Below are 115,343 nucleotides of genomic sequence, written 5' to 3' on the forward strand. Positions count from 1 at the left end.
GAGGGCCTTGAAGTAAGCTAATAGGTCCATATTTATATAAACCTTTAAATGCATCTTTCTGTTGCTCATTTAGCTTAAAGAGCACATTGCCATCATGATCTAATTCGGTATATAAATCGAGTTGTGCATCAGTTGGCTCTTTATGCTCTGAAGGCTTTACATTGGCTCCGGGTGAGAAGTAATCTGCGATATTACTTATAATACTTCGATTGTTGACAAGGTTTTCTGTTGCTGATTTTCTCTTATTTAATGACGATGCCGACAATGCCCCTTCAAGAACTAAGGTATCACCAAGCTCAATTCGAGCTTTACCCCAGATATTTATCGCCATCGAATTTGGACCAATATCTGCAATAATTCCAATCCTTCGAAGTTCACCATGTCTATCAGAGTATACAAATACACGCTCAGTATTAAGGTTGAAATCTAAAGTAGCACCTTCACTAGTGTACTGGAAAATGTACTTATCACCTTGTATTCGGGGGTCTGTAGATATTTCAACTCTGGGATTACTTTCATGCTCGGTATCAATTAGAGCTTTCCATACAACTCTCACATCTGTTACTTTTGAACTCTTAATATTAGATAAAGCAAGCAAGTCGCCACTAGAACTATTCTCTTCGGAGTTTATGTCGTTATTCAAAAGTTCTTTGTATGTAGGGCTTTCAAGAATTATATCAAAAAAATCTTCAGAAGATTCACTTTGATATTTACAAAAATGAATCTCTCCATTTAATTCTAGAGTTGATCTCTTTTTGTTTTTGATGAAATCATTATGTCTGATTTCATCAAGATTGGCGGATACAATGAATTTCTTTTCCGGATGCACTAATATGCTCAATCTATGTTTTACACCCGTAATTCGAATTGAAACTAGATTGTTATCCTTACCTTTATTTACTTCGATATCTAAATAATATTTACCATCATCAGACAAGAATGTTCCTTGTTTGATTTGAAGATTTTTATGATAAACATTATAGGTGGCTACAAGTTTTAGAGGAGGAGGCGTCATTATGTCCTCTAGCTCATCATGTAGCTTTATGATTTCTTGGTGAGAAATTTCAGGAAGTTTAATTAATTCATTTAAATATTGTAGTAAATGTGTGAACTGCGTCAAATTAGCCAATTCATTAATTATTTTTACCACAGCGTAGCGATCTATACTCGCCTTAGAGAGATTTTCATGGTTAGAAGGTGCGTAAGTAGGAGTATATTTATTTTCATCGAACTCTATAATATCGATAAAGAACAAACCGTTCTCATTAACGATAATATTCTCAGGATGAATGTCACCATGATATATATTTGCGGAGTGTATCTCTATTAGTGAAGATAATAATTCCTTAATTCTCAATATAGAAATATCAATGCTACTAGATATTGTAAACTGCTGCCAGGTAATGCCTTTTATCCACTCGAATTGGATAAAAGCACATGTCATTTGTGGATTAAGGCCATAATCTATAATTTTTGGTAAGCACTTTAGGTCAGCATTTTTCCTGATGTCAAGTCTGTTGAAAAAAGACAATAATTGATTATTTACTCCACCATCATTCGAGACATCATTGATACCAAACCAAGCTTTCAAACCAAATGATTCATCAGCTGCTTTTAAAAAAATGAAAGTTCCTTCAGCCTTAACATGATTAGTATTACCAAAATTGACATATATATTTTTTGATGAGTGATAAGTTGAAAGTAAACCTAATTTATCTTCACTACTAGACTCACCAACATTCAATAGCTTATTTAGTTCAGTTAAGGCTTCTCGTAAGTCCTTAAAGCGGGCCGCAGCTTCTAGCTCTAACCCCCTTTCAAACCATTTCTCAAGTTGTATGCTAATTGGGTTATCTTTAATTGGTTGCCAGAGGTAAATTCCATCTTCCTTTATTGGTGGTTTACCAAATGCAATATAGTGGCAAGCGGCGGTAGCCAAATATACATCACGAGTAAAATGTGTACCATCTGTATCTTCAAACAATTCTTCAGGTGTGGATACTTGGTTGTGCTGAAGTATTTTACGGATATTTGATACTGTTTTATTTTGTGGGTCTGGATATGTTGCAGTTAGAAAATTTGATAGTACTACCTTACTTGGCAATGACACCCAGATGCTATGATTGCCAATGTCACGGTGTGCGACTTCAATATCATGAAGGTTTGCGAGGTGATTGACTAGAGCTTGAATTAGATTTAGTCTATTTTCATCAGTAAGCTTTTTATTGTTTTTTCTAATGAATGTATCAAGTCTTTCTTTTTTATTTGGCCATTCATATAACTCCACGAAGTCAGATGATAATTCACTTGGTAAATATTCTAGTCTCAAGAATGTATCCTTGAGGTCTTCATCTTGGCTACTTATGTAACCCAGTACATCACTTTCCCTATGTGCAATGAGCGATCGTTGCTCAGGTGTTTTAGCATGCTCAATGATACATGGAGACGTGAAGTCCCACCTACGCATAATAGCTTTATAATTGGGATTATCAGACCGTTGACTTTGATATTCAGCGTATAGTCCATCTCTGTGCTGAAATAAATGTTTTCCTTGTAGTATGTAATTGTTTACTGAGTAATTCTTTGCTTTGAAATCTGCGCTATTATTAGAGAAAATTTTATCCCATTGCTTTAAGTTTTTATTAGGGGCATCTTCCTTACGTTTAATTGTCCATGTTTTGTCTTTGAAGTATTGTTTGTAAACCTTATCATCGCCAATTTTCGAGAATTATTCTAACGTAAATACGTACTCCTGTTCATCTGATGGGAGATCATCCTTTGTAGCAGACCCGCAGAGCACTACACAATAATCTACCCACGGGACAAAACGGTTATTTAACCTTTCTTTCAATTTAGTTGCTAAAATTTGAGCCGATCTCCTTGCCTGCCGTACACCATTACTACGGTGTTCTTCTCGGCCATCTGGGAACTGCACAACCCATTTACCATCGTTAGAGAATATTTTCCCAGACCATTTTTTTAATTCTACGTTTATGATTCTATCATGCGTAATTAAAATTAGATCGCCTTCAAACTCATTGCTCTGTCTACCGCGCATTTCTAAAGAAGAATAACCCTTCCAAGTATTTGGCAAAGTAGCTTCAAGCTTTTCATTAGCTTCTCTTTCGTAGCCATTAATTCCTAAAGGGTCTAAGCATTTTATTTCCATTATTAGTCCTGTAATAACAGTGTTCTAACTAACTGTGACCGCATTGGCTACTGTTAGCCTTCAATTATGGTTCATAATCACAGCATTATAATCTATTCTTTTTGTGATTAAAACGTAACAACCTTCTGATCTGTTACCCTTGAGTTAGCACCGATTGATCTTTGTGACCTGCTCCCCGTTGCAATGCTGATTTTGCTGCGGGGCTTTTACCGTTCCCCAAGCCCGAAAGCAGCCTTTTTTCTGGCTAGCCTGCCTTAAATCGAGCGTGCATGCATAGGGTGCATGATTTTGCATGAATCCCCAGCCTTTCAAAACAGCCGAAACCCCGCGCCACAAGGGCTTACAGGGTCTCTACGTCTTGCATGAAATGTGCATGATAAAGTCAGAGCGCGTAGGCGAGGGAGTATTGCGCGCGGTACGTATAAACCCATTTGAAATTAATATATAGTCGGGTTAATTTAAGTTGCTAGTAGGCAGTCACAAGACAGATATCAGAATATTCTAAAAGAAGTGATTAGGATTGATTCCGAAGTCTAACATGCACGTTAATTATAAGTGTTCACGAGCCTCATGCTGTAAATAAGCTGAGGCTTGTGAAGATGTATTTATACTTTAAGAATATAATCGTTTTTATTGTAGTACCTGCCAACACCATATGCATCGTTATTAAGGCTATCATCGACTTTTGATGTTGTCATTATCAGTTGGTAGTTACTGAACCCCTTAAGGGAGGATACTATTAGTTTTTGTAAGTTATGGCTTCTTGCTTCATTTATATCGCCGCACTCAAAATCCATAATTGAGAATCGTGGATAACGACATGTACTGTCTTTCAATGAAAATATTAAAAAGGAAAGGTGCAAAGATGCTTTTTTCACAACGTTTGAGCTGTCTGAGTAGTTCACCCTTTCATCTAAAAGCCATCTGTCTTTTGAAAAATCTATCTCAGAGTTTAGTATTGTTGCTATTTGGAAATTTTCCTCATTTTGCGTATCTTTTTCTAACATTGATGTGGCTATATCAGATAGTGATTTATAAACATAATCCCTACGGATTTTATTCTTTTCCTCAAGGGCTGCAATATTTCCCTGCAGGTTGGTGATTGATTGGGATACCTCTTCCCTTTGTTTTTTTAATTCATCAACTTTTGATATTGATTTTATCTTATCTTCAAGGTTCCCTATTTTAATTAGTCTTTCTGTTCTCCCTTCAATTATATTTGACAAGGCCATTTCTCGACTATTTGAAACTAAACTTATTTCAAACAGTCTGTTTTGACAGAGTTCCAAACGCTGTTCTTTTAATTTTAAATAAGTATCTAGTTTTTCTATTTTTTCTGATATTTCTTCAATGATATTGTCGTTTTGTCTTTTCTGGTATTGAAGCTCATTGAGGTTTTCAATATATTTCCCTTCTAAGGAGTCGATTGTTTTCTTTGATTTGCAAAGAATGCAGCCACCATCATTTTCTTCAGCCACTTCAATCTGTGAAAAACAGCATGGGCAATATTCAAAGGATACCTGCCCTAATGCCTTGTATGCTTCCTGAGATTCAGTTAGTGATTTTATTCTAAATTGGATGCTTTTTCCAAAAAATAAACAATCTTGAATTTCATTCTTTAATAAATCTGATTTTTTATTGGCATCATTAATATTAAAGGTTAGTTCTTGTATCTCGGTGAACAAGTTTCTTCTTTCTTCACTTAAAGTATTTTTGTCGTCACCGTAAACATCACCATTTGAGTCAAGAAGTATTTTTCTATCATCATCTATATCGTTTAACTCACTTCTTATCTCGCTTATTTCATCTTTTATTTTATCAACTGTAAGATCGGCGTCATCACCTAATATTGAAAAATATGTTCTTAGTTCTGAGCCGGTACTCTCATAAATTCGCTCTAACCTAAGCAAGTTTTGTCTATATGAGTGAGTCTCTAAGTCGTCTAAGCCGAAAAGAAATTCGGCAATAGCAATTCTAGTATTCTCGTTATCAGACCGATTTGATTCTTTTCTGAATATTCTATTAGAATCTGATGATTGGCTTAGATAAATCAATCTTAAAATTTGGTGCATAGTTAAATTAGAATAGTCGTCTGATTTAAACTGTCCCCAGTTAAGCAGCTCGAATATTATTTCAGAAAAGCTTTGTCTATCTTTTCCTCTTCTCGGGCCGTAATCTATCCATCCTAACGTATCCTGCATAGCTTTATCATAGGTGCCTTCATAAACTCTTATGTGAGGAACTGCACCTGATGGGTCTATCGCTCTTGATAAACAAATTATGTGTTCATTAATTAAAACTTCAGCATTAACAGTGGAGCATAAATCTGCTGGTTTTTTCCAATCATCTTTTTTTAGCTCACCACCTAACACATAAAATATCAAATCTAGAATAGTTGATTTCCCGACTGAATGTTCTCCTCTAATTATATTGATACCTTCATGGAAAAGTTGATCGTAGATACGCTTTGTATCTTTAACAATTACTAATCTGTTCAGTTTTATCCGAGAAACATTATGAATCATATCTGTATTCCATTAAATTTGATTTGAATTTTAATCCTGTTTTTCCTTTGATTTTTATCTTAGGCAGCTCTTTTGTTATTAAACTATATTCTACAGTTTTTCTAAATGTGTCTAACTCTATCTTTTTGGATAGTTCCAAAGGGAGCTTGTTAGCATCTAGTTTTAGATAGTTATCATTTTTCACGATAACTATTTTTTTTGAAAGTAAATATGCAAGAGTGTTTTTTCTTATATCCCTAAGCTCAAAGAATATTCTGCGTGGGTTGTCTATAATCTCATAGGATTCATCTATATTATTAACTTCCTTATATAGTTTTGAATTTGCTCTAGGCCATCCGGTTATTTTTTTTAGTTGGCTAGGGAAAAGGTAATAAAAATCCATAAAACTGAGAAGATCTTCTGAAATGAGGCTTTCATTTTTATATAGAATGCTAATTAGTCTATAAAGACAATGGTTAGCATCTTTAAATGGATGATAAATAATCATTAACTTACCCACCTCAAGTGACATTTACCGGTTAGAAAGAAAATCATTCCTCTAATTAAGTCAACAGAAACACATATAGATGCTTCGGAAACTTCTTCGTAAAGAGGAATGACAATTTTTTCATATATCAACCTGTCAATTATAGCATCATCAACTGTGTTTTTAAACAGTGGTTTTATGTATGATGTAAAAGATGAGTTAATTTTACTCAAGCAATGAAAGTAAATAATTTCATCACTAATAGAAAATTGTCCTCGCGATACCCTTCTGGCAAATTTATTCTCTAAAAAACCGCCTTCTTCCAAGAGGTCTAATCTATTCCCTTCCTCTAATTTTGATTTAAGACCAATAATATTTCTACCTGGGCGGGGTTTAAGAAAATCCTCTAGCTCTTCAAGCATATATCTATATTCAGGATCGGCATCACAAAGTTGCTTTGAGCGAGTCAGAAGTTGAAGTAGGGCATTTCTTCGCTCCTTAACTTCACTAAATTTATAACTATTACCGATGATGATGTCTTCACCGGATTTATTATTAGAGATTTCATTTTCAGTTATTTTTTGTGAGCTATCATTTGAGTTATTATTTAGCATCTTTATCACTCTTGCCAATAACTAATTCACCATCAGTTTCATTGTTTTTTATTTTATTTTTTCGTATATTACCAGAGCTAGATATCTTTATGTTTTTCTTTGCCTTGTTCCCTTCAATAATATTATCTTCAAATACGTTATTTTGGATTTCCTTTTTATTTGTTAACCATAGGGCAATAACTGAGAAGTTAGCTATTATTAAAACTAAGAAAATTGATGTTTTTGGATTGTGAGAAATTAATTCTATGTTGCTATATATTGGATGGAGTAACCATACCAAAAGGAAAATAACTAAAGTTAATGGCGCATTATATTTTAATGCTTTTTTTAAAAAATTACCGTATTCCATTATATGTAACCCATTACAATAATAGTTAAGTAAAGCTAATGATATCAAGAGTAAAAGGCATATACCAGCAAATAGATCACAAAATCAACCTCTTATATTGACTTTGTTTTCTGAGGGATTGTATAAAATATCCAATTTATTCATTAAGTTATGAGTTACTTTGGCTTTTAACGGTTTGTTTGTATAAACTTCGTTCCCCCACCAAGCCATTAGGTTTTGGCGTTGTTCAAGATATGTCGAACGGTTATATGCTCTCCTAACTTCATTTTTTTCACAGTGTGCAAGCGCAGCTTCAATCACGTCAGCATTAAACTCAGTCTCATTCATGGCCGTACTAGCGATAGATCGTAATCCATGAGCAACAAGCTTACCGCCATAACCTATCCGTTTTAATGCTGCATTTGCTGTCTGGCTGTTCATCGGCTTGCGTGGGTCATTGCGGCTAGGAAAAACGTGTTCACGGTTACTACTGATAGGATGCATGATTTCGAGTATATTTAGTGCCTGATCTGAGAGTGGAACAATATGCTCACGCTTAGCCTTCATTCGTTCTGCCGGGATGCGCCACTCACGGTTTTCTATATCGATCTCAGCCCATGCGGTTGCCGAGGCTTCTGCAGGACGTATAAGCGTAAGTAGCTGCCACTCAAGTAAGCAACGGGTTGGGATTGATAAATTGCTCATCGAGATTGTGCGCATCAGCTTAGGCAGTTCTTCGGGCCGTATGGTCGGCATATGCTGCTTCTTAGGGCGCTAGAACGCATTGCCGATGCCAGAAGCCGGATTAGCATCAATCAAACCGGTGTTGACGGCGTAAATCATGATTTCGTTGATGCGTTGCACCAAACGCCGGACGGTCTCTAATGCACCACGGGCTTTGATAGGTTCCAGCACTTGAGTCAGCAAACGTGCTTTAATGTCCTGAACCGGAACATTCTCGATAGATGGCAGTATGTCCTTTTCAAGAGAACGCCAGATATCTTCCGCATGCTTAGCGATAACACTGGCCTGCTTCGACGCAAACCATTGTTTTGCCACATTCAGGAAAATGCTTTCTTGGGCTACCTGCTTTTGTTTCGCCTCTTCTGCTTCTTTGGCCTGTGGGTTAATGCCTCTTGCCAGTATCGCGAGCTTTTCGGCACGTATTTGCCGGGCGTCGGCAAGTGACAGGCAGGGTCGGCACCGAGGCTAACCATAATCCGTGAACTGGTGCCGGGGCGAAGGTGGCGGAAGCGCCACAATTTCTTGCCGGTGGTTTTGACTAACAGGAACAGACCGTCACCATCGTGTAGGGTGAGGTCTTTCTCGATTGCTTTGGCTTTTTGTACTTCGGTATGTGTGAGGGGGCGTGTAGTCCGCGCCATGTAAGGATTCTTCCATAATTGGTATACGTTTATGGCATACCTTTTAACGTATACCTGAACGTATGCCAATAAACCCCCGGATTTAGCCGGATATTCTTGGACTACTACAGACACAAAAAAGCCCGCAAAGTGAATTGCGGGCTTTTTCGTTATTGCCACCGGATCTATCTGGGGTCACCGGTGACCTATTTGGTGGAGCTGGGGGGATTTGAACCCCCGTCCGAAATTACTACACCGTCGGCACTACATGCTTAGTCCAATCTTTACATTCGCCGGTCAGCTGCGGATGGACACGCCACTAACAAACTAGCCTGATTGGATTTAACGCTTCAGCCCCAGGCAGGACATCCACGCGATCTCTTTTGGGTTTGACCTCTCTTGATCCCCGTCCTAAGAGCGGAGGCTAGGGAGAGAGGGCTCTTAGCAGGGTATTAAGCTGCTAGGGCGTAGTTTTCGTCGTTTGCGACTATTTTTTTGCGGCTTTTTACGAGGCCAACCGCCCCTCGGCATGCTCCTAGGGCTTCGCAAATCCCGTCGAATCCAGAATCAGCCCCAAGTAACTTTGTGCAGTATACCAGAAGTTTAACCCGTTAAGCCAGAGGCTTATCGGTTGGCGTGCTTCATGATACGGGCTTTCGCCGTCTGCCACTCACGATCTTTGATGTCATCGCGCTTATCGTGTTCTTTCTTGCCTTTGGCTACGCCGATTTTGACCTTGACCCAGGCATTTTTCCAATACATGGACAGGGCTACAACGGTATAGCCTTCACGGTTAACGCGGCCGAACAGCGAATCCAGCTCGCGCTTGTTCAACAGCAGTTTGCGGGTACGTGTCGGGTCGCAGACCACATGCGATGAAGCCACGCTGAGCGGCGTGATGGTGGCGCCAAAAAGATAGGCTTCACCGTCACGGAAGGTCACGTAGCTGTCGCTGAGGTTGGCTTTGCCGGCACGCAACGATTTGACTTCCCACCCTTGCAGGGACAGGCCCGCCTCGATTTCTTCTTCAATGAAGTATTCGAAACGTGCTCGCTTGTTTTGCGCAATGGTGGCTGAACCAGGTTTGTGAGCTTTTTTCTTTGTCATAGTGCGTTCATTATACTGGATGCGTCAGCGAAAGAAATCCTTTACCGCTCAGCACCTGCGCAATTTTTCGCATTTTTGGCTCCTGTCTTGCATAGCAGATTTTTTGTTTGCCGATAGATAAATGGTATGATTTGTATGTTTTGTGTCTCACAGGAAATGATATGCCCCAGATCAGTCGGTCTGCGTTAGTGCCGTTCAGCGCCGAGCAGATGTATCAGTTGGTTAACGATGTTCATTCTTATCCCGATTTTCTGCCAGGTTGTACCGGTAGCCGGGTGATTAACGCGTCCAACAATGAAATGACCGCCGCGGTGGACGTTGCCAAAGCCGGTATCAGCAAAACTTTTACCACGCGCAATACGCTGCTGGATAACCAGAGCATCAATATGCAACTGGTTGATGGCCCGTTCCGCAAGTTGATGGGGGGCTGGCACTTTACGCCGCTCAGTCCGGAAGCCTGTAAGGTTGAGCTGCACCTGGACTTCGAATTTACCAACAAACTGATCGAGTTGGCGTTCGGCAAGGTATTTAAAGAGTTGGCCGGCAATATGGTGCAGGCATTCACCCAGCGGGCGAAAGAGGTTTACAGTGTCTGAGATACGAGTTGAGGTGGTTTATGCCTTGCCGGAGCGTCAGTATCTGCGCAATGTGAAACTGGCAGAGGGCAGCAATGTTGAGCAGGCGATTGTGGCCTCCGGATTGCTGGAACTGCGCAGTGACATTGATTTGCAAAGTAATAAGGTGGGCATTTATAGCCGACCGGCCAAGTTGGGCGATGTGCTCAATGATGGCGACCGGGTGGAAATCTATCGCCCATTGATTGCCGATCCCAAAGAACTGCGCCGTCAACGGGCAGAGAAGGCAAAAAAATAAGGCGCTGAGTGCGCCTTATTTTTTATCAGAATTTTATCTTCCGAGTTGCAGCCTGTGACTGTCATGAAGAACTTGATTCGTCCCTCACGGGCCGGACGACAGTTCCTGTACTGATTATTTGGTCAGCGCAGGCTTGTTCTGAATATCCGTCAATACGCCCGCGCTGTTAAAGGTCAGCGTCAGAGTTTGCTGGGTGATATTTTCATGACCCGGCTGCTGGCGGAACACATAGAACCACGTCTGAGTACCGAACGGATCCTGCAGCATTGGGGTTCCCAATGTATAAGCGACCTGTTGCTGGGTCATACCTTTTTGGATTTTAGCTACGTCGGTTGACGTCAGGTAGTTCCCTTGGTTGATGTCAGGCCGGTAAACCACCTTCTCAAAAGTAGAACAGCCTGCAGTCAGCATCACAAGAACCACAGCGGCGGCAGTCAGCGTTTTACAGCGCATAGTAATCACATTCCTTTAGGGCATAGGATGCCGATGATAATAGACCTTGCAGCAGTTGGAAACCTTTGCAGGGCCCCAATATGACCTCAGGAAAGTAAAAAAGTTGAGCTTTTCTATGCAGCAAGCAGTTCTTTTGCGTTCGCCAGGGTGTTTCGGGTGACTTCGCTGCCGCCAAGAAGGCGCGCCAATTCTTGCAAACGAGCACGTTTATCCAACGGTGACATCTGCGTTTCGGTTTCCGTGCCGTCAGTCTGCTTGCTGACAAACAGGTGCTGATGCCCACAACCGGCCACCTGTGGAAGGTGGGTGACGCACATGACTTGGGTAGATTCTCCAAGTTGACGCAACAGGCGCCCAACAATGGCGGCCGTCGGACCGCTGATGCCGACGTCCACTTCGTCGAAAATCAACGCCGGGGTTTCCATCTTGCGAGCGGTAATCACCTGGATAGCCAGCGCAATGCGGGACAGTTCGCCACCGGAGGCCACTTTCGCCAGCGCTTGCAGCGGTTGGCCTGGGTTGGTGGACACACAGAATTCGGTACGGCTGGCCCCTTCAGCACTCAAATGCTGCGGCTCGAAGCGAACGTCGATATTGAATTTGCCGTGCGGCATGGAGAGGGCCTGCATGCTGTCGGTAATCAACGTGGTCAGCTCTGCGGCATAGTGCTGGCGCTTCTGGTGCAATTGTTCCGCTAACAGCAGCGCTTGCTGATGATGCAGAGTGACCGCCTCGTTAAGGTGTTCATGGTCGTTCTCTTGCTGCGACAGCAACTGCTGCTCATCCAGCATCTGTTGGTGCAGCTGTGGCAGTTCCTCTGGCGCAACGTGATGTTTCCGCGCCAGGTTAATTTGGCGCGACAGACGCTGTTCAAGTTCTTGCAGGCGGTTGGGGTCCAGATCCATGCGATCGGCATAGTGACGCAGTTCGTCGCTGGCCTCACTGATTTGGATCGACGCCTCTTCCAGCATGTCCAGCAGCCCGCTGAGTTTCTCATCCATGCCGACCAGCTCAACCAGCAGATGTTTGGCGGTGTAAAGCTGGCTCAGCATGTTGTTTTCTTCATCGTCAGCCAGCAATTGCAGGGTCTGCTGGCTGATGGTCAGCAATTGGCCGCTGTTGGCCAGGCGTTTGAACTCCGAATCTATCTGTTCGAACTCACCGGCCACGGGCGCAAACTCGTTCAGTTCTTTCAATTGGTATTGCAGCAACTGTTGGCGTGCGTCGCGTTCGATGGACTGTTGCTGATGATGGGCCAGTTCGCGACAGCTTTGGTGCCAACGCTGATAAGCCTGTTGCATCTGCGCCAACAGGGCAGGTTCGTCGGCATAGGCGTCGAGCAGTTGCTTCTGGTGATCGGGCTTGAGCAGCAACTGGTGGGCATGCTGACCGTGGATTTGAATCAGCAACTGACCGAGTTCGCGCAGTTGCGAAAGCGGCACGGAAGTGCCGTTGATAAAGCCGCGTGAGCGGCCGTCTGCATTGATGACCCGGCGCAGCAGGCACTCATTGCTGTCGTCCAGGTGGTTCTGTTCGAGCCATTGGCGTGCAGAAGGGGTATCTGCCAGTGAAAAACGGGCGCAGATATCGGCACGGGCGGCTCCCAGCCGGACGACGTTACCGTCGGCGCGGTTGCCGAGGCACAGCCCCAGCGCGTCGATGGCGATAGATTTACCGGCGCCGGTTTCACCGGTAATCGCCGTCATACCCGGTTGAAAATCAATTTCCAACTCACGAACGATAGCAAAATTGCTGATGGTCAATTGCGCCAGCATGGGAACCTTCCTGTGTATAAACACATAACTGTAGTTTCATACAGTATAAACTGGTTTTATATACAGTAAAGGGGCTGGCGATATTTTTAGAACAATTTTTTAGACCAGCCCAGCTTGGTGCTTAACGTGTTGAAATAGCTGTAGTCCTTTGGATGAATAAGATTCAAATGGAAATCACTGCGGCGTATCAATACTTCCTCGCCTTCCTGGATAGGCAGCGCGATCTGGCTGTCGCAGCTGATTTCCAGATCGCTGCCGATCTGCGAAAACTTCAGGCGAATGGTGCTGTTGCCGTTGATCACCAACGGGCGGGCCGAGAGGGTATGCGGGAACATCGGCACCAGCGCGATGGCTTCCAGCGATGGCGTCAGGATCGGGCCGCCGGCAGAAAGCGAATAGGCAGTCGAACCGGTCGGGGTAGCGATAATCAGACCGTCAGAGCGTTGCGAGAAGGCAAAGCGATCGTCGATATACACTTCGAACTCGATCATGTGCGCCACTTTACCGGGGTGCAGTACCACTTCGTTGATGGCAGTGCTGATGCGGCACTGCTGGTTCTCTTTGTGCACGATGGTTTCCAGCAGGAAGCGCTGTTCATCGATGTATTCGCCCTCCAGCACGTCGGCCAGTTGCTGCAGTGCGTTGTCGGGGTCAAGATCGGTCAGGAAGCCGAGATTGCCGCGGTTAACGCCGATCACCTTGATGTCGTAGCGGGCCAGAACGCGGGCTGCGCCGAGCATATTGCCGTCGCCGCCGACCACTACCGCCAGGTCGGCCTTTTGGCCAATATCCGCCAGGCTGCCGGTAACCGCATCTTTTAACCCCAAATCCTGAGCGATTTGGCGTTCAATCATCACTGAATAGCCTCGGGCGACTAACCAGTGAAACAACATCTCATGCGTTGCCAGCGCCGAAGGGTGACGCGGGTGGCCAACAATGCCAATACAGGCGAATTTTTTATTCATTGTTGTGATTTTCCTCACCGGGACCAGTTTATGCCCCACATTGTGACCGGTTGACTTGAAACCCCGGTTTTGATCCCCATAATAAGCCAAGTTGCGAGATTAATGCTAAAACGCGGAGATATTCATGAGTAGTAAAGAACAGAAGACGCCAAACGAGCAAGTCTCGGAAGAAATGGAACAGCAGGAAGTCTTGCCGGAAGCGGCTGAGGGCGTCGATCTGCGGGATGAGCGCATTGCTGAGCTGGAAGCTCAACTGGCCGAAGCCCAGCAGCATGAACGCGACAGCCTGCTGCGTGCCAAAGCGGAAATGGAAAACGTCCGCCGCCGCACTGAGCTGGATATCGAAAAAGCACACAAATTTGCGCTGGAGAAGTTTTCCGGTGATCTGCTGCCGGTGCTGGATAACCTGGAGCGCGCGCTGGAAATGGCGGATAAAAACAATCCGGAACTGACGGCGATGATTGAAGGCATCGAGCTGACGCTGAAGTCCCTGCAGGACGTTGTGCGTAAGTACGGGATTGAAATCGTTGGTGATATTAACGTGCCGTTCAACCCGGATGTGCACCAGGCAATGAGCCTGATGGAATCTGCCGATCACCAGCCGAACCACGTCATGATGGTAATGCAGAAAGGCTATACGCTGAATGGTCGCCTGCTGCGCCCGGCGATGGTGGCGGTTTCCAAAGCCAAGGCTTAAGCCGAATTCAATAAGGAAAAGGCACCTGCGGGTGCCTTTTTTGCGTCTGGGTTATGCCTGCGGCAGTCGCGGTAGCCAGTCGATAGGCGCCAGCCCCTGCTGTTCCAACAGTTGGTTGGTTTGCGAGAAGTGGCGACAGCCCAAGAACCCTCGGTGGGCGGAAAGCGGCGATGGATGTGGCGCTTTCAACACGTGGTGGCGGTTGCGATCGATAAAGTTGCCTTTTTTCTGCGCATGCGATCCCCAGAGCAGGAACACGATGCCTTCGCGGTTTTCATTCAGCGCGGCGATCACTCTGTCGGTAAAGGTTTCCCAGCCCAGTTTGGCGTGGGAGTGCGCCTGGCCGCCTTCAACGGTCAATACCGTGTTTAACAACAGCACACCCTGTTCCGCCCAGCTTTGCAGGTAGCCATGGCTGGGGCGCTCAAAGCCCGGGATATCCGTCGCCAGCTCTTTGTACATGTTTACCAGCGAAGGGGGAGCGGGTACGCCAGGGAGCACCGAAAAGGACAGCCCGTGGGCCTGATTCGGGCCGTGATAGGGATCCTGACCGAGGATTACCACCTTCACGTCCGCTAGCTCGGTATAACGAAAGGCGTTGAACACGTCTTTTTGCGGTGGGTAAATGGTCTTACCGGCCTGGCGTTCAGCGGCAACAAAGGCAAGCGTTTCATGAAAATAGGGCTGCTCTTTCTCCTTGCCGATAACATCATGCCAGGTGAGGGAGGTGGACATAAACGCTCTCCTTTGTTTTCGTTAACAATTCACTGGGCATAGCTTACCGTTTAGTGCCACGCAGCGAAACCTGCTTTTCTTTTTCCGCCGCGCTCCTGCATATAAATATTTTTTAAAATTTACAAAAATAATTGCGATGTGCTCTACAGGGAAAATTGACATAAAACATAAACTTGCCCATTCTCGCTCTGTGGGTACCCCGTGAAAATTGACTTTAATCAAAGAATTGCCCCGGCCAGACTGGTATACAGAACAACAAGACAACAATGGTTTTACCAAATGGCCGAAACCAACATTGGGTTTTCTTTCGAAGTAGAATTTTTCGCCCTTGTACGGAGGCAACAAAATGATTACTGGTATTCAAATCACTAAAGCGAACGACCAGGCGCTGGTGAACTCTTTCTGGCTGCTGGACGACGAAACATCAGAAGCCCGCTGCGTTTGCGCTAAAGCCAACTATGCGGAAGATCAGGTGGTACCGGTCAGCGAACTGGGCCAGATCGAGTACCGTGAAGTGCCATTGGAAATGCAATCGACCGTTCGCGTAGAAGGTGGTCAGCACCTGAATGTGAACGTGTTGCGTCGCGAAACTCTGGAAGACGCGGTAAAGCATCCGGAAAAATACCCGCAGCTGACCATCCGCGTGTCCGGCTATGCAGTGCGTTTCAACTCGCTGACGCCAGAACAGCAGCGTGACGTGATTACACGTACTTTTACAGAAAGTCTGTAATTTTACGCACGCTTAATAAGGGAGCTTCGGCTCCCTTTTTTCTTGCCGCAACGGCCAGAAAGTGAATCCGGATCACATTCCTCGCAAAGATAATTCTTCTCATTACAGAACTGCTCCGACCTGCCGATAGCTACATCAGCACCCAATGAGGTGCGGCATTGATAAGTCTATCGACAAGGAGTCGGCATGAGTATGTCTTTGAGTTTTACCTCTGCGGTCAGCCCTGCGGCGATTCAGCCCCCGGCAACGCGTACGCTGCCAGAGCGTTTGGATCCTTCCCAGCCTACTGAACCCTCGGCATCAAAGGCCCCCGCGGCCACGCTTTCCCAGAATAGCCTGAATGCCCAGAACCTGCTGAACACGCTGGTCAGCGATTTGTCGGCAGCAGCGCCGGCGGCGGCGGCGAATCAGGGCGTGACACGCGGTCAGCAGCCACAGAAGGGGGACTATACGCTGGCGTTACTGGCTAAAGACGTTTACAGCACCGGCAGTCAGGGCGTCGAAGGATTCAATCGGTTGAGTGCCGATGCTTTGCTGGGGGTTGGCATTGATCCTGCCAGTCTGCAAGATGCAGCGTCGGGTTTTCAGGCCGGGATTTACAGTGATAATCAGCAGTATGTGTTGGCCTTCGCCGGCACCAATGATATGCGCGACTGGTTGAGCAACGTGCGCCAGGCGACCGGTTATGACGATGTGCAGTACAATCAGGCGGTATCCCTTGCGAAAAGCGCCAAGGCAGCCTTTGGTGATGCGCTGGTGATCGCCGGTCATTCGCTTGGCGGCGGTCTGGCGGCTACGGCAGCGCTGGCAACGGGCACGGTGGCGGTGACTTTTAACGCTGCCGGGGTTTCCGATTATACGCTGAATCGTATGGGGATCGATCCGGCAGCGGCGAAGCAGGATGCACAAGCCGGCGGTATCCGCCGTTACAGCGAGCAATACGACATGCTGACCGGCACGCAGGAATCCACTTCGCTGATCCCGGATGCCATTGGGCATAAAATCACGCTGGCCAATAACGACACCCTGAGCGGCATTGACGACTGGCGCCCGAGCAAACACCTGGATCGCAGCCTGACTGCTCATGGGATTGATAAGGTGATCGGCTCGATGGCGGAGCAAAAGCCATGGGAGACGAAGGCCAATGCCTGAACGGCGGCGCCTATGGCAGACGTTAATGGTCGCCACGCTGGCGGTAATCGCGATCGTCGGTTTGCTGATGATGGCTAAGGAACAACAGATGAATCAGGAAATTTCTCCGTTTAACGGGCGCAGCAATCTGGCACTGGCTCAGGCCGTGGCGCGTGGTGACACCAACGGGATTGCCGAACAGGCAACTGAGGCGCGCCTGCATGAACAGGGGGACCGTCAGGTCACTTTGCTGCAATGGGCCATACTGTCGCAGCAAACGCAAAGCCTAAGCTCGCTGCTGGCGTTGGGGGCCGATGCGACCACTCCGGGCCTGGATGGCAATAGCGCGTTGCATACAGCCGCAGCGGTGCAGGACCCGCAGTATCTGCGATTGCTGTTGGCACACGGAGTGCCGCTGAATCCGCGCAATGCGGTGACCGGTGCTACGCCGCTGGCAGCGGCAGTCTTGGCGGGGCGGGAGGAGCAAGTACGGCTGCTGTTGGTGTCCGGTGCCGATGTCACCCTTAGCGATCGGCTAGGGGATACGCCTTTGCACCTGGCGGCGAAAATCAATGCGCCGCAGTTGGCGCTGATGCTGTTGCAGGCGGGGGCGGACGCCAAAGCGCGCAATCAGCAAGGCGTGGCCTTCCAGTTCTATTTATCGCAGACGCCGACGGCATTGCAGAATGAAGAAATGCGCGATCGCTATCGTCAACTGAACGCCTGGCTGAAAGCCCATCAACAGGCGGCGCAATACGGACAGCAGTAACGGCGCATAAAAAAACCGCCTGCGGAAAAGGAGGCGGTTTTTATTCACTGCGGCGGTATTACTTCGCGCCGCTGCCCTCGGGCTTGGCCTTTGGCTGGCGGCGTTTGCCTACGTTTTTCGCATCGCGATGACGTACTTTCACCTTGGCTTTTTCTTTGTTCTTTTCTTTGTCTGACGCGCGTTTGGCCAGTACCTTCTTCGAAGGCTTGCCGTTGCTCTTTTCGCTTGGCACTTTGGTTGATGGACGCAGTTCATCGATCACGCGCGCTTTCAGCGGCTCGTTCAGATAACGGCCCACTTTGCCCAGCAGCAGGTGGTCGTGTGCTTCAACCAACGAAATTGCGGTGCCCTTACGCCCGGCACGACCGGTACGGCCGATACGGTGCAGATAGGTATCTGCGGTGCGCGGCATGTCGAAGTTGAACACGTGGGTGATATCCAGGATATCCAGACCTCGCGCAGCAACGTCGGTTGCGACCAGCACGTTCACACGGCCGTCCATCATACGTTTTACCGCTTCGTTGCGCTTGGCCTGCACCATTTCGCCTTCGAGGTAACAGGTGTTGATGCCTGCCTCGCGCAGCCAGCTGGCCAGCTCATGCACACGCTCACGTTTGCGCACGAAGATAACGGATTTCTGCACGTCCGGTTGCTGCAGCAAGTGCACCAACAGGGCGGTTTTATGCTGTACGTCGTCGGCGCGATAGTACCATTGCAGGATCTTTTTACGTTCGCGGCGTGACGGATCGGCTTCGACCTCTACCGGTTCTTTCAGAATGCGTTCGGCGAATTCGCGGATGGCATCGCCTTCCAGCGTCGCGGAGAACAGCAGGGTCTGGTTACGCCAGCGGGTCTCGGCGGAAATGGTTTCGATGTCCTGCGCGAAGCCCATGTCGAGCATGCGGTCGGCTTCATCGAGGATCAGCGTCTCTACTGCGCGGCAGTCGAAGTTTTCTTCTTTAATATACTGCAGCAAGCGGCCGGTGGTCGCGACCACCACGTCCTGGTTTTCACTGAAGACTTCCGCGTGGTTCATATAGGCGACGCCGCCGGTGATGGTGGCGATATCCAGCGAAGTATGAGCAGCCAGTTCACGAGCCTGATCGGCTACCTGCATCGCCAGCTCGCGCGTCGGAGTCAGGATCAGTACGCGCGGTGGGCCGGACTTCTTACGTGGGAAGTCGAGCAGATGTTGCAATACCGGCAGCAAAAATGCTGCGGTCTTGCCGGTGCCGGTTGGCGCCGAACCCAATACGTCGCGCCCATCCATCGCAGGCGGGATCGCCTCGGCTTGAATGGCGGTTGGGCGTTCGTAGCCTTTATCGCGCAGGGCGTTTATCAGGCGTTCATCGAGTTCGAGTTCGGAAAAATTGGTTACTGTCATGGTCTACCTCTACTTGGGGCGCCGATTATAGACGGGTTGGCCGCGTTCTTCACCTATTTAAGCGGAAAGCATCTCTTTTCCCAAAAATCAGATTGCCTTATGCTACGCCAGTTTTGTCTTCAGGTGGTTATTGTGAGTACTCAATCGAAAGCAAATTTCACCCCGCGTCGCGGTGGTTTTACCTTTAAGCAGTTTTTTGTTGCTCACGATCGCTGTGCAATGAAGGTGGGCACCGATGGCGTGCTGCTCGGCGCATGGGCGCCCTTGGCGCAGGCGCAACGCGTGCTGGATATCGGCAGCGGTAGCGGACTGATCGCGCTGATGTTGGCACAGCGTTCAGCCGAGTCCGTGCTGATTGACGCCGTGGAGCTGGACGAGGCTGCCGCCGCGCAGGCGCGTGACAACGTGCAGGAATCGCCTTGGCCTGAGCGTATCCAGGTGCATGCGCAGGACATTCATTATTATGCCCAGCACCATGCCGGCCAATACGACCTGATCGTCAGCAACCCGCCATATTTTGAGCCGGCTGTCGCCTGCCGGGACCAGGCTCGTCACAACGCGCGTTATACTGAAACGCTTACCCACGATGCTTTGCTGGAAAGCGCGGAACGGTTGATTGCCCCACAGGGGACTTTTTGCGTAGTGCTGCCGCATGATATTGGTGAGGCCTTTGAAAGTAATGCACAACGCCGTGGATGGCATACTGCGCAACGGCTGAACGTCAGCGATCGCGCCGATACGCCGTTACATCGCGTGCTGCTGGCCCTGACTCGTCAACCGACGGGAGAAAAAGCGGCGCAAAGCCTGGCGATCAAGCTGGCTGATGGCAGTTACACCGAAGCGTTCCGCCGTTTGATTACCGATTTCTACTTGTTCTATTGAAATGAAAAGGGCGCCACAGTAGGCGCCCTTGCGGTGTCGCTGCTAGGGTTGCAGTATGGTCGGCAGCGCTTCCGGCAGCATATCGGGATAGTCCAGCGTAAAGTGCAACCCACGGCTTTCCTTACGCGCCATGGCGCTGCGTACGATCAATTCCGCCACCTGCACCAGATTTCGCAGCTCCAGCAAATTGTTGGAGATACGGAAGTTGGCGTAGTACTCATCAATTTCCGCCTGCAGCGTATTGATGCGGCGCAGGGCACGCTCCAACCGTTTGGTGGTGCGCACAATACCCACGTAGTCCCACATAAATAGCCGCAACTCATGCCAGTTGTGCTGAATGACCACTCGTTCATCCGCGTCATCCACCCGGCTCTCATCCCACTGCGGCAGCTGTTTCGCCAACTTGATAAACGGCAGACGCATCTTGATGTCTTCTGCTGCTGACCAGCCGTAAACCAAGCACTCCAACAGCGAGTTGGACGCCATGCGGTTGGCGCCATGCAGGCCGGTATAGCTGACTTCGCCAATGGCATACAGCCCATCCAGATCGGTACGACCATGCTGATCGACCATTACGCCGCCGCAGGTGTAGTGCGCGGCGGGTACGATAGGGATAGGTTGCGTAGTCAGATCGAAACCCAGCGTCAGCAGTTTTTCATGGATCATCGGGAAATGCTGAGTAATGAACTCAGCCGGTTTATGGCTGATATCCAGATACATGCAGTCCGCACCCAGGCGCTTCATTTCGTGGTCGATGGCGCGGGCAACGACATCGCGTGGTGCCAGTTCGCCTCGTGGGTCAAAATCGGGCATAAAGCGGCTGCCGTCCGGGCGCTTCAGATAAGCCCCTTCACCGCGCAAGGCTTCGGTCAGCAGGAAGTTACGTGCCTGCGGGTGGAACAGGCAGGTCGGGTGAAACTGGTTAAATTCGAGGTTGGCGACCCGGCACCCTGCGCGCCAGGCCATGGCGATGCCGTCTCCGGAAGAGATATCCGGGTTGGTGGTGTATTGATACACCTTGGCTGCACCGCCGGTTGCCAGCACCACCGTTTTGGCACGATAGGTTTCTACCTGCTCCAGCTCGCGGTTCCAGACGTAGGCGCCGACGACTCTGCGGGTGCCCGGCAGGCCGATTTTGTTGGAGGTGATCAGATCGACCGCATTGCGGCGTTCCATCACGCAAATATTGGGGTGGGCGCTTGCTTTCCCTACCAGTGTGGTCTCTACTTCTTTACCTGTAGCATCAGCGGCATGCAGGATACGGCGGTGGCTGTGCCCCCCCTCCCGCGTCAGGTGGTAATGCTCTTCGCCCTGAGCGTTGACTTCGGTGTCGAACAAGACCCCTTGGTCAATCAACCACTGCACGCAGTGGCGGGCATTGCCAGCGATAAACTCAACGGCGTCTCTGTCACACAGGCCGGCTCCGGCAATTAAAGTGTCATCAACGTGTGAGGCAATACTGTCCGTTTCATCGAAAACCGCGGCGATCCCGCCTTGGGCATAGAATGTGGCGCCTTCGTTGAGCGGCCCCTTGCTGAGTACGGTAACCTTGCAATGCTGCGCCAGGCGCAACGCCAGTGACAAGCCCGCAGCACCGCTGCCGACGATCAGTACATCGCTAACATGTTCAGATGATGGTTGCATAACGTATGATGTGTGCAGAAGAAGAGTGAAATTCATGTTAGCCTAATTGTCCGGGCAAAAGCCACGGATGGGTGACATCAACATAAAAAACAATGGCAATACGGAACTTCGCGTTCTGTATGAACTCCAAGCGAGTGCTTGCTCAGGAAAACAATGTATGGCTGGCAGTACAATTTTACGCGTGGAGACGGATTTGGGGAGAGTTTACCTCGGATGAGCGAGCAGTTAACGGATCAAGTTCTGGTTGAGCGGGTCCAAAAGGGCGATCAGAAATCGTTTAACTTACTGGTAATTCGTTACCAGCATAAAGTTGCGAGTCTGGTTTCCCGGTATGTACCGCAGGGCGATGTGCCGGATGTGGTGCAGGAGTCGTTTATTAAAGCCTATCGCGCACTGGAATCATTCCGTGGGGATAGCGCTTTCTATACCTGGTTGTATCGAATCGCCGTGAACACGGCAAAGAATTATTTGGTTGCTCAGGGCCGTCGTCCGCCATCCAGCGATGTGGATGCCAACGACGCAGAAAATTACGAAAGTGCGGGTGCACTGAAAGAAATTTCGAACCCTGAGAACTTAATGTTGTCAGAAGAGCTGAGACAGATAGTTTTCCGTACCATTGAGTCTCTCCCTGAGGATCTTCGCATGGCGATTACCCTGCGGGAGCTGGATGGTCTAAGCTACGAAGAGATAGCTGCCATCATGGATTGCCCGGTCGGAACCGTACGTTCGCGTATTTTCCGCGCCAGGGAGGCTATCGATAATAAAGTTCAACCGCTGATTCAACGTTAGCAATGGCGGACACAGGAAGGGTACTTAGGCATGCAGAAAGAAAAGCTTTCCGCTCTGATGGATGGAGAATCGCTCGACAGCGAGCTACTGAGTTCATTGTCTAAAGACAGGGCGCTTCAACAAAGCTGGCAGAGCTATCACCTGATACGTGACACACTACGGGGTGATATCGGGCAAGTCATGCATTTCGATATCGCAGATCGTGTTGCTGCTGCACTTGAGAAAGAACCCGCACGTCTGGTTCCTTCTGCCGTGCCTGAGTCTCAGCCGCAACCGCATACCTGGCAAAAAATGCCGTTCTGGGACAAAGTTCGTCCTTGGGCCAGCCAGATCACACAGATTGGCATGGCGGCCTGCGTGTCGCTCGCGGTGATTGTCGGCGTACAGCAGTACAATCAGCCGGCTGCGCAATCGGGTGCTGCAGAATCACCTGCATTCACCACATTGCCAATCATGGGGCAGGCGTCACCGGTTAGCCTTGGTGTACCGGCAGACAGTTTCTCTACCGGCAGCGGACAACAGCAGCAGGTGCAGGAACAGCGCAAACGCATTAACGCTATGCTGCAAGATTATGAGTTGCAACGTCGTTTGCATTCTGATCAGCTGCAGCTTGAGCAAAGCACACCACAACAGGCTGCCGTTCAGGTTCCCGGAACTCAGTCTTTAGGAATGCAACAGCAGTAATGAAGCAAATTTGGTTCTCCGTCTGTCTATTGACGGGCAGCCTGCTCTACTCAAGCATCGCCCCGGCGCAGCCCACTGCGTCCGGGGCGTTGTTGCAACAGATGAGCAGTGCCAGCCGTTCGCTCAATTATGAACTCGCCTATATCAGCATCAGCAAGCAGGGGATTGAATCGCTGCGTTATCGTCATGCGGTGATCGATCAATTGCCTCTCGGTCAACTGCTGCATATGGATGGTCCACGTCGTGAAGTGTTACAGCGCGGCGGCGGGATCAGCTATTTCGAACCCGGTTTGGAACCCTTTACGCTGTCCGGCGATCATATCGTCGATGCGTTGCCGGCGATTGTTTATGCCGATTTCAGCCGCCTGGCGAAATATTACGATTTCATCTCCGTTGGCAGCACCCGTATTTCCGATCGTCCCTGCGAAGTGATTCGCGTGGTTGCGCGTGATGGTTCACGTTATAGCTATATTGTCTGGATGGACGAAGATACCAAACTGCCACTGCGGGTGGATCTGATCGATCGCGACGGTGAAACGCTGGAGCAATATCGGGTGATTTCGTTCGTGGTCGGGCCGCAAGTACAGGGCGTGATGGAAGGTCTGATCAAAGCTAACCTGCCACCATTGCTGTCGCTGCCTGCGGTAGATAAAATCAAGCTGAGCTGGAGCACGGGCTGGTTACCGGCTGGGGTGGACGAGGTGGCGCGTAATCGCCGTAAACTGCCGAATGTGACAGAGCCGGTAGAGTCACGGCTTTACAGCGATGGTTTATTCAGCTTCTCGGTCAATATCAGCCCTGCGGGCAGCGGTGCGGGCCAGCAGTATTATCGTCAGGGTCGACGCACGATTCAAACCGAAGTGCGTAACGGCAATGAAATTACCATTGTTGGCGAATTGCCGCCGGCAACGGCCAAACGTATTGCAGACAGTATTTCCTTCAAGGTATCACCACAATGATGAAAGAGTGGGCCACGGTCGTCTCGTGGCAACAGGGTGTGGCGCTGTTGCGTTGTGAACCTAAAGCCGGATGCGGCAGCTGCACTGCTCGCTCTGGATGCGGTGCGCGCGCGTTAAACGAATTGGTGCCGGAAACCGAACACCAACTGCAGGTACGCATTGAGCAGCCGCTCGAGCCGGGTCAACGCGTCGAAGTAGGCATTGCAGAAGGCAGCTTGCTGCGTTCAGCGATGCTGGTTTATCTGACGCCGCTGGTGGGAATGATGCTGGGTGGCAGCCTGTTGCAATACTGGCTGGGTACTGACGCTTCTGCCGCGCTCGGTGCATTGCTTGGCGGTGGCCTGGCTTTTATTCTGGCGCGTGGTCTGGCTCATCGTCTCGGCGAGCAAGCCAATTACCAACCTGTCGTTTTGCAAATTGGTTTACCGCCTGGGGCCATGCGCCTGCAGACGGAAAACGAACCTCTGCTTTAAAACTGCTGCCGCATCACCGCCGGTTATGGTAGGCGGGGATGCGGCTGTAGATCATATGCTCTAACAGTGCGACAAACAGGTCTGCGCTGAGCAGCGAAAAATACCCTATCGTAAACAACGCATTCCCCTGGTTATCCAGCAGTCGAATGGTGCCACGTCGTGGATTATTCTCGAGTTCACGGATCTGTTCAATCGGGATTGATCCTTGTGCCGTGATAAGCGCCGTCGCGCTCAACTGCAGCGTTTGAACCTGTTTTCCTTGTCGGTTTCCGGGCAATAAATGATTCAGCCAGCGAGCTCCGCAGCTGAGATAGTGAAACGACAGCACTTCCCCCTGATACAACGCATTCAGCGCCAGCGGCCCACGTTGCTGGATCTGCTGATTAATAATGGTATCAGCCAGCCGCCAGGAGTGAGACAGGTTGCTGAACACCGGGTACCAGGGGTGTTCAGCCGAGGCACGAAATGCCATTACGTCGAATAGCCCGCCAAACAGTCGCCCGCCGCGAAAACGATAAATATCCCCAATTTTTTCAAAGGGGATAAAGCGTTCTTTGTGACTATGTTGGTTAATCACCCTAACGCCATGTTCGTACAGACGGTAAGTCACCGCTGGCCGCAGATAGTGGCGTAGCGCCAGAAGAATACAGCCGAGTACAATAGTGGCTGCGCCGGTTTGCAGTAGGGTCAGTATTGCATTTTCATCCATATTGCTCAGCAGCGGCAGCAACAGCAGCGCCGCACCAATGGTTAACAGCAGCGCCGCTGCCGTCAGAATGCCCCAATTGACCTTAGAAAAATCGTGCCGGCTCAGCATTTGCCCTTTATCGATCATTTTGCACCTTCCAATCAATACGTAGAGATATGCTGGTGAACCCCGGTGGGCATGCCGATGTAGTGCCCTGAATTATGTTTTGTCACGGTGTTCACCTTCATTTCTATAGAAGCTACCGGGAGGCGTATATGGGGTTTTTCCTAAAGCCGGAGGGGTAGACGGCAATTCTAAGATATTGATCCAGATATTATTTAATCAATAACTCGGAGAGGGTTTATTGCGTTATTGGCGGTTATGTATTACTACCGGATCCCGCCGATGGCGGAGAAAGAAATGCAGAGGGCAACGGCTGTTGCAACGCGGTGTTGTGAGCACGCTGAGTTTTGTTAACATCAGCTTTCATAACCCGGGGCGCTCTGTAACATTAAAGTGCACATAATAGAATGCCTTCACTGCACCGATCGCTAGGTTTTCAGTGTTGTGACATGTAGAATGCAGCGATTCAGGCGCAAGACGGCCGAACCCATTCACTGTCGCTTTAGGTCCATGCGGGTTTCTATAGGCGAGTAATTCAGAAATACCAAGGCAGAAAAACTTTTATAATGAAGCATATACGAAATTTCTCCATTATTGCCCACATTGACCACGGTAAGTCGACGCTGTCCGACCGCATCATTCAAATTTGCGGTGGCTTGACCGAACGTGAAATGGCCGCGCAGGTGCTCGATTCTATGGATCTGGAGCGCGAGCGCGGTATTACCATCAAAGCGCAGAGCGTCACGCTGGATTATAAGGCGCAGGACGGTCAAACCTATCAGCTCAACTTTATCGACACCCCAGGGCACGTTGACTTCTCTTACGAAGTTTCGCGCTCACTGGCCGCCTGTGAGGGCGCGCTGCTGGTGGTCGATGCCGGGCAGGGCGTAGAAGCTCAGACTCTGGCTAACTGTTACACCGCGCTGGATATGGATCTGGAAGTGGTGCCGGTACTGAACAAAATTGACTTGCCGGCTGCCGATCCTGACCGCGCCGCGCAGGAAATTGAAGATATCGTAGGCATCGACGCGACCGACGCGGTGCGTTGTTCCGCCAAAACCGGTGTTGGCGTGCCGGAAGTGCTCGAACGCTTGGTGCGCGATATCCCGGGGCCGCAAGGCGATCCGGATGCGCCACTGCAGGCCCTGATCATCGACTCCTGGTTCGATAACTACCTCGGCGTAGTTTCCCTGGTGCGCGTTAAAAACGGCACCATGCGCAAGGGCGACAAGATTAAAGTCATGAGCACCGGCCAAACCTACAACGCCGATCGTCTGGGTATCTTCACGCCGAAGCGTGTCGATCGCGACGTGTTGAACTGTGGCGAAGTAGGCTGGTTGGTCTGCGCAATCAAAGACATCCTCGGTGCGCCGGTGGGTGATACCCTGACGTTGGCGCGCCAGCCGGCGGACAAAGCCTTGCCGGGCTTCAAAAAAGTGAAGCCGCAGGTTTATGCAGGCCTGTTCCCGATCAGCTCCGACGACTATGAGTCCTTCCGCGATGCGTTGGGCAAGCTGAGCCTGAACGACGCCTCCCTGTTCTATGAGCCAGAGAGCTCCACCGCGCTGGGCTTCGGCTTCCGTTGTGGCTTCCTCGGCCTGCTGCACATGGAGATCATCCAGGAACGTCTGGAACGTGAATACGATCTGGAGCTGATCACCACCGCACCGACGGTAGTGTATGAAGTGGAAACTACCAGCAAAGAGACGATTTACGTTGATAGCCCGTCCAAGCTGCCGCCACTGAACAATATCGAAGAGTTGCGTGAGCCGATCGCCGAATGTCACATGCTGATGCCGCAGGAATTCCTGGGTAACGTCATCACGCTGTGTATCGAAAAACGCGGCGTGCAAACCAACATGGTTTATCACGGCAATCAGGTTGCGCTGACTTACGAAATCCCGATGGCCGAAGTGGTACTCGACTTCTTCGACCGTCTGAAGTCTACGTCACGCGGTTATGCGTCGCTGGATTACAACTTCAAGCGCTTCCAGACCTCTGACATGGTGCGTGTCGACGTGCTGATCAACAACGAGCGTGTGGATGCGCTGGCGCTGATTACTCACCGCGACAATGCGCAATACCGCGGCCGCGAGCTGGTGGAGAAGATGAAAGAGCTGATCCCTCGTCAGCAGTTCGACATCGCCATTCAGGCGGCGATCGGCACCCATATCATCGCGCGCTCCACGGTGAAACAGCTGCGTAAAAACGTTCTGGCAAAATGCTACGGCGGCGACGTTAGCCGTAAGAAGAAGCTGTTGCAGAAACAGAAAGACGGTAAGAAACGTATGAAGCAGGTCGGTAACGTAGAGTTGCCGCAAGAAGCGTTCCTGGCCATTCTGCACGTTGGCAAAGACAGTAAGTAAGAGCGATTAGTTCGCGTAATTAGGGAGTTTGCATGGCGAATATGTTTGCCCTGATCCTGGCGCTGGCAACGTTGGCAACCGGGATCATTTGGGCCTTTGAGCGCTTTAGATGGGCGCCTGCCCGCCGCGCCAAGATTGCGGCGGTCAATGCACAAACTGCGGGCGCCGTGGACGATAAAACGCTGGCGAAAGTGGCAAAGCAGCCGGGTTGGATTGAAACTGGCGCGTCGGTGTTCCCGGTGTTGTTGCTGGTCTTTGTGGTGCGTTCGTTTATTTACGAACCTTTCCAGATTCCGTCCGGTTCGATGATGCCGACGTTGTTGATTGGCGATTTTATTCTGGTGGAGAAATATGCCTACGGCATTAAAGATCCTATTACCCAGACCACGCTAATTGAAACCGGTCATCCGAAACGCGGTGATATTGCGGTATTTAAATATCCGTTGGATCCGAAATTGGATTATATCAAGCGCGTAGTCGGCTTGCCTGGCGACCGTGTAAGTTACGATCCGGTCAATAAGCGCGTAACCGTTCAGCCATCCTGTAATAGCGGTCAGTCATGCGATACCGCGTTAGCGGTGACTTACAACGATGCGCAGCCAAGCGACTTTGTTCAATTGTTCAGCCGCAGCGGTATGGGCGAAGCCAGCAACGGCTTTTACCAGATCCCGTTGAGCGACAACGTGCCGCAGGGCGGTATCCGTCTGCGTGAACGCCAGGAGACGCTGGGCTCGGTTTCTCACCATATTCTGACCGTGCCAGGCACGCAGGATCAGGTGGGCGCTTACTACCAGCAGCCGGGTAAACAGTTGGCGGAATGGGTTGTCCCGGCGGGTCATTACTTCATGATGGGTGATAACCGCGACAACAGCGCCGACAGCCGTTACTGGGGCTTCGTACCGGAGAAAAATCTGGTGGGTAAAGCCACGGCTATCTGGATGAGTTTTGAAAAGCAGGAAGGCGAATGGCCTACCGGCGTAAGATTTAGCCGCATCGGTGGAATTCATTAATCAGGCGTCTATAAACGCAGCATTATATTTCCACTCGTTGTAGAATACCGGCTCGAGCGATAAAAAGTTGGCTCCCTGTTGGGAGCCACTGCAAACGAAACAGCTTTGGATTGGCTTTCGGCGAAGCAGGCCTGTTCCGTATGCTGCAAGTTTTTGACGCATTCTTGATCTATTGGTAACTCATGAACCCCATCGTAATAAATAGGCTACAGCGGAAGCTGGGCTACACTTTTCAACAGCAGGAGCTCTTACTGCAAGCGTTAACTCACCGTAGCGCCAGCAGTAAACACAATGAACGTCTTGAGTTTCTGGGTGACTCTATTCTTAGTTTTGTCATCGCCAATGCGCTCTACCATCGTTTTCCTCGCGTAGACGAGGGCGATATGAGCCGCATGCGTGCCACGCTGGTGCGCGGCAATACGCTGGCGGAGATGGGCCGCGAGTTCGATCTGGGCGAATGTCTTCGCCTCGGGCCGGGTGAGTTGAAAAGTGGTGGATTCCGCCGCGAATCAATCCTGGCGGATACGGTGGAAGCTTTAATTGGCGGCGTGTTCCTGGATAGCGATATTCAAACTGTTGAACGACTGATTTTGGACTGGTATCGCAGCCGGTTGGACGAAATCAGCCCCGGTGATAAGCAGAAAGACCCCAAAACCCGTTTACAGGAGTTTTTGCAAGGTCGTCATCTGCCATTACCTTCTTATCTGGTGGTGCAGGTTCGCGGTGAGGCGCACGATCAGGAGTTTACTATCCACTGTCAGGTGAGTGGTTTGAGCGAACCCGTGATGGGTACCGGCTCAAGCCGTCGTAAAGCCGAGCAGGCGGCAGCGGAACAAGCGCTGAAAAATCTGGAGCTTGAATGAGCGAAGTAAAACAATACTGTGGTTTTATTGCGATAGTCGGTCGTCCCAACGTGGGCAAATCCACGTTGCTGAACCAACTGCTGGGGCAAAAAGTCTCCATCACCTCGCGTAAACCGCAGACGACCCGTCACCGCATTATGGGTATCGACACCGATGGCGCCTATCAGGCCATTTACGTCGACACCCCGGGTCTGCACATCGAAGAAAAGCGCGCCATCAACCGTTTGATGAACCGCGCCGCCAGCAGCTCAATCGGCGACGTCGAGCTGGTGATCTTCGTAGTTGAAGGCACTAACTGGACCGCCGACGATGAAATGGTGGTCAACAAACTGCGCAGCCTGAAATGCCCGGTTGTGCTGGCGATCAACAAGGTCGACAACGTCACCGACAAGTCCAAGCTGTTGCCGCACATTGCGTTCCTCAGCCAACAGATGAACTTCCTCGATGTGGTGCCAATCTCTGCGGAGAAAGGCATGAATGTCGATACCATCGCCGCTATCGCGCGCAAGGTATTGCCGGAAGCGGAACACCACTTCCCGGACGATTACATCACCGACCGTTCCCAGCGCTTTATGGCGTCGGAAATCATCCGTGAAAAGCTGATGCGTTTCCTGGGTGAAGAGTTGCCTTACTCGGTGACGGTTGAGATCGAACAGTTTGTGCCGAACGAGCGCGGTGGTTACAACGTGCACGGTCTGATCCTGGTTGAGCGCGAAGGCCAGAAGAAAATGGTCATCGGCAACAAAGGTGCGAAGATCAAAACCATCGGTATTGAAGCCCGTCAGGACATGGAACAGATGTTTGAAACCAAAGTGCATTTGGAACTGTGGGTGAAAGTGAAATCGGGCTGGGCGGACGACGAACGTGCGTTGCGTAGCCTGGGCTATACCGACGATCTGAAATAACCTCTCCAATGGACGGCTGGGAGCGCGCTTTCGTCCTGCATGGACGACCGTACAGTGAAACTAGCCTGATGCTGGATATGTTCACGGAAGGTCATGGACGGGTGCGCTTGCTGGCAAAAGGCGCGCGCAGCCGTCGTTCTAATCTGAAGGGTTGTCTGCAGCCCTTTACCCCTCTGTTAGTACGCTGGGGCGGTCGTGGCGAAGTCAAAACGCTGCGTAACGCCGAAGCGGTGTCCCTAGGTTTACCTCTCAGCGGCATGATGCTGTACAGCGGCCTCTACGTGAATGAGCTGCTGTCACGGGTGCTTGAGCAGGAAGCCAATTACTCGGTATTGTTCTTCGACTATCTGCAATGTTTGCAGGCGCTGGCGGCAGAAGACGTTTCGCCGGAGCAGGCACTGCGCCAGTTCGAATTGGCCTTGCTGAATCACCTGGGTTACGGTCTGGACTTCCTGCACTGCGCCGGCAGCGGTCTGCCGGTCGATGACGGCATGACCTACCGCTACCGTGAGGAAAAAGGCTTTATCGCCAGCCTGGTGGTGGATCACTACAGCTTTACCGGCCGCGAATTACGCGCACTGGCGGAGCGTCAGTTCCCTGATGTGCAAACCTTGCGTGCCGCCAAGCGTTTTACCCGCATGGCGCTAAAACCCTACCTGGGCGGTAAGCCGCTCAAGAGCCGCGAGCTGTTCCGTCAGTTTGTCCGTAAACAGCCGGATACGCCGGTCGACGACGCCTGACCTTTTCTCCTTTTGCGCTACTGCACCCGCGTGTAAACTACGGCCACTGAAAATCGTTTTTTAGAGGGTTGTCATGGCTGATTTGCTGCTGGGCGTCAATATCGATCACATCGCCACGTTACGTAACGCGCGCGGAACCCAATATCCGGATCCTGTTCAGGCGGCATTTATTGCCGAGCAAGCAGGGGCTGACGGGATCACGGTGCACCTGCGCGAAGACCGTCGTCATATCACCGATCGCGATGTTCGCATTTTGCGCCAGACCATCCAGACGCGAATGAATCTGGAAATGGCCGTGACCGATGAAATGGTGGATATCGCCGTTGAGCTGAAACCGCACTTTTGCTGTCTGGTACCGGAAAAACGCGAAGAAGTGACTACCGAAGGTGGGCTGGACGTTGCCGGGCAGCAGGAAAAAATGGCCATCGCCGTTGAACGCTTGGCGCAGGCCGGTATTCTGGTTTCGCTGTTTATCGATCCCGATCATCGCCAAATTGATGCAGCGGTCGCGGTGGGCGCCCCTTACATTGAAATTCATACCGGCGCTTATGCGGAAGCTGAAGGCGAACTGGCGGTCAAAGCCGAGCTGCATCGTATCGCCGTTGCCGCCACCTACGCCGCAGAGAAAGGCCTGAAGGTCAACGCTGGCCACGGCCTGACTTACCATAACGTTCAGCCGATCGCGGCCCTGCCGGAAATGCATGAGCTGAATATCGGTCATGCGATTATCGGCCAGGCGGTCATGTGCGGCCTGCCGGCGGCGGTGACGGATATGAAACTGCTGATGCGTGAAGCGCGTCGCTAATGGCCGTACTGGGGCTGGGCACCGATATCGTTGAAATGGCGCGTATCGAAGCGGTTGTCGAGCGCAGCGGCGATCGCCTGGCGCGTCGCGTACTGAGCGATGCCGAATGGGAAGTGTATCAGCAGCATCAGCAGCCGGTGCGCTTTCTTGCCAAGCGTTTTGCAGTGAAAGAAGCTGCCGCCAAGGCCTTCGGCACCGGGATACGAAACGGATTGGCGTTTAATCAGTTTGAAGTGTTCAACGACGGTCTCGGCAAGCCGAATATCCGCTTGCATGCTCGCGCCGCCGAGCTGGCGCAGCAAATGGGGGTGACCTCCATTCACGTTTCGCTGGCAGATGAACGCCGTTATGCTTGCGCGACGGTGATTATCGAAGGGTAAGCCGGCGATCGGCCATGAAAAAAAGGGCGCCTGTTGGCGCCCTTGTCGATCTGAATTTCTGTGTCACAGCCGATCGGCATGATGCAGCACCACAAATTTGTCCCACAGCTGTTCGTTGGTTTCGCGGTGCTCTGGATTGACGATAATGGTGTTGTCGATCGGGCACACCTGCTGGCAGGTTGGGATATCGTAATGACCGACGCATTCGGTACAGCGATCGGTATCGATCTGGTAGATATCATCGCCCATCGAAATGGCCTGATTTGGGCATTCCGGTTCGCACATGTCGCAGTTGATGCATTTTTTGGTAATCAGCAGTGCCATTTCAGTTATCTTTTAATCGGTGCACACGAACAGGCGCGCAATCTATCATAAAACCCATTTTATTGGGCGTTTTTCCACCGGCGCCCGCCAATGCGTTGCTGCAGAGCGCTCACCCCTTGAGATGGCCGTCATAATAACTCTGGCGGGTCATTGGCCAACTGATCGAAATCAACCATTTCCTGACCATTGAAAGTAGGCCGCTTACCAGGCCCTGCTACTCGCGTATTCAGTTCTGGATGAGTCACGACTATGCCTGCCTGCCGGGCAAAAAGACGGATAAACTCAAAGGCACTGTGTGGCTCGTCAACAAAGATACGTTGGCGATCGGTATCAGAAAGCACCAAGAGCGGGACTTCGAAATTCTGTCGTGTATCGCCGCTATGTCGCAGATACACTTTGCCATCAATAGTTCGCTGAGAGAGACCGTGATCAGAAAAATAGATTAATTTAAACGGTGAATGGGTATCTTGCAGCATTTGGTAAGTATGTTCGATGAACCTATCCGTCTTGCGGTAGGTGGAAAGGTAGCAGGCGAGCTCAGTATTGCTGCTGGTGAAAACCGGCGGCTCACCACCGAGTCGTTCGCAAAAGTCAGAATGCGAACCCATAATATGCAGAACATATAGGTTGCCCGGTGAGTTGTTAGCCAACGCGTTTTGTAACAATGGCAGCAGTTCATCATCATCGGTGTTACGCGATTGATAATCTCCTTTTTTCAGGAACTGATACTCATCACTGAACATGGCTATTTTGGATACCGGTGCATCAAATTGACCAAGCAGTCCCTGATTGGAAAACCAATAAGTATGTAATCCTGCTGCTTTTGCCAACGTGACAATATTATCTGAGATATAGCTGATTTTTCCGTCGCTCAGTGCCAGAGTTCTCGGCAGGGATTCGAAGGTGTTCGGCGCGGTAGAAATATAATTACTGTAAAAGGTGCCGTTTACGCGATCCAAAAATGGGGTTGTTGACGTCGGGTACCCAAATAAGGACATATAATCCCTGCGCATGCTCTCACCCACTATAATGACATAGTTAGTCTGATTACTATTTACGCTATCAATAGTCCAGCGGGGCTTGGCCAGCATGCCTGCATTGATTTCTATCATTTGCCGATTATAGCTTTGGTATGAGGACATCAATGAGGAAAAAAAATCTATCAACTTAATATTTCCGGCGTTTCCACTGAGTATTCTGGCAAACAGTACCACAATTAAAATCAGAAAAAACGGCATAGCCTTACGCGCCGAGAGCGGTTGACGCCAGCAATAGCGGGCGAGAAGAAACAGCATCATCAGTGTAGCGAAGGGTAACAGATAACAGCCTGTCGGTATGGCATGCAGGAATTCGACGGCCTCGACCCTGTTGGTTTGAAACAGCGCCGAGACCACTGCAACGGAAGGTGGGCCATATACCATGCCGACAGGGGCATAGATAGCACAAAGTATAATGTAGGGAATGACCAGGATATACCGAGTGAGAGGAGAAGTAGACAATAATAATAGCGTAAGGGAAATAAAAATAATATCAATCCCTTTACCGCCGCCGTAGCCCATCGATTTTATTAATATCAACGAAGTGACAACGAAAAGTAATAAATCTCGGAGTGCGTAAAGTGTTACGGATGTGTGGAGTTTATTTAGAATGGCTGTGTGTGTTTTCATTAAGCTCAATTGTCAATATATTGCTGTCCATGCCAGTTCAAACCCTGCTCGGAATTTGAACAATAAGAGCCACGTACTCTATTATTAGATAGGTTTTTTATACCTGGATATTTGTGGCCCGGACATTATACGGCTCAGACGAGTTTTTTCATTAATTGTTCGCTGTGTTTGATGCGTTCGGGGGCGCGATCGAGATCGTGCTGAATTAAAGCCATAAACAGCAGGTCGGTGAGGGCGTATTGAGCGGTACTGGAAGAAATGGCAGCGCTGCGGGTATTGGGCTCTTCGGCAATGGTATACAAACAGTGATCGGCACGTTGCTGCAGGCCGTTGGGTGAAAAACTGGTGAGCGCCAGCACTTTTGCGCCGGCAATGCGGGCTTCTTCCGCCGCCAGATTGATTTCCCGCCGTTCACCGCTGAACGAAATTGCCAGCAATAAATCCCGCTTATCCAGCGCCTGAACCGCCGCCAGCTGAACGTGCATATCCTGCTCGGCTACGGCAATAACGCCGATTTTCAACAGCTTGTATGAGAAGTCCTTGGCGACCAATCCGGAAGCGCCGATCCCCAATAAAATAACCCTCCGCGCCTGACGCAGCATTTCCAACGCTTGATGCAGGCGCTCTTCACTGTTGATATCCAGCGTGGCGCGCAGTGCAGCCTGCTTTTCCACCAACAGTTTTTCGCCGACGGCTTTCAACGAGTCGCTACTGAGGATCTGGTTATGCACCGTGACCACAGGTTCTTTCTGCGGCTGGGCTAGCGTTTCACTCAGCGCCAACTTTAGCGCCGGAAAGCCTTTGTAGCCCATCTTCTGAGCAAACTTCACCACGCTCGACTGGCTGATGCCGGCCAGTTGAGCCAGCTTCTGCGAACTGAGATGGCGTGCCTGCTCCGCGTTATGCAGCAGAAAGTCCGCCAGCTTGCGGTCATTTTGAGCCAGAGTTGGATACATCTGGCGAATACGAAGAAGGGTACTCATTCATTTTTCCCTTGAGGCCAGCGGCCATTCTGCCACGTGGGAGGCGAAAACGCGCGGTGAAAATTTTTTGTGAGCGAGACTTTAAAATAGCAAAAAGCGCTCGCTTTGTTGAATAAAATATTCAAATAATGATTTAAGTTTGTGAATTAAAAATTCAAAGGTGAAGAGATGAATTTAGGCGCATTAGTATCCGAAAGCCGCAACCCGGCCACGCTTCGACTCGACGAGATGACAACGTTGGAAATGGTGAAGTGCTTCAATCAGGAAGACCGCAAGGTGCCGGAGGCGATAGAAAAGGTGTTGCCTGCCATTGCACAGGCAGTGGACCTGGCGGCGGCGGCATTGAAGGCGGGCGGTCGGCTGATTTATCTCGGTGCCGGGACCAGCGGCCGCCTTGGCGTGTTGGATGCCTCTGAATGCCCACCAACCTTCGGCGTGCCGCACGGCATGGTCATCGGGTTGATTGCCGGCGGTCCGGGTGCGTTGCTCAAAGCGGTAGAAGGCGCGGAGGATGATGCGGCGTTGGGTGAAGCCGATCTTATCGCACTGGATTTGACCGCGACCGACATGGTGGTGGGGCTGGCGGCTTCCGGGCGCACCCCTTATGTGATTGGTGCGCTGCGCTATGCGCGACAACTGGGCTGCCCGACGGCGGCAATCTCCTGCAATCCGGACTCACCGATCGCCCATGAAGCGCAGGTGGCGATTTCGCCAGTAGTGGGACCAGAGGCCCTGACGGGGTCCACTCGGCTGAAGTCGGGCACCGCGCAGAAGCTGGTGTTGAACATGTTGTCGACCGGGGCGATGGTCAAACTGGGGAAGGTCTACCAAAACCTGATGGTGGATGTAAAAGCCACCAACGTCAAACTGGTGGATCGTGCCTGCCGCATCGTGGTGGAGGCCACCGGTGCTGAACGCAGTCAGGCCGAAGCGGCGCTGACACAGACTGGTTTTGAGGTTAAACCGGCAATCCTGATGATTCTGGCCGGCGTCGACGCTGAAGAGGCGCAGTTGCGCTTAAAGCAGCACGACGGCTATTTACGCGCGGCGTTGACGCGCTAACGACACCTGGGGCGGGCGATGGACAAAACAACGGCACTGGCAACACAGATTCTGGCAGGCATTGGTGGGGAAGGGAATATCCTCAGGCTGGAGAACTGCATGACACGGGTACGCGTCGAGGTTAGCGACGAGCAACGCCTTGATCTGGCGGCGCTCAAGCAGTTGCCAGGCGTCAAAGGCTATATCAAACAGGGCGAACAGCATCAGTTCATTGTCGGGCCCGGCGCCGCCGCCAAAGTGGTGGACGCGATGCGCTCATTGCTCACGGGGGCCCCTGCGGTTGCGGCTGCTGGGGACAACATCGCCCGCAACAAGGCGCAGGCCAAGCAGAAATATGCCGCGCCGATGAGCGGTGCGCTGAAAAAGCTGGCCGATGTCTTTATCCCTTTGATCCCGGCTTTCATCGCCTCTGGCCTGATTACCGGCATCATCAACTTGTTAAAGCGGCCGGACATTGCCGGCGAACTGGCGGTGAATTACCCCAACGTGCTCGGGCTGCTGGCCATTTTCGGCAGCGCGGTGTTTGCCATTATGAATATTTTGGTGGGGGTTAACGCCGCACGGGTGTTTGGCGGTTCGCAGGCCATGGGCGGTGTGATGGCCGGGATTCTCTCAAGCCCGGCATTGGCGCAGATCACTTTGTTCGGCGAAGCGCTGCAGCCGGGGCGTGGCGGGGTGATTGCCGTGCTGTTGGTGGTGGCGTTGATGTGCTGGGTCGAAAAACGCCTGCGCAACTGGCTGCCGGAGTCGATTGAGCTGATCCTAAACCCGCTGATCACCACCTTGGTGACCGCATCCCTGGCTATTGTGATCCTGCAGCCGTTGGGCGGTTATATTTCAGACGTGATTGCCCACGGCGCCAATCTGGCAATCGACAAAGGTGGCTTACTGGTGGGCGCGGTGCTGTCCGGGCTGTTTCTGCCGCTGGTGCTGTCCGGTTTGCATCAGGGCCTGGTGCCGATCCACGTCGAACTGGTTCAGGCGCATGGTTCCAACCCGTTATTGCCTATTTTGGCGATGGCCGGGGTTGGGCAGGTCGGGGCCGCGTTGGCGGTATTGATGAAAACCCGCAATGCGCGCCTCAAAAAGGTCATCAAAGGGGCGTTGCCGGTCGGCATTCTCGGTATTGGCGAACCCTTGATTTTTGGTGTCACTCTGCCGCTGGGCAAACCTTTTATTGCCGCCTGTCTCGGCGGTGCGGTGGGCGGGGCGCTGATCAGCTATTGGAAAGTGGCAACGGTGATTACCTTTGGCATCTCGGGTTTACCTTTGGCGTTAACCATCGTCTCGGGTAAGGTGATGTTGTATCTGACCGGCCTGGTGATTACCATTGCCGCTGGATTTATTTTCACCTGGATAATGGGATTCAACGATCCTGAGGAGTAGCCCTTGAGCGAGAAACAGAGCCAGCAGGCCGGGGAAGGCCGCCGCGTGGTGTTCTTTGATCTGGACGGCACGCTGCATCAGGAAGACATGTTTGGCAGTTTCTTGCGTTTTTTGCTGCGCCATCTGCCGTTGAATCTGCTGCTGGTGGTGCCGCTGCTGCCGGTTGTCGGGTTGGCGCTGCTGGTGATGGGCCGTGCAGCCCGTTGGCCAATGAGCGTACTGCTGTGGTCGATCACCTTTGGGCGTTCGGAGGCCAGGTTAAAGGCGCTGGAGCAGCGTTTTGTGACTTATTTCCGCAATAAGGTGACCGCTTTCCCGGTGGTGCAAATGCGTTTGCGGCAGTACCTCGAGGCGCATGATGCGCAGGTATGGTTGATTACCGGTTCACCGGAACGGCTGGTGGAGCAGGTGTATCAGGATTCGGCCTTTCTGCCGCAGATTCACTTGGTGGGCAGCCGCATCCTGCGGCGTTACGGTGGTTGGGTGCTGGCTTTACGTTGCCTGGGAGTCCAGAAGGTGACGCAGTTGGAACAACGTCTAGGCACGCCGCTTAAGCTGTATAGCGGCTATAGCGACAGCAAGCAGGATAACCCGCTGTTGTATTTCTGCGAGCACCGCTGGCGAGTCAGTAAACTGGGTGAGCTGCAGCAGTTGGAATAACCAAAGGGCGGATTTTCCGCCCTTTGCCGTTTTTGATGACTTACATTGCCGCGCGGAAAATGGCGACAATCTGCGCGTGAGTGGCCTGTATTGGGTTAGTGAAGCCGCAAGCGTCTTTCAGCGCGTTGGTGGCCAGCGTATCCAGATCCTGTTCTTTCACCTGCAAATCACGCAGCCCGGCCGGGATGCCAACGTCTTGCGCCAGTAACCGAATGGCGGCAATACAGGCCGCGGCACCCTGCTGGTCATTAAGGTAGCTTACATCCAGCCCCATGGCGGCGGCGATATCTTTCAGGCGAGACGCACAAACGCTGGCGTTAAATTCCTGCACGTGTGGCAGCAACACCGCATTACACACCCCATGCGGCAGATCGTAGAAACCGCCGAGCTGGTGCGCCATCGCATGCACATAACCGAGAGAGGCGTTGTTGAAGGCCATCCCAGCAAGGAATTGGGCATAGGCCATATTTTCGCGCGCTTGCATATTGCTGCCGTCGGCGACTGCGTCGCGCAGCGATTCGGCGATCATGGTGACGGCTTTCAACGCGCAGGCATCGGTAATCGGGTTGGCGGCGCTGGAAACGTAGGCTTCAATCGCGTGGGTTAAGGCATCCATCCCGGTGGCGGCGGTCAGGCCTTTCGGCATCCCGGCCATCAGATGCGGATCGTTTACCGACAGGATCGGCGTAACGTGTTTGTCGACAATCGCCATTTTTATGTGGCGTGCTTCATCGGTGATGATGCAAAAACGGGTCATTTCAGAGGCGGTGCCGGCGGTGGTATTGATGGCGATCATCGGCAACTGCGGTTTTGCAGAGCGGTCTACGCCTTCATAGTCCTTGATGTCGCCGCCGTTGGTGGCCAGCAGCGCGATGCCTTTGGCGCAATCGTGCGGTGAGCCGCCCCCCAGGGAGATCACGCAGTCGCATTGATGCTCTTGCAGCAGGGCCAGGCCCTGTTTCACGTTCAGCGTGGTGGGGTTAGGGTGAGTGCCGTCATAAACGCAGCTTTCGATCTGTTGTGCGGTCAGCAACTGTTGAACCTGAGCCACTACGCCAATGTTATTCAACACTTTGTCGGTCACGATCAACGCTCGGCGCAACCCCTGTTGTTTCATGGTCTTTGCCGCTTCGTCCAGACAGCCGGAGCCAATCATATTGACGGAAGGGATAAAGAAAGTTGAGGCAGCCATAAATCACTCCTGGATAAAAGCTTTATTGCTTGCCTCAAACACTACTCCGCTAATTATTAAGTCATCATGATCTATCGCAACATCAAGGTGGTTAGGTCAGGTGATTGATTTAGTTTTAGTTTAACCATTTACACTTTGTGGGTTTAACCCGATTAGAGTCAAACCCAGCAGTAACTCTTACCGTTAAAACCGCATGGGTTCAATCATCGGTTTGGTCGTGCGGCTTACGGCCCAATTGCCAGACTTTTTCCGCGTAATGCCCTAGCGCCCATAGGCTCAGGCCGAGCACCACAAAGAAAATTGCCTTGGGCATGGCGTTCCAGAAAAATTCGAAGAAGCGGGTATAAAGGTTAATACCGAGGAAGGTCAACCCAAACCCACGCAGCATGGCATCGTCGCGTTTCAGCCCCAGCCAGATGCACCCGACGGCGGCGATGCCGAACAACAGACCCCAGTGGAGCAGTTCAATCTGGCGTGCGTTATACCAGCTGTCGAGATCGCCGTAATTACCAAAGATCGACAACAGCCACAGCGCGATGAACAGATACAGCAAGCCCATCGCCAGCGAAACTCGCTCCAGTCCACGGCGAGCGAGCAGTGGTTGCAACAGCAGCGCCGCGGCGATCAGCACCACGCCAAAGGCGATAAAGCGAATCGGGAAACTCATGCCCAGCCAATAAGCGCCCCAGCCGGACAGATAGCCGGTCTCGGCACCAAAAGCGTTGCCGAGCGACAGCAGTGCAAACCACCACACCAGCCCTGAGCGGCCGCACCAGCCAATTACGCCATACAGCAGCGCAGCGAACATCAGCAGCAATGAAACTCGGCCACTGCCGTTATCCAGCCAGACCCCCATTTGCCACAGGGCGCAGGCGGTGAACAGCACGGCAACGAACAAGGCGGCTTCATTACCATAGCGTTTCTCCGGATGTTGACTGCGACGGTTCAGCGCCCAGACATAGCAAAGAGCGGCTAACATGGCGGCAATTATCATACGTACCGGCGCATCGAAACGGAACAATTCACCCAAGCGGTAAAGTAACATGCTGTCGGCGAACAGGCTGCTTATGGCAATCACCAGCGAAGCCAGCGCGGCGAGAAATGCATAACGTGCCAGCCGTCGCCAGTCGAAGGGTTGTACTTCAACGTGTTGCAGCAGCTGTTGCTGCTGTTGCGCCGTTAGCGCACCTTCATCTACCCAGCCGTCCAGTGCTTTGCGCACGATGGTGGCGTTCTTCTTGCTGAATTTCATGTTTTCTATCCTTGAAAAACACTGTTAATAGACAAGTATATACCGGTTGAATTTCAAGCGATAGAAAGTCGCACTGCCGCCGTTTTCTGGGGGACAAATATATTCACCCCGGTTAACACAGGCGCAGCAAGCATCGCCCCTACTGTGTATAATGCCCGCCGCAAAGTGCACGAGGAATGATGCAATGACTGAATATAACGATGAATACTGGATGCGTCAGGCATTGCGGCTGGCCCTGCGTGCGCAGGAAGAGGGAGAGGTGCCGGTCGGGGCGCTGTTGGTACTGGACAATCAGGTGATTGGCGAAGGCTGGAACCGGCCGATTGGCCGCCACGATCCGACCGCGCATGCAGAAATCATGGCGCTGCGGCAGGGCGGGGCCGTGTTGCAGAATTACCGCCTGTTGAATGCGACCTTGTACGTGACCCTGGAGCCGTGCGTGATGTGTGCGGGGGCGATGGTGCATAGCCGCATTCGTCGATTGGTTTACGGTGCTGCCGATGTGAAAACCGGGGCAGCGGGATCGCTGGTGGATATTTTACGCCATCCCGGTATGAATCATCAGGTGGAGATCCTCTCCGGCGTGCTGGCCGAGGAATGCGCAGCTACCTTGAGCAACTTTTTCCGCATGCGCCGTGAACAGCAAAAGGCGTTGAAGCAAGCGCAACGCGCGCAGGCAGATAAGGACCCTGAATAATCAGAAGTTAAGTGCCAACTCCGGCGCCACGGCCGGATAGCCTTTCCCCAGCTCCGCCTGTTCGGCCGCTTCCTGCGCCGCCTTTCTTTCCCTTTCTTGCAGATACCCCACCAGGCTGACCTGATAGCGGCGGATGTTTTCCACGTAGTTATAGGCTTCGCGTCCGCGCGCATAGCCGTAGGTCAACTGCGGGTAGTAGCGCTTCTGGCTGAGCATCGGCAGGCGCTGTTTGACGTCGACCCAACTGTCCGGGTTGCCTTTTTGCATTTTGGTCAGCTTGCGGGCGTCGAGCATATGGCCCCAGCCCATGTTGTAGGCCGCCAGCGCAAACCAGATACGCTCATCTTCCGGCACGCTGTCGGGCACCTTGGCCATCAGCCGCTGTAAATAGAGTGCGCCGCCCTGAATGCTCTCCTCGGGATCGAGGCGATCGTTAACCCCCAGACCGTCGGCGGTGGCCCGCGTCAGCATCATCAGACCACGAACGCCGGTGGGTGAAGTGGCCTGCGGATTCCAGTGCGATTCCTGATAGGCAATGGCGGCCAGCAGCTTCCAGTCGATCTCGCTGGCGTATTTTTCAAACAGCGAACGGAAGGTGGGCAGAACCGAATCTATCGCCGACAGGAAGGTTTTGGTATCAACGTAATCGAAACTGCCCACGTGGCCGAGGTATTTCTCTTCCAGCCGCGCCAGCGTGCCGTCATCCACCATCTGGCTGTAAAAATCCAGCATGGCCGCGTACAGGCTGTCGTCGGTGCCGCGCTTCAGGTACCAGGTGACAGGTTCTTCATCGGTGACGTCGAAAGCCACCGCCAACTGCGGATGGATGCGCTGCAGCAGGGCGATGGTCACGGAGTCGCCGAGGGTGTAATCCAGTTTGCCGTCGGCGACCTGCTCGAGCAGCTCTTTGGAGGTGAGATCGCTGGAAGCTTCCCAACTGAGGTCCGGGAACTTACTTTGTTTGAGCTGTTTCAGCGTGCTGACGTGTGCCGAGCCGGAGGCGACCGCCAGCTTGCCTTTAATATCGGCAAAGCTTTTGGGGCGTGCGGTACCCAGGCGATAAACCAACTGCTGGGAAACGGAATAGTAAGCAGGGCCGGTTCGGGCGCGACTGAGACGATCCTGATTGTAGATCAGGCCGGCGGCCAGCAGGTCGGCATCGTCATCGTCCAGATCGTCGAACAGGTCGTTGATGTTCTTATGCGGGATCACCACCAATTTCACCCCCAGATAGTTGGCGAAACGTTTCGCCAGCTCGTAGTCGAGGCCACTTGGCCCCTGCTTGGTGGTGAAATAGGTTAACGGCGAGTTTAGCGTACTGATACGCAACTCTCCGCGGGATTTGATCTCTTCGAGTTGCCCGCCCTGGCCGCCGCGCCAGGTAATATTGGGCCACAGGGCGAGCGCCAGAAGCAGGGTGACAACACCGATTAGAATGTAGTTTATTTTAAGGCGTTTCAAATAGTTATCCAGTGGTGGCACAGGTGCACTGCCGATTGTCATCACGCTTTTTCTTATGGTTAAATCACCAGTGCCGGGGCATTTTGCGCAACAAAACGCCAGCGTGCAACTTTATTGATACGTTATGACAATTCGATGGCGCGAACAGCTTTTATCAATAATAGCTACGCAAACGGTTTCGTCTGTCGCGCAGATTCTCTATAATGGCGCGCGTTTTCCCCCTGTTGCGCCCAATGAAGTGCTGAAGTCAGTTGCTTCGAAGACGAGAGAACTTTGATTATGGAAATACTGCGTGGTTCGCCCGCTTTGTCGGCTTTTCGTGTTACCAAACTGTTGTCCCGCTGTCAGGACGCCCAACTTCCGGTCAGTGATATCTACGCCGAGTACGTCCACTTTGCCGATGTTAGCGCACCGCTCAATGCCGAAGAACACGGCAAGCTCACGCGCCTGCTCAAGTACGGTCCCTCTCTCGCCGAACATGCCCCTGAAGGTCGCCTTCTGTTGGTGACACCGCGTCCGGGCACCATTTCTCCCTGGTCTTCCAAAGCCACCGATATCGCCCATAACTGCGGTTTGAAGCAGGTGGTGCGGTTGGAGCGCGGTCTGGCGTTTTACGTCAAGGCACCGACGCTGACTGAAGCGCAGTGGCAACAGCTTGCCGCATTGCTGCATGACCGGATGATGGAAACCGTCTTCAGCAGCTTGCAACAGGCAGAACAGCTGTTTGCTCAGCATCAGCCGGCGCCTTATCAGGCGATCGATATGCTGGGGGAAGGGCGCAGCGCGCTGGAACAGGCCAACCTCAAGCTCGGTCTGGCGCTGGCCGAAGACGAAATCGACTATCTGCTGAATGCCTTTACCGGGCTGGGGCGCAACCCGACGGATATCGAACTCTATATGTTCGCGCAGGCCAACTCGGAGCACTGCCGTCATAAAATTTTCAACGCCGATTGGATCATCGACGGCGAACAGCAGCCGAAGTCGCTGTTCAAAATGATCAAAAACACCTTCGAACAGACGCCGGATTATGTGCTGTCGGCTTATAAAGACAACGCCGCCGTGATGGAAGGTTCGCAGGTTGGCCGTTTCTTCGCTGCGCCGCAAAGCGGTCAGTATGACTATCATCAGGAAGAGGCCCATATCCTGATGAAGGTGGAAACCCATAACCACCCGACGGCGATCTCCCCGTGGCCGGGTGCCGCTACCGGTTCCGGTGGCGAGATCCGCGACGAAGGCGCTACAGGTCGCGGTGCCAAACCCAAAGCAGGTCTGGTGGGTTTCTCGGTTTCCAACCTGCGCATTCCCGGCTTCGAGCAGCCCTGGGAGCAGGATTTTGGCAAGCCGGATCGCATCGTAACCGCACTGGATATCATGACCGACGGCCCACTGGGCGGCGCGGCGTTCAATAATGAATTCGGCCGTCCGGCGCTGGTGGGATACTTCCGTACCTACGAAGAACAGGTTAACAGCCATAACGGCGTCGAGCTGCGCGGTTATCACAAACCGATCATGCTGGCGGGCGGTATCGGCAACATCCGCGCCGATCACGTGCAAAAAGGTGAAATCACTGTCGGCGCCAAACTGGTGGTGCTGGGTGGCCCGGCGATGAACATCGGTCTGGGCGGCGGCGCAGCCTCTTCTATGGCCTCCGGCCAGTCCGACGCCGATCTGGATTTTGCCTCGGTACAGCGCGACAACCCGGAAATGGAGCGCCGCTGCCAGGAAGTGATCGACCGCTGCTGGCAGTTGGGCGAACAGAACCCGATTCTGTTTATCCACGATGTGGGAGCGGGCGGTTTGTCTAACGCCATGCCGGAGCTGGTCAGCGACGGTGGCCGCGGCGGCCGTTTCGAACTGCGCGATATCCTTAACGACGAACCGGGCATGAGCCCGCTGGAAGTCTGGTGCAATGAATCGCAGGAACGCTATGTGATGGCGATTGCCCCGGCGCAGATGGCGCAGTTCGACGAGATTTGCCGCCGTGAGCGTGCCCCTTATGCGGTGATCGGTGAAGCCACCGAAGAACAGCATTTGACGCTGAACGACAGCCATTTCGACAACCAGCCGATCGACATGCCGTTGGACGTGCTGCTGGGCAAAACGCCGAAGATGACGCGCGACGTGACTCGTTTGCAGGCTAAAGGCCAGCCGGTACAGCGCGAAAACATTACTCTGGCCGATGCGGTAAAACGCGTTCTGCACCTGCCGGCAGTTGCCGAGAAAACCTTCCTGATCACCATCGGCGACCGTACCGTGACCGGCATGGTGGCACGCGATCAGATGGTCGGTCCATGGCAGATCCCGGTAGCCGACTGCGCGGTTACCACCGCCAGCCTGGACAGTTACTACGGTGAAGCGATGTCGATCGGCGAACGTGCGCCGGTTGCCCTGCTGGACTTTGCCGCTTCCGGCCGTCTGGCGGTGGGGGAAGCGCTGACCAACCTGGCGGCGACCGAGATTGGTTCGCTCAAGCGCGTCAAACTTTCCGCTAACTGGATGGCGGCAGCCGGTCACCCGGGTGAAGATGCCGGCCTGTATGAAGCGGTAAAAGCGGTGGGCGAAGAGCTTTGCCCTGCGCTGGGCATCACCATTCCGGTGGGTAAAGACTCAATGTCGATGAAAACCCGCTGGCAGGAAGGCAACGAGCAGCGCGAAATGACGTCGCCGTTGTCCCTGGTGATCACTGGTTTTGCCCGCGTGGAAGATGTTCGCCACACCGTGACGCCACAACTGCGTACCGACAAGGGCGACACGGCATTGCTGCTCATCGACCTGGGTAACGGCCATAACGCGCTGGGCGCCACTGCGCTGGCACAGGTTTACCGTCAACTGGGCGACAAACCGGCCGATGTGCGTAACGTCGAGCAACTGGCAGGCTTCTTCAACGCGATGCAACAATTGGTCGCCGACCGCGCACTGCTGGCCTACCACGACCGCTCCGACGGCGGCCTGTTGGTGACGCTGGCGGAAATGGCGTTTGCCGGCCACTGCGGTGTACAGGTAGATATTCAAGGGTTGGGCGACGACGCGCTGGCAGCGCTGTTCAACGAAGAGTTGGGCGCGGTGATCCAGGTGACGGCCGATCGGCTTGAAGCGGTCCAGCAGGCGTTTGCTCAGCATGGCCTGACGGACAATGTGCACCACATCGGCAGCGTACAGGCCGGCGATCGCTTTGTGATTACCCAGGGCGACAAACCGGTGTACAGCGAAAGCCGTGCCACGTTACGCACCTGGTGGGCGGAAACGACCTGGCAGATGCAGCGCCTGCGCGATAACCCTGAATGTGCCGATCAGGAGCACCAGGCCAAGCAGAATGAACGCGATCCTGGCCTGAACGTCAAACTGAGCTTCGCACCTGAAGAAGATATTGCGGCACCTTATATCGCCAAGGGGGCTCGTCCTAAAGTGGCGGTACTGCGCGAGCAGGGCGTTAACTCCCACGTTGAGATGGCGGCGGCATTCCATCGCGCCGGTTTTGATGCGGTGGACGTTCACATGAGCGATCTGCTGGAAGGGCGCCGTGACCTGCAGGACTTCCATACCTTGGTGGCCTGCGGCGGTTTCTCTTACGGTGACGTGTTGGGCGCAGGCGAAGGTTGGGCGAAGTCGATTCTGTTCAACGAGCGCGTGCGCGACGAGTTCGAATCTTTCTTCCACCGTCCGCAGACCCTGGCACTGGGCGTGTGCAACGGCTGTCAGATGATGTCGAACCTGCGCGATCTGATCCCCGGAGCCGAACATTGGCCGCGTTTCGTACGTAACCTGTCAGACCGTTTCGAGGCCCGTTTCAGCCTGGTGGAAGTGGCGGCCAGCCCGTCGCTGTTCATGCAGGGGATGGCGGGTTCGCGTATGCCGATTGCGGTATCGCATGGTGAAGGTCACGTCGAAGTGCGCGATACGGCACATCTGGCGGCGCTGGAGCATCATGGTCTGGTGGCGTTGCGCTTTGTCGATAATGCCGGTCAGGTAACGGAAAGCTACCCGGCCAACCCGAACGGTTCGCCGAACGGTATCACCGCCGTCACCAGCGCCAATGGGCGTGCGACGGTAATGATGCCGCATCCGGAGCGTGTGTTCCGCACCGTCAGCAACTCATGGCATCCGGAAGAGTGGGGTGAAGACAGCCCGTGGATGCGCATGTTCCGCAACGCCCGTAGGCAGCTGGGCTAAGCGATAACGCTGTGCTAGCCGAAAGGGACGCAAGAGATTGCGTCCCTTTTCTATTAAGGCTATGGCGAGGACGATGGCGGTTGTCTGCATTTTGCGACAGAGGGTATTTTCATTGTCTCTAAAAAGAGACACGTAACTTATTGATTTTTAATGACCTGAAATTAATTGGCTTAAGTTGTCGGTTTTTGGCGACAGGGCGGTGTTTTTTTCTTCGCCCGCATGCCTGAGAATGAGAGTGCTTTGGCATTGATTTTATTTATTTTACTTTAAATTCATTGTGTTAATAAATATATTGAAAAGTTGGCACGTTAAGTGCATTATTCTGCTCAGTTGCTCATTCAACTTTTTATGACGGCCCCGTAAATAGACGGAACAGTTGCCTCATAAGCCCCCCGAATGATGCCAAAGAAATGGTGCCTATCGTCCAACTAAACCGATAATAGCCGCGTAAGCGCTTTATCAAGCATCGGGCGACACGTGGAGTGAGGCACCGCCTGTATCCAACTGTGATGAGTGTTCATCAATTCCGGATACTTACGGATGCTATTCGTCCTATTCGATGCCAGCCATTGTGCTACATCACCCTGGGGACGAGAATTAAGGGCATCCACACTTTCTTGCGATGGGGCAGTCTTGCCCCAACGTCAAATACCAAAGCATGCTCACCACTCTTTACCGACAAGTTCTGACCCGTACTCCCTATCTATGGCCTGATTCTCCTTATTTCCTGACGCTCCGCTGAACGCCGGGCTTTCCTCTCATCGGCGACTCGGTTAGCATCGAAGCAGACTAGAGACAATGAGATGATTTCGTTGAAAAGATGGCGTTTATTTCCCCGTTCGCTACGTCAACTGGTGTTGATGGCGTTCTTGCTGGTGCTGTTGCCGCTGCTGGTGTTGGCCTATCAGGCTTACCAGAGCCTGGATCACCTCAGCGCCCAGGCGGCGGACATTAACCGCACTACGTTGGTGGATGCACGACGCAGCGAGGCGATGACCAGCGTGGCGTTGGAAATGGAGCGTAGCTATCGCCAATATTGCGTGCTGGTGGATCCCACACTGGCGCGCCTCTATCAGAATCAGCGCAAACAGTATTCGCAAATGCTGGATGCCCATGCCCCAATCCTGCCGGATGAACGCTACTATCAAACCTTGCGCGATCTGTTGACTCAACTGGCAGCGATTAAATGCCAAAGCAGCGGTCCGGATCCGCAGGCTTCCACGCTGTTAGAATCGTTTTCACGCTCCAATGCCGAGATGGTACAGGCCACGCGCGCCGTGGTGTTTTCCCGTGGCCAGCAGTTACAGCAGGCGATTGCAGAGCGCGGTCAGTTCTTCGGCTGGCAGGCGCTGATGCTGTTTTTGGTCAGCGTGATGCTGGTGGTATTGTTCACCCGCATGATTATCGGCCCGGTCAAGGCGGTAGAGCGAATGATCAACCGTTTGGGGGAAGGGCGAGCCTTGGGCAGTACGGCTTCCTTTAAAGGGCCGCGTGAATTACGTTCGCTGGCACAGCGCATTATTTGGTTGAGCGAGCGCCTGGCCTGGCTGGAGTCGCAGCGCCATGAGTTCTTGCGCCATATCTCGCATGAACTGAAAACGCCGCTGGCCAGCATGCGTGAAGGCACCGAACTGCTGGCAGATGAAGTGGCAGGGCCGCTGACCTCCGATCAAAAAGAGGTGGTGACTATCCTCGATCAAAGCAGCCGACACCTGCAGCAACTGATTGAACAACTGCTGGATTACAACCGCAAGCTGGCCGATGGCCCGGCGGAACATGAAAATGTCGAGTTGACCGAAATGGTCGAGATGGTCGTGGCTGCGCACAGTTTGCCGGCCCGGGCAAAAATGATCCGCACCGAGATCCAACTGGATGCGGAAATATGCTGGGCAGAGCCTACTCTATTAATGCGCGTGCTGGATAATCTCTACTCCAATGCGGTGCACTACGGCAAGGAATCCGGTAACATTTGGATCCGCAGCCGTCAGGTTGGACAACGGGTGCAGATTGATGTCGCCAACAGCGGCACGCCAATCCCCGAGGCCGAGCAAACCATGATTTTCGAGCCTTTTTTCCAGGGTAGCCACCAGCGAAAAGGGGCGGTAAAAGGAAGCGGTCTGGGGCTGAGCATCGCGCAGGATTGTATCCGCCGGATGCGCGGTGAACTGCAGCTGGTTGAAGTCGCCGGCACAGACGTCTGTTTCCGTATTGAATTGCCATTAACCGCCGAGAATGAATAATAATGTACACATGGTCTAAACGCCTTCGTCTTACGCAGACCGAACGTTCACCGCGTGCCGCACTGGGTACGCCACTCGGCAAGCGTCGATTTTCTTTTTTAGGCAGCGTGCTTTTTATGCCGTTTCTGTTGGCAGGCTGTGTCGATCGCGCAGTCAGCGGTGGTCTGAATCAACCGCAGCAGGAAGCGATCCCGGACACCAAAGTGGTGGATTACCGCATTGCGGCCTGTGACAGTCTGTGGGCGCTGGATGATAAAGATGCGTTGAATAATTCACTGTACTGGCTGCGCGCTATGGACTGTGCCGATCGTATCGGTTCAACCCAGGCACGTGCGCTGGCGAAAACTCTACCCGGCAACAGCTGGGACGGAATTTTCAAACAGAGCATTCTGCTGGGCAGCGCCGAACCGACTTCGGGCGAGCGCCGTCAGATTATCGATCGCCTGAACAGCTATCGCCTGGAGTTCCCAAGCTCGCTGCGCCCGCTGCTGCAGTTGTGGCGTCAACAGCAGGTACTGCAGGTCACCCTGTTTGATGAAAAAGCACGTTATCAGCACCTGCAGGAAAGCTCCGACAGCCAGATAGATCTGCTACGCCAGAATCAAATACGCCTACAAGCGCAGCTGCAGGATACGTCACGCAAGCTGGAAAACCTGACCGATATCGAACGTCAGCTCTCTTCGCGCAAGCAGCTGCAAAGTGAAATCCCGGATAACAGCGGGACACAGCCAAAAACCGACGCAGCGGGCAAGAAAGTGGCGCCGGCCAAGGCCGAAGAATCGGACGCCGAGCCGGAAAAGGGCACCGCCCTGCCGGTCGAGCCGGAAGATACCTACGCGCCGCCCGTTAATAAGGAGTCTCACGCGCAATGACAGCACGCAAACCGGCCAATTTGTTATTGGTTGACGACGATCCCAGCCTGCTCAAGCTGTTGGGCATGCGCCTGACCAGCGAAGGGTTTCATGTCACCACCGCCGAAAGCGGCCAGGAAGCGCTGCGCCTGTTAGGGCGCGAGAAGATTGATCTGGTGATCAGCGATCTGCGGATGGATGAAATGGACGGCATGGCGCTGTTTGCCGAGATCCAAAAGCACCAACCGGGCATGCCGGTGATCATCCTGACCGCCCACGGTTCGATCCCGGACGCGGTGGCGGCCACTCAGCAGGGGGTGTTCAGCTTCCTGACCAAACCGGTGGACCGCGATGCGCTCTACAAAGCCATCGACGAAGCGCTGTCCCAATCATTACCGGCCGGTGACGACAGCTGGCGTGAGGATATCGTCACCCGCAGCCCTATTATGCTGCGCCTGCTGGAGCAGGCAAAAATGGTGGCGCAGTCAGACGTCAGCGTCTTGATCAACGGCCATAGTGGCACCGGTAAAGAAGTGTTGGCACAGGCGATCCACGGCGCCAGCCCGCGCGGCAAGAAGGCGTTTATCGCCATTAACTGCGGTGCGTTGCCGGAGCAACTACTGGAGTCCGAGCTGTTCGGTCATGCCAAAGGGGCGTTTACCGGCGCGGTCAGCAGCCGTGAAGGTTTGTTCCAGGCGGCGGCAGGTGGGACGCTGTTCCTCGACGAGATTGGCGATATGCCGCTTTCGCTGCAGGTGAAGTTGTTGCGCGTGCTGCAGGAACGCAAGGTGCGTCCGCTGGGCAGTAACCGCGATCTGGACATCGATGTACGCATTATTTCCGCTACCCACCGCGATCTGCAAAAGGCGATGGCGAAAAATGAATTCCGCGAGGATTTGTATTATCGCCTCAACGTGGTGAACCTGAAGATCCCGGCGCTGAACGAGCGGGCCGAGGATATTCCGCTGCTGGCCAATCATCTGCTGCGCGAATCTGCCAAGCGACACAAGCCGTTTGTCCGCAGCTTCTCTTCGGACGCCATGAAACGCCTGATGACCGCCACCTGGCCGGGCAACGTGCGCCAATTGGTGAATGTGATCGAGCAGTGCGTGGCCCTGACTTCCGCACCTGTTATCAGCGAAGCGCTGGTAGAGCAGGCGCTGGAAGGGGAAAACACCGCCTTGCCGACCTTTGTCGAGGCGCGTAATCAGTTTGAATTGCATTATTTACGCAAACTGTTGCAGATCACCAAGGGTAACGTCACCCAGGCCGCGCGCATGGCGGGTCGTAACCGTACCGAGTTTTATAAATTGCTGTCGCGCCATGAACTGGACGCCAACGACTTTAAAGAATGATGTTTTCCGCCGCGGCCTGCGCACGCAGGTTCTCAACAAACGCGGCGGAATGATTTACACTCCGTTCTCAATTGCTGGCATGACCAAACGCAAAGCACCATGGAACGTATTAAGCGGGACCCTAAACAATGAGCAGATCACTTTCCATCGCACTGGCCCAGTTGAATCTGTTGGTCGGTGACATCGAAGGCAACACCGAACGAATGTTGCAAACCGTGCAACAGCAGCAGAAGGCGGGAGCCGATCTGGTCATGTTCACCGAACTGGCGCTGTCCGGCTATCCGCCGGAAGACCTGCTGTATCGCAACGATTTTTACCAACGTTGTGACGAGCAACTTCTGCGTTTGCAGCAGGCCTCCACCGACGTGGCGATCCTGGTCGGCCACCCGTGGCGCGAAGGCGACAAACTCTATAATGCGCTGTCGCTGTTTTCTGAAGGGCAATTGCTGGCGCGTTACTTCAAGCAGCAGTTGCCGAACTACGGCGTATTCGATGAGAAGCGCTACTTCCAGGCCGGTAACGACACCTGCGTGGTTGAGCTGAAAGGCTACCGTTTGGGCCTGCTGATTTGCGAAGATCTGTGGTTCCCGGAGCCGGTGGATGCCGCCAAGGCCGCCGGAGCCGAAATGATTCTGTCGATCAACGCCTCACCTTACAACCGCGAAAAACCGTACATCCGTAAAACCCTGATGGCCGGTCATTGCCAGCGCACCCATTTGCCGCTGGTCTATCTGAACCAGATTGGCGGACAGGATGAACTGATTTTTGACGGTTGTTCGAAAGTCTTCGACGCGGCTGGCAACATGACCCATCGCCTGGCGGCGTTTGCCGAGCAGGTAACCCTGCTGGAATTCAACGAGCTGGACGTGGTGCCGATGACCGCTCCGGCCGCCGAGCTGCCGCAGTTGGCACAGGTCTATGAAGCCCTGGTGCTGGCGGTGCGCGATTACGTGACCAAAAACGGCTTCAAGGGTGCCGTGCTGGGGCTTTCCGGCGGTATCGATTCGGCGTTGACGCTGGCGATTGCCGTCGACGCGCTGGGCAAAGACAAGGTGCAGGCGCTGATGATGCCGTTCCGTTATACCGCGGACATCAGCATTGCCGACGCCAAGGAAGAAGCGGAAATCCTGGGCATTGAATTCGATATCGTTTCGATTGAACCGATGTTCGACGCCTTTATGGGCCAGCTGACGCCAATGTTCGCTGGGACCGAGCGTGATACCACGGAAGAGAACCTGCAGGCGCGCTGTCGCGGCGTGGTGTTGATGGCGCTGTCCAACAAGCGTCGCAGCATCGTGTTGACTACCGGCAACAAAAGCGAGATGGCCGTAGGTTACGCCACGCTGTATGGTGATATGGCCGGTGGCTTCGACGTGTTGAAGGACGTGCCTAAAACGCTGGTGTTCAAGCTGTCCGAATACCGCAATACCGTCTCTTACGTGATCCCGCAGCGCGTTATCGATCGTCCACCGTCCGCCGAGCTGGCGCCGGATCAGCTCGATCAGGACAGCCTGCCGCCGTACGACATTCTGGATGCGATTCTGGAAGGTTACGTCGAGCGCGATAAATCGGTTGCCGATCTGGTGGCCGAAGGCTTCGACGAGGCGATCGTTCGCAAGGTGATACGCCTGGTGGATATTAACGAATACAAGCGGCGTCAGGCCGCCGTCGGGCCGCGCATCACCGCCCGCAATTTCGGCAAAGACCGCCGCTACCCAATCACATCCGGCTTTGGCCGCAAAAATTGGTAAAGGAAAGAAGATGAAAAAGATCGACGCTATTATCAAGCCGTTCAAACTGGATGATGTCCGTGAAGCGCTGGCTGAAGTTGGCATTACCGGGATGACCGTGACCGAAGTGAAAGGCTTCGGCCGTCAGAAAGGGCACACTGAGCTGTACCGTGGCGCTGAGTACATGGTCGATTTTCTGCCGAAGGTGAAAATTGAGATCGTCGTGGCCGACGATATCGTCGATACCTGCGTGGAAACCATCATGCAGACCGCGCAGACCGGTAAAATCGGCGACGGTAAAATCTTTGTCTTCGACGTGGCGCGCGTAGTGCGTATCAGGACCGGCGAACAAGACGAAGAAGCTATTTAATGTGATCGTCTACCGAGCACCGCCAGCTTGAGTTTGGGCTGTGCTCGGCCTCCTCGTGTACTGCGTGTACACTCCGGGGCACTGCGCGCAGGCCGCACCCAATCTGGCTGGCGCTCGCTACGCCCCAAATCTCCTTCAACCTCTCCGCTGTTCTGATTGTTTTCATTATTAGCATTCTAAAAAAGCGAAGGCTATCGCGTTTTTGATACTTTTCCCGATCGCTTTACGCGCGGCGTCTACACTCAACTCAAATATTTTGATTAAGGCGATCCCCAATGAATGTCAAGTTGCGGCTAGGCGGCAAGGGCGTGCATCCCCAGGAGCTTACTCAAGTAAGTGACTGGGGTAAGCGCACGCAGACAACAACGCAGCGGCTTGAAAGGCGATGGGGATGATGACGCTGCGCCAAATCCGCCATTTTATCGCGGTGGCCGAAACCGGCTCGATCTCTGCCGCCGCCCAGGCGGTGTTTGTTTCCCAGTCTTCGCTGACGCTGGCTATCCAGCAGTTGGAAACCGACATCGGCGTACGTCTGTTTGAGCGTCACGCCAAGGGCATGAACCTGACGCATCAGGGTCACCAGTTTCTGCGCCAGTCATATCTGATCCTTGCCACGGTGGATAACGCCAAGCGCAGCCTGCAACTGGGAACCGAAAGCCTGACCGGCAAGCTGACCATCGGCGTGACCAGCCTGGTAGCGGGCTACTTTTTGGTCGAGCTGCTTAAGCGCTTTAAATCGGCATACCCCAACGTCACCATTCAGGTGATTGAAGACGAGCGGCCCTATATTGAGCACTTGCTGGTCAGTGGGGAAATCGATATCGGCGTGCTGATCCTGTCGAACATCGAAGACCGCGATGCGCTGCAAAGCGAAGTCCTGATGCATTCACCTTATCGCCTGTGGTTACCGCCGCTGCATCCACTGCTGGATCATGAAAGCATCAGCCTGGCGGATGTGGCGAAGCTGCCTCTGATCCAGCTTAATGCCGACGAAATGGACGTGCATGCGCGGCGTATCTGGGCGCGCGCAGGCTTAAAACCGGAAATAGCCATGAAAACCGCTTCAACCGAGGCGGTACGCAGCCTGGTGGCGGCGGGAATGGGCGTTTCTATCTTGCCGGACATGGCCTACCGTGCCTGGTCTCTGGAAGGCAATATGATTGAGGCGCGCAAGCTGGCGGATCTGCTGGAACCGTTGGATATCGGTTTGGCATGGCGGCGCGGCAGTGCGCGGCCGGAGCTGGTTACGCCATTTCTCACTATTGCGCGTGAAAACGGCAATATGCACGCGGCTGGGCTGAAGCATTCGATTTAATCGAACGCGTCGTTCAGTATTTAGAATTTGTTGGCTGCCTGATGCTCGCTTAGTCTGATTAAAACTAACTTATTTCACATTTAGTTAACGTTTTTGTCACTCAGAGGCGATACGCAATGGCAGATGTGCACCTCCTTTCAGGTTTATCCTGTCAGCAATTTATTAACGGTCAATCGGTCGAAGGCGAAGGCCAGCAAGAGTGCATCGTTAATCCGGCGAATGGCGAGACGCTGGTCTCGATCACCGAAGCCTCATCTGTCCAGGTCGGCAACGCAGTGAAAGCGGCGCAACAGGCGTTCGCTTCCTGGTCGCGGACTACCCCCGCCTACCGCGCGGCTATTCTGTTGCGTATTGCCGATGCCATCGAGCGTCAGGCCGGGCGCCTGGCCGGTCTGGAGGCGCTTAACTGCGGCAAACCGCTGCATCAGGCGCTTAATGACGACCTGCCGGCGGCCATCGACGTCTTTCGCTTCTTTGCCGGCGCGGTGCGCACCCAGCAGGGGCAGTTGGCCGGGGAATATATCGAAGGGCACACTTCAATGATCCGCCGTGACCCGATCGGCGTGGTGGCCTCTATTGCGCCCTGGAATTACCCGTTGATGATGGCGGCGTGGAAAATTGCGCCAGCGCTGGCCGCGGGCAACACCGTGGTATTCAAACCTTCCGAACACACCCCTCTGACCATTTTGGCGCTGGTGCCCGCGTTACAGGAGATCCTGCCGCCGGGGGTGCTGAATATCGTCTACGGCGGCGGGGAAGGGGTCGGCAGCCATTTGGTCGGCCACCCGCAGGTACGGCTGGTTTCGGTCACCGGCGATATCGTTACCGGGCAGAAAATTCTGCAGGCGGCGGCGAAAAGCGTCAAACGCACGCACCTGGAGTTGGGGGGCAAGGCACCGGTGATTGTCTGCGATGACGCCGATTTGGACGAGGTGGTCAACAGCATTCGCACCTATGGCTACTACAACGCCGGGCAAGACTGCACCGCGGCCTGCCGTATCTACGCGCAGGCGGGGATCTATCCGAAGCTGGTGGATGCGTTGGGCGAGGCGGTTGCCAGCCTGCGCTTTGCCCGCAAACGCGATGAGGATAACGAAATTGGTCCGCTGATCAGCAGTCGCCAGCGCGATCGCGTCGCCAGCTTTGTCGAACGTGCGCTCAGCCAGCCACACATTGAATTGATCACCGGCGCCGCCGCGCATTCCGGCCCGGGTTTCTATTACCAGCCCACGCTGCTTGCCGGCTGTCTGCAAAGCGATGAAATCGTCCAGCGGGAGGTGTTTGGCCCGGTGGTGAGCATCACCCGCTTTGAACATCTGGAGCAGGCGGTCAACTGGGCAAACGATTCCGAATACGGCCTGGCCTCATCGGTCTGGACGCAGAATATCGATCGGGCGCTGCATATCGCCGCCCATCTGCAATACGGCAGTACCTGGATCAACACCCATTTCACCCTGGCGAGTGAAATGCCGCACGGGGGCCTGAAACGCTCCGGCTACGGCAAAGATCTTTCCAGCGATTCACTGCAGGACTACAGCGTTGTCAGGCATGTGATGGCGAAATTTAAAGCCAGCTTCTAAAGGCAGCATACCCGTCGCTTTTCAAGCTGCAGCGATGTTACCTGCACTCATCCCCAGTTGCTTACTCAAGTAAGCGCCTGGGGATGAGTGAGCTGGTCGCCTGGCTGTGCTGTACAGGGATGTACAAATGCCGCGAGCGCATGGACGCGCTAAAGCGGCCAACTTGAAATTCATAGGGTAAATAAAATGAGACTAGGGCGGCAGCCGTTCCCTGCCGCACACAGATAGGCCACACAGGGGTAATTACGATGGGAAAAACTACCGCAGTCACCACCACAGTTTCCGCGCTCTGTTTCACCGTACTTTGCGGTTTGGCCCAGGCGGCCGATCTGCCGCAGGCGCTCGGCAAGGGCGAAGGGCGACTGGATATCATTGCCTGGCCCGGTTACATCGAACGCGGTCAGTCCGATAAAAACTACGACTGGGTCAGCCAGTTTGAAAAGCAAACCAGCTGCGCGGTGAATGTGAAAACCGCCGCCACTTCCGACGAAATGGTCAGCCTGATGGCCAAAGGAGGCTACGACCTGGTCACCGCTTCCGGCGACGCTTCGCTGCGGCTGATTTTCGGCAAGCGGGTGCAGCCGATCAATACCGCGTTGATCCCTAACTGGAAAAACATCGACCCGCGCCTGTTAAACGGTGCCTGGTACACCCTGGACGGCAAAACCTACGGCACGCCCTATCAGTGGGGCCCGAACCTGCTGATGTATAACACCAAAACCTTCCCGACACCGCCGGACAGCTGGGCAGTAGTGTTCCAGCAGCAGAACCTGCCGGATGGCAAAACCAACCAGGGCCGGGTTCAGGCCTACGATGGGCCAATCTATATCGCCGATGCGGCGTTGTTCCTGAAGGCCACGCAACCGCAGCTTGGCATCAGCGATCCGTATCAGCTTAACGAAGAGCAGTATCAGGCGGCGTTGAAGCTGTTGCGTACCCAGCATGCACTGATCCACCGCTACTGGCATGACACCTCGGTACAAATGAGCGATTTCAAAAACGAAGGTGTGGTCGCCTCCAGCGCCTGGCCGTATCAGGCCAATGCCCTGAAAGGGGAAAGCCAGCCGATCGGTACGGTATTCCCGAAAGAGGGGGTGACCGGTTGGGCCGACACTACCATGCTGCACGCCGATGCCAAACACCCGAACTGCGCCTATCTGTGGATGAACTGGTCGCTGGAACCGAAAGTGCAGGGCGACGTTGCCGCCTGGTTCGGTTCTGTTCCGGCGTCACCGGCGGGTTGCAAGGCCAGCACGCTGCTGGGTGATAAAGGTTGCGAGACCAACGGTTTCAACCAGTTCGACAAGATTGCCTTCTGGAAAACGCCACAGGCGCAGGGCGGAAAATTCGTGCCCTACAGCCGCTGGACTCAGGATTACATCGCCATCATGGGCGGTCGGTAACCCGTGCGGGCGTAGTTCGCTACGCCCGATTAACGTCAATCAGGAGCGCAGATCATGACCATTGCCGTGCAATTTATCGATGTTTCGCGAAGCTTCGGCGAGGTTCGCGCCGTGGACCGGGTTTCAATCGAGATACAAGACGGGGAATTCTTCTCCATGCTCGGGCCTTCCGGCTCGGGGAAAACCACCTGCCTGCGGTTGATCGCCGGTTTCGAACAGCTCACTGCCGGCTCGATTCGTATTCACGGGCAGGAGGCCGCCAATTTGCCGCCGTATCAGCGCGACGTGAATACCGTCTTCCAGGATTACGCGCTGTTCCCACATATGTCGGTGCTGGAAAACGTCGCTTACGGGCTGATGGTTAAAGGCGTCGCCAAGCGAGAACGCCTGGCCCGTGCGCAGGAAGCGCTGGACAGCGTGGCGTTGGGGTTTGTAGCCGAGCGCAAACCGGCGCACCTTTCCGGCGGCCAGCGGCAGCGTGTCGCACTGGCTCGCGCACTGGTCAATCGGCCGCGGGTGCTGCTGTTGGATGAACCGCTCGGCGCGCTGGATCTCAAGCTGCGCGAGCAGATGCAGGGGGAGTTGAAAAAGTTGCAGCGCCAGCTCGGCATCACCTTTATTTTCGTCACCCACGATCAGAGCGAAGCGTTGTCGATGTCCGACCGGGTGGCGGTGTTCAACAATGGCCGTATTGAACAGGTGGACGCGCCGCGCGAACTCTACATGCGACCGAAGACGCCGTTTGTCGCCGAGTTTGTCGGCACCTCTAACGTGGTGCGCAGCGATTTGGCGCAGCGGCTGTTGGGCCAGGCCGCCACCTTCTCGATCCGTCCCGAGCATATTCGGCTCGCGGATCAGGCCGGCGCAGCGCAGGGGGAAATTCAGGTGCAGGGTACGCTGCAGGAGATCCATTACCAGGGGGCGGCGACGCGCTACGAAATTGCGTTGAACAGCGGTGAAAAACTGCTGGTCAGCCAGGCGAATCCTCAGTGGCTCGCCGACGGGCAGCCGCATCTGATCGGCCAACCGGTCACCGCCTGCTGGTCACGTGAGGCGATGGTGCCATTGCTGGAGGCGAGGTGAAATGGAGATGAGCATCGATTATCCCGCGCCGCGCCGCGGAACCTTGCGCACCCTGTCGACCTACCTTTATCGCCGGCCGACGCTGTACCTGCTGCTGTTACTGGTGCCGCCGCTGCTGTGGTTTGGCGCGGTCTACCTCGGCTCACTGCTGACGCTGCTGTGGCAGGGGTTTTACACCTTCGACGACTTCACCATGACGGTGACGCCGGATCTGACCTTCGATAACCTGCGGGCGCTGTTCAACCCGGCCAATTACGACATCATTCTGCGCACGCTGACGATGGCGGTACTGGTGTCCCTGGCCAGCGCGGTGCTGGCGTTTCCCATTGCCTATTACATGGCGCGCTACACCAGCGGCCGCACCAAGGCGTTTTTCTACATCGCGGTGATGATGCCGATGTGGGCCAGCTATATCGTCAAGGCCTACGCCTGGACGCTGCTGTTGGCGAAGGATGGCGTAGCGCAATGGTTCCTGCAGCATCTCGGGCTGGAGCCGTTGCTGGCGGCGATCCTGACCGTACCGGGTGTCGGCGGTAACACGCTATCCACCTCCGGGTTAGGCCGTTTTCTGGTGTTTGTTTATATCTGGCTGCCGTTCATGATCCTGCCGATCCAGGCGGCACTGGAACGCCTGCCTCCTTCGCTGTTGCATGCCTCGGCGGATCTGGGCGCACGCCCTGCGCAGACCTTTCGTTACGTGATCCTGCCGTTGGCGGTGCCGGGGATCGCCGCCGGGTCAATCTTTACCTTTTCGCTGACCCTGGGGGACTTTATCGTGCCGCAACTGGTGGGGCCGCCGGGCTACTTTATCGGCAGCATGGTGTACGCCCAGCAAGGGGCGATCGGCAATATGCCGATGGCTGCGGCCTTTACTCTGGTGCCGATCGTGCTGATCGCGATTTATCTTTCCATTGTGAAACGTCTGGGGGCTTTCGATGCACTCTGAACGCGCGCCGTTAGGGCTAAAACTGGCCGCCTGGGGCGGACTGATTTTCCTGCATTTCCCGTTGGCGATTATCGCCATCTACGCCTTCAACACCGAGGATGCGGCCTTCAGCTTCCCGCCGAAGGGGTTTACGCTGCATTGGTTCAGCGTTGCCGCCGGGCGCCAGGACATTATCGATGCGATGCTGCTGTCCGCGCAGATTGCCGCGCTGGCCACCGTCGTGGCGCTGGTGCTGGGCACGCTGGCGGCAGCGGCCCTGTACCGGCGTGACTTCTTCGGCAAAGACAGCATTTCGTTGCTGCTGCTGTTGCCGATCGCGCTGCCGGGCATTGTCACCGGTCTGGCACTGCTGGCGGCGTTTAAGGCGCTGAATATCGAACCGGGGGTGCTGACGATCGTCATTGGCCATGCCACCTTCTGCGTGGTGATCGTGTTCAACAACGTGATTGCCCGTTTCCGCCGAACCTCCTACAGCCTGATCGAGGCCTCTATGGATCTCGGTGCCGACGGCTGGCAAACCTTCCGCTACGTGATTTTGCCCAACCTAGGTTCGGCGCTACTGGCCGGGGGCATGCTGGCGTTCGCGTTGTCGTTTGATGAAATCATTGTCACCACTTTCACCGCCGGCCATGAGCGCACGCTGCCGCTGTGGTTGCTGAACCAGCTCGGTCGCCCACGTGACGTGCCGATCACCAACGTGGTGGCGCTGTCGGTGATGCTGCTGACCATGATCCCGATTTTGGGGGCCTATTACCTGACCAAAGGTGGCGAAAGCGTCGCCGGCAGCGGCAAATAGCTTTCCCCTTCGTCTTTCAAGCTGCAGCGTTGTTGGCTGCGAGCGTAAACCCCAGTCACTTATTTTGTATAAGCTCCGGGGGATTTACGCTCTTGCCGCCTAGCTGCAACTTGAAATCCATTGGGGAAAGGGATCATGTCGCTAAAAATAAATAACTGAGGGGTTCGTCTATATGCAAAGCCAATTGTTGATTAACGGCCAACTGGTTGCCGGCCAGGGGGCGTTGTTGCCGGTGTATAACCCGGCGACCGGAGAGGTGGTGGTGCAGGTGGCTGAAGCCAGTGCGGAGCAGGTCGATCAGGCTGTGTTGGCAGCCGACGCCGCGTTTGTCGAATGGGGCCAGACCACACCGAAGGAGCGTGCCGAGCACCTGTTGAAGCTGGCGGACCTGATCGACCACCATGCGGAAACCTTTGCCCGTCTGGAGTCGCTTAACTGCGGCAAACCTTACCACTGCGTATTGAACGATGAGTTGCCGGCGGTGGCGGATGTCTTCCGCTTCTTCGCCGGTGCCAGCCGTTGCCTGAGTGGGCTGGCGGCCGGTGAATACCTGGCCGGGCACACGTCGATGATCCGCCGCGATGCGTTGGGGGTGGTCGCTTCAATCGCTCCCTGGAACTACCCGCTGATGATGGCAGCGTGGAAGCTGGCTCCGGCATTGGCGGCAGGTAACTGCGTGGTGCTTAAGCCTTCGGAACAAACCCCGTTGACCACCTTCAAGCTGGCAGAGCTGGCCGCCGATGTGTTTCCTGCGGGCGTATTCAACGTGCTGTTTGGCCGCGGCGCCAGCGTCGGTGACCGACTGACCGGCCATGACAAGGTGCGCATGGTGTCGCTGACCGGCTCAATCGCTACCGGCGAACACATCATTGCCCATACCGCGCCCGGCATTAAACGTACCCATATGGAACTGGGCGGCAAGGCACCGGTACTGGTGTTCGACGACGCCGATCTGCAACAGGTGGTGGACGGCATTCGCAGCTTTGGTTTCTACAACGCTGGCCAGGATTGCACCGCCGCCTGCCGGATTTATGCCCAGAAAGGCATTTATCCGCAGTTGGTAAAGGCCTTGGGTGAGGCTATTGGCAGCCTGAAGATAGGCCCGCCGGAAGATCCAGCCAGCGAGCTGGGCCCGTTGATCACCGCTCAGCATCTGGAGCGGGTGGTGGGTTTTGTTGAGCGAGCCAAGGCGCTGCCGCACGTGCAGGTGGTAACCGGCGGTGCGCGAGTCAACGGCCCCGGCTACTATTTCCAGCCAACGCTGCTGGCCGGTGCGCGTCAGGAAGATGAGATTGTGCAGCGTGAAGTGTTCGGGCCGGTGGTAACCGTCACGGAGTTCGAGGATGAGGCGCAGGTATTGGCCTGGGCCAACGAGTCACAGTATGGCCTGGCGTCGTCGTTGTGGACCCGGGATGTTGGTCGGGCACACCGTCTAAGCGCTCGTCTGCAGTATGGCTGCACCTGGGTGAATACCCATTTCATGCTGGTGAGCGAGATGCCGCACGGTGGCCAGAAGCTGTCCGGCTACGGCAAGGATATGTCGATGTATGGCCTGGAAGACTACACTGCGATACGCCATGTGATGTTCAAACATTGATTTTACTGTATTTATCCGCAAAATAACGCGGCCTTCAGACCGGCCCCGCCGGTCTGATGATAATAAAAACTGAAAGGAAGCCAATTATGGGTATCACCAGACGCGATTTTCTTAATGGAGTGGCGATCACCATCGCTGCCGGGCTGACGCCGATGCAGATCCTGCGGGCATCGCCGCAAACCGCCAATCAAACCCTCTACTATCCGCCGACGCTGACCGGACTGCGGGGCAACCACCCCGGTTCCTTTGAACATGCGCACCAATTGGGGCGTGACGGCCGAGCCTTCGATTTTGCCGCCGTACCGGCGACGGAAGAGTTTGATCTGGTGGTGGTCGGTGCCGGGATCAGCGGGCTGGCCGCGGCCTGTTTCTGGCAGCAAATGAAGGGGACGCAGCAGCGTATTTTGCTGATCGACAACCATGATGATTTTGGTGGCCATGCCAAACGCAATGAGTTCAGCAGTGAGAACGGGACCATCCTCGGCTATGGCGGCAGCGAGTCGCTGCAGTCGCCGCGTTCCAACTTTAGCCCGGTAGCGATGGGGCTGCTGAAAAAACTGGGTGTCAGCATCGACAACCTGGAAAAGGCTTTCGACACCACTTTTTACCCCAATCTGAACCTGAGCCGCGGTGTCTATTTCGACCGTAAGAACTTTGGCGTCGACAAAGTGGTGAGCGGCGATCCCGGTCGTATGGTGGCGGACGATATTCCGCATGACCGACTCAACGGCCGTTCCTATGAAGCTTTTATCGGCGATTTCCCGCTGCCGGAAAGCGACCGTCAGGCGCTGATTGCACTGCATACGGTGGACAAGGACTACCTGCCGGAAATGAGCCAGGAGCAGAAAAGCGAATGGCTCGACAAGCACAGCTATACCGAATTCCTGCGTGAAAAGGTGGGGCTGAGCGAAATGGCTATCCGCTATTTCCAGCAAACTACCAGTGATTTCCAGGCGGTGGGCATTGACGCGACTTCATGCAGCGACGCCCGTATTTGTGACCTGCCGGGCCTGAACGGTATGAACCTGCCGCCGCTGGACGAAGAGTCGCAGGCGGATCTCGACGATCCTTATGTGTTCCACTTCCCGGACGGCAACGCTACCCTGACGCGTCTGATGGTACGCCATCTGATCCCGGCGGTTTCACCGGGCGGCAAAGACATGAATGACATCGTTCTCGCCAAGTTCGATTACAGCCAGCTAGACCGTGCCGATTCGCCGGTAAAACTGCGATTGAACAGCACCGGATTGCACGCGGCCAACGTCGGTGACAAGGTCGAAGTGACCTATATGACCGGTGAGAAAATGACCAAGGTGCGCGCCGGGCAGGTGGTGATGGCGGGGTACAACATGATGATCCCGTACCTGGTACCGGAAATGTCGACCGAACAGCAAGAGGCGCTGAAGCAGAACGTGAAGTCACCGCTGGTGTACAGCAAAGTGGTGATCCGCAACTGGCAGCCGTTTATCAAACTGGGCGTACATGAAGTTTACTCCCCAACCGCCCCTTATTGCCGCGTGAAGCTGGATTATCCAGTGAGTATGGGCGGCTATCAGCACCCGCGCGATCCCAACCAGCCCATTGGCCTGCATATGGTATACGTGCCGACGTTGGCGGGCAGCGGACTCAGCCCGCGCGAACAGTCACGTAAAGGCCGTGCCCTGCTGTTGGGCACACCGTTTGAAGTGCATGAGCAGATGATCCGCGAACAATTGCAGGGCATGCTGGGGTCGGCCGGGTTCGATCACCAGCGTGATATTGAAGCCATTACCGTCAACCGCTGGTCGCACGGTTACTCCTATTTCCTCAACGGCTTGTTTGACGACGAGGACGAAGCGAAGAAAATCATTGAGACGGCGCGCCAGCCGATCGGCAAAATCGTGATTGCCAACTCGGATTCAGACTGGAGCCCGTACGCCAACTCGGCGATCGACCAGGCATGGCGTGCGGTCAATGAGCTGGCCTATGGCAAGGTTGCCGCGAAGGAGGGAGCATGAGAATGCGTTCACTGTATTTGCTGACCTTACTGGCGGCGGGCGGTTCGGCCCAGGCGATGTCGGCCGGGGAATACGTGGCCAAGGCCGGTGACTGTACCGCCTGCCATACCTCGTCAGGCGGCGCATTGTTTGCCGGCGGCATGAAGTTCCCGACGCCGCTGGGTAATATCTACGCCACCAATATCACGCCGGACAAACAGCAGGGCATCGGCGCTTATTCTTTTGATGAGTTTGACCGCGCCATGCGTCAGGGGATCGCTAAAGACGGCCACCGGCTTTATCCGGCGATGCCGTATACCTCTTACGCCAAAATGAATGCGGAAGATATGCGCGCGCTGTATGACTACCTGATGAACGAAGTGCCGGCGCAGAATACCGCCAACCGCGCCAGTGACATCAGTTGGCCGTTGTCGATGCGCTGGCCGCTGGCGGTATGGAATCAGCTGTTCCATGACGATACGCCTTACCAGCCTGACCACGACCAGAGCGCAGAGTGGAATCGCGGCGCCTATTTGGTTCAGGGGGCGGGGCACTGCGGCAGTTGCCATACGCCGCGTGGCTGGGCGATGCAGGAAAAAGGTCTGGACAGCAAAGAGCCGGCCTTCCTGAGCGGCGCTGAGCTGGACGATTGGTACGCTTCCGGGTTACGCGGAATGAAGCAGGACGAAGTGGTTGCCCTGTTGAAAACCGGGCGCAGCCAACATGCCGCGGTTTCCGGGCCGATGAGCGAAGTGGTGAGCCACAGTACGCAGTATCTTACCGACGGCGATCTGAACGCTATTGCCACCTATTTGCACAGCCTGGCGGCGGAGCAACCCGCGGCGCAGAAAGTGACGCCGCTGGCCGCCGACCATCAGCAGGCGGGGCAGCGCAGCTATGCGATGTACTGTTCAACCTGTCATGGCAATAAGGGCGAGGGCAGCGACAACACCATTCCTGCGCTGGCGGGCAACACGACGGTGACGGCGGAAAATCCGATCACTGCGCTACGCGTGGTGCTGGAAGGCGCACACACGCCAATCACCCAGCACGCCACCGCGATCGCCATGCCGGGCTACGCTTGGACGTTGAACGACCAGCAGGCAGCCGATCTGATGAGCTATCTAAGAGGCAGTTGGGGGAATCAGGCGGCACCGGTGACGGCGCAGCAGGTGCAGGAGACACGCAAGTTGGCGGAGAAATAATCATACCCGTCATACTTGAAGCTGCCTCTTTGTTGGCTGCCTGCGCTTACCCCAGTCACGTACTTATTGTACATTTCTGGGGATGCGCTTAGTTGCCGCCGAGATGCAACGCCAATTATTTAGCGTATAGGGCGCGGTTGTGGATGAACTGCGCCCTTTTCAATTACATCACTTTATGTGGGCCGAAGCATTCGTAGTGGATACGATCGGCGCTGACGCCCATCTCCAGCAACTGTTTGCCCACGTGTTGCATAAACGGCACCGGTCCGCAGAAGTAGTAATGCATCTGCGGGGTGCTGAGCGTTTCGCGCAGGGCGCTGAGATCCATCAGGCCACGGCTCTGGTAGTCTCGGCCTTCCACATCATTAGCATTCGGTTGGTTGTACCACACGTGGCGGCTCAGGTTTGGCATGCGCCCGGCGATGTCCGCCACTTCATCTGCAAAGGCGTGAACGCTGCCATTTTCCGCCGCGTGCAGCCAGTGCACGTCCGCCTGATGCTGGTTATCGTGCAGGGTATTGAGCATGCCGAGCATAGGCGTTTGGCCAACGCCGGCGGAGATCAACGCCACCGGAGTATCCGGCTTGGCTTCGAGGAAGAAATCCCCGTGCGGCGGAGCAAGGTAAATTACGTCGCCTTCTTTGGCCTGCTGATGCAGGAAATTCGAAACCTTACCCTGATCTTCACGCTTTACCGCAATGCGATAGTATTCGCCGTTCGGTGAGGTGGTCAGCGAGTATTGGCGAATCTCCTGATTCTCCATGCTGTCGTGCTTGATATAGACCGCCAGGTATTGCCCCGGTTTGAAGTCGATCACCCGGCCACCGTCAACCGGCGCCAGCACGAAGCTGCAAATCACCTCGCTCTGCGGTTGTTTTTTGACGATGCGGAAAGCGCGCAGATCGCGCCAGCCACCGTCGGCGCTTTCGCTGGCCTGATAAATCTGGCCTTCACGCTGGATAAATACGTCCGCCAGTACGCCATAGGCTTTGCCCCAGGCGTCCAGCACTTCCTGACCCGGGCTGAACATTTCGTCCAGGGTCGCCAGTAAATGGCCACCGACAATCTGATATTGATCCGGCTGAATATTCAGGCTGGTGTGCTTCTGGGCAATACGTTCTACCGCCGGTAGCAGCGCCGCCAGATTTTCGATATTCGCGGCATAGGCGCAGATCGCATCGAACAGCGCCTGACGCTGATCGCCATTACGCTGATTGTTCATATTGAACACGTCTTTGAGCTCGGGATTGTGCTCGAACATACGATCGTAGAAATGTGCGGTCAGCTTCGGCCCGGTAGCGGCCAGCAGGGGAATAGTAGATTTTACGGTGGCGATGGTTTGGCTATCCAGCATGGCAGCGCTCCTTGGTCGATCATTATTGGAATAATGTAATGATGTATTTTAAATACATCTTTAAGTTTAAGCGCATCCTAACGGTTTCTGTGGTGGCTGTAAATACCCCTGTTTTTGTTGCGGGGTCGGCGAGCGGCGATCCCGCTCACAGAACATGAAAAAACCGCATTCCCAGCATGAGTAAAAGTCCGTTGCCGAATGGGGAGATTTATCGGATCAAAGCCTTGCCGCGCCTAATGCCAATCGTTTGCGTAAAAACCTCTGTCAAGGCCTATCCTCGGTGGGGGGAAACAGTTTACACTGTGCCCCAGAACCCAAACGGGTAGTTATTTGGTGATTTTTTAGTTAGCCGATTTAAGTCAGGAGAAGCCGGATGTTAAAGCGTGAAATGAACATTGCTGATTACGATGCCGAACTGTGGCGTGCAATGGAGCAAGAAGTGGTGCGTCAGGAAGAGCACATTGAGCTGATTGCGTCTGAGAACTACACCAGCCCGCGCGTAATGCAGGCTCAGGGTTCCCAGCTGACCAACAAATACGCTGAAGGTTATCCGGGCAAGCGTTATTACGGCGGCTGCGAATACGTGGATATCGTTGAGCAACTGGCTATCGACCGTGCCAAAGAGCTGTTCGGTGCCGATTACGCCAACGTACAGCCGCACTCCGGCTCCCAGGCTAACTTTGCCGTTTACACCGCGCTGCTGCAGCCGGGCGATACCATTTTGGGGATGAACTTGGCGCACGGTGGCCACCTGACCCACGGTTCTCCGGTTAACCTGTCCGGCAAACTGTATAACGTGGTGCCTTACGGTATCGACGATAAAGGTCAAATCGATTACGAAGATCTGGCCAAGCAGGCGCAAACTCACAAGCCAAAAATGATCATCGGCGGCTTCTCTGCCTTCTCCGGTATCGTTGACTGGGCAAAAATGCGTGAAATCGCCGACAGCATCGGCGCTTACCTGTTCGTTGATATGGCGCACGTTGCGGGCCTGATCGCCGCCGGCGTTTATCCGAACCCGGTTCCACACGCTCACATCGTGACCACCACCACCCACAAAACCCTGGCGGGTCCGCGCGGCGGCCTGATCCTGGCGAAAGGCGGTGATGAAGATCTGTACAAGAAGCTGAACTCCGCCGTGTTCCCGGGTGGCCAGGGCGGCCCGCTGATGCACGTGATTGCCGGTAAAGCGGTAGCGCTGAAAGAAGCGATGGAGCCTGAGTTCAAGATCTACCAGCAGCAAGTGGCCGATAACGCCAAAGCGATGGTGGAAGTGTTCCTGGAGCGCGGCTACAAAGTGGTTTCCGGTGGCACCCATAACCACCTGTTCCTGTTGGATCTGGTTGACAAGAACCTGACCGGTAAAGAAGCCGACGCCGCCCTGGGCCGTGCCAACATCACCGTGAACAAAAACAGCGTACCAAACGATCCTAAGAGCCCGTTCGTCACCTCAGGTGTGCGTATCGGTACTCCGGCTGTAACGCGTCGCGGCTTCAAAGAAGCGGAAGTGCGTGAGCTGGCCGGTTGGATCTGCGACGTGTTGGACAACATCAATGATGAGGCCACCATCGAACGCACCAAGAAGAAAGTGTTGGATATTTGCGCCCGCCTGCCGGTTTACGCTTAATTCCGCTTTCTGTTTAAAAACCCGCTTCGGCGGGTTTTTTTATGCCCGTGGTAGGCAAACTGTGAACTGCCTAGCAGTCTATGGCCTCGCACCTGAATGTACATTGCTAGCCAGTGTGAGCTCTGTCAAAGTATTGCCTTCACACCGGAGGGATCATGGTACTGCAATCAACGCGTTGGCTCGCTCTCAGTTATTTCACCTACTTCTTTTCTTACGGCATTTTCTTACCCTTTTGGGGCGTTTGGTTAAAAGGCGAGGGGATACCCCCTGAAACCATCGGTATTCTGCTCGGTGCCGGGTTGGTTGCGCGTTTCCTCGGAAGTTTGCTGATTGCTCCCCGGGTTAAGGATCCCTCTCATTTGGTGACGGCTTTGCGGCTGCTGGCATTGCTGACGCTGGCTTTTGCCATCGGGTTCTGTTTCGGTAACGGCTGGGGCTGGCTGATGCTGGTGATTGCCGGTTTCAACCTGTTCTTTTCGCCGCTGGTGCCGCTGACCGACGCACTGGCTGCGACCTGGCAAAAACAGATCACCATGGATTACGGCCGGGTCAGACTGTGGGGCTCGCTGGCGTTTGTCATCGGTTCGGCGCTGACCGGACAGATGGTTTCCGTCTGGGGGCATAACGCGATCCTTTACAGCCTGATCATCAGTATTTTGGCGATGCTGTTGGGCATGATGCTGAAACCGAGCGTGATGCCACAGGGAGAAGCGCGCAGCCACAGCGAAGCCGACCGTTCATTGTGGGAGATGTTAAAAGAGGGGCCGGTCTGGCGCTTCCTGCTGTGCGTCACCTTGTTGCAGGGCGCACATGCAGGCTATTACAGCTTCGGTTCGATCTATTGGCAGGAAGCGGGGTATTCGGCTTCGACCATTGGCTACCTGTGGTCGTTGGGTGTGGTAGCGGAAGTGATCATTTTCGCTAGCAGTAATTTCCTGTTCCGTCGCTGGAATGCCCGTAACCTGCTGCTGCTTTCCGCCTGCTGTGGCGTACTGCGCTGGGGCCTGATGGCGTCCAGTACCGAACTGGGGTGGTTGCTGGTGATCCAAATTCTGCATTGCGGCACTTTCACCGTTTGCCATCTGGCGGCCATGCGTTTTATCGCCGCGCGCAAGGGGCCGGAAGTGATCCGGTTGCAGGCAGTCTACTCGGCGCTGGCGATGGGCGGCGGCATTGCGATTATGACGGTGATTGCCGGTTTCCTGTTCGAACATTTGCAGGGCGGGGTGTTCTGGGTGATGGCAGCGGTGGCTCTGCCGGCGATGTTTATTCGCCCGCCGGCGGTGGCAGTCAGCGGCAGCCGTTAAGAGGTTTCCAGCAGCGCACGGATGGCTTTGCGCTGCTGGCGTTCCAGCGGTAATTCGGTGTAAATCAGCGGTGGCTCCGACTCGGTGTGTTCTGCGGCATAAGGGGTAATCACCAGCGTGATGCCCTGCGGCGCGCCAGAGCGCAGATAATCGCGTAGCGGCAAATATTTGATGTTCAACGGCAGCAGCGTTAATTCACGGATTTGATACTCCACTTGCTCTTCCAACTGCGGGTTGTCCAGCGTCAGCAACAGCACCTGCTTTTCCTGCAGCGCATTGCCCTGCATCAGCCAGGCGCCAAAACTGATGGCGACCAAGCCCGCTTCCTCACTGGAAAAATGAATGTCGTACTCCTGCTCCAGCGGCGCCAGTGCCTCCTGAGCGGTACGCATCAGGCGTGGATACTTACGTTCGACCTCTTCCAGCAGCTGGTTATCGATGCCAATCTCAAAGCGACAGCGCTCCACCGCCGGCGCCAGATGAGCAAATAACTGGCTAATCAAATCCTCTTCACTGCTGAAGGTCATGCCGGAGATCTGTTGGAAGCGATCGACCATGTTTTTTATCGCCGCCATCAGCCGCAGATCTTCCGCTGAGTCGTTGCTGTGGTAACTGTGGTTTTTCAACATGGTGAACGTCAATACCAAAAAGTCACTTTCGTTGGCCACGGGCGGCAGGGTAAAGAGCTGATTTAACGAATGATGCAGCAAAGCGGCCGCCTGGTATTCCGGTTTCTGATGCAGCCAGTCGTGCTGAGCGGGGGTGAAAACAGGGTGTCGTTGGCGCTGGTTTTCCCAGACACAAAAGCGCAGGTAGTGCTGCAGAAACTGACGATCGCGTCGATCAAAACTGCGGTTGAGCAACGCTTCGCATTCGCCGATGCATTGTTCCAACTCTGGCGTCAGCTCTGCACCTCGTCCCAGCGCCTGCTGTAACCACTGGGAAAAGTGATGTTCGACAAACTCCGGGCTGCAGCGCAGGGCTCGTCGCAGCCAGTGGATCAGGCAGAGGCGTTGGTTGAGCGCGCTGCCTCTGATCCGGTAGCCTTCGTCGGGATTGCCGTCAATTTCCAGGTGATGGAAACGCTGGATTTCACTGGCAACCTCGGCTATATCTTGCCGGGTGATGAGGGGGGCGACGCCATTAATTTGGCTGATAGTCTCCAGTTGTACTGCGGGCACCGGCGCGTACAGCATCAATAACAGATGGCAGCGTCGCTGTTGACCGGAGAGCTCAGGCACGGGGGAAGTGTCCAGGCTCATATCACCTTCTGGCGGGTAACGATTAAATTATGAATAAGCATAGCAAAAGGCGATGCGCGGCGCGGCGACGGCACCCGGTTTTACTTCGGCTTACAACTTTCGTCACAATTATTGGCTGTAATGGCGACGGTTTAAGGTTGGTTGATGTTACTTTATAACAATAATGAGTATCGTTTGATGATGAAGTTACGATTTATTCTGGCCGGTTTTTTGACGCTTTTCAGCGCCGGTGCTGTCGCTCACCCACACAGCTTTATTGATATGAACACCACTTTCGTGGCTAAGGATCAACAGCTGGTTGGCTTGAAAATGGTTTGGGTTATGGATGAAATTACCTCGGCGGATCTGCTGTACGATGCGGAAAACGCCAAAGACGACTCGGAAGTGTGGAAGAAGTTGGCGGCGCAGGTGATGGCCAACGTGCTTGGCCAACACTATTTCACCGACATGTATCGCGACGGCAAACGAGTGAAGTACCTGAACCTGCCGACTGAATATCACCTGTCGCGTCAGGGGCATCAGGCGGTGCTGGAGTTTGTGTTGCCGCTGGCCGAGCCGCAGCCGCTGGCGGGCAAGCCGTTTGAAATCGCTACCTACGATCCCACCTACTTTGTCGATATGACCTATAAAGATAAAACGGCGCTGCATTTGCCGCCGGAAATGGCCGCCCAATGCAAGTTCAAGCTGATGACGCCAAAACCGAACTCCTCCTTGCAGGCTTATGCGTTATCCCTTGATAAGAACGATTCCCCTGGCGAAGATATGGAGCTGGGGCAACAGTTTGCGCAGAAGGTCAGCCTGCAATGTCAGTAAATCTCAGCCAGCCCGTCACGCGTAAACGGCACTGGGTCTTAAGCCTGTGGCCGCTGTTGCTGTTTGCGCTGCTGCTGGCACTGGGTGCCCGGTTGGCGTGGCACTATTGGCCGCAGTTGCTGTTGCAAAGCGTGGTGTGGCAAAAAGGTTTGCATCTGCAGATGGCCGGTCTGTTGCAGCAGGTCAAAGCGGCACCGCAGCAAGCCGGATTGGCTTTGATGCTGTTCAGCCTGAGCTATGGGGTGTTGCATGCGCTCGGCCCCGGTCACGGCAAGGTAGTGATTGCCACCTATCTGGCTACCCATCCGGCGCGGCTGAAAAGCAGTCTGAAACTGACCTTTGCTGCCTCGTTGGTGCAGGGGCTGGTGGCTATCGTCCTGGTAACGCTGATGCTGGTGGTGCTGCAACTGTCATCACGGCAGTTGCATCAGAGCAGTTTCTGGTTGGAGAAGGGCAGTTTTGTTCTGGTGATGTTGCTTGGGGTGCTGCTCACTTGGCGCGCGTTGAAGCGTTTGTATCACGCGCTGAAAACCCTGCGTCCGCAACCGGCGTTGCGAATCAACAGCCTGCAACCTCTGCCGGCGGATCACGTTCACAGCGAGCATTGTGGCTGTGGTCACCGCCATTTGCCGAGTGATACAGAGCTGCAGGCCGGCAGCGATTGGCGTACACAGACTGCCATCGTACTGGCGATGGGTATGCGGCCCTGCTCGGGGGCGATACTGGTGTTGCTGTTTTCCAAAGTGATTGGCGTTTTCGCCTGGGGAGTGGTTTCCGCATTGGCGATGGCGTTCGGCACTTCACTGACTATCTCGTTGTTGGCCTTGCTGGTGCATTACAGCCGCCGATTGGCGGTGCGACTCAGCCGCTCACGTGCGCCTGCCGCCTGGAGTGCGGTGGCCTGGGGTTCGCTGGCGCTGGCCGGCGGTTTGATTTTGCTGTTTGCCGGGTTGTTGTTATACGCCAGTGCCCAGCCGGAATTCGGCGGCGGCATTCGGCCTTTCTCCCGCTAGCAGGCATAAAAAAAGCGCTGCAGTGATTGCAGCGCTTCATTATTCAAAACAGGTTCAGGCGTGATGAGCGCAGGCAGTTTGGGTACGGCCAGCGCGGAGAACCCGGAGCGTACACGCAGTACGTGAGGAGTTCGAGCACTGCCCAAGCCTAAAATGGCCAGCGTAATAGCCTGAATTAACGCTTCAGCGCTTCGCTCAGTTCATCACGCATGGTAGAAAGCATGGCTTTCACAACGCGTGGGTTACCGGCTACCACGTTGCCGGAGCTGAAGTGGTTGTGGCCGCCAACGAAGTCGGTCACCAGGCCGCCAGATTCGCGCACCAGCAGTTCACCCGCGGCGAAATCCCATGGCTTCAGGCCAATTTCGAAGAAACCGTCCACGCGACCGGCAGCCACGTAGGCCAGATCCAGTGCGGCAGAACCGGTACGACGGAAGTCGGCACATTGGGTAAACAGCTTGCCAACCACGTTGATGTATGGCGTTGCGTGCTGCTTAACTTTGAACGGGAAGCCGGTTGCCAGGATGGTGCCATCCAGGTCTTTGGCGTTGGTGCCGCGCAGACGGTAACCGTTGAGCTGTGCGCCCTGACCGCGGGTAGCGGTGAACAGTTCGTTACGCATTGGATCGTAAACCACAGCGACTTCGGTACGGCCTTTAATGCGTACAGCGATAGAGACTGAGAAGTGTGGGAAACGTTTGATGAAGTTTGATGTGCCATCCAGTGGATCGATCACCCATTGTACGTCTTTATCTTCGCCGACCAATTCGCCGCGTTCTTCGGTAACAATAGTATGTTGCGGATAGGACTTGCGAATGACTTCGATGATCAGATGCTCTGCATCGCGATCGACGTTAGTGACAAAGTCATTGGTCCCTTTTTGACTCGCTTCTACAGCGTCTGGGGTTTCGTAGTTTTTGGCAATCAGGTTACCGGCCTTGCGCGCAGCGCGCACGGCGATCGTCAGCATCGGATGCATGGGTATCTTCCAACTAGGATGTTAAAGAACAGGAAACGGCGCGAAGTATAGCAGGTGTTCGGTAAAATGCCTACGGCTGTGTTAAGATGCTGTGATTTTCCGCTACGCTCAGAGTTTGTATGCTGCATAACATCCGCATTGTTCTGGTAGAAACCTCTCATACCGGCAACATGGGCTCGACCGCCAGAGCCATGAAAACCATGGGGCTAACCAACCTTTATCTGGTTAACCCGCTGATAAAACCCGATTCTCAGGCGATCGCCCTGGCCGCTGGCGCCAGCGACGTGATCGGCAACGCCACTATTGTTGACACTTTGGACGACGCTATTGCCGGCTGTAGTCTGGTGGTGGGTACCAGCGCGCGTTCACGCACTTTGCCGTGGCCGATGCTGGAACCCCGTGAATGCGGCGTACGCGCGGTGCACGAAGGTGAGCATGCGCCAGTGGCGTTGGTCTTCGGCCGTGAACGTGTCGGCCTGACCAATGACGAACTGCAAAAGTGTCATTATCACGTCGCCATTCCTGCCAACCCGGATTACAGCTCGCTGAATCTGGCGATGGCGGTGCAGATCCTGGCCTATGAAGTGCGCGTGGCTTACCTCGATCGTCAACAGGCGGGCGTGCCGCCGTTGGAAGAGACGCCGTATCCGCTGGTCGATGACCTCGAACGTTTCTATCAGCATCTGGAACAAACGCTGCAAAATAGCGGCTTCATTCGTCCGTCCCATCCGGGGCAGGTGATGAGTCGTTTACGCCGTTTATTCACCCGCGCACGGCCGGAAGCTCAAGAGCTGAATATTCTGCGCGGCATGCTGACGTCGATAGAGAAACAGGACAAACAGCAAGGTCATTAATTTTGGGGCTGCGTAACGGTTAACGGTAATAGCATTAGTTATCCAAGGGTTATAACATGTATTTTATATGCATTTTGCATGGCTAAGTACAAAATGTGCTAATACTTGAGTAAATTACTAGGTTAAATAGTTGACTGATTTACTCGGGAATGTCAGACTTTCGGCCATGTTTGACCAACAGGTAACCACTTAGCTATGAGACTGACATCTAAAGGCCGTTATGCCGTAACCGCTATGCTTGACGTGGCATTGCACTCCCAGGAAGGGCCAGTCCCTCTGGCGGATATTTCTGAGCGCCAAGGTATCTCGCTCTCTTATCTGGAACAATTATTCTCCCGTCTGCGTAAAAATGGCCTGGTGGCCAGCGTACGCGGACCGGGCGGTGGTTATCTGCTGGGCAAAGACGCGGGTGAGATTGCCGTTGGTGCAGTTATCACTGCCGTCGATGAATCGGTAGATGCAACCCGTTGCCAGGGTAAAGAAGGCTGTCAGGGTGGCGATCGCTGCCTGACCCATACCCTGTGGCGCGATCTGAGTGAGCGCATCAGCGGGTTCCTGAACAACATTACGCTGGCTGAACTGGTGAACAACCAGGAAGTGCTGGTGGTGGCGGACCGTCAAAACAACGATACCCGTCGCACGGCCAACGGTCGTCCGCAAGAAACTATCAACGTTAATCTGCGCGCATAAGCAGCTGGCGATACTTTTTTTAGTTTTTGGAAGTGATGTACGGAGCACAAGAGCAATGAAATTACCGATTTATCTGGATTACTCAGCAACGACGCCGGTTGATCCGCGCGTCGCTGAGAAAATGATGCAGTTTTTGACTCTGGACGGGACTTTCGGTAACCCGGCTTCCCGTTCCCACCGTTTCGGGTGGCAGGCGGAAGAAGCGGTAGATATCGCCCGTAACCAAATTGCTGAACTGGTTGGCGCTGACCCGCGCGAAATCGTGTTCACTTCCGGAGCAACCGAATCCGACAACCTGGCGATTAAAGGCGCTGCCAATTTCTATCAAAAGAAAGGCAAGCACATCATCACCAGCAAAACCGAACACAAAGCCGTGCTGGACACCTGTCGCCAGCTCGAGCGTGAAGGCTTTGAAGTGACCTACCTGGCACCGCAAAGCAACGGTATCATCAGCCTGCAAGCCCTCGAAGCCGCGATGCGCGACGACACCATTCTGGTTTCGATCATGCACGTGAACAACGAAATCGGCGTGGTGCAGGATATCGAAGCGATCGGCGAAATGTGCCGCGCACGCGGTATCATCTACCACGTTGATGCGACCCAGAGCGTGGGCAAACTGCCTATCGACCTGAGCAAGCTGAAAGTCGATCTGATGTCCTTCTCCGGCCACAAGATTTATGGCCCGAAAGGTATCGGTGCGCTGTACGTGCGTCGTAAACCGCGTATCCGTATCGAAGCCCAGATCCACGGCGGCGGTCATGAGCGCGGTATGCGTTCAGGTACGTTGCCAGTGCATCAGATCGCCGGTATGGGTGAAGCCTACCGTATCGCCAAAGAAGAAATGCCGACCGAAATGGCGCGTCTGCGTACGCTGCGTGACCGCCTGTGGAACGGCGTGAAAGATATGGAAGAAGTGTATCTGAACGGCGACCTGGAACACGGCGTTCCTAACATTCTGAATGTCAGCTTCAACTATGTTGAAGGTGAATCGCTGATCATGGCGCTGAAAGACCTTGCCGTCTCTTCAGGCTCCGCCTGTACCTCCGCTAGCCTTGAGCCATCTTACGTGCTGCGCGCGTTGGGTATGACCGACGAGTTGGCGCATAGCTCGATCCGTTTCTCCCTGGGGCGTTTCACCACGGAAGAAGAGATCGATTACACCATTCAACTGGTGCGTAAATCCATTGGCCGTCTGCGCGACCTGTCTCCACTGTGGGATATGTTCAAGCAGGGCGTGGATATCAACAGCATCGAATGGGCACATCATTAATTCTCAGGATTCAGGAGCAAGGTCATGGCTTACAGCGAAAAAGTAATCGATCACTATGAAAACCCACGTAACGTGGGTTCTTTCGACAACGAAGATCCTAGCGTCGGTAGCGGTATGGTTGGCGCACCGGCTTGTGGCGACGTCATGAAGCTGCAGATCAAAGTCAATAATGAAGGCATCATTGAAGACGCGCGTTTTAAAACGTACGGCTGCGGTTCCGCCATCGCTTCCAGCTCGCTGGTGACCGAATGGATGAAAGGCAAATCTCTTGATCAAGCCGAAGCGATTAAAAACACCCAAATCGCCGAAGAACTGGAATTACCGCCGGTAAAAATTCACTGCTCTATCCTGGCGGAAGACGCCATTAAAGCAGCGATTGCCGACTACAAGAGCAAACATAACGCCAAGTAATTCTTGTGTAGGGGCGCTGTATGCCGCGCCCGCATTGATTGGGGCGAATATATTCGCCCCCTACACCGGTTAGCCCCCCAACATCGGTTTTGCTACAGGTTGGGAATATTGAGTATGAGGTTGTGATGTCAATTACCATGAGCGACAGCGCTGCGCAGCGTGTTCAGGCATTTATGAATAACCGCGGCAAGGGTCTTGGCCTGCGTCTGGGGGTGAGAACCTCTGGCTGCTCCGGGATGGCGTACGTGCTGGAATTTGTTGACGAAATGAACGATGACGACATCGTTTTTGAAAACAAAGGCGTTAAGGTGATCATTGACGGCAAGAGCCTGGTCTACCTTGACGGCACCGAGCTTGATTTCGTTAAGGAAGGCCTGAACGAAGGCTTCAAGTTCAACAACCCCAATGTCTCAAGCGAGTGCGGCTGCGGCGAAAGTTTCAACGTCTGACAGTCCGTCAAGCTCCCCCGCCGGCGCGGGGGAACTTCATCCGATAAAGCCCAGAGCACGCTATGGATTACTTTACTTTATTCGGGCTGCCAGTTCGCTATCTCGTGGACGGCAGCCTGCTTGCATCTCGCTATCAGGATCTGCAACGCCAATTCCATCCCGATCGCAATGCTCTCCAACCGGAACGCGAACGCCTGATGGCGTTGCAACAGGCGGCGACTATCAATGAAGCCTACCAAACGCTGAAGCACCCATTAAAACGCGCAGAGTATATGTTATCTTTGCACGGTTTTGATTTGGGTAACGAGCAGCATACCCTGCGGGATACCGCTTTCCTGATGGAACAGCTGGAATTGCGTGAAGAGCTCGACGCCATTGAGCGCAAAGCGGAGGCGGAAAGCCTGCTGGCCGACTTTGGCGCGCGGGTGAACGAAACGGTCAAACAGCGCACTGCGCTGATGGTGCAGCAGCTTGATAACCAGCAGTGGCCCGAGGCCGCCGATACCGTGCGTAAGCTACGCTTTTTGGACAAACTCCAGCAACAGGTTGAACAACTCGAAGAAAAACTGCTGGGTTTTGAGTAATTCTTTTCATTTATACCCAAAATAATTGGAGTTGCTTGTAGGCGGCAACTGAGTGAATCCCCAGGAGCTTACTCAAGTAAGAGACTGGGGTGAGTGAAGGCAGCCAACACCCAAGCAGCTTCAAGTATGAAGGATATGGGAAGCTTCAATATGGCCTTATTACAAATTAGTGAGCCCGGCCTTAGCGCCGCGCCGCACCAGCGCCGTCTGGCTGCCGGTATTGATTTAGGCACCACCAACTCTCTGGTCGCCACGGTGCGCAGCGGGCAGGCGGAAACGCTGGCCGATGCTCAGGGGCGCGATTTACTGCCCTCGGTGGTGCACTATCAGGCTGATACCTTGCGTGTCGGTTGGGATGCGCGCCAGCAGGCCGCACAGGATCCCGCCAACACCATCAGCTCAATCAAACGCATGATGGGCCGCTCTCTGGCCGACGTACAGCAGCGTTACCCGAACCTGCCGTACCAGTTCCAGGCCAGTGAAAACGGCTTGCCGATGATCCTGACCGCCGCCGGACCGGTTAACCCGGTAGGCGTTTCCGCCGATATCCTCAAAGCGCTTGCCGCGCGTGCGCAAACCGCGCTGGAAGGGGATTTGGACGGCGTGGTGATCACCGTTCCCGCATATTTTGACGATGCACAGCGCCAGGGCACCAAGGACGCTGCGCGTCTGGCCGGGCTGCACGTGCTGCGCCTGCTGAACGAACCTACGGCGGCAGCGATTGCCTATGGCCTGGATTCCGGGCAGGAAGGCATTATCGCGGTTTACGATTTGGGCGGCGGCACCTTTGATATTTCCATTCTGCGGCTGAGCCGCGGCGTGTTCGAAGTGTTGGCCACCGGCGGCGATTCCGCGTTGGGCGGCGACGACTTTGACCACCTGCTGGCCGATTGGCTGCGGGAACAGGCCGGCGTGGCCGACCGTAGCGATCATGGCGTTCAGCGTCAACTGCTGGACGCGGCCATTGCCGCCAAGATAGCACTGAGTGATGCCGACAGTGTGAGCGTGGAAGTTGCCGGTTGGCAGGGCGAAGTGACGCGAGCACAGTTCGACGCCTTGATCGCCACACTGGTTAAACGCACCCTGATGGCTTGTCGCCGTGCGCTGAAAGACGCCGGCGTCAATGCTGAAGACGTGTTGGAAGTGGTGATGGTTGGCGGTTCCACTCGCGTACCTTTGGTGCGTGAGCAGGTAGGCGCGTTCTTTGGCCGCACGCCGCTGACTTCGATTGATCCCGATAAAGTGGTCGCCATCGGTGCCGCCATTCAGGCCGATATTCTGGTGGGCAACAAACCGGACAGCGACATGCTGCTGTTGGATGTGATCCCGCTGTCGCTGGGTCTGGAAACCATGGGTGGTCTGGTCGAAAAAGTGATCCCGCGCAACACCACCATTCCGGTGGCGCGTGCCCAGGAATTCACCACTTTCAAAGACGGCCAAAGCGCGATGATGATCCACGTGCTGCAGGGTGAGCGTGAGCTGGTGCAGGATTGCCGTTCGCTGGCGCGCTTCTCGCTACGTGGCTTACCGCCGCTGCCTGCCGGTGGCGCGCATATTCGCGTCACCTTCCAGGTGGATGCCGACGGCCTGTTGAGCGTTACCGCGATGGAGAAATCCACCGGCGTTGAGGCTTCGATTCAGGTTAAACCGTCGTATGGCCTTTCCGATGCCGAAATCGCCGGTATGATCAAAGACTCGATGGCCAATGCGCAGAGCGATGTCGGCGCACGCAAACTGGCAGAACAGCGGGTTGAGGCGTCTCGGGTGCTGGAAAGCCTGCAGGGCGCACTGGCAAGCGATGCTGCTTTACTGAGCGAGGCCGAAAGTACGGCGATCGCCGCGGCGGTGGAAGCTTTGCAACAGGCGACGCAGGGCTCCGATCCTGCCGCTATCGAAGCCGCAATAAAAACATTAGATGCACAAACGCAAGACTTTGCCGCGCGCCGCATGGATGCTTCCATTCGCCGTGCGCTGGCTGGCCATTCTGTGGATGAGGTTTAATCATGCCTAAAATTGTTTTCCTGCCCCATCAAGATTTATGCCCGGAGGGGGCGGTACTGGAAGCTGAGCAAGGGGAGTCAATCCTCAACGTTGCACTGCGCAACGGTATCGAAATTGAGCACGCCTGCGAGAAATCCTGCGCCTGCACCACCTGTCACTGCATCGTACGCGAAGGCTTTGACTCTCTTGAAGAGAGCAGCGAGCTGGAAGACGACATGCTGGACAAGGCCTGGGGTCTGGAGCCGGAAAGCCGCCTGAGCTGCCAGGCGCTGGTGGCCGACGAAGATTTGGTGGTCGAAATGCCGCGTTATACCGTTAACCATGCGCGTGAGCATTAATTGCTAGCCGCGGCGCAGAGCTGGAGATAATAATGGGACTGAAGTGGACCGATAGCCGTGAAATCGGCGAAGCCCTGTACGACCAATACCCGGATACCGATCCGAAAACCGTACGTTTTACCGACATGCATCAGTGGATTTGCGATCTGGAAGATTTTGACGACGATCCACAGGCTTCCAATGAGAAAATACTGGAAGCGATCCTGCTGGTCTGGTTAGATGAAGCGGAGTAAATAGCGTAACGGGCTGCCATAGGCGGCCCGTTTATTTTGTATCCGACACGATTAATAAAAGAATAATCCGGAGTAAGAAGGCTATGACAACTGAATTCATGCAGGTAACGCTGTCGAACCAACCTGCCGACGCTCGCTGGGGCGAGAAAGCGCTGCTGAGCACTGATGGTCGAGGAATGACCATTCACCTGACCGGCAACGACAAGCTGGGGGGCATCCAGCGTGCCGCCCGCAAGATTGACGGCCAAGGTGTCAAGAACGTCAAACTGGCCGGCGATGGCTGGGATCTGGAGAACAGCTGGGCGTTCTGGCAAGGTTTCCGCGGACCGAAAGGCAAGCGCAGCGTCGAATGGGCAGAGCTGCCGGAAGCGGAACGCAAAGAGCTGGAACAGCGTCTGAAGATTGTTGACTGGGTACGCGACACCATCAATATGCCGGCGGAAGAGCTGGGGCCGGAACAACTGGCTACGCGCGCGGTTGATCTGATGTGTGACGTTGGCTGCGATGCCGTCAGCTATCGTATTACCAAGGGTGAAGATCTGCGCGAGCAAAACTACGCCGGTATTCACACCGTGGGCCGGGGTTCCGATCGTTCACCGGTGCTGCTGGCACTGGACTTCAACCCGACCGGCAACCCGGAAGCGCCGGTATTTGCTTGCCTGGTGGGCAAAGGCATCACCTTTGACACCGGTGGCTACAGCCTGAAGCAAAGTGCCTTTATGGATTCCATGAAAGCGGATATGGGCGGGGCGGCCACCATTACCGGCGCACTGGCGCTGGCGGCGGCACGTGGTCTGAAACAGCGCGTGAAACTCTATCTGTGCTGCGCCGATAACATGGTTAGCGGTAACGCCTTCAAACTGGGCGACATCATCCGTTATCGTAACGGCAAAACCGTTGAGGTTATGAACACCGATGCGGAAGGGCGCCTGGTACTGGCTGACGGACTGATCGATGCTTCTGCACAAAACCCTGAGTTGATCATCGACTGCGCCACCCTGACCGGTGCGGCGAAAACGGCGGTGGGTAACGATTACCATGCGTTGTTCAGCTTCGATGATGCTTTGGCACAGGAACTGCTGACCAGCGCGGCTGCCGAGCAAGAGCCTTTCTGGCGCCTGCCGTTGGCTGAGTTCCACCGCAGTCAACTGCCGTCCAACTTTGCTGAACTGAACAATATTGCCGGTCCGGCCTACACTGCTGGTGCCAGCACCGCGGCTGCATTCCTGTCGCATTTTGTGCAGAATTATCAGAAAGGCTGGTTGCACATTGACTGCTCCGCCACTTACCGTAAGGGCGCGGTGGATCAATGGTCTGCCGGTGCGACCGGTCTGGGTGTGCGTGCCCTGGCCAACCTGTTGCTGAGCAAAGCCAAATAATGGCATGCCCGCCTTGGCGGGCGGCTTGAACGTCGTTTTATTGTCGGGGCCCAGCATGCTGGGCCCCGTTATTTGATTGCTGGAGTTTGTCATGAGTTCTCACCATCACGATACCGCCACAGGCGAAAACGAACTTGAACGCCTGCTGAAGCTGGCGGTGACCGAGCCGGCCCATCGCCCGGCGTTTTTCCGTGAGTTGCTCGACGCGACGGTGTTGATCCTCGGTGACAGCGAACAGGTACAGCATGGCGGTGACATCACGCTGAACGCCGATACGCCGGTGAATATTCAGCACTGGGAAAAACAGGACGGCGGCAGCATCATTCCGTTTTTTAGCTCGGTAGAAGCGCTGCAAAAGGCCGTTGAAGACGAACAGCCGTTTATCGCCATGCCGGCGCGGGTATTGTTCGAAATCACTCAGGGCGCGGATCTGTTCCTCAACCCTAAGGCCGAGTACGGCAAAGAGTTTTATCCTGAAGAAGTGGCAATGCTGCTGGCCACCGGTGGCGTAGCCAAACCGGCGGAACGTTATATCGACAAGGATACCCAGATCCTGTTGGGTCAGCCGGAGGAGTACCCGTCGGCGATGGTCGATGCCTTGACCACGCTTTTCAGTCAACGCAAGCCGGTACGCCGTGCGTTTTTGGCACTGATGCACGATCAGGCGGTCGACGAAAAACCAAATCTGTTGGTCGGACTGGAAGTGGACGGTGAGCCGGCGGAAATTGAAGCGCTGATCAACGAAGCCGGAAGCGTTGCCAGCGAAACTGCGCCCAACGACGAGCCGGTAGATTTTTGTCTGGTCTCTGAAAAGGAGCGTGGGGTCAGCCATTACCTGATCACCCATACCCAACCCTTCTACCAGCGCCGCTGGGGCAGTTGGCTGCGTAATATCATTCCTTCGACCGATAAAACCCAGTAATCCTGCTTTTCGCTACCGGCGCACATTCTGCCGGTAGCGCTTGCTTTTTCCTGCTGATCAAAGCGACGGTTTTAATCGCGCAAGCCCTGCAATGGCGCTTTCAAGATATTGACGCGGGCAGCCGAGATTGAGGCGGATAAACCCTTTTCCCTGTTCGCCAAAGCTGACGCCCATGGAGGCAGCAATTTTTGACTGGTGGATCAGCGCCTGTTGAAGCGCATTGTCATCCAGGCCCAAAGCGCGACAATCCAGCCAAGCAAGATAGGTGCCTTCGGCCCGGGTCATTTTGCACCAGGGGGCGGCATAGGCTAAGGCCTGTTCAAACCAGCGCCGGTTGTTTGCCAGATATTGCTGCAGAGCATCAAGCCAGTTTTCCCCTTGCTGATAGGCGGCCGTGGCGGCGGTCATCGACAGCGCATTGAAGACATCCAACCCATGGGCATTGAGGCGTTCGACAAACGCATTTCGGGTTTGATCGTTGGGGATCAGGAAGTTTGAGATGCGCAGTGACGACAGGCCAAAGCTCTTGCTGGCGGAAGTCGCAGAAATCACATGGTCTTGCCAGCTCTCGTCCAGATGCAGCACGGAGGTGAAGGTCTCGCCAGGCAGCAGCAGATCGGCCCAGATTTCATCGGAGATAACCGTTACGCCATAGCGGCTGCACAGCGTCATCAACTGCGTCAGTTCGTCGCGGGTCCAGCACCGGCCCGTTGGGTTATGCGGATTGCACAGCAGCAGCAACGGGGGCTTGCGCTGTTCAAAACACGCCTCCAGATGATCGAAGTCGAATTGATAGCCTTGCGGGCCGAGGGCTAAAGGATTTTCAAGCACCTCTCTGCCGTTCAGGGTAACGATCTTGGCAAAAGATCCGTAGTACGGCCCCTGGATCACGATCGGATCTCCGGGCTGGCTTAGCAGTTGGATCAGGATCGCCAGACCGGGAACCACGCCTTCGATGGAGGTGAACCACTCCCGCTGCAAAGGCAACTGGTGCCGTTTTGAGAACCAATCCATCACCGCCTGGTAATACTGGTCATCGCGTTCGCTGTAACCGAATATGCCGTGTTCAACGCGGTGATGCAGCGCCTGTCGGACTTCCAGCGGACACTGAAAGTCAAAATCGGACACCCACATCGGCAAAAGATCGGTTTCATCGAGCTGCAGATAGCGGTCGATAAAGTCCCATTTCACCGAGCCGGTGTGGTGGCGGTTGATGATCTGGTTAAAATCGGTTTGTTTCACGTCAGGCTTCCTTACGCTGTAACTCTTGCTGTGGCTGTATCTTGGCAATGCCGAAACCGGTAAATCCGTAAATCAGGGCGAATACTACGGCGGCGTAGCATTGGATGGCCCAGGGCAGCAAATCCAGCGTGCTGACCCCCAGGGTGGTCGCCATATAAATGCCTGCGGCGGTCCACGGAATTAACGGTTCGATGACGGTGCCTGCATCTTCTACGGTCCGCGACAGGTTTTTATTGTCCAGGCCCATGCGGCGATAAGCGCCTTTGAAGAGTTCAGCGGGGATCAGCAGCGCCAATTTGCCGTCGCTGGTGGCGCCGGTGACCAGAATGGTGGTTGCAACCGTTGCGGCGATCAGTTGGCCGGTAGTGTGAACCACTTTCAGCAGCCGATTGATGATGACGGTCAATGCCCCGGTCAGGGTTAATGCGCCCGCAAAGGAAAAGGCGCAGAAGACCAGCAGGATGGTACTCATCATCGAAAACATACCGCCCCGGTTGAGCAGGCGAGGCACATCTTCGACGATATCGTTGATGCCGTGCCCTTGAGTGGCAAACATTGAAAGGTTAAAACCATCCATCAGCGCATTTAAGCCTTGTTGCAGACTGAACCCCTGCAGAAGTACGCCGATGGCGATAGCCAGCGCACAGGCTGCCAGCATGACCGGGATCACCGGACGTTTGGTCACCGCGCCCCACAGCACCAGAACCGGGGGCAGGATTAGCAACAGGTTGAAGTGATAAAGGCTCTCTAGCGCCGTCACGATCTCGGTGACTTTTTCCGGTGTAGCCACGCTGCCGACGGCGCTGGTGTGTCCGGCAATCAGATACACCACCGCCGCTAAAATGAAGCTCGGAAGCGTTGTATACATCAGGTGCTGGATATGGCTGTAAAGGTCGGTGTCCGCAACGATGGCCGCGAAATTGGTTGAGTCAGACAATGGGGATATTTTGTCGCCAAAATAGGCCCCGGAAACGACAGCTCCCGCGGCGGCGGCCAATGGCACATCCAGCCCGGCGGCTACGCCCATCAGCGCGACCCCGACGGTGCCTGCTGCCCCCCAGGATGTACCGGTACACACGGAAATCACGCTGGTAATGAAGAACGCGGCGATCAGGATATATTGAGGGCTGATCAGTTTGAGCCCCCAATAAACCATATAAGGAATGGTACCGCTGAACATCCAGGTGCCGATCAGCCCGCCCACACAAATCAATATCATAATCACCGGCATGGCTTTGGCCAGTTTGGCGACGATGGAATCAATGATGTCGTCCCAGCGGTAGCCCTGCCAGTAGGCCAGCGCAGCGGCAATGCCGGCGGAAGCCAGCAGCAGCGGTTCGATCCGCAGTCCCAACTGGCCATAGCCTATGATAAGCAGCAACAGCATGGCCACAATGGGGAGCATCGCTAACCCCAGGTTGAGCTTCTTTTTGTCATTCATTTACAACTCCGGTTAAGGATGGGGATGTGACGCAAGCCTAATGAATTTGCAGTGAATGAGGTGTGAGCACGGGCCATTGGCGATGTAATCGGTTACATGAAGACGCGTTATGTGAGAGATCTCTCACTTGGCGGCCTTGTTTTCTTCAAATGGGGGATTTTTTTCCATAAAGGCCACCGAGTCCCGCAGGATCAGCTCAGCGGAAAACCGATTGTTCTGCGGCGTAACAGCGGTGCCTGAATTGAGTTGCAGCGCCAAATTGGCCGCGCGTCGGGCCATTTTCTCAATCGGATAATGCACGGTAGTCAACGGCGGGTGGAGGTATTTTGCCAGGGCTACGTCATCGAAGCCGACAATCGAGATATCTTCGGGCAGGTTCATCCGCCGCTGGCGAAAGGTGCGCATAATGCCGGCGGCCATTACGTCGTTGAATGTCAGCGCGGCGGTAAAAGCCTGCTTACTGGCGAGGATTTTCTCTGCCGCTGCTTCGCCCCCTTGCTCATTGAAGGGGACGCTGATGATCCAGTCACCCGGCACCGCAATCCCGGCTTCGGCCATCGCGGTTCGATATCCCTCGAGACGCTGCCTGCGGTCATCGATCGGCAGATCTGTGGTGATGCAGGCAATGTTGCGGTGTCCGCGCTCGATGAGCATTCGGGTGGCAGCCTGAGAAGCGCTGACGTTGTCCAGCCAGATGCAGCGATTGGCGATGGCGGGCAAATAGCGGTTGATCACCACCATCGCCGGAGTGTGGGCGGCATAACGTAGAATATCGGCATCGCTCATGCGGGTGACGTGGGCAACAATCGATTCGCAGCCTTGATTGATCAGGAAATCCAGGCCGTTTTTCTCCAGTTCGGCCTGATGGCCACCGCTGCAGACCATCAATTTTACACCGTCTTTGCGCGTGATATCTTCCACGCCTCGGGCTAGTCGCGAGAAAAACGGATCGTCGAGGTTACCGGTCAGCAACCCCAGCATATTGCCGCTGCGTTTCGCCAGCGCCAGCGCGGCGGCATTTCGATGATAGTTAAACTCGCGCATGGCTTTTTCAACGCGTTCACGGGTGACGGGTTCAACATAAGCGGTGCTGTTGATCACCCTGCTGACGGTGGCGGTGGAAACGCCAGCGCGTCGGGCAACGTCTTTCATGGTGGCCATATCATTTCCTGCTGGTTTCGCGGCTGCCGAAGTGGGCGGAGCCAAGCCTGGATGATTTTTATTATCTTTTTGTTTTAAAAGAATATAGTCATAAACTCAACCCAGAGTGCCACGCACTGTGATCGGCATGGCAGTTCGTTGTGAAGCAGGGAAGGGTCGGTAACGGCAGCGCGTTTTGAGACTCGGTCCGTATGAGTTCGTACAACCTGTGCTCTGGGCCGCAAAGTGAAGAATCAGGATAATAATTTTTTAATGAAATGTTGATTTTCCCGTAGGCAAGCGTTAACGGCACACATATAATCTGCGCCACTTGAGAAGGCCGGCACCTGTTTTCAGACCGGCCTGTTTTGGAAGTTATACAGAGGCCATCATGACCGTAGAACGTACCTTTTCCATCATTAAACCAAACGCTGTAGCTAACAACGACATCGGCGCAATCTATGCTCGCTTTGAGCGTGCCGGTTTCAAAATCATCGCATCCAAAATGCTGCGTCTGACTCGCGAACAAGCCGAAGGCTTCTACGCTGAGCACAAAGGCCGCCCATTCTTCGATGGTCTGGTTGAATTCATGACCTCTGGCCCGATCGTGGTTCAGGTCCTGGAAGCGGAAAATGCAGTACAGCGCAACCGTGACATCATGGGCGCAACCAACCCAGACAACGCTCTGGCCGGCACCCTGCGTGCTGACTACGCGGACAGCTTCACTGCCAACGCCGTGCACGGTTCTGACGCAGTAGAATCTGCTCAGCGCGAAATCGCTTACTTCTTCAACGAAAGCGAAATCTGCCCGCGTTAATTGCTGTCATTTCGACGCTGAAGTATGGCATTCACTGGCTGAAACAATAAAAATGCCCTGAATGCCTTTCAGACGTGGAAAGCTACTACTAAAATTTGTACAATGCCGCGCCCCTGATGAGTCATCTTGTCAGGGGCGCGCTTTTAGCGCCGTCGCCCGATTTCTATGGGCTGAGCGACGCACTTACTTTCCACTCTTTCGCGCCATAAAGTGTAACAACGAGGCCAGAGATCAATTATGTTAGAACCCATCACGTCCGAGCACATCGTGTCTGAAAATAATTCGCTGACTACTCAATCCGTTAACGCGGAAAAACCGGCTGTGGCCAAAATTAATCTGCTGGATCTGAACCGTCAGCAAATGCGTGAGTTTTTCGCCAAAATGGGCGAGAAACCCTTTCGTGCCGATCAGGTGATGAAGTGGATGTACCACTATTGCTGCGATGATTTTGAGCAGATGACCGATATCAACAAGGTCCTGCGCAATAAATTGCAAAGCGTCGCCGAAATCCGTGCGCCAGAAGTGGCGGAAGAACAACGCTCAGCCGACGGCACCATTAAATGGGCTATCAAGGTGGGCGATCAGCAGGTCGAAACCGTGTATATCCCGGACGGCGACCGTGCGACCCTGTGTGTTTCTTCCCAGGTGGGTTGCGCGCTGGAATGCAAATTCTGTTCGACCGCTCAGCAGGGCTTTAACCGCAACCTGCGCGTGTCGGAAATCATCGGCCAGGTGTGGCGTGCGGCGAAAATCATCGGTGCACTGAAAGTCACCGGCGAGCGCCCGATCACCAACGTGGTGATGATGGGCATGGGTGAGCCCTTGCTTAACCTGACCAACGTGGTGCCGGCGATGGAAATCATGCTGGATGATTTCGGTTTTGGCTTGTCAAAACGCCGCGTGACCCTGTCGACCTCGGGCGTAGTGCCTGCGCTGGACAAGCTGGGTGATATGATCGACGTCGCGCTGGCGATCTCGCTGCATGCGCCGAACGACAAGATCCGCGATGACATCGTGCCGATCAACCGCAAATACAACATTGAGACCTTCCTGGCTGCGGTACGCCGCTATCTGGAAAAATCCAACGCCAATCAGGGCAGGGTGACGGTCGAGTACGTGATGCTGGATCATATCAACGACAGCACCGACGACGCACACCAGTTGGCGGAAGTCCTCAAGGACACGCCATGCAAGATCAACCTGATCCCATGGAACCCGTTCCCGGGCGCACCTTACGGCCGCAGCTCCAACAGCCGCGTGGATCGTTTTTCCAAAGTGTTGATGGAATACGGCTTTACGACTATTGTTCGTAAAACCCGTGGTGACGATATCGATGCCGCCTGCGGGCAACTGGCGGGTGAAGTGATCGACCGCACCAAGCGTACCCTGAAAAAGAAAATGGCCGGGGAACCTATCACCGTGCGTGCGGTCTGAATCCTATAGCATGATTTTTGTTATCTTACAGTCTGTTATGTGAAAAGACGTCAAGGTAACATCAGACAAGGAAATGAATGCAGGCATGAAGCTGATTCTGTGGGGTACGTTGCTGGCGGCCGGGTTACTGGCCGGTTGTTCCGGTTCAGCGCCGGAAGAAAAAGACGCGCTGCCTGAAGCCAGTCAGACGCGATTGCAACTGGGTCTGGAATATCTGAAGCAGGGCGATTTAAACGCCGCGCGCCAGAATCTGGAGAAAGCGGCAGACGCCGCCCCACAGGATTACCGTACCCAATTGGGTATGGCGCTCTACGAGCAGCGGATGGGCGAGAACAGCGCGGCTGAACAGCGTTATCAGCAGGCGCTCAAACTTGCGCCGAACAATGGCACAGTGCTGAATAATTACGGTGCGTTTCTTTGCAGTTTAGGGCAGTATGTACCGGCACAACAGCAGTTTAGCGCAGCAGCCGTGGCACCGGATTACGGTCAGGTTGCCGACAGCCTGGAAAACGCAGGTTACTGTTTTCTCAAAGCCGGACAAAACGACGAGGCACGTATTTTGTTAACACGTGCTTTGAAGATCGATCCGGACAAGGGCACTCCACTGTTGGTGGAGGCAGAAAAGCAATTTGGAGAAGGGAAGCGCGCACAGTCGCAACTTTTATTGGATAGTTATCAACATGTTCTGCCGGCCAGCGCCGACAGCTTATGGTTACAGATTCGTTTCGCCGCGTTAGCCGGGCGCCAAGATAGCGTGCAACGTTATGGCAAGCAGTTATCGCGAAGTTTTCCACAATCCAAACAGTACCAGCAGTTCTTAGCTAATGAATACTGAAGCCTCCCAAGATAAAACCGTATCAATGACGACAGGCGAACGTCTGCGTCAGGCCCGTGAACAACTCGGGTTGAGTCAACAGGCTGTTGCAGAACGCCTGTGCCTCAAAATGTCTACCGTGCGCGATATTGAAGAAGACAATCTGTCCGCAGATCTGGCTTCAACCTTCGTACGTGGTTATATCCGTTCCTATGCCAAGCTGGTGCGTTTGCCAGAGGATGAGCTGCTGCCGATGCTGGCCAAGCAGGCACCGTTGAAGGTCGCGAAAGTGGCTCCGATGCAAAGCTTCTCTCTGGGCAAGCGCCGTAAAAAACGCGACGGCTGGCTGATGAGCTTCACCTGGTTGATCGTTTTCGTGGTGGTCGGCTTGACCGGTGCCTGGTGGTGGCAAAATCACAAGGCCCAACAGGAAGAGATCGCCACGATGGCCGATCAATCTTCTGCCCAGCTTTCACAAAACAATGAAGGCCAATCTGTACCGTTGACCGACAGCAATGCCGACAACAGCGCACCTTTGGCTGACAATGGCTCCACACCGGTTGACACCGGTGCGGGCGCAGCAGCACAGCAATCACAGACTCCGGCCGTGACCGGCAGTGCAACCGCGCAGCAGCCTGCGGTGGTTTCACCAAGCCAAACCACGTTGCCTGAGACAACGCCTGCGGCGCCAACCGCACCGTTGCCGACGGCAGATGCGGGCGTAGCTGCACCGGCGGTTGATCCTAACGCGCTGGTGATGAACTTCACCGCCGACTGCTGGTTACAGGTGACTGACGCCAGCGGCAAAACGTTGTACAGCGGTAGCCAGAAGAGCGGCGGTAAGCTGAGCCTGGCGGGCACCGCGCCTTATAAACTGACCATTGGCGCACCGGCCGCAGTACAGATTCAATATCAAGGTAAGCCGGTTGATTTAAGCCGGTTTGTTAAGTCAAACCGTGTTGCTCGTCTGACCGTTGCCGCGCAGTAATTGCGCGGCCATTGTCGTTAAGTCAGAGCAACAATGGAGAGTAAGTAATGCATAACCAATCGCCCATCATCCGTCGAAAATCAACGCGAATTTACGTCGGCAATGTGCCTATTGGTGATGGTGCGCCGATTGCTGTGCAGTCGATGACTAACACCCGTACTACCGATGTCGAAGCCACGGTCAATCAGATTAAAGCGCTGGAGCGCGTGGGCGTCGATATCGTCCGCGTTTCAGTCCCCACCATGGATGCCGCCGAGGCATTCAAGCTGATCAAGCAACAGGTCAACGTGCCGCTGGTCGCCGATATCCACTTCGATTACCGCATTGCGCTGCAGGTGGCTGAATACGGCGTAGACTGCCTGCGTATCAACCCGGGCAATATCGGTAACGAGTCGCGTATCCGTTCAGTTGTGGACTGCGCACGCGATAAAAACATCCCAATCCGTATCGGGGTGAACGGCGGCTCGCTGGAGAAAGACATCCAGGAAAAGTACGGTGAACCTACGCCGGAAGCCCTGCTTGAATCCGCCATGCGCCACGTTGATATCCTCGATCGCCTCAACTTCGACCAGTTCAAGGTCAGCGTCAAGGCTTCCGATGTGTTCCTGGCGGTGCAATCCTACCGGCTGCTGGCGGCGCGTATCGATCAGCCGCTGCATCTCGGCATTACCGAAGCCGGTGGCGCACGCAGTGGTTCGGTCAAGTCGGCGATTGGCCTGGGTCTGCTGCTGTCGGAAGGCATTGGCGATACCCTGCGTATCTCGCTGGCGGCCGATCCGGTGGAAGAGGTCAAGGTCGGTTTCGACATTCTGAAGTCGCTGCGTATCCGCGCTCGCGGCATTAACTTCATCGCGTGCCCGACCTGTTCACGTCAGGAGTTTGACGTTATCGGTACGGTGAACGCGCTGGAACAGCGCCTGGAAGATATCATCACGCCGATGGACATTTCGATTATCGGCTGCGTGGTCAATGGGCCGGGCGAAGCGCTGGTGTCCACGCTGGGCGTTACCGGCGGCCATAAAAAGAGCGGCTTCTACGAAGACGGCGTGCGCCAGAAAGATCGTTTCGACAACGAGCAGATGATTGACCAGCTGGAAGCCAAAATTCGCGCCAAGGCGTCGATGATGGATGAGAGCAATCGCATCTCGGTCAACCTGCTGGAAAAATAAGCATTATACCGATACGGCGGGCTTTTTAGCCCGCTTGTTTATGAACCCGGGAGCAGAACTCTGCATTCGCGTTGAATACGGGGCGGCAAAGTCCCTATAATCGGGTTCATTTTTATAGACAACGGACAGAGAACTCACGTGGCAAAGAACATTCAAGCCATTCGCGGCATGAACGACTACCTGCCGGAAGAAACGGCATTATGGCAGCGTATTGAAGGCATCCTCAAGCAGGTGCTGAGCGGCTACGGTTACAGCGAAATCCGCTTGCCGATTGTAGAGCAGACCCCGTTATTCAAACGCGCGATCGGCGAAGTGACCGACGTCGTAGAAAAAGAGATGTATACCTTCGACGATCGCAATGGCGAAAGCCTGACGCTGCGTCCGGAAGGGACCGCTGGTTGCGTTCGCGCCGGCATCGAACATGGTCTGCTGTACAATCAGGAGCAGCGTCTTTGGTACGTCGGTCCGATGTTCCGCTACGAGCGTCCGCAAAAAGGCCGCTACCGTCAATTCCACCAACTGGGTGCCGAAGTGTTTGGCCTGCAGGGCCCGGATATCGACGCCGAGCTGATCCTGCTGAGCGCCCGCTGGTGGAAAGCGCTGGGCATCGCTGATCACGTTAAGCTGGAGCTGAATTCCATCGGCTCACTGGAAGCTCGCGCCAATTACCGTGATGCTTTGGTGGCGTTCCTGGAACAGCATCAAGACAAGCTTGACGAAGATTGCAAACGCCGCATGTACAGCAATCCGCTGCGCGTGCTGGACTCCAAAAACCCGGAAGTGCAAGCGTTGTTGAACGATGCGCCGCGCCTGTCCGAGTATCTGGATGAAGAATCCAAAGCCCACTTCGAAGGGCTGTGTGAACTTTTGGCCCAGGCAGGTATCCCATATACCATCAATGAACGCCTGGTGCGCGGTCTGGACTATTACAACCGTACGGTATTCGAATGGGTGACCACCAGTCTGGGCGCTCAGGGGACGGTGTGCGCCGGTGGCCGTTATGACGGTCTGGTCGAGCAACTGGGCGGGCGTGCAACGCCGGCAGTCGGTTTCGCGATGGGCCTGGAGCGTTTGGTGCTGCTGGTTCAGGCGGTCAACCCAGAGTTTAAAGCTCCTGCAACCATTGACGTGTACGTGATCTCTTCCGGTGCCGGTACGCAGAGCGCGGCGATGCAGTTGGCTGAGCGTGTTCGCGATGCCGCGCCGCAGTTGAAACTGATGACCAACTACGGCGGCGGTAACTTTAAGAAGCAGATCACCCGTGCGGATAAATGGGGTGCGCGCGTTGCCTTGATCCTGGGCGAGAACGAAGTCGCAGCCGAGCAGGTGGTCGTCAAGGACCTGCGCAGTGGTGAACAAGAAACGCTGGCGCAGAGCGAAGTCGCTGTGCGTCTGGCTTTGATGTTAGGTTAAGGAGAAGGACACCGTGGAAGTCTATACCACTGAAAACGAACAAGTCGACGCCGTGCGTCGGTTCTTTGCCGAAAACGGCAAAGCGCTGGCAGTGGGCGTGGTGCTCGGAATTGGTGCCCTGGTCGGCTGGCGTTACTGGCAGAGCCACGAGAACTCCAACATGATGATTGCGTCCCAATCTTATCAGGAAGCCAGCGATCGTCTGGCGGTCGGTAAACCAGACGACGTGGCCGCTGCGGAGAAGTTCGCCCAGGCCAACAGCAACAGCTACGGCGTGCTGGCCTCGCTGGAACTGGCGAAGCATTTTGTTGAGCAGAACGACTTTGCCAAAGCGGACCAACAGCTGGTGCTGGCTCAGGGCCAGACCAAAGATGAAAACCTGCTTTCGATGATTAACCTGCGTCTGGCCCGTGTGCAGTTGCAGGAGAAAAAGCTGGATGAAGCGCTGAAAACGCTGGATGGCGTGAAAGGCGAAGGCTGGGCGGCGATGGCGCAGGATACGCGCGGCGACGTGCTGTTGGCCAAAGGCGACACCAAAGGTGCGCGCGAGGCGTACAGCAAAGGCATTGAGTCTAACGCTTCTCAGGCGCTGCAGGTTCTGCTGCGCATGAAATTGAATAACTTGTCCAGCTAAGGGGAATTCCCATGCAATTGCGTAAAACACTCTTGGTCGGACTGGTTTCCGTTGCCTTGTTGAGTGGTTGCTCACTGTTCAACAGTGAAGAAGACGTGGTTACCATGTCGCCGCTGCCGAAAGTTGAAAATCAGTTCACGCCAAGTAAGGCGTGGAGTACCTCGGTCGGCGACGGCGTCGGTGAGTTCTATTCTCACCTGCGTCCTGCTTTCCAGGACAACACTATTTATGCTGCCGATCGCCACGGTCTCGTGAAAGCGATGGATGCCGACAGCGGTAACGAAAAGTGGAAGGTTGATCTCTCCGAGAAGACCGGTTTCTTCTCCAGCAACCTGCCGGCGCTGCTGTCGGGCGGTATGGCTGTTGCGGGCGACAAAGTTTATGTCGGCAGCGAGAAAGCCGTCGTTTACGCTCTGAACACCGCTGACGGTAAGGTAGCCTGGCAGACCAAGGTGGCCGGTGAAGCGATTTCGCGTCCGGTGATCAGCGACGGCATGGTACTGATCCATACCTCCAACGGTCAATTGCAGGCGCTGAATGAATCTGATGGCGCAGTGAAGTGGACGGTTAACCTGGATATGCCTTCGCTGTCGTTGCGCGGCGAGTCTGCTCCGGCCGTTGCCTTTGGCGCAGCCATTGTCGGCGGTGATAACGGCCGCGTCAGCGCCGTACTGATGCAGCAAGGTCAGTTGATCTGGCAGCAGCGTATTTCCCAGCCTAGCGGCGCGACCGAAATCGATCGTCTGAACGATGTCGACACTACGCCGGTGATTGTTGAAGGCGTTGTCTACGCATTAGGTTACAATGGCAACCTGACGGCGCTGGATCTGCGTTCCGGCCAGATCTTGTGGAAGCGTGAACTGGGCTCGGTAAACGACTTTATCGTTGATGCAGGCCGCATTTACCTGGTCGATCAGAACGATCGCGTGGTCGCGCTGAGTACTGAAGGTGGCGTCACCGTATGGACGCAGAGCGAGCTGTTGCACCGCAACCTGACCCCGCCAGTGATGTATAATGGTTACCTGGTGACCGGTGACTCCGAAGGTTACCTGCACTGGATTAACACCACGGACGGCCGTTTTGTTGCCCAGCAGGAAGTGGATAGCTCCGGCTTCCTGTCTGCGCCGATGGTAGCCGGCGATAAGCTGGTCATCCAGGCGAAGGGCGGAAAAGTTTACGCTTTCACCCGCTAACGCCGCTCGTCGTGACCCTTCTTGCACCCGAAAGCTTTCGGGTTGCAGCCAGGCGGCAAGCGCATGAGTCCTCGGGAGCTTAGTGAACTAAGTGACCGGGGCGAAGGTGCGCAGACAACGCCGCTGTGGCGCGAAAGATGAAGGGGAAAACGGCTCCTGAGTGTTCAGGGGCCGTTTCGTATTTTATAAGCTGCACTTCTGGTGTCTATCCATAGTGCAGTAACGCATTGATTATTAAGTAATGAGGCTTCACAATGATACCTGTCGTCGCGCTAGTTGGGCGCCCGAATGTGGGTAAATCCACCTTGTTTAACCGTTTAACACATACGCGCGATGCGCTGGTGGCGGATTTCCCCGGGCTAACGCGAGACCGCAAGTATGGTCGTGCAGAAGTTGAGGGCAATGAATTCATCATCGTCGATACCGGGGGTATTGACGGTACCGAAGACGGCGTTGAAACCCGCATGGCTGGCCAGTCGCTATTGGCGATCGAAGAAGCAGACATCGTGCTGTTTATGGTCGATGCCCGCGCCGGTCTGATGCCTGCCGATCAGGGCATCGCCCAGCATCTGCGCAACCGCCAGAAAGCCACCTTCCTGGTCGCCAACAAAACCGACGGCATGGATCCAGACATGGCCACCGCCGATTTCTACTCGCTGGGGCTGGGTGACGTGCATGCGATTGCCGCTTCCCACGGTCGTGGCGTGGCGCAGCTGATCGAACACGTGCTGGTGCCGTTTGTCGGTGAAAAACCGGAAGAAGTCGAGCTGACCGAAGAAGAGGCTAACGCTGCTTATTGGGCCGAGCAAGAAGGTGAACTGCCTGAAGACGAGGAAGAAGAGCCGGAAGACGACTTCAACCCGCAAGATTTACCGATCAAGCTGGCAATCGTTGGCCGTCCTAACGTTGGTAAGTCCACACTGACTAACCGTATCCTCGGCGAGGAGCGTGTGGTGGTGTACGACATGCCGGGCACCACCCGTGACAGCATTTATATCCCGATGGTCCGCGACGAGCGCGAATACGTGCTGATCGACACCGCCGGGGTGCGTAAACGCGGCAAGGTAACGGAAACCGTAGAGAAATTCTCGGTAATCAAAACCCTGCAGGCGATCGAAGACGCAAACGTTGTGCTGCTGGTCGTCGATGCGCGCGAAGGCATTTCCGATCAGGATCTCTCGCTGCTCGGCTTCATCCTCAATAGTGGGCGCTCACTGGTGATTGCGGTCAACAAGTGGGATGGCATGAGCGAAGAAGATCGTGAGCACGTCAAAGAGATGCTCGATCTGCGCCTGGGCTTTGTCGACTTCGCCCGTGTGCACTTCATTTCCGCTTTGCACGGCAGCGGCGTGGGTAACCTGTTCGAATCGGTACAGGAAGCTTACGAGTGCGCGACGCGTCGCGTGAACACCTCGATGCTGACCAAAATCATGCAGATGGCTGCCGATGACCACCAGCCACCGTTGGTGCGTGGCCGCCGCGTGAAGCTGAAATACGCGCACGCCGGTGGGTACAACCCGCCGATTGTGGTGATCCACGGCAACCAGGTAACCGATCTGGCCGACTCGTACAAACGCTATCTGATGAACTACTTCCGTCGTTCTCTGAAGGTGATGGGTACGCCCATTCGCATCCAGTTCAAAGAGGGTGAAAACCCGTTCGCCGGCAAGCGCAACCTGCTGACGCCGAACCAGATGCGTAAACGTAAACGCCTGATGAGCCACCTGAAGAAAAGCAAATAATCAGTACGAGGGGCGCGGTAACCATACCGCGCCCCTTTTTTATTGCGCCGAAATCGTTTTATTATCTGAAGATTACCGCCGTCAGCCTGAAGGAACACCATGTCCTGGGAAACCTGGAGTTTTGCGTTCAGCGTCACCGTACCCAATCTGTTAATGATGTTGCTGGGCGTGCTGCTACGCCACTGGCGGATGATGGACGACCGCTTTATTGATGGCGCCACACGGTTGGTGTTCAATCTGGCGCTGCCTTGCTTGCTGTTCTTCAGCATTGCCACCAATCATCCGCAACTGCTGGGTAACCTGTCGCTGGTGATCTACGGTGCGGTCGGCACCGTCGCCACTTTCCTGTTGCTGGAGATAGCCGCCGTCTGGCTGGTGAAAGAACCGCGTGAGCGCGGCGTCTTTGTTCAGGGTGGTTTCCGTGCCAATACCGCCATCGTCGGCCTGGCTTATGCCATGACCGCTTATGGCAGCGAAGGGGTTGCGCTGGGGTCGTTATACCTGACGGTCACGGTGATCCTGTTTAACGTACTGTCGGTGGTGACCCTGACCCGCAGCCTGCAGGGCGGAGAGGGTAAGAAGATCAGCCGGCTGTCGCTGTTGCGCAGTATCGTCACTAACCCGCTGATTATCGGCCTGGTGTGTGGGTTGCTGTTCGCCCAGACCGGGCTGGAAATCCCACAGGTTATCCGGCAAACCGGCAGCTATATCTCAGGGTTGTCGTTGCCACTGGCGCTGCTGTGCACCGGTGCCAGCCTGGATTTGCGCGCCATGTTCCGTTCGTCCAATGTGGCGGCGCTGTCCTCCAGCGCCAAACTGTTTCTGGTGCCGATATTGATGACGTTTGGTGGCTGGCTATGCGGTTTCCAGGGCGCGGCATTGGGGATTATCTTCCTGTTCTCGGCCACGCCAACCGCCTCCGGCAGTTATGTCATGACGCGCGCCATGGGCGGCAATGCCACGCTGGCAGCGAACATTATCGCCATCACCACCGTCGGGTCGTTTTTCACCACCGCGCTGGGGATCTATTTCTTACGCTCATGGGGCGTAATTTAACTCGGGAGAGTCTATGGAAGCGCTATGTCCGCAATGTCACCAGGCAATGCAGTGGGTGAAGGGTCACTATCATTGCGAAGCCTGTCACAGCGATTATCGTCAGTTGGCCGAGTGTCCGGAATGCCGGCAGCCGCTGCAAGAATTGAAGGCCTGCGGCGCGGTAGATTATCTGTGCCAAAACGGTCATGGGCTGATATCGGAAAAGCGCGTGTTGTTCAGCTATGTACCTTGGGTAGAGGGCGAATAGATTCGCCCCGATTAACTCGCCGTTGCGTCCCTAACTTTAGAACCGTTCACTCATCGACCTGACCGGTTTTCCAAAGGTCGATCAATGCCTGCGGGGCGCCTTCCCAGGAAAAACCACCCAGTGCGGCGGCCTCAGATAGGAGGCGCGCTTTGGAATGCCGGAGTTAAGTTGTACGCCGCCGTTATCCTCTTTGGTCTTTAAATCAGTCTACAGGTCTACATTGTTGGTTGGCTTAGCAAGCACATAAAGCCGAGTCGGTGGCTGATTGATAGGAACCGCTGTGAGAAGTTTGGGTGCCCAATCAGGCAGTCGCCTTACGGCCTCTTGATCCCTCATGATTGATAAAAAATAAACTACTAGACTTTTACTGACAAATATTTACACTTTGCAACCATTACAACTTAATGGTAGTGAGTCTCATTTGCATATCAACAAGGAATGTTGGTTATTGGTTACCTGGCTTGGGCTGTCTGGCCTGGCCCAGGCGGCATCAACCCTTAACCCTGCCGACCAGGATATTATCGAGCGCCGACAGAAGAATTTGTTGGAGCAGGCGCAGCAGCAGCGTGACGACCTGCAAAATACCACCGACCTGCCGACTCTCCCTCTGCCCGTGCCGGAGATGGAAGATAAAACTTGCCATCACGTCAACCGCATCGTCTTTCAGGGCGCCGAACATCTGTCCTGGTCGGTGAAAGATAAACTGGCGTCTTTCTATCAGGGCCGCTGCCTGACGCTATTGCGCATCAATAATCTGGTTCGGGAGACCACCAACGCCTATATCACGCGAGGCTATGTCACGTCGCAGGCCTGGCTGCCGGAACAGGATATCGCCGGTGGTGAACTGACCGTCGCCGTCAGTGAGGGGCGCGTTGAAGGTATCAGTCTGGACGGACAGGAAACGCTGGCACTGAAAATGGCGTTCCCCGGACTGGTCGGCCACGTGCTTAACCTGCGTGATATCGAGCAGGGCATGGAGCAGCTCAACCGGTTGCCCTCGCAGCAGGTCGCCATCGACATTCAGCCAGGCAAACGGCCGGGCTATTCCTCGGTGGCGCTGCGCCGGACGTCGACACGTTTGCCCGTCTCGGTGTCCTTCGGCGCCGACAACGGCGGCCAGAAAAGCACCGGAACCGGGCAAATGAATGCCGGCGTGGTGCTGGACAATCCGCTGCGCCTGGCCGACCAGTGGTCGCTGTCAGCCTCACGGGATGATGCATTTCATCATGACCGCCGCAGCCGCAGTCTGAGTGGCGGCGTCACGTTGCCTTACGGTTACTGGCTGTTCAGCTATCAGGCCGCCTGGAACGACTTTTATCAGCACATTCCCATTCAGGATGTACGCTATCGCTATGCGGGCAACGCCGTGGTGCAGCGCCTGGGCGTTAACCGCACCCTGTTGCGCGACGGCCGGCAGAAGCTGGCACTGGACCTGGGGGTATCGCGCCGGCGCACCGAGAATAAGCTGGCCGGGCAGCGCCTGACCAACAGCAGCGTGACGGTGGCCAGCCTGTCCGCTGGCCTCAACTACAGCCGCACGCTGAGCGGCGGTTACCTGACGTTGAACCCGACTGTGTCGCACGGCCTGAGTGGGTTGGGTGCAAGCCGGGACGACCCCGCAGCTCCTTACGCCGCGCGCAGCAAATTTCGCAAACTCAGTCTCAGCGCCAGCTACTTTTATCCGCTGACGCCGTCGCTCTATTACCTGACCTCCGCTTACGGGCAGACCAGCGCCGACAACCTGTACAGCGGTGAGCGCATTTCCCTTGGCGGGCAGTATTCGGTGCGCGGCTTCAAGGAGCAGTACCTCACTGGCAACCGCGGCGCTTACTGGCGCAACGAACTCAACTGGCAACTCGGCCCCGTGCCGGTTATAGGCGACGTATCGTTGACCGCCGCGCTGGACGGTGGCTGGCTGCGCAGCGAGACGCACCAGGTGGACGGCGGCAGCGTGGCCGGTGCCGCTCTGGGGTTGGCGATCAACAACAGGTGGTTCAACCAGGCGTTCACCGTCGGTAAACCGTTGGCACACCCGAACAGCCTGCAACCGGACCGCTGGGTGGCTTACTGGCAGGCCGGTATCACCCTGTAAGGTAAACGATTTATTGCAGTAACCGACACACGGCACGGACGTCAGTGCGCGACTGAATTTTATATTAAGAGAACGGACCTTCCTATGGACAAGCCTCTTCATCCGCTGGCGCGCGCCGTCAGCTACCTGCTGATTTACACCACGGCGCTGACGCCGCTGCATCCGGCCTTCGCTGCTGGCATCAACGCCGCCAACGGCAACACCCAGGTACACATGAAACCTGGCAACGTGCCGGTGGTGAATATTGCCACGCCGAACGGTGCGGGAATTTCGCACAACGTCTATAAGGACTTCAACGTCGGCACGCCAGGCGCTGTGCTCAACAATGCCACCCAAGGTGGCAAGACCCAACTGGGCGTAATTATAGAGAATGCCAAAGGCAACCCGAATCTGAAGGGGAAGGCGGCGGAGCTCATCATCAATGAAGTCACCGGCGGTAGTCGCTCTGAGCTGCAGGGTAAACTCGAGGTGTTCGGCAACAAGGCCAACGTGATGATTGCCAACCCCAATGGCATCACCTGCGACGGCTGTGGTTTTATCAATGCCCCGGGCGTGACGTTGACCACCGGCAAGCCGCAGTTCGACAAGCAGGGCGCACTGGAGGCGTTGGAGGTCAAAAAAGGCGGCGTCACCATCGGGGGCAAGGGACTCGATGGTAGTGGCGCCGACTACGTCGACATCCTCAGCCGTGCCACTGAACTCAACGGCAAAATCAACGCCAAAAACCTATCGCTGACTCAGGGGACCAACCGCATCAGTTTTAAAGACGGCACGGTAAAACCCATTGCCGGCGACGGGGCCAAACCGCAACTGGCGGTCGATACCAAGGCGCTGGGTGGCATGTACGCCAACAAAATTCGCCTGGTGGCCACCGAGGACGGGGTGGGTGTCAACCTGAATAATATCAATAGCGCGCAACAGGATATCACCTTGACCGCCAATGGGCGTATTGAGCTGGGACACGCGCATGCACAGACGGATTTGAACGTCAGCGCCAGAGAGGTTCATATTGCCTCCGGCGTTAAGGTGCGTGGCGAACGTGACGTGACGCTGGCGGCCGATACGCTCAACAACAACGGTAATGTGACTGCGCACCGCGATATGCGAGTGTTTGCCGACACGGTGCGCAACGTTGAGTTACGTGACGGAGACAATACGGCGTTACACAGCAACAATAATCTGTGGATCCAGAAGGATGCGCAGGGAAATAAGTCCAAACAGATAGAAAACCGCTCCGCGCGCATTCAAACCAACAGCGGCGATTTGGTGATACGCGCAGAGCAGGTGAATAATGTTAGAAACGTTGGAATTGTTAACAAAACCAAGCTGACGCCGACATCTACGGATAAAAACATGCAGGTGGCTAACGTCATGGCGGAAAGCGGCGACTATCCCGTGATCATCACCGCAGAATTGACATCGCCCTTACCGGAGAGATGGTTTGGAAAAGCGGATTTCAGCAATATTGAGCAGGGGGTTTTGGTAAACGACCAACAGACCTTGTTCGATACAGGGAAATGGTCGGCGCCCGCGGAAATCACATCCGGCCGGCATCTCTATATTTATGGTGATGACGTTTATAACCACAGCAGCCTACTGAGTGCCAAATCAGACCTGATCCTGACGGGGCAGAATTTCACCAATGAACAGGTGTCCACAGGAACACTGTTGAATTACATTCGTTATGTCCCTGATGAAAAAGCCAATAAGGAACATGGGAAAACCACCTTCAATCCGTTAACTGCAAAAGAGCTGCGGTTAACGAATTACTTCACTCGAGGTGATAACGTTCAAGTCTGGCAGTCCACTCTGTCCCCCTTACCCCGTGCCAGTTTGAGTGCCGGAAACAACCTGGTCGCAGATTTCAAAAACAAGATAGAAATCAAAACCCCAACGCCGTCTGAAAGTCAGTTCACGGAGGTGAAAACGACCGGACGCCTGGAGTCCATTAAGGCGCAAAACGTGGTGCTGCATGCGGCCAATATCATCAATACCGACGCCATTAACGCCAGCGGCAATCTCACCGCCATTGCCGAAGACCGCATCGTACTGGGGCAGGGCATTCTGTCCGCAGGTAAAGCGCTGGATTTGAGTGCCGGCAATGCCATCGATGCCTGGCAAAGCGAACTGAAAGGGCAGGATGTTACTCTGACCGCCCGTACCGGCGAAATAAAGGTGCACACCAGCGAGAAACCCCACTATTACCATCCTGACGGGGTGCGCTGGCTGGGCAGCCTGGAAGCCTCGCACGACTTGACGCTGACGGCGGGCAGCACTATAACCCTGGTCAATACACTGCTAGCGCAGAGTCGTAATATCAGCATGACCGCCCCCGGCAGCATCGGCATCATCAATAATGATGCTGTTCTGGTGCGTACCCGTCCCGGCGAAAACCTGTCGGCGGACCAGCGGTTGCAGTACTTCAACAACCTGCTTCAGGCTGGCACCATGAACGCGACCGGGTCGATAACGATGAACAGCGGCAGCGGCCTGTCGCTGAACGGCATCAAAATGACGGCCGGGGGGAATGTCAACCTTAATGCCGCACAGAATATCGACCTTAACATGCGCCCCCTGGGTGATGCCTACCGTTCTCTATTTGCTGCGACCCGCACACCCGAATTACGCAGCCAGGTCAAGGCGAACGGCAACCTGCTAATTAACTCGGGGCGCGATATCGGCCTGCAGGGCAGTGACGTGTGGGCAGGCGGCGATGCGACGCTGATTGCGGGACAGACACTGTGGCTGGCAGCTGTAGGTTATTCCGCTATCGATGCAACCAATGACAACAACAAGGACGACCGTCAGTGGGTCACTGGCCTGCACGGTGGCAAGACACTGACCCTGTCCGCCAATCGCGATATCCTAACCTATGGCTCACACCTTTCGTCTGACGGCAACATGACGCTGACCTCCGGCGGCGACATGCGCTTTGAGGCGGTGCAGAACCACAGCTATCGTGAAGGCGGCAAAGAATTTACCGAAACACGCACTCAGCAGGGCACAGAACTGAGTGCCGGCGGTCTGCTGACGGCCATTGCCAACGGCAGCATCCTGTTCCAGGCGACTAAACTGCAGTCGAAAGGGCAATCCGGGCAGGTGAATACACCCGCAGACCTTTCTGGGGTTGATGCTGTATTTTCAACGGCTGAACGCCTGGCGCAGGAGGCCAGACAACGATTTGACCAGGCGATGAATAACCGGACTCAGGCCGAAGGTCAGCTGAATGACCGTCGGCGCGAGTTGGACAGCGCACGACAGCATCCTGATACCTTATCGTTGTTCAATGTTGGCGCACACCCCATTACCTCGTCGTCGTCCCGATTTGTTTCAGTGCCGAGCTATAGCGGAGGGGGCGCCAATTATGACGCTTCGGCGTTGATTGATAACCAGGCACACCTCGACCGGTTATTGCAAGAAGGGGGCCGGGCATTTGTCAATAATGTTCTTCAATGGGGAGATGTTTCGGCACCGACTCAAGACGGTGTCAAAGTCGGGAACGCGATAAAAGAATCGACCATCGAGGAATATGACAAAATTCGTCAACGCCTGATAGACAGGCAGAACGCGGTCAATAACGCTCAGAACGCGTTCACTACGGCTCAACACGCATTCGACCAGGCCCAGCAACAGATCGCGCAGCCGACGAAAGAAAAAAATGCTGCTGAAAATCAACTGAATGTGGCGCGGGCGGAAAGACAGCGCCAGTATGATGCGGAGAGGCAACGTAAGGATCAGGAAAACGCCAGAAACAGGGAGCTGGCGGTCCGCACCGGTTCCATGGATATCGCCGCCAAGGGCGGCTATCTCTATGCCCAGGCGATGGAAGAGTCCAGCCACTACGAGAAAACGGAAACCAAGCGCAAGTGGTGGGGTAAAAAAACTGAGGTCAAGCAAACCCGCCATGACGTGACCAATAAGGTGACCGAGTTTACCTCCCCCGGCAATATCACCCTGATGAGCCGTGACGACAGCACCTATGAGGCGAGCAAGATTGAGGCCGGTAAGAATGCCCGACTGACCAGTACCCACGGACAGGTCAACTTCCGTGCGGTGAAAAACACCAACTTCGAACAGACCGTCACTAATTCGAAAGGGTTCTTCATCAAGCAGGCCAACAAAGGGTACGAAGACAATAAGTGGGTACTGCCGAGTATTCATACTGGCGGTACGTTGACGGTCGATGCCGCCAAAGGCGTCAGCGCCGACGTGAAGGTGAGAAACGGCCAGGTGCTGCAAAGCGCCATCGATGCGCTGGGCAACACGCCGGGCACCACCTGGGTCAAAGATCTGAACAAGCGCAATGACGTGCAGTGGAATAAGGTCAAGGACGCCTACGACAGCTGGGATTACAAGAGCCAGCATCTGAACCCGGCGGTGGCGGCAGTGATTGCCATCGCGGCAGCCGCAGTGACGGCGGGCAGTTCGCTAACGGCGCTGGCGGCCAGTAATGTCGCCGGGGCCATTGGCGGCGGCGCCGTTACCAGCGGCGCGGTTACGGCTGGTATGTCATCGTTGGCCTCTCAGGCGGCGGTGGCGCTGGTCGAAAACAGAGGCAATCTGTCAAAAACCCTGAAAGTGCTGGGCAGTAGCGAGAGCGTGAAGGCGACGGCCACGGCAATGGCAGTGGGGGGCGCGCTCAACGGCTTCGACAGTGCGATGGGCTGGAGCAAGGACGCGGCGGGCAAACCGCTCAACCCGAACAACGTCAAGCTGCCACAGCTGAGCAATGGCGACTGGAGCAAGGTGGCGCAGCGTGTGGCTGGGCAATCGGTCATCAGCTCTAGCCTGAATACGACCATCAATGGCGGCAGCTTCAAAGACAATTTGACCAATGCGCTGCTGGCGAATATTGGCAGCCAGTTTCAGGCTGAGGGTGCCAACCTGATAGGGGATAATGGTCAGGTTCTCGGTGTACCGGGCCGGGCCGTGAGTCATGTGGTGCTAGCGGGAATCAGCGCGGAAATCGGCAGAGGAGACGGTAAAGGGGCCGCTGCCGGGGCATTGGCGGCGGAACTGGCCGGGGTGATCATCAACGATAACCTGGTAAAAACCGAAGGATGGCAGGAGCGTCAGTCACAAATCAGCCGTGTTGCAGGTGCCTTCGCGGGAGCTATAGCTACCGGCAAAGCCTCGGGTACCAACAGCGGTGCAAACGCGGGTGAATTTGTTGAACGCTTCAATCGCCAGCTGCATCAGGAAGAACTCAACGCTATTAAAGTGCTGTCGAAGGGCGACAAGGAAAAAGAAGCGCGTCTGATGGCAGCATCTTGCCGAAAAGTAGCCTGTACCACGCAGGAAGCGTTAAACTCGGAAGAGCGCAAGCAGTTTGAAGACCTGATGAAGAAATACCCGTCAACGCGGGACGAAGATGGGCTTATTGCCAACTACTGGGTGCAAAAAGAGCGTCAGCGCTTCGGCAACTACCCGGCGTTTGCCGGTTATGACAGTGAAAAGTTATTCACGTATGACTTGGGTGACCAGATAACCGACAGCCAGCTGTTTGCACGAAACCAACAGATAGAGCAAATCAGCAAGCTGACCGGATGGTCGCCGAGCTGGGTGAATGCCTCGGTGATGGCGGTTTCTATCGCCAGTACGTTTGCCGGTATGGGTAAAGCGAACGTCGGCAACCAGTACCTGTCATCCAAACTGGTAGGGCCAACCAATGCCTGGAAAGGGTATCTGGTCAATGAGAAGACCATCCAGCAGGCTGCTACGTTCAGACAGCAGGTGTTGGATGCCAGGGCGCCATTTGCGGAAAAAATCCGAAAGAAAGGAAATGCCGCTGTTGCACAAATCGATGTTCCTGGTATGCCGAAAACACTTGCGGCACACAGCAGGATCGCTAAAGCAGAAAAAAGTTTCATAGGTGATGGCAACCAAAACTTTAAATATGAAAGCATTAAAAATGCTGATGGTATGCTCATATCTAGGAATACGGATTCTGAGTACAAGATTCTTGACAATTTAGCTGATAAGTTGGGCAACAATGTGTCAGCTAAGGGGAGAGTAACCATTTTCACTGAACGTGCTGCATGTGAGAGCTGCTTGGGTGTTGTTGATCAATTCCAGAAAAAATACCCTGGAATAAAAGTAGAGATTCTCGACAACAACGACGTAATGCTGATTCCCGGGAGGTTGAAATGATGGATGACGAACGCATGACTTATGAAGAATTGCGAACCGAGTATTTAGATTGTTTTTATAGCTGTTGCAGAAGTCACATTACTGCTTTTAATAAAAATGGTACAGCCTGGGAATATGGTATAGAAGAAATAGGGTATGCATCTTACCAATACGAAAATGCACCATTATCGCCTGTAGAAAGGTTAATGCTGAAAGTGTTTACACTCATTCTTATGGCCGGTAGAGGGCCTAAAGATATTGAGAATAATTACCGAAACTCAATTTCAGCCATTTTGGAACAAACGAATCTTGAATCTCTAATTGAAGGTATTGGCGAAGATGAAAAAAGTGACTTGCTTTATGATATGGAGTTGCTTGGATTGCTTGAGAAGCCTGAGTAACTTCCTGTTCCCAAAAGTATGAGATTAAGCACGTTTTGCGCATGCAGGTGCTAGCGAAGGTAACCAAGTAACACTGCAGGCCAGGATTGTCGTAAATCTAACGTCCTTACGAACGGCTCTTTGGAGCCGTTTTTCTTGATTTTGTATTCCACATAAACGTCGACATATCTCACCGAGCGATGGCCATCCTCGGGCAGCTGGGGCGCACCAACTGGAAATTTACTCTATCCATGAAGCCTTTTTGTGGCCTTACCGGCGTCCCCGCTGCGCAGTTGAGGCCTCGTCTGCCAGCTGCGTGATGAAGTACGGTACCGCGCCTCCTTCGCAGACTCTGTACGTGGCTTAGGGTGAGTTTTGGCAAATACAAACCTAAACATTATTACTGCCATTATCCATTAGTTCACGCCAATACGCGATGAACCAAAAAATTGCCCTCAATAATGAACGGGGTGTCACTAAGTGTAGTTCAGACATCGTAAAGACGGTGGTCATGGGTGCTGACCGCCGGGCTGGTTTTATGGGGACTGATGCGTTTGACCGAGGCGCGTACCGCCAGTTTGCCGTATAGCAGCAGGTTACAAGGCGGTGCATCGGCGCGCAGCATGCGGCGTTGCAGCAGTTGGATCGCCTCATAACCCAGTTCGTCGCGCGGTACCTGCACCGAGGTGAGCGGCACGTCGTGAATTTCCGCCAGATTGAAGCCGTCGGTGCTCATCACCGAGATATCGCCCGGCACGCTCAGCTGCAGTTTATTCAGCGCCTTGACCGCGCCGACCGCCATGTAGTCGCCACCGGCAAGAATGGCCGTTGGCAGCTGCGAGCGGTGGCTCACCCGGTTGATAAAGGTGGTAAGCGCCTGCTCCGCTTCTTCGCTGCCGAAGCCGGAAGTTGTCACCAGATGGCGGCCGTCGTCAAAGGCGATATTGTGCCGCGCATAGGCTTGTTTAATACCCGCCAGCCGCAGTTCCATGGTGTGGCGGCGCAGGCATTGCAGATTCAAAATATGGCTGTGCCCTTGTTGCACCAGATAGTTGGCGGAGAACTCGCCAATCAGTTGGTGATCGGGTGACACGCTGTCGAGCCGCATCTGGCGGTCGGTGCAGTTAATCAGTACGCAGGGTTTATTCAGGTCGGCGGCCAACTGGTGAATGTGTTCGTCGTCGATGCCGATAATCAGCGCCGCCTGAGTTTGCGGATCGCTCATTTTTTCCAGAAACAACGCGCCGTCGCTGTGCAGTTCTTCCAGCCCACAATAGCGGATCCGCACTTCATGCTCAGCTAATGCGGCGGAGATCCCCTGGATCACCTTGTAGTAGAAGATATCGGTGCGCACATCAAAAGCGCGCTGGGGGGCGAAGACCATCACGTTATTGAGCATCAGCCTGCCGCTGGAAATGCCCTGCAGAATGCCGTTCTGTTGAGCGCAGGCCAACACCTTTTGTCGAGCTTCGACGCTGGTATTGGACTTACCGGCTAATACACGTGAAACGGTGCTGATCGACAGCCCGGTTTGCCGGGCAATTTCCTGTATTTTCAGCTTTCCGTTCATTCTGTGATCTCCTTCAAATTCGGTAATGAAAATATTTTCACGGTGTTTTTTCAGCGTACTGTCAGGCTTCTGTCGCCATTATGGCGAGCTTTTATTCTATGCATGAGAATTTTTGCAAAAAACCTCGTTTCGCTCACGCTTCCGGCTGGCTAGTCTGAATTGGTATACCAACTTTATAGATTTATCAGTCCAATTAATGGACTGAATTATAAATAAAACGAAAATAAATCATGTGGTTGTGATCGTGATGCGTTGGTCTTTGTTAGACATACCGCAGTTTTCCACGGCCCATACCTTCGATACCAAAACGTACCCTACCAAAAGGCGCGCTGTTGCACCGGGCAGCCGTCGTGGAGAGAAGACAGATGAGTGTTGAAATTAATCAAAGGGTCGCCGATACCGGCCGGCGCAAGTTCAAATCGCTGCGCTGGTGGATGCTGGCGCTGTTTTTACTGGGCGTAACGGTCAACTACATCACCCGTAATTCGTTGGGCATTCTGGCACCTGAACTGAAAACCAGCCTCAACATGACCACCGAGCAGTACTCCTGGGTGGTGGCGTCGTTCCAACTGGCCTATACGGTATTTCAGCCGATCTGCGGCTGGCTGATCGACGTTATTGGCCTGAAGATGGGTTTTCTGATCTGCGCCAGTATCTGGGCGGTTGTTTGCATGCTGCATGCCGGCGCGGGCAGTTGGGTTCAACTGGCTATCCTGCGGTTCTTTATGGGCGGGGCGGAAGCGGCGGCCACACCGGCCAACGCCAAGGCGATTTCCGACTGGTTCCCTAAAAAGGAGCGGCCGATCGCCGCCGGTTGGGCGGGCGTCGGTTTCTCTATTGGCGCCATGCTAGCTCCGCCAATTATCGTGATTGCCCACGTTTCCTTTGGCTGGCAGGGCGCTTTTTTGTTCTCCGGCGCGCTGGCGTTGATCTGGGTAGTTTTGTGGTGGTTGTTCTATCACTCGCCGCAGCAGCACCCCAATCTGAGCCAGCAGGAACTGGATCTGATCCGCGAAGACAATGAGCCGGAACTGCCCAGATTGCCGTTTCTCAAGTCGCTGGCGATTTTGTGCCGCAACAAAAAGTTCTATGGCATCGCCATTCCGGCCTTTCTCGCCGAACCGGCCTGGGCGGTGTTCAGTTTCTGGGTGCCGCTGTACCTGGCCACCGAGCGCGGCATGGACTTAAAGCACATCGCCATGTTTGCCTGGCTGCCGTTTTTGGCGGCGGACATCGGCAGCGTTGCCAGCGGCTATCTCACCACCCTGTACCGCAAATGGTTCGGCTGCAGCCGCGTCAACTCGGTGGTCGCCAGCTCGGTGACGGGCGCCTTTATGATGGTTTCGCTGGCATTTGTGGCGATCACCAAAGATCCCTACGTGGCGATCGCCCTGATCTCGATCGGTGGCTTCGGGCACCAGGTGATCTCCTGCATGCTCAGCGCGCTGGTGGTGGAGTCGTTCGATAAAAACCAAATGGCGACCGTCAACGGCATGCGCGGCTCCAGCGCCTGGATCGCCAGCTTCCTGTTTACGTTGCTGATCGGTGCGGTCTCCGACACCGTCGGTTTTAACCCCTTATTCATCGCCATGGGCTTCTTCGACCTGATCGGCGCCCTGTTCCTGATTGCTTTGATCGCCGAACGCGGCGGTAAAAAAACACTCAATAGTTAAGTTGGATGCCTATGAAAACCTTAAAAAACTGGACGCTGGCAGGACAGTATGCCGATCGTATTGAACTGCTGGTCGATGAACGCCATCTGTTTTGCCTGTACGTGTTGGAAAACCACCTGTGTCGCGTGTTGATCAAGCGCAGCGGAGAGCTGGCGCTGGATCGCACCTGGAGCATTGCGCCACAGACCGACGTGCCCTGGGAAGGGCGCGACCGGCTGAGCGTCGCCGGTTTCAACCTGCCGGGTTACCACTTGCAGCAGCATGAGGATCGGTTGGTGCTGACCACCTCTGCGCTGCGCGTGACCGTGCATCAGCCGCTGTGGCTGGAATGGGAACACTGTAACGCCGCCGGTGAATGGCGTCCGCTGGCAGCCGATCGGCCCACCAGCGCCTATTTGCTTAACCCGCACGGTGACGGCGTGGCCCATTATCAACGTCGCCATGCCGCCGAGCGCTATTATGGCCTGGGCGAGAAGGCCGGTGATTTGGAGCGCAGCGGCCGCCGTTTTGAAATGCGCAATCTGGATGCGATGGGTTACAACGCCGCCAGCACTGACCCGCTGTACAAGCACATTCCTTTCACCATCACCCGTGGAGAAGAGGCCAGCTTTGGGCTGTTTTACGACAACCTGAGCAGTTGCTGGCTGGATTTGGGTAACGAGATCGACAATTACCACCTGGCCTATCGCCGCTATCAGGCCGAGGCGGGGGATTTGGATTATTACCTGTTCCTCGGGCCAAAGGTGCTGGATGTCACCAAGGCGTTTGTACGCCTGACCGGCAAGACACACTTCGGGCCAAAATGGAGCCTGGGCTACAGCGGATCCACCATGCATTACACCGATGCGCCGGATGCTCAACAGCAGCTACGGCAGTTTATTGAGCTTTGTCACCAACATGACATTCCCTGTGACTCCTTCCAGCTGTCCTCGGGTTATACCTCGATCGGCAACAAGCGTTACGTGTTCAACTGGAACTACGACAAGGTGCCGCAACCCAAGCAGTTGAGTCAGGCTTTCCACGATGCCGGATTGAAATTGGCGGCCAACATCAAGCCGTGCCTGTTGCAGGATCATCCGCAGTATCAACAGGCGGCGCAGTTAGGGCTGTTTATCCGCGATTCAGAAAGCGATAGGCCGGAGCGTTCGAGCTTTTGGGACGACGAAGGCTCACATCTGGACTTCACCAACCCGGCGGCAGTGCACTGGTGGCAGCAGGGCGTGACTCAGCAACTGCTGGAAATGGGCATCGATTCCACCTGGAATGACAATAACGAATATGAAGTGTGGGACGGCGAGGCGCGTTGCCACGGTTTTGGCCAGCCGATCGCCATCAAACATATTCGCCCGGTGATGCCGTTGCTGATGATGCGTGCCTCGATGGAGGCGCAGCAGCGCTTTGCCCCTGAGCTGCGGCCGTACCTGATTTCACGCTCCGGCTGTGCCGGTATGCAACGTTATGTGCAGACCTGGAGCGGCGATAACCGTACCAGTTGGCAAACCCTGCGTTACAACATTCGCATGGGGCTGGGCATGAGTCTGTCCGGTTTGTACAACCTCGGGCACGACGTGGGGGGGTTCTCCGGCGACAGGCCGGACGCCGAACTGCTGGTGCGCTGGGTGCAAAATGGCGTGATGCATCCGCGTTTCACCATCCACTCCTGGAACGACGACGCCACGGTTAACGAACCCTGGATGTACCCTGCGGTGACGCCGGCAGTGCGCGAGGCGATTGCTTTGCGTTATCGGCTGATGCCGTATTTCTACACCTTGCTGTGGCAGGCCTGCGTCGACGACGAACCGATGCTGCGCCCGACCTTCCTCGACCACGAGCATGATGAGCGCACGCTGAACGAAACCGATGATTTTATGATGGGTCGCGACCTGCTGGTGGCCAGCGTGGTGGAGCAGGGGCAGCGTCAGCGGCCGGTGTATCTGCCGGATAACGGCGACGGCTGGTACTGCTTCTACAGCGGCCAATGGTTCAGCGGCGGCCAGGCGGTGCTGCTGGAGGCGCCGCTGGAGCGCTTGCCGCTGCTGGTACGTGCCGGTGCCGCGATACCTTTGTCGTCGCGATTGGCGCATGTTGACGTGACGGCGGACGATCGGCGCGAGCTGAAGCTGTATCCGCTCAAAGGCTGTGGTAGCGCTTCTGGGCTGTTATTCGAAGATGACGGGGAAAGTTATGGCTGGCAGCAGGGCGATGCGCTGTGGCTGCGCTGGGAGATGCTCAGCGACACTCAACGCATCATGCTGAACATCACTGCCGAAGGCCGGTTCAAACCGGCGTGGCAGACGTTGGCCTGCAGTTTGCCAACTGGAGAGACGCGAGAACTGTGGATTAACGGCGTACCGGGCAGCCGTTTTACGCTGGAGTAAGCGGGATTATTCGGCCGCGCGTTTCTTGCGCGGCTTTTTGGCAACGGTGATGGTTTTCACCTCGCTTTCCACCCAACCATCCTGCAGACGGGTTTTCAGCAGTTCGCCAACCTGAGCCTGCTTGGTGGTTTTCAGCAGTTCGCCGCGCGGGGTTTGCGTCACGCTGTAGCCGCGGGCCAGCGTCGCCAGCGGGCTGACGGCCTCGAGTTGGCTGCAGGCGACGCCGAAGCGCTGGCGCAGGCCGTTAAGCTGGCGATCCCATGCCTGCTGCAAACGGTATTCCTGTTGCTGCACGCGTTGTTGGTAGCGGTGAATACGCGCCTGCGGTTGCATCTGCGCCAGCCGTTGCTGAACCCGCTCGCTGCGACGCGAAGACAGACGCAGTTGGTTTTGCATGCCGTCTTCCAACCGACGTTGCAGTTTGAACAACAGCGTTTGTTGGCGCGCCAGACGCAGGTGCGGGTGCTGCTGCTGCAAACGGTGGTTGATGCGGGTGAACTGCTGCTGGCGCTGCGCCAGGTAGTAGTCCATCGCCATTTCCATCCGCTGTTGCTGTGATTGCAACTGACGCAGCAGTTCCAACTGATTGCGACTGACCAGTTCGGCAGCGGCAGAAGGGGTTGGCGCACGCAGATCGGCGACAAAGTCGGCAATGGTGACGTCGGTTTCGTGGCCGACGGCGCTGACAATCGGAATGCGGCTGGCGAAAATCGCCCGCGCAACGCGTTCGTCGTTAAAGCTCCACAGGTCTTCCAGTGAACCCCCGCCACGGCCGACGATCAGCACGTCGCACTCGTCACGGCGGTTGGCCGTTTCGATGGCACGTACAATCTGCAGGGGGGCTTCCGCGCCCTGCACCGAAGTAGGGTAGATAACGATGGGCAATGACGGATCGCGCCGTTGCAGCACCTGCAGCACATCGTGCAGCGCCGCGCCGCTGGCGGAGGTGACCACCCCGACGCGTTTGGCCGGGCTGGGCAGCGGCTGTTTGAACTGTTGGTCGAAAAGGCCTTCGGCGCTCAGTCGCTGTTTTAACTGATCGAACTGCTGTTGCAACAGGCCGTCGCCGGCGGGCTGCATGCTTTCGGCGATCAGCTGATAGTCGCCGCGCGGCTCATACAGCGTGATGCTGGCGCGCACCAGCACCTGTTGGCCATTTTGCGGGCGGAAGGTAGTACGACGGTTAGTGTTGCGGAACATCGCGCAACGCACCTGCGCGCGGTCGTCTTTCAGCGTGAAATACCAATGACCTGAAGACGGCTGGGAGAAGTTGGAGATCTCGGCGGAGAGCCAAATCTGGCCCATTTCCATTTCCAGCAGCTGTCGAACCGTCTGATTCAGGCGGCTTACGGTAAAAATGGAAGGCGAAACAGGTATCGACATGTGACCCAGATCAAATTTCAAAACAAGCACTTAATTGGTCGATACTACATGGCTGAAAAAGGTAATCAAGAGTTTTTGTGAGAAAGTGCTGGAGGCAACCGATTACGCTCTGTATAATGCCGCGGCAATATTTTATCTTTTTCACAGCCCACTCTGGTGAGATATTGCCCATGCTACGTATCGCGAAAGAAGCACTAACGTTTGACGACGTTCTCCTGGTTCCAGCTCACTCTACGGTTCTGCCTAATACCGCTGAGCTCGGCACCCAACTGACCAAAAATATCCGCCTGAATATCCCTATGCTGTCCGCAGCCATGGATACCGTTACCGAATCCGGCCTGGCCATCGCGCTGGCGCAGGAAGGCGGTCTGGGCTTCATTCACAAAAACATGTCTATCGAGCGTCAGGCAGAAGAAGTCCGCCGCGTGAAAAAACATGAAAGCGGCGTGGTAACCGATCCACAAGCCGTAACCCCTGCCACTACCCTGAAAGAAGTGAAAGAGCTGACCGCACGTAACGGCTTCGCCGGTTACCCTGTCGTCACCGAAGAGAACGAACTGGTCGGTATCATTACCGGCCGCGACGTCCGCTTCGTCACCGATCTGAACCAGCCTGTTACTGCCGTGATGACGCCGAAAGAGCGTCTGGTTACGGTGAAAGAAGGCGAAGCGCGTGAAGTCGTGCTGCAGAAAATGCACGAAAAACGCGTTGAGAAAGCGCTGGTTGTGGACGACAGCTTCCACCTGCTGGGCATGATCACCGTAAAAGACTTCCAGAAAGCGGAACGCAAGCCAAACGCCTGTAAAGACGAGCATGGCCGTCTGCGCGTTGGCGCAGCTGTGGGTGCAGGCGCAGGTAACGAAGAGCGCGTTGATGCGCTGGTCGCCGCCGGCGTTGACGTGCTGCTGATCGACTCCTCGCATGGCCATTCCGAAGGCGTATTGCAGCGTATTCGCGAAACGCGCGCCAAATACCCGGATCTGCAGATCGTGGGCGGCAACGTGGCTACCGCAGCCGGTGCCAAAGCGCTGGCTGACGCCGGCGTCAGCGCGGTCAAAGTAGGTATCGGCCCTGGCTCCATCTGTACTACTCGTATCGTAACCGGCGTAGGCGTACCGCAGATCACGGCCATCGCCGATGCGGTTGAAGCGCTGGAAGGGACAGGTATCCCGGTCATCGCCGACGGCGGCATTCGCTTCTCCGGTGACATCGCCAAAGCTATCGC

General features: G+C 54.6%; 96 protein-coding genes, 1 other RNA gene and 3 pseudogenes (2 of these 100 cut by a window edge). 69 read left to right on the forward strand and 31 right to left on the reverse strand.

All coding sequences use genetic code 11. From position 1 onward, the window contains the following. From AC1RKC_RS13830 to smpB, 9 genes and pseudogenes are all read right to left on the reverse strand, one after another. A protein-coding gene (locus AC1RKC_RS13830; protein WP_493092613.1) for a DEAD/DEAH box helicase crosses the window boundary here: on the reverse strand, positions 1 to 2,329 show its 5' portion. Its footprint begins 1,676 nt before the window's first position; 2,329 of the gene's 4,005 nt are visible here — the first part of the coding sequence; the start codon lies at positions 2,327 to 2,329; its stop codon lies beyond the left edge, outside the window. Positions 2,330 to 2,728: 399 nt separating this feature from the next. Beyond that, positions 2,729 to 3,169: a nuclease-related domain-containing protein gene (locus AC1RKC_RS13835; RefSeq protein ID WP_493092614.1), complete on the reverse strand. Its 441-nt coding sequence runs from the start codon at positions 3,167 to 3,169 to the stop codon at positions 2,729 to 2,731. 605 nt (positions 3,170 to 3,774) lie between these two features. Further along, positions 3,775 to 5,694 (reverse strand): hypothetical protein, encoded by a 1,920-nt coding sequence (locus tag AC1RKC_RS13840; RefSeq protein WP_493092615.1) that lies wholly within the window; start codon positions 5,692 to 5,694, stop codon positions 3,775 to 3,777. Next, on the reverse strand, positions 5,684 to 6,181 hold the full coding sequence (locus tag AC1RKC_RS13845; RefSeq protein WP_493092616.1) for an ABC-three component system middle component 5: 498 nt from the start codon (positions 6,179 to 6,181) through the stop codon (positions 5,684 to 5,686). The genes AC1RKC_RS13840 and AC1RKC_RS13845 overlap by 11 nt, the downstream gene beginning before the upstream one ends. After that, entirely contained in the window at positions 6,181 to 6,774 is a 594-nt protein-coding gene (locus tag AC1RKC_RS13850; protein WP_493092617.1) for an ABC-three component system protein, read from the reverse strand. The genes AC1RKC_RS13845 and AC1RKC_RS13850 overlap by 1 nt, the downstream gene beginning before the upstream one ends. Then, entirely contained in the window at positions 6,764 to 7,123 is a 360-nt protein-coding gene (locus AC1RKC_RS13855) for a hypothetical protein (RefSeq protein ID WP_493092618.1), read from the reverse strand. Before AC1RKC_RS13855 ends, AC1RKC_RS13850 begins: the two co-directional genes overlap by 11 nt. Before the next feature lie 168 nt (positions 7,124 to 7,291). Further along, positions 7,292 to 8,487: pseudogene (locus tag AC1RKC_RS13860) on the reverse strand (integrase domain-containing protein); the annotation flags it as partial. A 190-nt stretch (positions 8,488 to 8,677) separates the two neighbouring features. Further along, positions 8,678 to 9,041, reverse strand: a transfer-messenger RNA (tmRNA) gene (ssrA, locus tag AC1RKC_RS13865). Between the two features lie 49 nt (positions 9,042 to 9,090). After that, positions 9,091 to 9,573 carry an SsrA-binding protein SmpB gene (gene smpB, locus AC1RKC_RS13870; protein ID WP_020828274.1) on the reverse strand — a complete coding sequence of 161 codons (483 nt, stop codon included), beginning with the start codon at positions 9,571 to 9,573 and terminating at the stop codon, positions 9,091 to 9,093. 161 nt (positions 9,574 to 9,734) lie between these two features. Between smpB and AC1RKC_RS13875 the strand changes: the two genes are divergently transcribed. After that, a complete protein-coding gene (locus AC1RKC_RS13875; RefSeq protein WP_020828273.1) occupies positions 9,735 to 10,169 on the forward strand; it encodes a type II toxin-antitoxin system RatA family toxin in 435 nt (144 codons plus the stop codon). Next, positions 10,162 to 10,446 (forward strand): RnfH family protein, encoded by a 285-nt coding sequence (locus AC1RKC_RS13880; RefSeq protein ID WP_020828272.1) that lies wholly within the window; start codon positions 10,162 to 10,164, stop codon positions 10,444 to 10,446. Before AC1RKC_RS13875 ends, AC1RKC_RS13880 begins: the two co-directional genes overlap by 8 nt. Positions 10,447 to 10,560: 114 nt before the next feature. Here the strand turns inward: AC1RKC_RS13880 and bamE are convergent, their stop codons facing one another. From bamE to nadK, 3 genes are all read right to left on the reverse strand, one after another. Then, positions 10,561 to 10,899, reverse strand: a complete 339-nt coding sequence (gene bamE, locus AC1RKC_RS13885) for an outer membrane protein assembly factor BamE (protein WP_012146393.1) — start codon at positions 10,897 to 10,899, stop codon at positions 10,561 to 10,563. A 113-nt stretch (positions 10,900 to 11,012) separates the two neighbouring features. After that, positions 11,013 to 12,674 carry a DNA repair protein RecN gene (gene recN / locus AC1RKC_RS13890; RefSeq protein ID WP_020828271.1) on the reverse strand — a complete coding sequence of 554 codons (1,662 nt, stop codon included), beginning with the start codon at positions 12,672 to 12,674 and terminating at the stop codon, positions 11,013 to 11,015. Between the two features lie 86 nt (positions 12,675 to 12,760). After that, positions 12,761 to 13,639 (reverse strand): NAD(+) kinase, encoded by an 879-nt coding sequence (nadK, locus tag AC1RKC_RS13895; protein WP_020828270.1) that lies wholly within the window; start codon positions 13,637 to 13,639, stop codon positions 12,761 to 12,763. Positions 13,640 to 13,763: 124 nt separating this feature from the next. Between nadK and grpE the strand changes: the two genes are divergently transcribed. Continuing rightward, positions 13,764 to 14,336, forward strand: coding sequence for a nucleotide exchange factor GrpE (gene grpE / locus AC1RKC_RS13900; protein WP_048762707.1), 573 nt, complete (start codon positions 13,764 to 13,766; stop codon positions 14,334 to 14,336). Positions 14,337 to 14,387: 51 nt separating this feature from the next. Here grpE and ung read toward each other — a convergent pair whose 3' ends face one another. Further along, positions 14,388 to 15,071, reverse strand: a complete 684-nt coding sequence (gene ung, locus AC1RKC_RS13905; RefSeq protein WP_020828268.1) for a uracil-DNA glycosylase — start codon at positions 15,069 to 15,071, stop codon at positions 14,388 to 14,390. Positions 15,072 to 15,417: 346 nt separating this feature from the next. Here ung and grcA point away from each other — a divergent pair, with 346 nt between their 5' ends. From grcA to AC1RKC_RS13920, 3 genes are all read left to right on the forward strand, one after another. Continuing rightward, complete coding sequence (gene grcA, locus AC1RKC_RS13910; RefSeq protein WP_020828267.1) at positions 15,418 to 15,801, forward strand: autonomous glycyl radical cofactor GrcA; 384 nt, start codon at positions 15,418 to 15,420, stop codon at positions 15,799 to 15,801. Between the two features lie 186 nt (positions 15,802 to 15,987). Beyond that, a complete protein-coding gene (locus AC1RKC_RS13915) occupies positions 15,988 to 16,953 on the forward strand; it encodes a Tle-like phospholipase domain-containing protein (RefSeq protein WP_258090510.1) in 966 nt (321 codons plus the stop codon). Then, positions 16,946 to 17,701 (forward strand): ankyrin repeat domain-containing protein, encoded by a 756-nt coding sequence (locus AC1RKC_RS13920; protein ID WP_046372817.1) that lies wholly within the window; start codon positions 16,946 to 16,948, stop codon positions 17,699 to 17,701. Before AC1RKC_RS13915 ends, AC1RKC_RS13920 begins: the two co-directional genes overlap by 8 nt. Positions 17,702 to 17,759: 58 nt before the next feature. Here AC1RKC_RS13920 and srmB read toward each other — a convergent pair whose 3' ends face one another. Further along, the gene (srmB, locus tag AC1RKC_RS13925; RefSeq protein WP_046372818.1) at positions 17,760 to 19,085 is read right to left on the reverse strand and encodes an ATP-dependent RNA helicase SrmB; all 1,326 of its coding nucleotides are present in this window, start codon (positions 19,083 to 19,085) and stop codon (positions 17,760 to 17,762) included. Positions 19,086 to 19,184: 99 nt separating this feature from the next. Here srmB and trmN point away from each other — a divergent pair, with 99 nt between their 5' ends. Beyond that, positions 19,185 to 19,967 (forward strand): tRNA(1)(Val) (adenine(37)-N(6))-methyltransferase TrmN, encoded by a 783-nt coding sequence (trmN, locus tag AC1RKC_RS13930; RefSeq protein ID WP_046372819.1) that lies wholly within the window; start codon positions 19,185 to 19,187, stop codon positions 19,965 to 19,967. Positions 19,968 to 20,009: 42 nt separating this feature from the next. Here trmN and nadB read toward each other — a convergent pair whose 3' ends face one another. Further along, positions 20,010 to 21,611 (reverse strand): L-aspartate oxidase, encoded by a 1,602-nt coding sequence (nadB, locus tag AC1RKC_RS13935; RefSeq protein WP_020828262.1) that lies wholly within the window; start codon positions 21,609 to 21,611, stop codon positions 20,010 to 20,012. Positions 21,612 to 21,824: 213 nt separating this feature from the next. Between nadB and rpoE the strand changes: the two genes are divergently transcribed. From rpoE to rseC, 4 genes are read left to right on the forward strand one after another with little or no spacing between them, the layout of a single operon-like run. Beyond that, positions 21,825 to 22,400, forward strand: a complete 576-nt coding sequence (rpoE, locus tag AC1RKC_RS13940) for an RNA polymerase sigma factor RpoE (RefSeq protein WP_012146382.1) — start codon at positions 21,825 to 21,827, stop codon at positions 22,398 to 22,400. Positions 22,401 to 22,430: 30 nt separating this feature from the next. After that, the gene (gene rseA / locus AC1RKC_RS13945; RefSeq protein ID WP_020828261.1) at positions 22,431 to 23,084 is read left to right on the forward strand and encodes an anti-sigma-E factor RseA; all 654 of its coding nucleotides are present in this window, start codon (positions 22,431 to 22,433) and stop codon (positions 23,082 to 23,084) included. After that, positions 23,084 to 24,043: a sigma-E factor regulatory protein RseB gene (gene rseB / locus AC1RKC_RS13950; RefSeq protein ID WP_020828260.1), complete on the forward strand. Its 960-nt coding sequence runs from the start codon at positions 23,084 to 23,086 to the stop codon at positions 24,041 to 24,043. Before rseA ends, rseB begins: the two co-directional genes overlap by 1 nt. Continuing rightward, the gene (gene rseC, locus AC1RKC_RS13955; protein ID WP_115058247.1) at positions 24,040 to 24,516 is read left to right on the forward strand and encodes a SoxR-reducing system protein RseC; all 477 of its coding nucleotides are present in this window, start codon (positions 24,040 to 24,042) and stop codon (positions 24,514 to 24,516) included. Before rseB ends, rseC begins: the two co-directional genes overlap by 4 nt. Here the strand turns inward: rseC and AC1RKC_RS13960 are convergent. Further along, positions 24,513 to 25,351: pseudogene (locus AC1RKC_RS13960) on the reverse strand (hypothetical protein). The gene rseC and the pseudogene AC1RKC_RS13960 overlap by 4 nt on opposite strands. Positions 25,352 to 25,893: 542 nt before the next feature. Between AC1RKC_RS13960 and lepA the strand changes: the two are divergent. The 7 genes from lepA (at position 25,894) to acpS (ending at position 32,396) form a co-directional block, all read left to right on the forward strand. Then, positions 25,894 to 27,693 (forward strand): translation elongation factor 4, encoded by a 1,800-nt coding sequence (gene lepA / locus AC1RKC_RS13965; protein ID WP_020828257.1) that lies wholly within the window; start codon positions 25,894 to 25,896, stop codon positions 27,691 to 27,693. Between the two features lie 32 nt (positions 27,694 to 27,725). Next, the gene (lepB, locus tag AC1RKC_RS13970; protein WP_020828256.1) at positions 27,726 to 28,703 is read left to right on the forward strand and encodes a signal peptidase I; all 978 of its coding nucleotides are present in this window, start codon (positions 27,726 to 27,728) and stop codon (positions 28,701 to 28,703) included. A gap of 182 nt (positions 28,704 to 28,885) precedes the next feature. Further along, a complete protein-coding gene (gene rnc / locus AC1RKC_RS13975; protein WP_041414862.1) occupies positions 28,886 to 29,566 on the forward strand; it encodes a ribonuclease III in 681 nt (226 codons plus the stop codon). Further along, positions 29,563 to 30,471 carry a GTPase Era gene (era, locus tag AC1RKC_RS13980; RefSeq protein WP_020828254.1) on the forward strand — a complete coding sequence of 303 codons (909 nt, stop codon included), beginning with the start codon at positions 29,563 to 29,565 and terminating at the stop codon, positions 30,469 to 30,471. The genes rnc and era overlap by 4 nt, the downstream gene beginning before the upstream one ends. Positions 30,472 to 30,479: 8 nt before the next feature. Next, positions 30,480 to 31,211 carry a DNA repair protein RecO gene (recO, locus tag AC1RKC_RS13985; RefSeq protein ID WP_020828253.1) on the forward strand — a complete coding sequence of 244 codons (732 nt, stop codon included), beginning with the start codon at positions 30,480 to 30,482 and terminating at the stop codon, positions 31,209 to 31,211. A 73-nt stretch (positions 31,212 to 31,284) separates the two neighbouring features. Continuing rightward, positions 31,285 to 32,016, forward strand: coding sequence for a pyridoxine 5'-phosphate synthase (gene pdxJ / locus AC1RKC_RS13990; RefSeq protein ID WP_046372886.1), 732 nt, complete (start codon positions 31,285 to 31,287; stop codon positions 32,014 to 32,016). Beyond that, positions 32,016 to 32,396 carry a holo-ACP synthase gene (acpS, locus tag AC1RKC_RS13995; protein ID WP_020828251.1) on the forward strand — a complete coding sequence of 127 codons (381 nt, stop codon included), beginning with the start codon at positions 32,016 to 32,018 and terminating at the stop codon, positions 32,394 to 32,396. Before pdxJ ends, acpS begins: the two co-directional genes overlap by 1 nt. 63 nt (positions 32,397 to 32,459) lie before the next feature. Here the strand turns inward: acpS and AC1RKC_RS14000 are convergent, their stop codons facing one another. From AC1RKC_RS14000 to AC1RKC_RS14010, 3 genes are all read right to left on the reverse strand, one after another. Next, complete coding sequence (locus AC1RKC_RS14000; RefSeq protein ID WP_044554541.1) at positions 32,460 to 32,720, reverse strand: YfhL family 4Fe-4S dicluster ferredoxin; 261 nt, start codon at positions 32,718 to 32,720, stop codon at positions 32,460 to 32,462. Positions 32,721 to 32,848: 128 nt separating this feature from the next. Continuing rightward, positions 32,849 to 34,387: a phosphoethanolamine transferase family protein gene (locus tag AC1RKC_RS14005; RefSeq protein WP_493092619.1), complete on the reverse strand. Its 1,539-nt coding sequence runs from the start codon at positions 34,385 to 34,387 to the stop codon at positions 32,849 to 32,851. Positions 34,388 to 34,521: 134 nt separating this feature from the next. After that, positions 34,522 to 35,370 carry a MurR/RpiR family transcriptional regulator gene (locus tag AC1RKC_RS14010; protein WP_041414843.1) on the reverse strand — a complete coding sequence of 283 codons (849 nt, stop codon included), beginning with the start codon at positions 35,368 to 35,370 and terminating at the stop codon, positions 34,522 to 34,524. Positions 35,371 to 35,538: 168 nt separating this feature from the next. On the opposite strand from AC1RKC_RS14010, the gene murQ reads away from it, so the two are divergent. Genes murQ through yfhb form a run of 3 tightly spaced genes read left to right on the forward strand, consistent with a single transcriptional unit; the run spans position 35,539 to position 38,478 of the window. Continuing rightward, positions 35,539 to 36,432, forward strand: coding sequence for an N-acetylmuramic acid 6-phosphate etherase (gene murQ, locus AC1RKC_RS14015; protein ID WP_046372887.1), 894 nt, complete (start codon positions 35,539 to 35,541; stop codon positions 36,430 to 36,432). Between the two features lie 18 nt (positions 36,433 to 36,450). After that, entirely contained in the window at positions 36,451 to 37,818 is a 1,368-nt protein-coding gene (locus AC1RKC_RS14020; protein WP_020828195.1) for a PTS transporter subunit EIIC, read from the forward strand. 3 nt (positions 37,819 to 37,821) lie between these two features. Continuing rightward, the gene (gene yfhb, locus AC1RKC_RS14025; protein ID WP_020828194.1) at positions 37,822 to 38,478 is read left to right on the forward strand and encodes a phosphatidylglycerophosphatase C; all 657 of its coding nucleotides are present in this window, start codon (positions 37,822 to 37,824) and stop codon (positions 38,476 to 38,478) included. Positions 38,479 to 38,518: 40 nt separating this feature from the next. Here the strand turns inward: yfhb and yiaY are convergent, their stop codons facing one another. Next, positions 38,519 to 39,670: an L-threonine dehydrogenase gene (gene yiaY / locus AC1RKC_RS14030; protein ID WP_046372888.1), complete on the reverse strand. Its 1,152-nt coding sequence runs from the start codon at positions 39,668 to 39,670 to the stop codon at positions 38,519 to 38,521. 199 nt (positions 39,671 to 39,869) lie between these two features. Then, a complete protein-coding gene (locus AC1RKC_RS14035) occupies positions 39,870 to 40,922 on the reverse strand; it encodes a DUF2157 domain-containing protein (RefSeq protein ID WP_197821599.1) in 1,053 nt (350 codons plus the stop codon). A gap of 151 nt (positions 40,923 to 41,073) precedes the next feature. Between AC1RKC_RS14035 and tadA the strand changes: the two genes are divergently transcribed. After that, the gene (gene tadA / locus AC1RKC_RS14040) at positions 41,074 to 41,619 is read left to right on the forward strand and encodes a tRNA adenosine(34) deaminase TadA (protein WP_371078877.1); all 546 of its coding nucleotides are present in this window, start codon (positions 41,074 to 41,076) and stop codon (positions 41,617 to 41,619) included. Here the strand turns inward: tadA and mltF are convergent, their stop codons facing one another. Then, positions 41,620 to 43,080: a membrane-bound lytic murein transglycosylase MltF gene (mltF, locus tag AC1RKC_RS14045; protein ID WP_041415604.1), complete on the reverse strand. Its 1,461-nt coding sequence runs from the start codon at positions 43,078 to 43,080 to the stop codon at positions 41,620 to 41,622. A gap of 276 nt (positions 43,081 to 43,356) precedes the next feature. Between mltF and purL the strand changes: the two genes are divergently transcribed. The 15 genes from purL (at position 43,357) to AC1RKC_RS14120 (ending at position 65,697) form a co-directional block, all read left to right on the forward strand. Continuing rightward, complete coding sequence (gene purL, locus AC1RKC_RS14050) at positions 43,357 to 47,250, forward strand: phosphoribosylformylglycinamidine synthase (protein WP_200898911.1); 3,894 nt, start codon at positions 43,357 to 43,359, stop codon at positions 47,248 to 47,250. Between the two features lie 803 nt (positions 47,251 to 48,053). Further along, a complete protein-coding gene (locus AC1RKC_RS14055) occupies positions 48,054 to 49,490 on the forward strand; it encodes a sensor histidine kinase (RefSeq protein WP_020828188.1) in 1,437 nt (478 codons plus the stop codon). Between the two features lie 2 nt (positions 49,491 to 49,492). After that, positions 49,493 to 50,362: a two-component system QseEF-associated lipoprotein QseG gene (gene qseG, locus AC1RKC_RS14060; protein WP_020828187.1), complete on the forward strand. Its 870-nt coding sequence runs from the start codon at positions 49,493 to 49,495 to the stop codon at positions 50,360 to 50,362. Then, positions 50,359 to 51,696 (forward strand): two-component system response regulator GlrR, encoded by a 1,338-nt coding sequence (gene glrR / locus AC1RKC_RS14065; RefSeq protein WP_020828186.1) that lies wholly within the window; start codon positions 50,359 to 50,361, stop codon positions 51,694 to 51,696. Before qseG ends, glrR begins: the two co-directional genes overlap by 4 nt. A 128-nt stretch (positions 51,697 to 51,824) precedes the next feature. Continuing rightward, positions 51,825 to 53,447, forward strand: a complete 1,623-nt coding sequence (locus AC1RKC_RS14070) for an NAD+ synthase (RefSeq protein ID WP_020828185.1) — start codon at positions 51,825 to 51,827, stop codon at positions 53,445 to 53,447. A gap of 10 nt (positions 53,448 to 53,457) precedes the next feature. Then, positions 53,458 to 53,796 (forward strand): nitrogen regulatory protein P-II, encoded by a 339-nt coding sequence (glnB, locus tag AC1RKC_RS14075; RefSeq protein ID WP_004847623.1) that lies wholly within the window; start codon positions 53,458 to 53,460, stop codon positions 53,794 to 53,796. Between the two features lie 391 nt (positions 53,797 to 54,187). Further along, positions 54,188 to 55,111, forward strand: a complete 924-nt coding sequence (locus AC1RKC_RS14080; RefSeq protein WP_020828183.1) for a LysR substrate-binding domain-containing protein — start codon at positions 54,188 to 54,190, stop codon at positions 55,109 to 55,111. A 116-nt stretch (positions 55,112 to 55,227) separates the two neighbouring features. Then, on the forward strand, positions 55,228 to 56,691 hold the full coding sequence (locus tag AC1RKC_RS14085) for a gamma-aminobutyraldehyde dehydrogenase (protein ID WP_261139691.1): 1,464 nt from the start codon (positions 55,228 to 55,230) through the stop codon (positions 56,689 to 56,691). A 248-nt stretch (positions 56,692 to 56,939) separates the two neighbouring features. Beyond that, positions 56,940 to 58,094 (forward strand): putative ABC transporter substrate-binding protein YdcS, encoded by a 1,155-nt coding sequence (gene ydcS, locus AC1RKC_RS14090; protein ID WP_046372893.1) that lies wholly within the window; start codon positions 56,940 to 56,942, stop codon positions 58,092 to 58,094. A gap of 54 nt (positions 58,095 to 58,148) precedes the next feature. Continuing rightward, the gene (locus tag AC1RKC_RS14095; protein WP_020828180.1) at positions 58,149 to 59,177 is read left to right on the forward strand and encodes an ABC transporter ATP-binding protein; all 1,029 of its coding nucleotides are present in this window, start codon (positions 58,149 to 58,151) and stop codon (positions 59,175 to 59,177) included. A gap of 1 nt (position 59,178) precedes the next feature. Next, positions 59,179 to 60,123, forward strand: a complete 945-nt coding sequence (locus tag AC1RKC_RS14100) for an ABC transporter permease (protein WP_020828179.1) — start codon at positions 59,179 to 59,181, stop codon at positions 60,121 to 60,123. After that, complete coding sequence (locus AC1RKC_RS14105; protein ID WP_020828178.1) at positions 60,113 to 60,919, forward strand: ABC transporter permease; 807 nt, start codon at positions 60,113 to 60,115, stop codon at positions 60,917 to 60,919. Before AC1RKC_RS14100 ends, AC1RKC_RS14105 begins: the two co-directional genes overlap by 11 nt. A gap of 172 nt (positions 60,920 to 61,091) precedes the next feature. After that, positions 61,092 to 62,516: an aminobutyraldehyde dehydrogenase gene (gene patD, locus AC1RKC_RS14110; protein ID WP_261139690.1), complete on the forward strand. Its 1,425-nt coding sequence runs from the start codon at positions 61,092 to 61,094 to the stop codon at positions 62,514 to 62,516. A gap of 86 nt (positions 62,517 to 62,602) precedes the next feature. Next, positions 62,603 to 64,513: an NAD(P)-binding protein gene (locus AC1RKC_RS14115; protein ID WP_116689952.1), complete on the forward strand. Its 1,911-nt coding sequence runs from the start codon at positions 62,603 to 62,605 to the stop codon at positions 64,511 to 64,513. Further along, positions 64,510 to 65,697, forward strand: a complete 1,188-nt coding sequence (locus tag AC1RKC_RS14120; RefSeq protein ID WP_041414839.1) for a cytochrome c — start codon at positions 64,510 to 64,512, stop codon at positions 65,695 to 65,697. Before AC1RKC_RS14115 ends, AC1RKC_RS14120 begins: the two co-directional genes overlap by 4 nt. Positions 65,698 to 65,860: 163 nt before the next feature. On the opposite strand, the gene hmpA is transcribed toward AC1RKC_RS14120, so the two are convergent. Then, on the reverse strand, positions 65,861 to 67,051 hold the full coding sequence (hmpA, locus tag AC1RKC_RS14125) for an NO-inducible flavohemoprotein (protein ID WP_020828174.1): 1,191 nt from the start codon (positions 67,049 to 67,051) through the stop codon (positions 65,861 to 65,863). Positions 67,052 to 67,424: 373 nt separating this feature from the next. On the opposite strand from hmpA, the gene glyA reads away from it, so the two are divergent. Both glyA and AC1RKC_RS14135 read left to right on the forward strand, forming a co-directional pair. Further along, positions 67,425 to 68,678: a serine hydroxymethyltransferase gene (gene glyA, locus AC1RKC_RS14130; protein WP_020828173.1), complete on the forward strand. Its 1,254-nt coding sequence runs from the start codon at positions 67,425 to 67,427 to the stop codon at positions 68,676 to 68,678. Between the two features lie 155 nt (positions 68,679 to 68,833). Continuing rightward, on the forward strand, positions 68,834 to 69,985 hold the full coding sequence (locus AC1RKC_RS14135) for a 3-phenylpropionate MFS transporter (RefSeq protein WP_020828172.1): 1,152 nt from the start codon (positions 68,834 to 68,836) through the stop codon (positions 69,983 to 69,985). Here AC1RKC_RS14135 and csiE read toward each other — a convergent pair. Further along, positions 69,982 to 71,247, reverse strand: a complete 1,266-nt coding sequence (csiE, locus tag AC1RKC_RS14140; protein ID WP_020828171.1) for a stationary phase inducible protein CsiE — start codon at positions 71,245 to 71,247, stop codon at positions 69,982 to 69,984. The two genes, AC1RKC_RS14135 and csiE, sit on opposite strands and share 4 nt — an antisense overlap. Positions 71,248 to 71,391: 144 nt before the next feature. On the opposite strand from csiE, the gene AC1RKC_RS14145 reads away from it, so the two are divergent. Both AC1RKC_RS14145 and AC1RKC_RS14150 read left to right on the forward strand, forming a co-directional pair. After that, positions 71,392 to 72,060, forward strand: coding sequence for a DUF1007 family protein (locus AC1RKC_RS14145; RefSeq protein ID WP_020828170.1), 669 nt, complete (start codon positions 71,392 to 71,394; stop codon positions 72,058 to 72,060). Continuing rightward, positions 72,051 to 73,073, forward strand: a complete 1,023-nt coding sequence (locus tag AC1RKC_RS14150) for a nickel/cobalt transporter (RefSeq protein WP_020828169.1) — start codon at positions 72,051 to 72,053, stop codon at positions 73,071 to 73,073. The genes AC1RKC_RS14145 and AC1RKC_RS14150 overlap by 10 nt, the downstream gene beginning before the upstream one ends. A gap of 175 nt (positions 73,074 to 73,248) precedes the next feature. Here the strand turns inward: AC1RKC_RS14150 and suhB are convergent, their stop codons facing one another. Continuing rightward, entirely contained in the window at positions 73,249 to 74,052 is an 804-nt protein-coding gene (gene suhB / locus AC1RKC_RS14155) for an inositol-1-monophosphatase (RefSeq protein WP_020828168.1), read from the reverse strand. A gap of 119 nt (positions 74,053 to 74,171) precedes the next feature. Between suhB and trmJ the strand changes: the two genes are divergently transcribed. The 11 genes from trmJ to sseB all read left to right on the forward strand — a co-directional run bounded on the left by trmJ (position 74,172) and on the right by sseB (position 83,183). Further along, complete coding sequence (gene trmJ / locus AC1RKC_RS14160; RefSeq protein WP_020828167.1) at positions 74,172 to 74,906, forward strand: tRNA (cytosine(32)/uridine(32)-2'-O)-methyltransferase TrmJ; 735 nt, start codon at positions 74,172 to 74,174, stop codon at positions 74,904 to 74,906. Between the two features lie 195 nt (positions 74,907 to 75,101). Beyond that, positions 75,102 to 75,596 (forward strand): Fe-S cluster assembly transcriptional regulator IscR, encoded by a 495-nt coding sequence (gene iscR / locus AC1RKC_RS14165; RefSeq protein ID WP_020828166.1) that lies wholly within the window; start codon positions 75,102 to 75,104, stop codon positions 75,594 to 75,596. A 55-nt stretch (positions 75,597 to 75,651) separates the two neighbouring features. Next, the gene (locus AC1RKC_RS14170) at positions 75,652 to 76,866 is read left to right on the forward strand and encodes an IscS subfamily cysteine desulfurase (RefSeq protein ID WP_020828165.1); all 1,215 of its coding nucleotides are present in this window, start codon (positions 75,652 to 75,654) and stop codon (positions 76,864 to 76,866) included. A gap of 24 nt (positions 76,867 to 76,890) precedes the next feature. Then, on the forward strand, positions 76,891 to 77,277 hold the full coding sequence (gene iscU, locus AC1RKC_RS14175) for a Fe-S cluster assembly scaffold IscU (protein WP_020828164.1): 387 nt from the start codon (positions 76,891 to 76,893) through the stop codon (positions 77,275 to 77,277). A gap of 125 nt (positions 77,278 to 77,402) precedes the next feature. After that, positions 77,403 to 77,726, forward strand: coding sequence for an iron-sulfur cluster assembly protein IscA (gene iscA, locus AC1RKC_RS14180; RefSeq protein WP_004952089.1), 324 nt, complete (start codon positions 77,403 to 77,405; stop codon positions 77,724 to 77,726). A 62-nt stretch (positions 77,727 to 77,788) separates the two neighbouring features. Beyond that, complete coding sequence (hscB, locus tag AC1RKC_RS14185; RefSeq protein ID WP_020828163.1) at positions 77,789 to 78,310, forward strand: co-chaperone HscB; 522 nt, start codon at positions 77,789 to 77,791, stop codon at positions 78,308 to 78,310. Between the two features lie 150 nt (positions 78,311 to 78,460). After that, entirely contained in the window at positions 78,461 to 80,311 is a 1,851-nt protein-coding gene (gene hscA, locus AC1RKC_RS14190) for a Fe-S protein assembly chaperone HscA (protein WP_258090520.1), read from the forward strand. Positions 80,312 to 80,313: 2 nt separating this feature from the next. Further along, positions 80,314 to 80,649, forward strand: coding sequence for an ISC system 2Fe-2S type ferredoxin (gene fdx / locus AC1RKC_RS14195; protein ID WP_004952086.1), 336 nt, complete (start codon positions 80,314 to 80,316; stop codon positions 80,647 to 80,649). Positions 80,650 to 80,681: 32 nt separating this feature from the next. Beyond that, positions 80,682 to 80,882, forward strand: a complete 201-nt coding sequence (gene iscX, locus AC1RKC_RS14200) for a Fe-S cluster assembly protein IscX (protein WP_020828161.1) — start codon at positions 80,682 to 80,684, stop codon at positions 80,880 to 80,882. A gap of 83 nt (positions 80,883 to 80,965) precedes the next feature. Continuing rightward, positions 80,966 to 82,261 carry an aminopeptidase PepB gene (pepB, locus tag AC1RKC_RS14205; protein ID WP_020828160.1) on the forward strand — a complete coding sequence of 432 codons (1,296 nt, stop codon included), beginning with the start codon at positions 80,966 to 80,968 and terminating at the stop codon, positions 82,259 to 82,261. 91 nt (positions 82,262 to 82,352) lie between these two features. Continuing rightward, complete coding sequence (gene sseB, locus AC1RKC_RS14210; RefSeq protein ID WP_020828159.1) at positions 82,353 to 83,183, forward strand: enhanced serine sensitivity protein SseB; 831 nt, start codon at positions 82,353 to 82,355, stop codon at positions 83,181 to 83,183. 57 nt (positions 83,184 to 83,240) lie between these two features. Here sseB and AC1RKC_RS14215 read toward each other — a convergent pair whose 3' ends face one another. From AC1RKC_RS14215 to AC1RKC_RS14225, 3 genes are all read right to left on the reverse strand, one after another. Further along, positions 83,241 to 84,425 carry a MalY/PatB family protein gene (locus tag AC1RKC_RS14215; RefSeq protein WP_020828158.1) on the reverse strand — a complete coding sequence of 395 codons (1,185 nt, stop codon included), beginning with the start codon at positions 84,423 to 84,425 and terminating at the stop codon, positions 83,241 to 83,243. 1 nt (position 84,426) lies between these two features. Further along, positions 84,427 to 85,866, reverse strand: a complete 1,440-nt coding sequence (gene nhaC / locus AC1RKC_RS14220) for a Na+/H+ antiporter NhaC (protein WP_493092620.1) — start codon at positions 85,864 to 85,866, stop codon at positions 84,427 to 84,429. Positions 85,867 to 85,989: 123 nt separating this feature from the next. After that, positions 85,990 to 87,027, reverse strand: coding sequence for a LacI family DNA-binding transcriptional regulator (locus AC1RKC_RS14225; RefSeq protein ID WP_256814385.1), 1,038 nt, complete (start codon positions 87,025 to 87,027; stop codon positions 85,990 to 85,992). A 370-nt stretch (positions 87,028 to 87,397) separates the two neighbouring features. Here AC1RKC_RS14225 and ndk point away from each other — a divergent pair, with 370 nt between their 5' ends. The 11 genes from ndk (at position 87,398) to AC1RKC_RS14280 (ending at position 98,513) form a co-directional block, all read left to right on the forward strand. Next, positions 87,398 to 87,823 carry a nucleoside-diphosphate kinase gene (ndk, locus tag AC1RKC_RS14230; RefSeq protein WP_004952077.1) on the forward strand — a complete coding sequence of 142 codons (426 nt, stop codon included), beginning with the start codon at positions 87,398 to 87,400 and terminating at the stop codon, positions 87,821 to 87,823. Between the two features lie 237 nt (positions 87,824 to 88,060). Beyond that, entirely contained in the window at positions 88,061 to 89,257 is a 1,197-nt protein-coding gene (gene rlmN, locus AC1RKC_RS14235; RefSeq protein WP_020828155.1) for a dual-specificity RNA methyltransferase RlmN, read from the forward strand. 85 nt (positions 89,258 to 89,342) lie between these two features. Beyond that, positions 89,343 to 90,092: a type IV pilus biogenesis/stability protein PilW gene (pilW, locus tag AC1RKC_RS14240; RefSeq protein ID WP_256814383.1), complete on the forward strand. Its 750-nt coding sequence runs from the start codon at positions 89,343 to 89,345 to the stop codon at positions 90,090 to 90,092. Next, the gene (rodZ, locus tag AC1RKC_RS14245; protein ID WP_116689961.1) at positions 90,082 to 91,059 is read left to right on the forward strand and encodes a cytoskeleton protein RodZ; all 978 of its coding nucleotides are present in this window, start codon (positions 90,082 to 90,084) and stop codon (positions 91,057 to 91,059) included. Before pilW ends, rodZ begins: the two co-directional genes overlap by 11 nt. Before the next feature lie 47 nt (positions 91,060 to 91,106). After that, on the forward strand, positions 91,107 to 92,228 hold the full coding sequence (ispG, locus tag AC1RKC_RS14250; protein WP_020828152.1) for a flavodoxin-dependent (E)-4-hydroxy-3-methylbut-2-enyl-diphosphate synthase: 1,122 nt from the start codon (positions 91,107 to 91,109) through the stop codon (positions 92,226 to 92,228). A gap of 138 nt (positions 92,229 to 92,366) precedes the next feature. Further along, on the forward strand, positions 92,367 to 93,641 hold the full coding sequence (hisS, locus tag AC1RKC_RS14255; protein WP_020828151.1) for a histidine--tRNA ligase: 1,275 nt from the start codon (positions 92,367 to 92,369) through the stop codon (positions 93,639 to 93,641). 13 nt (positions 93,642 to 93,654) lie between these two features. Next, positions 93,655 to 94,275, forward strand: a complete 621-nt coding sequence (locus tag AC1RKC_RS14260; protein ID WP_046372904.1) for a YfgM family protein — start codon at positions 93,655 to 93,657, stop codon at positions 94,273 to 94,275. Positions 94,276 to 94,286: 11 nt separating this feature from the next. Further along, positions 94,287 to 95,468: an outer membrane protein assembly factor BamB gene (gene bamB, locus AC1RKC_RS14265; RefSeq protein ID WP_046372905.1), complete on the forward strand. Its 1,182-nt coding sequence runs from the start codon at positions 94,287 to 94,289 to the stop codon at positions 95,466 to 95,468. 254 nt (positions 95,469 to 95,722) lie between these two features. After that, on the forward strand, positions 95,723 to 97,210 hold the full coding sequence (der, locus tag AC1RKC_RS14270) for a ribosome biogenesis GTPase Der (protein ID WP_020828148.1): 1,488 nt from the start codon (positions 95,723 to 95,725) through the stop codon (positions 97,208 to 97,210). A gap of 99 nt (positions 97,211 to 97,309) precedes the next feature. Next, positions 97,310 to 98,266: an AEC family transporter gene (locus AC1RKC_RS14275; RefSeq protein WP_115058261.1), complete on the forward strand. Its 957-nt coding sequence runs from the start codon at positions 97,310 to 97,312 to the stop codon at positions 98,264 to 98,266. A gap of 13 nt (positions 98,267 to 98,279) precedes the next feature. Next, positions 98,280 to 98,513 (forward strand): zinc ribbon domain-containing protein, encoded by a 234-nt coding sequence (locus tag AC1RKC_RS14280; RefSeq protein ID WP_261136251.1) that lies wholly within the window; start codon positions 98,280 to 98,282, stop codon positions 98,511 to 98,513. 76 nt (positions 98,514 to 98,589) lie between these two features. Here AC1RKC_RS14280 and AC1RKC_RS14285 read toward each other — a convergent pair. Beyond that, positions 98,590 to 98,714, reverse strand: a pseudogene (locus AC1RKC_RS14285) (peptidase M4 family protein); the annotation flags it as partial. Between the two features lie 247 nt (positions 98,715 to 98,961). Between AC1RKC_RS14285 and AC1RKC_RS14290 the strand changes: the two are divergent. From AC1RKC_RS14290 to AC1RKC_RS14300, 3 genes are all read left to right on the forward strand, one after another. Beyond that, positions 98,962 to 100,605, forward strand: coding sequence for a ShlB/FhaC/HecB family hemolysin secretion/activation protein (locus tag AC1RKC_RS14290; protein ID WP_392455408.1), 1,644 nt, complete (start codon positions 98,962 to 98,964; stop codon positions 100,603 to 100,605). Positions 100,606 to 100,689: 84 nt separating this feature from the next. Then, positions 100,690 to 106,755 carry a DUF637 domain-containing protein gene (locus AC1RKC_RS14295; protein WP_261136248.1) on the forward strand — a complete coding sequence of 2,022 codons (6,066 nt, stop codon included), beginning with the start codon at positions 100,690 to 100,692 and terminating at the stop codon, positions 106,753 to 106,755. Next, positions 106,752 to 107,135, forward strand: coding sequence for a hypothetical protein (locus tag AC1RKC_RS14300; protein WP_176984593.1), 384 nt, complete (start codon positions 106,752 to 106,754; stop codon positions 107,133 to 107,135). The genes AC1RKC_RS14295 and AC1RKC_RS14300 overlap by 4 nt, the downstream gene beginning before the upstream one ends. A gap of 466 nt (positions 107,136 to 107,601) precedes the next feature. On the opposite strand, the gene AC1RKC_RS14305 is transcribed toward AC1RKC_RS14300, so the two are convergent. After that, positions 107,602 to 108,684 carry a LacI family DNA-binding transcriptional regulator gene (locus tag AC1RKC_RS14305; protein ID WP_493092621.1) on the reverse strand — a complete coding sequence of 361 codons (1,083 nt, stop codon included), beginning with the start codon at positions 108,682 to 108,684 and terminating at the stop codon, positions 107,602 to 107,604. A gap of 365 nt (positions 108,685 to 109,049) precedes the next feature. Between AC1RKC_RS14305 and AC1RKC_RS14310 the strand changes: the two genes are divergently transcribed. Then, positions 109,050 to 110,357 carry an MFS transporter gene (locus AC1RKC_RS14310; protein WP_020828141.1) on the forward strand — a complete coding sequence of 436 codons (1,308 nt, stop codon included), beginning with the start codon at positions 109,050 to 109,052 and terminating at the stop codon, positions 110,355 to 110,357. Between the two features lie 11 nt (positions 110,358 to 110,368). Next, positions 110,369 to 112,735 carry a glycoside hydrolase family 31 protein gene (locus AC1RKC_RS14315; RefSeq protein WP_493092622.1) on the forward strand — a complete coding sequence of 789 codons (2,367 nt, stop codon included), beginning with the start codon at positions 110,369 to 110,371 and terminating at the stop codon, positions 112,733 to 112,735. Between the two features lie 6 nt (positions 112,736 to 112,741). Here the strand turns inward: AC1RKC_RS14315 and xseA are convergent, their stop codons facing one another. Continuing rightward, entirely contained in the window at positions 112,742 to 114,118 is a 1,377-nt protein-coding gene (gene xseA / locus AC1RKC_RS14320; protein ID WP_020828139.1) for an exodeoxyribonuclease VII large subunit, read from the reverse strand. Positions 114,119 to 114,288: 170 nt separating this feature from the next. Here xseA and guaB point away from each other — a divergent pair, with 170 nt between their 5' ends. Next, positions 114,289 to 115,343: the 5' portion of an IMP dehydrogenase gene (gene guaB / locus AC1RKC_RS14325; RefSeq protein WP_020828138.1), read on the forward strand. The gene runs 409 nt beyond the window's last position; only the first 1,055 of its 1,464 coding nucleotides appear in the window; it begins with the start codon at positions 114,289 to 114,291; its stop codon lies off the right edge, out of view.

The sequence above is a fragment of the Serratia sp. GW822-FHT06E05 genome (genome assembly GCF_058799445.1).

Excerpts from the sequence above, each read along its gene's own strand:
- AC1RKC_RS14150 (WP_020828169.1), top strand. The coding sequence starts at position 72,051 with ATGTCAGTAAATCTCAGCCAGCCCGTCACGCGTAAACGGCACTGGGTC.
- AC1RKC_RS14295 (WP_261136248.1), top strand. The coding sequence starts at position 100,690 with ATGGACAAGCCTCTTCATCCGCTGGCGCGCGCCGTCAGCTACCTGCTG.
- AC1RKC_RS14105 (WP_020828178.1), top strand. The coding sequence starts at position 60,113 with ATGCACTCTGAACGCGCGCCGTTAGGGCTAAAACTGGCCGCCTGGGGC.
- murQ (WP_046372887.1), top strand. The coding sequence starts at position 35,539 with ATGAATTTAGGCGCATTAGTATCCGAAAGCCGCAACCCGGCCACGCTT.
- nhaC (WP_493092620.1), bottom strand. The coding sequence starts at position 85,866 with ATGAATGACAAAAAGAAGCTCAACCTGGGGTTAGCGATGCTCCCCATT.
- rseA (WP_020828261.1), top strand. The coding sequence starts at position 22,431 with ATGCAGAAAGAAAAGCTTTCCGCTCTGATGGATGGAGAATCGCTCGAC.
- grpE (WP_048762707.1), top strand. The coding sequence starts at position 13,764 with ATGAGTAGTAAAGAACAGAAGACGCCAAACGAGCAAGTCTCGGAAGAA.
- csiE (WP_020828171.1), bottom strand. The coding sequence starts at position 71,247 with ATGAGCCTGGACACTTCCCCCGTGCCTGAGCTCTCCGGTCAACAGCGA.
- AC1RKC_RS13850 (WP_493092617.1), bottom strand. The coding sequence starts at position 6,774 with ATGCTAAATAATAACTCAAATGATAGCTCACAAAAAATAACTGAAAAT.
- pdxJ (WP_046372886.1), top strand. The coding sequence starts at position 31,285 with ATGGCTGATTTGCTGCTGGGCGTCAATATCGATCACATCGCCACGTTA.
- smpB (WP_020828274.1), bottom strand. The coding sequence starts at position 9,573 with ATGACAAAGAAAAAAGCTCACAAACCTGGTTCAGCCACCATTGCGCAA.
- grcA (WP_020828267.1), top strand. The coding sequence starts at position 15,418 with ATGATTACTGGTATTCAAATCACTAAAGCGAACGACCAGGCGCTGGTG.
- qseG (WP_020828187.1), top strand. The coding sequence starts at position 49,493 with ATGTACACATGGTCTAAACGCCTTCGTCTTACGCAGACCGAACGTTCA.
- AC1RKC_RS14170 (WP_020828165.1), top strand. The coding sequence starts at position 75,652 with ATGAAATTACCGATTTATCTGGATTACTCAGCAACGACGCCGGTTGAT.
- AC1RKC_RS14080 (WP_020828183.1), top strand. The coding sequence starts at position 54,188 with ATGATGACGCTGCGCCAAATCCGCCATTTTATCGCGGTGGCCGAAACC.
- ndk (WP_004952077.1), top strand. The coding sequence starts at position 87,398 with ATGACCGTAGAACGTACCTTTTCCATCATTAAACCAAACGCTGTAGCT.
- rodZ (WP_116689961.1), top strand. The coding sequence starts at position 90,082 with ATGAATACTGAAGCCTCCCAAGATAAAACCGTATCAATGACGACAGGC.
- AC1RKC_RS14070 (WP_020828185.1), top strand. The coding sequence starts at position 51,825 with ATGAGCAGATCACTTTCCATCGCACTGGCCCAGTTGAATCTGTTGGTC.
- nadK (WP_020828270.1), bottom strand. The coding sequence starts at position 13,639 with ATGAATAAAAAATTCGCCTGTATTGGCATTGTTGGCCACCCGCGTCAC.
- hmpA (WP_020828174.1), bottom strand. The coding sequence starts at position 67,051 with ATGCTGGATAGCCAAACCATCGCCACCGTAAAATCTACTATTCCCCTG.
- der (WP_020828148.1), top strand. The coding sequence starts at position 95,723 with ATGATACCTGTCGTCGCGCTAGTTGGGCGCCCGAATGTGGGTAAATCC.
- AC1RKC_RS14095 (WP_020828180.1), top strand. The coding sequence starts at position 58,149 with ATGACCATTGCCGTGCAATTTATCGATGTTTCGCGAAGCTTCGGCGAG.
- AC1RKC_RS14135 (WP_020828172.1), top strand. The coding sequence starts at position 68,834 with ATGGTACTGCAATCAACGCGTTGGCTCGCTCTCAGTTATTTCACCTAC.
- era (WP_020828254.1), top strand. The coding sequence starts at position 29,563 with ATGAGCGAAGTAAAACAATACTGTGGTTTTATTGCGATAGTCGGTCGT.
- rseB (WP_020828260.1), top strand. The coding sequence starts at position 23,084 with ATGAAGCAAATTTGGTTCTCCGTCTGTCTATTGACGGGCAGCCTGCTC.
- patD (WP_261139690.1), top strand. The coding sequence starts at position 61,092 with ATGCAAAGCCAATTGTTGATTAACGGCCAACTGGTTGCCGGCCAGGGG.
- glrR (WP_020828186.1), top strand. The coding sequence starts at position 50,359 with ATGACAGCACGCAAACCGGCCAATTTGTTATTGGTTGACGACGATCCC.
- ispG (WP_020828152.1), top strand. The coding sequence starts at position 91,107 with ATGCATAACCAATCGCCCATCATCCGTCGAAAATCAACGCGAATTTAC.
- AC1RKC_RS14305 (WP_493092621.1), bottom strand. The coding sequence starts at position 108,684 with ATGAACGGAAAGCTGAAAATACAGGAAATTGCCCGGCAAACCGGGCTG.
- AC1RKC_RS14005 (WP_493092619.1), bottom strand. The coding sequence starts at position 34,387 with ATGAAAACACACACAGCCATTCTAAATAAACTCCACACATCCGTAACA.
- AC1RKC_RS13855 (WP_493092618.1), bottom strand. The coding sequence starts at position 7,123 with ATGGAATACGGTAATTTTTTAAAAAAAGCATTAAAATATAATGCGCCA.
- tadA (WP_371078877.1), top strand. The coding sequence starts at position 41,074 with ATGCCCGCCGCAAAGTGCACGAGGAATGATGCAATGACTGAATATAAC.
- AC1RKC_RS14100 (WP_020828179.1), top strand. The coding sequence starts at position 59,179 with ATGGAGATGAGCATCGATTATCCCGCGCCGCGCCGCGGAACCTTGCGC.
- glyA (WP_020828173.1), top strand. The coding sequence starts at position 67,425 with ATGTTAAAGCGTGAAATGAACATTGCTGATTACGATGCCGAACTGTGG.
- trmJ (WP_020828167.1), top strand. The coding sequence starts at position 74,172 with ATGCTGCATAACATCCGCATTGTTCTGGTAGAAACCTCTCATACCGGC.
- rpoE (WP_012146382.1), top strand. The coding sequence starts at position 21,825 with ATGAGCGAGCAGTTAACGGATCAAGTTCTGGTTGAGCGGGTCCAAAAG.
- ung (WP_020828268.1), bottom strand. The coding sequence starts at position 15,071 with ATGTCCACCTCCCTCACCTGGCATGATGTTATCGGCAAGGAGAAAGAG.
- fdx (WP_004952086.1), top strand. The coding sequence starts at position 80,314 with ATGCCTAAAATTGTTTTCCTGCCCCATCAAGATTTATGCCCGGAGGGG.
- xseA (WP_020828139.1), bottom strand. The coding sequence starts at position 114,118 with ATGTCGATACCTGTTTCGCCTTCCATTTTTACCGTAAGCCGCCTGAAT.
- AC1RKC_RS13915 (WP_258090510.1), top strand. The coding sequence starts at position 15,988 with ATGAGTATGTCTTTGAGTTTTACCTCTGCGGTCAGCCCTGCGGCGATT.
- hscA (WP_258090520.1), top strand. The coding sequence starts at position 78,461 with ATGGCCTTATTACAAATTAGTGAGCCCGGCCTTAGCGCCGCGCCGCAC.
- AC1RKC_RS14275 (WP_115058261.1), top strand. The coding sequence starts at position 97,310 with ATGTCCTGGGAAACCTGGAGTTTTGCGTTCAGCGTCACCGTACCCAAT.
- iscU (WP_020828164.1), top strand. The coding sequence starts at position 76,891 with ATGGCTTACAGCGAAAAAGTAATCGATCACTATGAAAACCCACGTAAC.
- bamB (WP_046372905.1), top strand. The coding sequence starts at position 94,287 with ATGCAATTGCGTAAAACACTCTTGGTCGGACTGGTTTCCGTTGCCTTG.
- glnB (WP_004847623.1), top strand. The coding sequence starts at position 53,458 with ATGAAAAAGATCGACGCTATTATCAAGCCGTTCAAACTGGATGATGTC.
- AC1RKC_RS14310 (WP_020828141.1), top strand. The coding sequence starts at position 109,050 with ATGAGTGTTGAAATTAATCAAAGGGTCGCCGATACCGGCCGGCGCAAG.
- AC1RKC_RS14115 (WP_116689952.1), top strand. The coding sequence starts at position 62,603 with ATGGGTATCACCAGACGCGATTTTCTTAATGGAGTGGCGATCACCATC.
- AC1RKC_RS13875 (WP_020828273.1), top strand. The coding sequence starts at position 9,735 with ATGCCCCAGATCAGTCGGTCTGCGTTAGTGCCGTTCAGCGCCGAGCAG.
- nadB (WP_020828262.1), bottom strand. The coding sequence starts at position 21,611 with ATGCAACCATCATCTGAACATGTTAGCGATGTACTGATCGTCGGCAGC.
- AC1RKC_RS14120 (WP_041414839.1), top strand. The coding sequence starts at position 64,510 with ATGAGAATGCGTTCACTGTATTTGCTGACCTTACTGGCGGCGGGCGGT.
- iscA (WP_004952089.1), top strand. The coding sequence starts at position 77,403 with ATGTCAATTACCATGAGCGACAGCGCTGCGCAGCGTGTTCAGGCATTT.
- srmB (WP_046372818.1), bottom strand. The coding sequence starts at position 19,085 with ATGACAGTAACCAATTTTTCCGAACTCGAACTCGATGAACGCCTGATA.
- lepA (WP_020828257.1), top strand. The coding sequence starts at position 25,894 with ATGAAGCATATACGAAATTTCTCCATTATTGCCCACATTGACCACGGT.
- AC1RKC_RS14225 (WP_256814385.1), bottom strand. The coding sequence starts at position 87,027 with ATGGCCACCATGAAAGACGTTGCCCGACGCGCTGGCGTTTCCACCGCC.
- acpS (WP_020828251.1), top strand. The coding sequence starts at position 32,016 with ATGGCCGTACTGGGGCTGGGCACCGATATCGTTGAAATGGCGCGTATC.
- AC1RKC_RS14020 (WP_020828195.1), top strand. The coding sequence starts at position 36,451 with ATGGACAAAACAACGGCACTGGCAACACAGATTCTGGCAGGCATTGGT.
- yiaY (WP_046372888.1), bottom strand. The coding sequence starts at position 39,670 with ATGGCTGCCTCAACTTTCTTTATCCCTTCCGTCAATATGATTGGCTCC.
- AC1RKC_RS14085 (WP_261139691.1), top strand. The coding sequence starts at position 55,228 with ATGGCAGATGTGCACCTCCTTTCAGGTTTATCCTGTCAGCAATTTATT.
- AC1RKC_RS14055 (WP_020828188.1), top strand. The coding sequence starts at position 48,054 with ATGATTTCGTTGAAAAGATGGCGTTTATTTCCCCGTTCGCTACGTCAA.
- bamE (WP_012146393.1), bottom strand. The coding sequence starts at position 10,899 with ATGCGCTGTAAAACGCTGACTGCCGCCGCTGTGGTTCTTGTGATGCTG.
- rnc (WP_041414862.1), top strand. The coding sequence starts at position 28,886 with ATGAACCCCATCGTAATAAATAGGCTACAGCGGAAGCTGGGCTACACT.
- AC1RKC_RS14010 (WP_041414843.1), bottom strand. The coding sequence starts at position 35,370 with ATGAGTACCCTTCTTCGTATTCGCCAGATGTATCCAACTCTGGCTCAA.
- AC1RKC_RS14300 (WP_176984593.1), top strand. The coding sequence starts at position 106,752 with ATGATGGATGACGAACGCATGACTTATGAAGAATTGCGAACCGAGTAT.
- pepB (WP_020828160.1), top strand. The coding sequence starts at position 80,966 with ATGACAACTGAATTCATGCAGGTAACGCTGTCGAACCAACCTGCCGAC.
- recO (WP_020828253.1), top strand. The coding sequence starts at position 30,480 with ATGGACGGCTGGGAGCGCGCTTTCGTCCTGCATGGACGACCGTACAGT.
- rlmN (WP_020828155.1), top strand. The coding sequence starts at position 88,061 with ATGTTAGAACCCATCACGTCCGAGCACATCGTGTCTGAAAATAATTCG.
- recN (WP_020828271.1), bottom strand. The coding sequence starts at position 12,674 with ATGCTGGCGCAATTGACCATCAGCAATTTTGCTATCGTTCGTGAGTTG.
- sseB (WP_020828159.1), top strand. The coding sequence starts at position 82,353 with ATGAGTTCTCACCATCACGATACCGCCACAGGCGAAAACGAACTTGAA.
- AC1RKC_RS13920 (WP_046372817.1), top strand. The coding sequence starts at position 16,946 with ATGCCTGAACGGCGGCGCCTATGGCAGACGTTAATGGTCGCCACGCTG.
- AC1RKC_RS13835 (WP_493092614.1), bottom strand. The coding sequence starts at position 3,169 with ATGGAAATAAAATGCTTAGACCCTTTAGGAATTAATGGCTACGAAAGA.
- pilW (WP_256814383.1), top strand. The coding sequence starts at position 89,343 with ATGAAGCTGATTCTGTGGGGTACGTTGCTGGCGGCCGGGTTACTGGCC.
- ydcS (WP_046372893.1), top strand. The coding sequence starts at position 56,940 with ATGGGAAAAACTACCGCAGTCACCACCACAGTTTCCGCGCTCTGTTTC.
- AC1RKC_RS14035 (WP_197821599.1), bottom strand. The coding sequence starts at position 40,922 with ATGAAATTCAGCAAGAAGAACGCCACCATCGTGCGCAAAGCACTGGAC.
- lepB (WP_020828256.1), top strand. The coding sequence starts at position 27,726 with ATGGCGAATATGTTTGCCCTGATCCTGGCGCTGGCAACGTTGGCAACC.
- AC1RKC_RS14315 (WP_493092622.1), top strand. The coding sequence starts at position 110,369 with ATGAAAACCTTAAAAAACTGGACGCTGGCAGGACAGTATGCCGATCGT.
- iscX (WP_020828161.1), top strand. The coding sequence starts at position 80,682 with ATGGGACTGAAGTGGACCGATAGCCGTGAAATCGGCGAAGCCCTGTAC.
- AC1RKC_RS14145 (WP_020828170.1), top strand. The coding sequence starts at position 71,392 with ATGTTACTTTATAACAATAATGAGTATCGTTTGATGATGAAGTTACGA.
- hscB (WP_020828163.1), top strand. The coding sequence starts at position 77,789 with ATGGATTACTTTACTTTATTCGGGCTGCCAGTTCGCTATCTCGTGGAC.
- iscR (WP_020828166.1), top strand. The coding sequence starts at position 75,102 with ATGAGACTGACATCTAAAGGCCGTTATGCCGTAACCGCTATGCTTGAC.
- trmN (WP_046372819.1), top strand. The coding sequence starts at position 19,185 with ATGCTACGCCAGTTTTGTCTTCAGGTGGTTATTGTGAGTACTCAATCG.
- AC1RKC_RS13845 (WP_493092616.1), bottom strand. The coding sequence starts at position 6,181 with ATGATTATTTATCATCCATTTAAAGATGCTAACCATTGTCTTTATAGA.
- AC1RKC_RS14280 (WP_261136251.1), top strand. The coding sequence starts at position 98,280 with ATGGAAGCGCTATGTCCGCAATGTCACCAGGCAATGCAGTGGGTGAAG.
- rseC (WP_115058247.1), top strand. The coding sequence starts at position 24,040 with ATGATGAAAGAGTGGGCCACGGTCGTCTCGTGGCAACAGGGTGTGGCG.
- AC1RKC_RS14000 (WP_044554541.1), bottom strand. The coding sequence starts at position 32,720 with ATGGCACTGCTGATTACCAAAAAATGCATCAACTGCGACATGTGCGAA.
- AC1RKC_RS13840 (WP_493092615.1), bottom strand. The coding sequence starts at position 5,694 with ATGATTCATAATGTTTCTCGGATAAAACTGAACAGATTAGTAATTGTT.
- suhB (WP_020828168.1), bottom strand. The coding sequence starts at position 74,052 with ATGCATCCGATGCTGACGATCGCCGTGCGCGCTGCGCGCAAGGCCGGT.